Source organism: Halpernia sp. GG3 (genome assembly GCF_052976925.2).
This window is the reverse complement of record NZ_JBRIIR020000017.1, coordinates 288,358-403,700: the sequence shown is the minus strand read 5'-3', so window position 1 is coordinate 403,700 and position 115,343 is coordinate 288,358. Positions and strand designations below refer to the sequence as shown.

Annotated in this window: 111 protein-coding genes, 3 tRNA genes and 1 pseudogene (2 of these 115 only partly in view); 52 read left to right on the top strand and 63 right to left on the bottom strand. The window is 33.3% G+C overall.

Going from position 1 to position 115,343, the window contains the following annotated elements:
* Both ACVBED_RS11320 and ACVBED_RS11315 read right to left on the bottom strand, forming a co-directional pair.
* Window positions 1–1,800: the 5' portion of an ABC transporter ATP-binding protein gene (locus ACVBED_RS11320; RefSeq protein ID WP_447120379.1), read on the bottom strand. Its footprint begins 39 nt before the window's first position; 1,800 of the gene's 1,839 nt are visible here — the first part of the coding sequence; its start codon is at window positions 1,798–1,800; its stop codon lies beyond the left edge, outside the window.
* Between the two features lie 334 nt (window positions 1,801–2,134).
* Window positions 2,135–2,524, bottom strand: a complete 390-nt coding sequence (locus ACVBED_RS11315; RefSeq protein WP_447120378.1) for a DUF4293 family protein — start codon at window positions 2,522–2,524, stop codon at window positions 2,135–2,137.
* 163 nt (window positions 2,525–2,687) lie between these two features.
* Between ACVBED_RS11315 and rho the strand changes: the two genes are divergently transcribed.
* Window positions 2,688–4,604, top strand: a complete 1,917-nt coding sequence (rho, locus tag ACVBED_RS11310; protein WP_447120377.1) for a transcription termination factor Rho — start codon at window positions 2,688–2,690, stop codon at window positions 4,602–4,604.
* A 336-nt stretch (window positions 4,605–4,940) separates the two neighbouring features.
* Window positions 4,941–5,537: a superoxide dismutase gene (locus ACVBED_RS11305; protein WP_473095021.1), complete on the top strand. Its 597-nt coding sequence runs from the start codon at window positions 4,941–4,943 to the stop codon at window positions 5,535–5,537.
* Window positions 5,538–5,607: 70 nt separating this feature from the next.
* Here the strand turns inward: ACVBED_RS11305 and ACVBED_RS11300 are convergent, their stop codons facing one another.
* Together ACVBED_RS11300 and ACVBED_RS11295 are read right to left on the bottom strand one after the other, a co-directional pair.
* Window positions 5,608–6,021, bottom strand: coding sequence for a DUF6146 family protein (locus tag ACVBED_RS11300; RefSeq protein WP_473095020.1), 414 nt, complete (start codon window positions 6,019–6,021; stop codon window positions 5,608–5,610).
* Between the two features lie 6 nt (window positions 6,022–6,027).
* On the bottom strand, window positions 6,028–7,224 hold the full coding sequence (locus ACVBED_RS11295) for an endonuclease/exonuclease/phosphatase family protein (protein ID WP_473095019.1): 1,197 nt from the start codon (window positions 7,222–7,224) through the stop codon (window positions 6,028–6,030).
* A gap of 162 nt (window positions 7,225–7,386) precedes the next feature.
* Here ACVBED_RS11295 and ACVBED_RS11290 point away from each other — a divergent pair, with 162 nt between their 5' ends.
* Both ACVBED_RS11290 and ACVBED_RS11285 read left to right on the top strand, forming a co-directional pair.
* On the top strand, window positions 7,387–10,251 hold the full coding sequence (locus tag ACVBED_RS11290) for a peptidase (protein ID WP_473095018.1): 2,865 nt from the start codon (window positions 7,387–7,389) through the stop codon (window positions 10,249–10,251).
* Window positions 10,252–10,278: 27 nt separating this feature from the next.
* A complete protein-coding gene (locus tag ACVBED_RS11285; RefSeq protein ID WP_447120373.1) occupies window positions 10,279–11,673 on the top strand; it encodes a M949_1556 family lipoprotein in 1,395 nt (464 codons plus the stop codon).
* A gap of 199 nt (window positions 11,674–11,872) precedes the next feature.
* Here ACVBED_RS11285 and ACVBED_RS11280 read toward each other — a convergent pair whose 3' ends face one another.
* The 3 genes from ACVBED_RS11280 to ACVBED_RS11270 are packed head-to-tail and all read right to left on the bottom strand — an operon-like array spanning window position 11,873 to window position 13,814.
* The gene (locus tag ACVBED_RS11280; RefSeq protein ID WP_447120372.1) at window positions 11,873–12,343 is read right to left on the bottom strand and encodes a DUF6702 family protein; all 471 of its coding nucleotides are present in this window, start codon (window positions 12,341–12,343) and stop codon (window positions 11,873–11,875) included.
* 41 nt (window positions 12,344–12,384) lie between these two features.
* Window positions 12,385–13,104: an LOG family protein gene (locus tag ACVBED_RS11275; protein ID WP_447120371.1), complete on the bottom strand. Its 720-nt coding sequence runs from the start codon at window positions 13,102–13,104 to the stop codon at window positions 12,385–12,387.
* Window positions 13,101–13,814, bottom strand: a complete 714-nt coding sequence (locus tag ACVBED_RS11270) for a nucleotidyltransferase family protein (protein WP_447120370.1) — start codon at window positions 13,812–13,814, stop codon at window positions 13,101–13,103. The genes ACVBED_RS11275 and ACVBED_RS11270 overlap by 4 nt, the downstream gene beginning before the upstream one ends.
* 96 nt (window positions 13,815–13,910) lie before the next feature.
* Between ACVBED_RS11270 and ACVBED_RS11265 the strand changes: the two genes are divergently transcribed.
* Window positions 13,911–14,942 (top strand): proline iminopeptidase-family hydrolase, encoded by a 1,032-nt coding sequence (locus ACVBED_RS11265; protein ID WP_447120369.1) that lies wholly within the window; start codon window positions 13,911–13,913, stop codon window positions 14,940–14,942.
* Here ACVBED_RS11265 and ACVBED_RS11260 read toward each other — a convergent pair.
* Both ACVBED_RS11260 and ACVBED_RS11255 read right to left on the bottom strand, forming a co-directional pair.
* Window positions 14,939–15,349: a RapZ C-terminal domain-containing protein gene (locus ACVBED_RS11260; protein ID WP_447120368.1), complete on the bottom strand. Its 411-nt coding sequence runs from the start codon at window positions 15,347–15,349 to the stop codon at window positions 14,939–14,941. The two genes, ACVBED_RS11265 and ACVBED_RS11260, sit on opposite strands and share 4 nt — an antisense overlap.
* A 47-nt stretch (window positions 15,350–15,396) precedes the next feature.
* On the bottom strand, window positions 15,397–16,380 hold the full coding sequence (locus tag ACVBED_RS11255; protein ID WP_473095017.1) for a phosphotransferase: 984 nt from the start codon (window positions 16,378–16,380) through the stop codon (window positions 15,397–15,399).
* Window positions 16,381–16,427: 47 nt separating this feature from the next.
* Here ACVBED_RS11255 and xrtF point away from each other — a divergent pair, with 47 nt between their 5' ends.
* Both xrtF and ACVBED_RS11245 read left to right on the top strand, forming a co-directional pair.
* Complete coding sequence (gene xrtF / locus ACVBED_RS11250; protein ID WP_447120365.1) at window positions 16,428–16,958, top strand: exosortase family protein XrtF; 531 nt, start codon at window positions 16,428–16,430, stop codon at window positions 16,956–16,958.
* A gap of 4 nt (window positions 16,959–16,962) precedes the next feature.
* Window positions 16,963–17,406, top strand: a complete 444-nt coding sequence (locus tag ACVBED_RS11245) for an exosortase F system-associated membrane protein (protein WP_447120364.1) — start codon at window positions 16,963–16,965, stop codon at window positions 17,404–17,406.
* A gap of 6 nt (window positions 17,407–17,412) precedes the next feature.
* Here ACVBED_RS11245 and ACVBED_RS11240 read toward each other — a convergent pair whose 3' ends face one another.
* From ACVBED_RS11240 to ACVBED_RS11165, 16 genes are all read right to left on the bottom strand, one after another.
* Window positions 17,413–18,414 carry a cation diffusion facilitator family transporter gene (locus ACVBED_RS11240; protein ID WP_447120363.1) on the bottom strand — a complete coding sequence of 334 codons (1,002 nt, stop codon included), beginning with the start codon at window positions 18,412–18,414 and terminating at the stop codon, window positions 17,413–17,415.
* A 32-nt stretch (window positions 18,415–18,446) separates the two neighbouring features.
* Window positions 18,447–19,436 (bottom strand): aspartate-semialdehyde dehydrogenase, encoded by a 990-nt coding sequence (locus tag ACVBED_RS11235; RefSeq protein WP_447120362.1) that lies wholly within the window; start codon window positions 19,434–19,436, stop codon window positions 18,447–18,449.
* Window positions 19,437–19,668: 232 nt separating this feature from the next.
* On the bottom strand, window positions 19,669–20,109 hold the full coding sequence (locus tag ACVBED_RS11230) for a hypothetical protein (protein WP_447120361.1): 441 nt from the start codon (window positions 20,107–20,109) through the stop codon (window positions 19,669–19,671).
* A gap of 87 nt (window positions 20,110–20,196) precedes the next feature.
* Window positions 20,197–22,776, bottom strand: coding sequence for a TonB-dependent receptor (locus ACVBED_RS11225; protein ID WP_473095016.1), 2,580 nt, complete (start codon window positions 22,774–22,776; stop codon window positions 20,197–20,199).
* A gap of 354 nt (window positions 22,777–23,130) precedes the next feature.
* Window positions 23,131–26,445, bottom strand: coding sequence for a TonB-dependent receptor (locus tag ACVBED_RS11220; protein ID WP_473095015.1), 3,315 nt, complete (start codon window positions 26,443–26,445; stop codon window positions 23,131–23,133).
* Window positions 26,446–26,507: 62 nt separating this feature from the next.
* Window positions 26,508–27,395, bottom strand: coding sequence for a carboxylating nicotinate-nucleotide diphosphorylase (gene nadC, locus ACVBED_RS11215; RefSeq protein WP_473095014.1), 888 nt, complete (start codon window positions 27,393–27,395; stop codon window positions 26,508–26,510).
* A 55-nt stretch (window positions 27,396–27,450) separates the two neighbouring features.
* Window positions 27,451–28,299, bottom strand: a complete 849-nt coding sequence (locus ACVBED_RS11210) for a sulfurtransferase (protein WP_473095013.1) — start codon at window positions 28,297–28,299, stop codon at window positions 27,451–27,453.
* Between the two features lie 48 nt (window positions 28,300–28,347).
* Window positions 28,348–29,919: an L-aspartate oxidase gene (gene nadB / locus ACVBED_RS11205; RefSeq protein ID WP_447120355.1), complete on the bottom strand. Its 1,572-nt coding sequence runs from the start codon at window positions 29,917–29,919 to the stop codon at window positions 28,348–28,350.
* A 5-nt stretch (window positions 29,920–29,924) separates the two neighbouring features.
* Window positions 29,925–30,398 (bottom strand): hypothetical protein, encoded by a 474-nt coding sequence (locus tag ACVBED_RS11200; RefSeq protein WP_447120354.1) that lies wholly within the window; start codon window positions 30,396–30,398, stop codon window positions 29,925–29,927.
* 138 nt (window positions 30,399–30,536) lie between these two features.
* Window positions 30,537–31,013, bottom strand: a complete 477-nt coding sequence (gene rnhA, locus ACVBED_RS11195; RefSeq protein ID WP_447120353.1) for a ribonuclease HI — start codon at window positions 31,011–31,013, stop codon at window positions 30,537–30,539.
* Window positions 31,014–31,123: 110 nt separating this feature from the next.
* Window positions 31,124–32,704, bottom strand: coding sequence for a replicative DNA helicase (gene dnaB, locus ACVBED_RS11190; RefSeq protein ID WP_447120352.1), 1,581 nt, complete (start codon window positions 32,702–32,704; stop codon window positions 31,124–31,126).
* Between the two features lie 309 nt (window positions 32,705–33,013).
* Window positions 33,014–34,243 carry an MFS transporter gene (locus ACVBED_RS11185; RefSeq protein ID WP_473095012.1) on the bottom strand — a complete coding sequence of 410 codons (1,230 nt, stop codon included), beginning with the start codon at window positions 34,241–34,243 and terminating at the stop codon, window positions 33,014–33,016.
* Between the two features lie 157 nt (window positions 34,244–34,400).
* The gene (locus ACVBED_RS11180) at window positions 34,401–34,580 is read right to left on the bottom strand and encodes a histone H1 (protein WP_447120351.1); all 180 of its coding nucleotides are present in this window, start codon (window positions 34,578–34,580) and stop codon (window positions 34,401–34,403) included.
* Between the two features lie 173 nt (window positions 34,581–34,753).
* Window positions 34,754–34,837: transfer RNA gene (locus ACVBED_RS11175), tRNA-Leu, on the bottom strand.
* Window positions 34,838–34,843: 6 nt separating this feature from the next.
* Window positions 34,844–34,919, bottom strand: a tRNA-Gly gene (locus ACVBED_RS11170).
* Window positions 34,920–34,937: 18 nt separating this feature from the next.
* A tRNA-Leu gene (locus ACVBED_RS11165) sits at window positions 34,938–35,022 on the bottom strand.
* A gap of 160 nt (window positions 35,023–35,182) precedes the next feature.
* Between ACVBED_RS11165 and ACVBED_RS11160 the strand changes: the two genes are divergently transcribed.
* From ACVBED_RS11160 to ACVBED_RS11140, 5 genes are all read left to right on the top strand, one after another.
* On the top strand, window positions 35,183–35,563 hold the full coding sequence (locus tag ACVBED_RS11160) for a DUF3127 domain-containing protein (RefSeq protein ID WP_447120350.1): 381 nt from the start codon (window positions 35,183–35,185) through the stop codon (window positions 35,561–35,563).
* A 66-nt stretch (window positions 35,564–35,629) separates the two neighbouring features.
* The gene (gene aat / locus ACVBED_RS11155; RefSeq protein WP_447120349.1) at window positions 35,630–36,280 is read left to right on the top strand and encodes a leucyl/phenylalanyl-tRNA--protein transferase; all 651 of its coding nucleotides are present in this window, start codon (window positions 35,630–35,632) and stop codon (window positions 36,278–36,280) included.
* Entirely contained in the window at window positions 36,270–37,166 is an 897-nt protein-coding gene (locus ACVBED_RS11150; protein WP_447120348.1) for a DMT family transporter, read from the top strand. The genes aat and ACVBED_RS11150 overlap by 11 nt, the downstream gene beginning before the upstream one ends.
* 89 nt (window positions 37,167–37,255) lie before the next feature.
* A complete protein-coding gene (locus ACVBED_RS11145) occupies window positions 37,256–37,909 on the top strand; it encodes a CBS domain-containing protein (protein WP_447120347.1) in 654 nt (217 codons plus the stop codon).
* 86 nt (window positions 37,910–37,995) lie between these two features.
* Entirely contained in the window at window positions 37,996–38,862 is an 867-nt protein-coding gene (locus tag ACVBED_RS11140) for an NAD kinase (protein ID WP_447120346.1), read from the top strand.
* A 10-nt stretch (window positions 38,863–38,872) separates the two neighbouring features.
* Here ACVBED_RS11140 and ACVBED_RS11135 read toward each other — a convergent pair whose 3' ends face one another.
* Window positions 38,873–39,127, bottom strand: coding sequence for a hypothetical protein (locus ACVBED_RS11135; RefSeq protein WP_447120345.1), 255 nt, complete (start codon window positions 39,125–39,127; stop codon window positions 38,873–38,875).
* Between the two features lie 148 nt (window positions 39,128–39,275).
* On the opposite strand from ACVBED_RS11135, the gene fbaA reads away from it, so the two are divergent.
* The 12 genes from fbaA (at window position 39,276) to ACVBED_RS11075 (ending at window position 52,815) form a co-directional block, all read left to right on the top strand.
* Window positions 39,276–40,343, top strand: coding sequence for a class II fructose-bisphosphate aldolase (fbaA, locus tag ACVBED_RS11130; protein WP_447120344.1), 1,068 nt, complete (start codon window positions 39,276–39,278; stop codon window positions 40,341–40,343).
* Window positions 40,344–40,418: 75 nt separating this feature from the next.
* Entirely contained in the window at window positions 40,419–41,270 is an 852-nt protein-coding gene (gene accD / locus ACVBED_RS11125) for an acetyl-CoA carboxylase, carboxyltransferase subunit beta (RefSeq protein ID WP_447120343.1), read from the top strand.
* 58 nt (window positions 41,271–41,328) lie between these two features.
* Window positions 41,329–41,838 carry a DUF6973 domain-containing protein gene (locus ACVBED_RS11120; RefSeq protein WP_447120342.1) on the top strand — a complete coding sequence of 170 codons (510 nt, stop codon included), beginning with the start codon at window positions 41,329–41,331 and terminating at the stop codon, window positions 41,836–41,838.
* Window positions 41,839–41,945: 107 nt separating this feature from the next.
* Window positions 41,946–43,661, top strand: coding sequence for a M14 family metallopeptidase (locus ACVBED_RS11115; protein WP_447120341.1), 1,716 nt, complete (start codon window positions 41,946–41,948; stop codon window positions 43,659–43,661).
* Between the two features lie 46 nt (window positions 43,662–43,707).
* Window positions 43,708–45,111 carry a nucleoside recognition domain-containing protein gene (locus ACVBED_RS11110; protein WP_447120340.1) on the top strand — a complete coding sequence of 468 codons (1,404 nt, stop codon included), beginning with the start codon at window positions 43,708–43,710 and terminating at the stop codon, window positions 45,109–45,111.
* Between the two features lie 37 nt (window positions 45,112–45,148).
* Entirely contained in the window at window positions 45,149–45,535 is a 387-nt protein-coding gene (locus tag ACVBED_RS11105) for a hypothetical protein (protein WP_447120339.1), read from the top strand.
* Window positions 45,536–45,539: 4 nt separating this feature from the next.
* A complete protein-coding gene (locus ACVBED_RS11100) occupies window positions 45,540–47,330 on the top strand; it encodes a MutS-related protein (protein WP_447120338.1) in 1,791 nt (596 codons plus the stop codon).
* Window positions 47,331–47,486: 156 nt separating this feature from the next.
* On the top strand, window positions 47,487–48,815 hold the full coding sequence (locus tag ACVBED_RS11095; protein WP_447120337.1) for a TolC family protein: 1,329 nt from the start codon (window positions 47,487–47,489) through the stop codon (window positions 48,813–48,815).
* Window positions 48,816–49,424 carry a SprT-like domain-containing protein gene (locus ACVBED_RS11090; RefSeq protein WP_447120336.1) on the top strand — a complete coding sequence of 203 codons (609 nt, stop codon included), beginning with the start codon at window positions 48,816–48,818 and terminating at the stop codon, window positions 49,422–49,424.
* On the top strand, window positions 49,414–50,496 hold the full coding sequence (locus ACVBED_RS11085) for a mannose-1-phosphate guanylyltransferase (RefSeq protein WP_447120335.1): 1,083 nt from the start codon (window positions 49,414–49,416) through the stop codon (window positions 50,494–50,496). Before ACVBED_RS11090 ends, ACVBED_RS11085 begins: the two co-directional genes overlap by 11 nt.
* Before the next feature lie 85 nt (window positions 50,497–50,581).
* Complete coding sequence (locus ACVBED_RS11080) at window positions 50,582–52,114, top strand: YifB family Mg chelatase-like AAA ATPase (RefSeq protein ID WP_447120334.1); 1,533 nt, start codon at window positions 50,582–50,584, stop codon at window positions 52,112–52,114.
* A gap of 92 nt (window positions 52,115–52,206) precedes the next feature.
* Window positions 52,207–52,815: an alpha-ketoglutarate-dependent dioxygenase AlkB family protein gene (locus ACVBED_RS11075; RefSeq protein ID WP_447120333.1), complete on the top strand. Its 609-nt coding sequence runs from the start codon at window positions 52,207–52,209 to the stop codon at window positions 52,813–52,815.
* 270 nt (window positions 52,816–53,085) lie between these two features.
* Here ACVBED_RS11075 and ACVBED_RS11070 read toward each other — a convergent pair whose 3' ends face one another.
* Entirely contained in the window at window positions 53,086–54,192 is a 1,107-nt protein-coding gene (locus tag ACVBED_RS11070) for a DUF3078 domain-containing protein (protein WP_447120332.1), read from the bottom strand.
* A gap of 171 nt (window positions 54,193–54,363) precedes the next feature.
* On the opposite strand from ACVBED_RS11070, the gene ACVBED_RS11065 reads away from it, so the two are divergent.
* From ACVBED_RS11065 to ACVBED_RS11045, 5 genes are all read left to right on the top strand, one after another.
* Window positions 54,364–55,134: a rhomboid family intramembrane serine protease gene (locus tag ACVBED_RS11065; protein ID WP_447120616.1), complete on the top strand. Its 771-nt coding sequence runs from the start codon at window positions 54,364–54,366 to the stop codon at window positions 55,132–55,134.
* A 31-nt stretch (window positions 55,135–55,165) separates the two neighbouring features.
* A complete protein-coding gene (gene dprA, locus ACVBED_RS11060; RefSeq protein ID WP_473095011.1) occupies window positions 55,166–56,275 on the top strand; it encodes a DNA-processing protein DprA in 1,110 nt (369 codons plus the stop codon).
* A 181-nt stretch (window positions 56,276–56,456) separates the two neighbouring features.
* On the top strand, window positions 56,457–57,815 hold the full coding sequence (gdhA, locus tag ACVBED_RS11055) for an NADP-specific glutamate dehydrogenase (protein WP_447120329.1): 1,359 nt from the start codon (window positions 56,457–56,459) through the stop codon (window positions 57,813–57,815).
* A 492-nt stretch (window positions 57,816–58,307) separates the two neighbouring features.
* Window positions 58,308–58,652, top strand: coding sequence for a DoxX family protein (locus tag ACVBED_RS11050; RefSeq protein WP_447120328.1), 345 nt, complete (start codon window positions 58,308–58,310; stop codon window positions 58,650–58,652).
* An 86-nt stretch (window positions 58,653–58,738) separates the two neighbouring features.
* Window positions 58,739–59,008, top strand: coding sequence for a DoxX family protein (locus ACVBED_RS11045; RefSeq protein ID WP_447120327.1), 270 nt, complete (start codon window positions 58,739–58,741; stop codon window positions 59,006–59,008).
* 239 nt (window positions 59,009–59,247) lie between these two features.
* On the opposite strand, the gene ACVBED_RS11040 is transcribed toward ACVBED_RS11045, so the two are convergent.
* Together ACVBED_RS11040 and ACVBED_RS11035 are read right to left on the bottom strand one after the other, a co-directional pair.
* The gene (locus ACVBED_RS11040) at window positions 59,248–59,733 is read right to left on the bottom strand and encodes a YkgJ family cysteine cluster protein (RefSeq protein ID WP_447120326.1); all 486 of its coding nucleotides are present in this window, start codon (window positions 59,731–59,733) and stop codon (window positions 59,248–59,250) included.
* Complete coding sequence (locus ACVBED_RS11035) at window positions 59,733–60,683, bottom strand: ion channel (RefSeq protein WP_447120325.1); 951 nt, start codon at window positions 60,681–60,683, stop codon at window positions 59,733–59,735. Before ACVBED_RS11035 ends, ACVBED_RS11040 begins: the two co-directional genes overlap by 1 nt.
* Window positions 60,684–60,809: 126 nt before the next feature.
* On the opposite strand from ACVBED_RS11035, the gene ACVBED_RS11030 reads away from it, so the two are divergent.
* On the top strand, window positions 60,810–61,187 hold the full coding sequence (locus ACVBED_RS11030) for a group III truncated hemoglobin (RefSeq protein ID WP_447120324.1): 378 nt from the start codon (window positions 60,810–60,812) through the stop codon (window positions 61,185–61,187).
* Between the two features lie 20 nt (window positions 61,188–61,207).
* On the opposite strand, the gene ACVBED_RS11025 is transcribed toward ACVBED_RS11030, so the two are convergent.
* The 3 genes from ACVBED_RS11025 to ACVBED_RS11015 form a co-directional block, all read right to left on the bottom strand.
* On the bottom strand, window positions 61,208–62,134 hold the full coding sequence (locus tag ACVBED_RS11025; protein ID WP_447120615.1) for a glutaminase: 927 nt from the start codon (window positions 62,132–62,134) through the stop codon (window positions 61,208–61,210).
* A gap of 22 nt (window positions 62,135–62,156) precedes the next feature.
* Entirely contained in the window at window positions 62,157–63,371 is a 1,215-nt protein-coding gene (gene hflX, locus ACVBED_RS11020) for a GTPase HflX (RefSeq protein WP_447120323.1), read from the bottom strand.
* A 106-nt stretch (window positions 63,372–63,477) separates the two neighbouring features.
* Window positions 63,478–63,750, bottom strand: a complete 273-nt coding sequence (locus ACVBED_RS11015; RefSeq protein WP_447120322.1) for an META domain-containing protein — start codon at window positions 63,748–63,750, stop codon at window positions 63,478–63,480.
* A 245-nt stretch (window positions 63,751–63,995) separates the two neighbouring features.
* On the opposite strand from ACVBED_RS11015, the gene ACVBED_RS11010 reads away from it, so the two are divergent.
* Window positions 63,996–64,505 (top strand): GNAT family N-acetyltransferase, encoded by a 510-nt coding sequence (locus tag ACVBED_RS11010; protein ID WP_447120321.1) that lies wholly within the window; start codon window positions 63,996–63,998, stop codon window positions 64,503–64,505.
* A 92-nt stretch (window positions 64,506–64,597) separates the two neighbouring features.
* Here ACVBED_RS11010 and ACVBED_RS11005 read toward each other — a convergent pair whose 3' ends face one another.
* Window positions 64,598–65,065, bottom strand: coding sequence for a hypothetical protein (locus tag ACVBED_RS11005; RefSeq protein ID WP_447120320.1), 468 nt, complete (start codon window positions 65,063–65,065; stop codon window positions 64,598–64,600).
* Window positions 65,066–65,594: 529 nt separating this feature from the next.
* Window positions 65,595–66,041, bottom strand: a complete 447-nt coding sequence (bcp, locus tag ACVBED_RS11000) for a thioredoxin-dependent thiol peroxidase (protein WP_447120319.1) — start codon at window positions 66,039–66,041, stop codon at window positions 65,595–65,597.
* 34 nt (window positions 66,042–66,075) lie between these two features.
* Here bcp and ACVBED_RS10995 point away from each other — a divergent pair, with 34 nt between their 5' ends.
* Complete coding sequence (locus ACVBED_RS10995) at window positions 66,076–66,696, top strand: endonuclease III domain-containing protein (protein WP_447120318.1); 621 nt, start codon at window positions 66,076–66,078, stop codon at window positions 66,694–66,696.
* Here ACVBED_RS10995 and hemC read toward each other — a convergent pair whose 3' ends face one another.
* The 3 genes from hemC to ACVBED_RS10980 form a co-directional block, all read right to left on the bottom strand.
* The gene (gene hemC / locus ACVBED_RS10990; RefSeq protein WP_447120317.1) at window positions 66,697–67,617 is read right to left on the bottom strand and encodes a hydroxymethylbilane synthase; all 921 of its coding nucleotides are present in this window, start codon (window positions 67,615–67,617) and stop codon (window positions 66,697–66,699) included.
* Window positions 67,595–68,869 carry a glutamyl-tRNA reductase gene (hemA, locus tag ACVBED_RS10985; RefSeq protein WP_447120316.1) on the bottom strand — a complete coding sequence of 425 codons (1,275 nt, stop codon included), beginning with the start codon at window positions 68,867–68,869 and terminating at the stop codon, window positions 67,595–67,597. Before hemA ends, hemC begins: the two co-directional genes overlap by 23 nt.
* A gap of 77 nt (window positions 68,870–68,946) precedes the next feature.
* Window positions 68,947–69,360 (bottom strand): GNAT family N-acetyltransferase, encoded by a 414-nt coding sequence (locus tag ACVBED_RS10980; RefSeq protein ID WP_447120315.1) that lies wholly within the window; start codon window positions 69,358–69,360, stop codon window positions 68,947–68,949.
* A 145-nt stretch (window positions 69,361–69,505) separates the two neighbouring features.
* Here ACVBED_RS10980 and ACVBED_RS10975 point away from each other — a divergent pair, with 145 nt between their 5' ends.
* From ACVBED_RS10975 to ACVBED_RS10950, 6 genes are all read left to right on the top strand, one after another.
* Entirely contained in the window at window positions 69,506–70,531 is a 1,026-nt protein-coding gene (locus ACVBED_RS10975; protein WP_447120314.1) for a rod shape-determining protein, read from the top strand.
* A 24-nt stretch (window positions 70,532–70,555) separates the two neighbouring features.
* Window positions 70,556–71,410: a rod shape-determining protein MreC gene (gene mreC / locus ACVBED_RS10970; protein ID WP_447120313.1), complete on the top strand. Its 855-nt coding sequence runs from the start codon at window positions 70,556–70,558 to the stop codon at window positions 71,408–71,410.
* Entirely contained in the window at window positions 71,400–71,906 is a 507-nt protein-coding gene (locus tag ACVBED_RS10965) for a rod shape-determining protein MreD (protein WP_447120312.1), read from the top strand. Before mreC ends, ACVBED_RS10965 begins: the two co-directional genes overlap by 11 nt.
* Window positions 71,903–73,891 (top strand): peptidoglycan D,D-transpeptidase FtsI family protein, encoded by a 1,989-nt coding sequence (locus ACVBED_RS10960; protein WP_447120311.1) that lies wholly within the window; start codon window positions 71,903–71,905, stop codon window positions 73,889–73,891. The genes ACVBED_RS10965 and ACVBED_RS10960 overlap by 4 nt, the downstream gene beginning before the upstream one ends.
* Window positions 73,888–75,114 carry a rod shape-determining protein RodA gene (gene rodA / locus ACVBED_RS10955; protein WP_447120310.1) on the top strand — a complete coding sequence of 409 codons (1,227 nt, stop codon included), beginning with the start codon at window positions 73,888–73,890 and terminating at the stop codon, window positions 75,112–75,114. The genes ACVBED_RS10960 and rodA overlap by 4 nt, the downstream gene beginning before the upstream one ends.
* A gap of 246 nt (window positions 75,115–75,360) precedes the next feature.
* Window positions 75,361–77,097 carry an APC family permease gene (locus ACVBED_RS10950; RefSeq protein ID WP_473095010.1) on the top strand — a complete coding sequence of 579 codons (1,737 nt, stop codon included), beginning with the start codon at window positions 75,361–75,363 and terminating at the stop codon, window positions 77,095–77,097.
* Window positions 77,098–77,319: 222 nt separating this feature from the next.
* On the opposite strand, the gene ACVBED_RS10945 is transcribed toward ACVBED_RS10950, so the two are convergent.
* The 6 genes from ACVBED_RS10945 to ACVBED_RS10920 all read right to left on the bottom strand — a co-directional run bounded on the left by ACVBED_RS10945 (window position 77,320) and on the right by ACVBED_RS10920 (window position 80,614).
* Window positions 77,320–78,012 (bottom strand): C40 family peptidase, encoded by a 693-nt coding sequence (locus ACVBED_RS10945; RefSeq protein WP_473095009.1) that lies wholly within the window; start codon window positions 78,010–78,012, stop codon window positions 77,320–77,322.
* 203 nt (window positions 78,013–78,215) lie between these two features.
* Window positions 78,216–78,527, bottom strand: a complete 312-nt coding sequence (locus tag ACVBED_RS10940) for a hypothetical protein (protein WP_473095008.1) — start codon at window positions 78,525–78,527, stop codon at window positions 78,216–78,218.
* Window position 78,528: 1 nt separating this feature from the next.
* On the bottom strand, window positions 78,529–78,741 hold the full coding sequence (locus ACVBED_RS10935) for a phage tail protein (RefSeq protein ID WP_447120304.1): 213 nt from the start codon (window positions 78,739–78,741) through the stop codon (window positions 78,529–78,531).
* A gap of 407 nt (window positions 78,742–79,148) precedes the next feature.
* Complete coding sequence (locus tag ACVBED_RS10930; protein ID WP_447120303.1) at window positions 79,149–79,634, bottom strand: lysozyme family protein; 486 nt, start codon at window positions 79,632–79,634, stop codon at window positions 79,149–79,151.
* A 13-nt stretch (window positions 79,635–79,647) separates the two neighbouring features.
* Window positions 79,648–80,205: a hypothetical protein gene (locus ACVBED_RS10925; protein ID WP_473095007.1), complete on the bottom strand. Its 558-nt coding sequence runs from the start codon at window positions 80,203–80,205 to the stop codon at window positions 79,648–79,650.
* Between the two features lie 4 nt (window positions 80,206–80,209).
* On the bottom strand, window positions 80,210–80,614 hold the full coding sequence (locus ACVBED_RS10920) for an RNA polymerase sigma factor (RefSeq protein ID WP_473095006.1): 405 nt from the start codon (window positions 80,612–80,614) through the stop codon (window positions 80,210–80,212).
* 471 nt (window positions 80,615–81,085) lie between these two features.
* Here ACVBED_RS10920 and ACVBED_RS10915 point away from each other — a divergent pair, with 471 nt between their 5' ends.
* From ACVBED_RS10915 to porW, 4 genes are all read left to right on the top strand, one after another.
* Window positions 81,086–81,661 (top strand): Rossmann-like and DUF2520 domain-containing protein, encoded by a 576-nt coding sequence (locus ACVBED_RS10915; RefSeq protein WP_473095005.1) that lies wholly within the window; start codon window positions 81,086–81,088, stop codon window positions 81,659–81,661.
* 4 nt (window positions 81,662–81,665) lie between these two features.
* The gene (locus tag ACVBED_RS10910) at window positions 81,666–82,184 is read left to right on the top strand and encodes a KdsC family phosphatase (RefSeq protein WP_473095004.1); all 519 of its coding nucleotides are present in this window, start codon (window positions 81,666–81,668) and stop codon (window positions 82,182–82,184) included.
* Window positions 82,185–82,742 carry a Maf family protein gene (locus tag ACVBED_RS10905; RefSeq protein ID WP_473095003.1) on the top strand — a complete coding sequence of 186 codons (558 nt, stop codon included), beginning with the start codon at window positions 82,185–82,187 and terminating at the stop codon, window positions 82,740–82,742. It abuts the gene before it with no gap.
* Between the two features lie 83 nt (window positions 82,743–82,825).
* Entirely contained in the window at window positions 82,826–85,309 is a 2,484-nt protein-coding gene (porW, locus tag ACVBED_RS10900) for a type IX secretion system periplasmic lipoprotein PorW/SprE (protein ID WP_473095002.1), read from the top strand.
* Window positions 85,310–85,311: 2 nt separating this feature from the next.
* Here the strand turns inward: porW and tsaB are convergent, their stop codons facing one another.
* Genes tsaB through rpiB form a run of 8 tightly spaced genes read right to left on the bottom strand, consistent with a single transcriptional unit; the run spans window position 85,312 to window position 91,781 of the window.
* On the bottom strand, window positions 85,312–85,986 hold the full coding sequence (gene tsaB / locus ACVBED_RS10895) for a tRNA (adenosine(37)-N6)-threonylcarbamoyltransferase complex dimerization subunit type 1 TsaB (RefSeq protein ID WP_473095001.1): 675 nt from the start codon (window positions 85,984–85,986) through the stop codon (window positions 85,312–85,314).
* Window positions 85,987–86,007: 21 nt separating this feature from the next.
* The gene (locus ACVBED_RS10890) at window positions 86,008–86,760 is read right to left on the bottom strand and encodes an SDR family NAD(P)-dependent oxidoreductase (protein ID WP_473095000.1); all 753 of its coding nucleotides are present in this window, start codon (window positions 86,758–86,760) and stop codon (window positions 86,008–86,010) included.
* A 25-nt stretch (window positions 86,761–86,785) separates the two neighbouring features.
* Window positions 86,786–87,157: a YraN family protein gene (locus tag ACVBED_RS10885; RefSeq protein WP_473094999.1), complete on the bottom strand. Its 372-nt coding sequence runs from the start codon at window positions 87,155–87,157 to the stop codon at window positions 86,786–86,788.
* Complete coding sequence (locus tag ACVBED_RS10880) at window positions 87,157–87,507, bottom strand: DoxX family protein (RefSeq protein ID WP_473094998.1); 351 nt, start codon at window positions 87,505–87,507, stop codon at window positions 87,157–87,159. The genes ACVBED_RS10885 and ACVBED_RS10880 overlap by 1 nt, the downstream gene beginning before the upstream one ends.
* 1 nt (window position 87,508) lies before the next feature.
* Complete coding sequence (locus tag ACVBED_RS10875) at window positions 87,509–88,444, bottom strand: S66 peptidase family protein (protein WP_473094997.1); 936 nt, start codon at window positions 88,442–88,444, stop codon at window positions 87,509–87,511.
* The gene (locus ACVBED_RS10870) at window positions 88,441–89,124 is read right to left on the bottom strand and encodes a LysE family transporter (RefSeq protein WP_473094996.1); all 684 of its coding nucleotides are present in this window, start codon (window positions 89,122–89,124) and stop codon (window positions 88,441–88,443) included. Before ACVBED_RS10870 ends, ACVBED_RS10875 begins: the two co-directional genes overlap by 4 nt.
* Window positions 89,125–89,162: 38 nt before the next feature.
* Complete coding sequence (rnr, locus tag ACVBED_RS10865; protein WP_473094995.1) at window positions 89,163–91,313, bottom strand: ribonuclease R; 2,151 nt, start codon at window positions 91,311–91,313, stop codon at window positions 89,163–89,165.
* Between the two features lie 42 nt (window positions 91,314–91,355).
* Window positions 91,356–91,781: a ribose 5-phosphate isomerase B gene (gene rpiB / locus ACVBED_RS10860; protein ID WP_447120292.1), complete on the bottom strand. Its 426-nt coding sequence runs from the start codon at window positions 91,779–91,781 to the stop codon at window positions 91,356–91,358.
* A 611-nt stretch (window positions 91,782–92,392) separates the two neighbouring features.
* Between rpiB and ACVBED_RS10855 the strand changes: the two genes are divergently transcribed.
* Complete coding sequence (locus ACVBED_RS10855) at window positions 92,393–93,583, top strand: phosphoglycerate kinase (RefSeq protein ID WP_473094994.1); 1,191 nt, start codon at window positions 92,393–92,395, stop codon at window positions 93,581–93,583.
* 122 nt (window positions 93,584–93,705) lie between these two features.
* On the opposite strand, the gene ACVBED_RS10850 is transcribed toward ACVBED_RS10855, so the two are convergent.
* The 8 genes from ACVBED_RS10850 to ACVBED_RS10815 all read right to left on the bottom strand — a co-directional run bounded on the left by ACVBED_RS10850 (window position 93,706) and on the right by ACVBED_RS10815 (window position 103,678).
* Entirely contained in the window at window positions 93,706–94,530 is an 825-nt protein-coding gene (locus ACVBED_RS10850; RefSeq protein WP_447120291.1) for a class I SAM-dependent methyltransferase, read from the bottom strand.
* 20 nt (window positions 94,531–94,550) lie between these two features.
* Complete coding sequence (locus ACVBED_RS10845; RefSeq protein WP_473094993.1) at window positions 94,551–95,171, bottom strand: YiiX/YebB-like N1pC/P60 family cysteine hydrolase; 621 nt, start codon at window positions 95,169–95,171, stop codon at window positions 94,551–94,553.
* Between the two features lie 29 nt (window positions 95,172–95,200).
* On the bottom strand, window positions 95,201–97,063 hold the full coding sequence (mnmG, locus tag ACVBED_RS10840) for a tRNA uridine-5-carboxymethylaminomethyl(34) synthesis enzyme MnmG (protein ID WP_447120289.1): 1,863 nt from the start codon (window positions 97,061–97,063) through the stop codon (window positions 95,201–95,203).
* Window positions 97,064–97,202: 139 nt separating this feature from the next.
* The gene (gene ybeY / locus ACVBED_RS10835; RefSeq protein WP_447120288.1) at window positions 97,203–97,610 is read right to left on the bottom strand and encodes an rRNA maturation RNase YbeY; all 408 of its coding nucleotides are present in this window, start codon (window positions 97,608–97,610) and stop codon (window positions 97,203–97,205) included.
* 5 nt (window positions 97,611–97,615) lie between these two features.
* Window positions 97,616–99,760 (bottom strand): patatin-like phospholipase family protein, encoded by a 2,145-nt coding sequence (locus ACVBED_RS10830; protein WP_447120287.1) that lies wholly within the window; start codon window positions 99,758–99,760, stop codon window positions 97,616–97,618.
* A gap of 2 nt (window positions 99,761–99,762) precedes the next feature.
* Entirely contained in the window at window positions 99,763–102,210 is a 2,448-nt protein-coding gene (locus ACVBED_RS10825) for a bifunctional UDP-N-acetylmuramoyl-tripeptide:D-alanyl-D-alanine ligase/alanine racemase (RefSeq protein ID WP_447120286.1), read from the bottom strand.
* A 20-nt stretch (window positions 102,211–102,230) separates the two neighbouring features.
* On the bottom strand, window positions 102,231–103,028 hold the full coding sequence (locus tag ACVBED_RS10820; RefSeq protein ID WP_447120285.1) for a hypothetical protein: 798 nt from the start codon (window positions 103,026–103,028) through the stop codon (window positions 102,231–102,233).
* Between the two features lie 68 nt (window positions 103,029–103,096).
* Window positions 103,097–103,678 (bottom strand): thymidine kinase, encoded by a 582-nt coding sequence (locus tag ACVBED_RS10815; protein ID WP_447120284.1) that lies wholly within the window; start codon window positions 103,676–103,678, stop codon window positions 103,097–103,099.
* Between the two features lie 60 nt (window positions 103,679–103,738).
* On the opposite strand from ACVBED_RS10815, the gene ACVBED_RS10810 reads away from it, so the two are divergent.
* The 6 genes from ACVBED_RS10810 to ACVBED_RS10785 all read left to right on the top strand — a co-directional run bounded on the left by ACVBED_RS10810 (window position 103,739) and on the right by ACVBED_RS10785 (window position 109,102).
* A complete protein-coding gene (locus tag ACVBED_RS10810; protein WP_473094992.1) occupies window positions 103,739–104,755 on the top strand; it encodes a hypothetical protein in 1,017 nt (338 codons plus the stop codon).
* Window positions 104,756–105,490 carry a 16S rRNA (cytidine(1402)-2'-O)-methyltransferase gene (rsmI, locus tag ACVBED_RS10805; RefSeq protein ID WP_447120282.1) on the top strand — a complete coding sequence of 245 codons (735 nt, stop codon included), beginning with the start codon at window positions 104,756–104,758 and terminating at the stop codon, window positions 105,488–105,490. It abuts the gene before it with no gap.
* Window positions 105,491–105,495: 5 nt separating this feature from the next.
* Window positions 105,496–106,239 (top strand): 3-oxoacyl-[acyl-carrier-protein] reductase, encoded by a 744-nt coding sequence (gene fabG, locus ACVBED_RS10800; RefSeq protein WP_473094991.1) that lies wholly within the window; start codon window positions 105,496–105,498, stop codon window positions 106,237–106,239.
* 114 nt (window positions 106,240–106,353) lie between these two features.
* Window positions 106,354–107,505: an ergothioneine biosynthesis protein EgtB gene (gene egtB, locus ACVBED_RS10795; RefSeq protein ID WP_447120281.1), complete on the top strand. Its 1,152-nt coding sequence runs from the start codon at window positions 106,354–106,356 to the stop codon at window positions 107,503–107,505.
* Window positions 107,502–108,455: an L-histidine N(alpha)-methyltransferase gene (locus ACVBED_RS10790; RefSeq protein WP_447120280.1), complete on the top strand. Its 954-nt coding sequence runs from the start codon at window positions 107,502–107,504 to the stop codon at window positions 108,453–108,455. The genes egtB and ACVBED_RS10790 overlap by 4 nt, the downstream gene beginning before the upstream one ends.
* A complete protein-coding gene (locus ACVBED_RS10785) occupies window positions 108,452–109,102 on the top strand; it encodes a hypothetical protein (RefSeq protein WP_447120279.1) in 651 nt (216 codons plus the stop codon). Before ACVBED_RS10790 ends, ACVBED_RS10785 begins: the two co-directional genes overlap by 4 nt.
* Here the strand turns inward: ACVBED_RS10785 and ACVBED_RS10780 are convergent.
* The 3 genes and pseudogenes from ACVBED_RS10780 to surE form a co-directional block, all read right to left on the bottom strand.
* A pseudogene (locus ACVBED_RS10780) lies at window positions 109,103–109,372 on the bottom strand (IMP dehydrogenase); the annotation flags it as partial.
* Between the two features lie 77 nt (window positions 109,373–109,449).
* Window positions 109,450–109,779, bottom strand: a complete 330-nt coding sequence (locus ACVBED_RS10775) for a DMT family transporter (protein WP_447120278.1) — start codon at window positions 109,777–109,779, stop codon at window positions 109,450–109,452.
* A gap of 5 nt (window positions 109,780–109,784) precedes the next feature.
* A complete protein-coding gene (surE, locus tag ACVBED_RS10770) occupies window positions 109,785–110,552 on the bottom strand; it encodes a 5'/3'-nucleotidase SurE (protein WP_447120277.1) in 768 nt (255 codons plus the stop codon).
* Between the two features lie 144 nt (window positions 110,553–110,696).
* Here surE and ACVBED_RS10765 point away from each other — a divergent pair, with 144 nt between their 5' ends.
* Both ACVBED_RS10765 and ACVBED_RS10760 read left to right on the top strand, forming a co-directional pair.
* A complete protein-coding gene (locus ACVBED_RS10765; RefSeq protein ID WP_473094990.1) occupies window positions 110,697–112,817 on the top strand; it encodes a carboxy terminal-processing peptidase in 2,121 nt (706 codons plus the stop codon).
* A gap of 1 nt (window position 112,818) precedes the next feature.
* Window positions 112,819–113,691 carry a mechanosensitive ion channel family protein gene (locus ACVBED_RS10760; RefSeq protein WP_447120275.1) on the top strand — a complete coding sequence of 291 codons (873 nt, stop codon included), beginning with the start codon at window positions 112,819–112,821 and terminating at the stop codon, window positions 113,689–113,691.
* Between the two features lie 50 nt (window positions 113,692–113,741).
* Here the strand turns inward: ACVBED_RS10760 and ACVBED_RS10755 are convergent, their stop codons facing one another.
* Entirely contained in the window at window positions 113,742–114,260 is a 519-nt protein-coding gene (locus ACVBED_RS10755; RefSeq protein WP_447120274.1) for a superoxide dismutase family protein, read from the bottom strand.
* A 129-nt stretch (window positions 114,261–114,389) separates the two neighbouring features.
* Here ACVBED_RS10755 and ACVBED_RS10750 point away from each other — a divergent pair, with 129 nt between their 5' ends.
* Window positions 114,390–115,343 carry the beginning of a TonB-dependent receptor gene (locus tag ACVBED_RS10750; protein ID WP_447120273.1) on the top strand. It continues 1,254 nt past the right edge of the window, so 954 of the gene's 2,208 nt are visible here — the first part of the coding sequence; it begins with the start codon at window positions 114,390–114,392; its stop codon lies beyond the right edge, outside the window.

The window sequence follows — 115,343 nt, the reverse complement described above, 5'->3', positions numbered from 1 at the left end:
CGCTTTTCTTTCCATTAATTCCTGATGCGTTCCCTGTTCAACAATTTCGCCGCGTTCCATTACCACAATCCAGTCTGCTTTTTGAATGGTAGAAAGTCTATGCGCAATAATGAGTGAAGTACGGTTTTCCATCATTTTCTCTAACGCATCTTGTACAAATTTTTCAGATTCAGTATCTAAAGCCGAAGTTGCTTCATCTAAAATCATGATGGGTGGATTTTTTAAAACCGCACGTGCGATGGAAATTCTTTGTTTTTGTCCGCCAGATAATTTATTTCCATCATCCCCAATATTTGTGTGGTAAGAATTTGGAAGCTGTGTGATAAATTGATCTGCGTTTGCAATTTTAGCTGCAGAAATTACCTCTTCTTCAGGCGCAGATGGTTTCCCCATTAAAATATTATTGAAAACTGAATCATTAAACAAAACAGATTCCTGCGTTACCATTCCTAAAAGATGGCGGTATTCTTTTAAGTTTAATTCTTTAATATTTACGCCATCAATTAAAATTTCACCTTCAGACACGTCATAAAAACGCGCTAATAAATTGGCAATCGTGGTTTTTCCACTTCCCGATTGTCCGACCAAAGCGACGGTTTTTCCTTTTGGTAATGTTAAGGAAAAGTTTTTTAAAATAACATTGTCAACATCGTAATAAAAACCAATATTTTTAAATTCAATTTTACCGTTTAAGTCTGAAATTGATGTGGGGTTTTCTACTTCTTCGATTTTTAAATCATAATCTAAAACTTCAGAAACACGTTCTAAACTTGCCAAACCACCTTGAATAGATGAAATTGCAGAAGATAATTTTTTTGCTGGATCTAAAATCTGGAAAAATAAACCAATAAAAACCAGGAACGTTTCCGGTTCCATCGTGTGTGCCTGCAGAATTTGAGTTCCGGCAAACCAAGTGATAATTAAAATAGTAACAGAACCTAGAAACTCACTCATTGGCGAGGCCATTTCACGTTTCCGGCTCATTCCAATGGCAAATCTTTGCCATTCATTTGTCGTGTGATTAAATCTATTTGTAAGAATTTTATCAGCATTAAAGATCTTGATGACTTTTGATGATTTTAAAGTTTCATCAACCAAAGAAAAAAGATTTCCCAATTCCTGTTGCGCAGAATGGGCTTGTTTTTTCAAACTTTTTCCGACCCAGGCGATTAAAACTCCCATAACAGGAAAAACGATTAATGAGAATAAGGTTAGGTTTGGTGCTAATAAAAATAATGTAATCAGGGAAGAAATGATCATGAACGGTGAATTAATGACGTCAACCAGAGCGCCCATAATCCCGCCTTCTACCGCGCCGATATCGTTTGAAATACGGCTCATCATATCACCTTTTCTTTGTTCTGTGAAAAATGAAACGGGTAATTTTAAAAATTTATCATACATCGCAGTTCTTAAATCTTTGGTGATTCCGACTCGATAATTAACCAATAAATAAGCGCCAAGATAGCGGAAAATATTCCTTAAAAGAAAAGCAACTGCAGTGATCGTGCATAAAACTGCCAAAACTTTTACCGCGCCGTGTTGGTCAATTTGGGTTTGAATAGTGTAATAGGCCCAATCTTTCGCATTAGTGAAAAAATGTGACAGACCACCTTCCCAGACTGGTTTTGCGGAAGTGTCCACTTTTTTTACAGTGCCAAACATTAAACCTAAAATCGGCAGCATGGTGGCAACTGAAAAAATATTTAAAACTGAATAAAGAATGTTAAAAAAAACACTGAGAAAAAGATATTTTTGATGGGGTTTTGCGAAAAATAATATTCGTTTTAAGGGCTTCATTCACGGATAGATTAGTGGGTAAAATTACTGAAAATTTAGTTTGTAGGATTTAGAATTATTTGATCGCAAAAAACGGGACGAAATAAAAGATCTAATCTTTGAAAAACAGTTATTTTTCATTTCTATGCGTAACACAATAGGGATAGAAATGAAAATCCTTTTTTTTATTTTATTCAATAATTGAAAAAAAAAGATTGTAATGGATAGCCCGGCCGCCATTTTTTTTTACGCTTTATATTTTTAAAATGGGGGATTGCCCTACACAATTTGTTAACATTAAACAAAAAAGCAGTCTCCAAAGAAACTGCTTCACTCAAAAAAAATCATTGTGAGTCTATCGCAAACGGTCTACAGATTTTACGATCCTTTCATCTTTCCGGATGTAACTATTTGCAATTTGCAATGCAATTATTGATATTACGGGAAAAACTGGCTCAATACCCTTCTCAGGAAAATTAATTCCTCCGGATAATTTTAGCAACCAATAAGACAACAGACCTAGCAACAAAGCGTTTAAAATTATACTGAGCCAGTTCAGTATTCTTTGTCTTTTTCTATTTTTGTAGCCAAATAAACTTAAACCTCCTAAAATAACTAAGACGCTACATGATATTAACATTATAGGTGCTTTTAATTCAGCATCCAGATCTGTGGAAGTAATGTATAAGAATACTGCGCCTAGAATCGCAATAAATAACCATATACTTTGAATACGCTGTATCATAAAGGTTTATTTCAGTAAATTTAGTGTCGCAAAAGTAGATTTTTTTTTGCACAATTCAAAAATTAGTGTAGATTTGCAATACAATTTACAATTAAAGACATAAGTCACCTGACTTAAACCTCTTACTTGCACACACTTATAATTTACATATCTAACATATTTTATGTTTAACCTCGAAACCTTACGGTCTAAATCTGTTGAAGAATTAGCCAAAATCTCCAATGATTTAGGGCTAAAAACTCTAAAAAACAGTAGTGAAAACGACAAAATTTTTGGAATTTTAGATTTTCAAGCATCTAATACCAAAGTTGCCAAAGATTATTATAACTCAACTGAAAAGCCTGCAGAAAGCGCTTCGCCAGTAATTTCTGAAGAAGTAAAACCGATCAAAAAACCTGCGCCTAAAAAGAAGCCAGTTAAAAAACCTGTAGCAGAAACTCCGGAATTATCTTTAGAAACTGCTACTGAAGAAAAAGTTGAAAATACTTCTGAGCCAAAATCTCTTGAACCTTCAAAAACTCGTAAAAGAGTAGAAAAGAAACCTATAGAAAATTCTGTGCAAGAAGTAAAAACGGATGAGGCACCTTTAGAAATTAAATCGGAAGAAGAAAATGTGCCGACTCAAAAAGTTCAGCAAAAACCTCAACATCCGAATCAGCAGAATAAAAATAAAAATCAGCAGAACGGGAATAATTCGAATAGCAATAGTGCTAATCCAAATCAGAACAACCCGAATCAGAACAACCCGAATCAAAATAATCCAAATCAGAATAATTCGGCTCAAGGGAATTCTAATCAACCGAATACCAGCCAGACTAACCCAAATCAAGGGAATTCTAATCCGAATCAAAACAATCCGAATCAAAATCGGAAACCAAATCCCAATCAAAATAAAAACAATCAAAATCCTAATTCGAAAAATGCGGACAATAAAGAAGAGCAGGAAAAGAAAAAGGAATATAATTTCGACGGAATTGTAACAATAGAAGGTGTTTTAGAGATTTTACCAGATAATTATGGCTTTTTAAGATCATCTGATTTCAGTTATATTTCTTCCGCAGATGACGTTTATGTTTCTACCAATCAAATTAGAAATTATGGTTTAAAGACCGGCGACACGGTTCGTGGAATTGTAAGATTACCAAAAGAAGGTGAAAAATATTTTTCACTTTTAAAACCAACAGAAGTTAACGGCAGAGATCTGGATTTCATTAAAGACCGCGTTGCTTTTGAATATTTAACGCCACTTTTTCCACAGGAAAAATTTAATTTAGCGGGAAAAGGTTCAACACTTTCTACAAGAATTGTCGATTTATTTGCGCCAATCGGGAAAGGACAACGTGCAATGATCGTTGCGCAACCGAAAACCGGTAAAACGATGTTGCTGAAAGATATTGCAAACGCAATTTCTTCTAATCATCCGGAAGCTTATATGATGGTTCTTTTAATTGATGAAAGACCGGAAGAAGTAACGGATATGGAACGCAGTGTAAATGCGGAGGTCATCGCATCCACATTTGATGAATCGGCTGATAAGCACGTAAAAGTAGCAAATCTAGTGCTTGCAAAAGCGCAAAGAATGGTAGAATGCGGTCATGATGTCGTAATACTATTAGATTCTATCACACGTTTAGCGAGAGCATATAATACAGTGACGCCTGCTTCTGGGAAAATACTTTCTGGTGGTGTAGATGCAAATGCGCTTCACAAACCTAAAAGATTTTTTGGCGCAGCTAGAAAAATTGAAAACGGCGGATCTTTAACAATTATTGCAACGGCTTTAATCGACACAGGTTCTAAAATGGATGAAGTGATTTTCGAGGAATTTAAAGGAACTGGAAATATGGAACTTCAGTTGGATAGAAAAATTTCCAATAAAAGAATATATCCTGCGGTTGATCTAGTGTCTTCCAGTACGCGACGGGATGATCTGCTTTTAGATGAAGCAACGATGCAACGCATGTGGATCTTGAGAAAATATTTGTCTGATATGAATCCTTTGGAAGCCATGGATTTTGTGAATAAACAAATGAAAAATACTTTAAATAACGAAGAATTTTTAATGTCTATGAATAGATAGAATTTTAAAAATGTTGTTTGGGCAGCAATTTGACTACGTCGAATATCTATTTATTATTTTTTTATGGCAGACATTTCCGCCTTCCGTTCCCAATCTTTTTGCCACGAAATTATTTTAACAATAGAAAATTTTCGCTTGCAAAAAGGATTTCCACTCAAGTCGGGCTGCATAAGATTCTCCGTTTCAAATAAAAATTTAAAGCCATTCAATTTAGTTTGAATGGCTTTTTTATTTAACTTTATCAATGTTAAAGATTTTATAAAGTCCCGCAATCATTTAGGCTTTTGCATAATTATTGCTTAAATTTGATAAGAACATTTAAAAAAATATAATATTATGTCATTTACATTACCAGACTTAGGATTTGCGTACGACGCATTGGAACCACACATAGACGCCAAAACAATGGAAATCCATTATACAAAACACCACCAGGGTTATGTGGATAATTTGAATAAAGCCATTGAAGGTACAGATTTAGAAGGAAAAACAATTGAAGAAGTTTGTAAAACTGGTTCAGACAAAGCAGCAGTAAGAAATAATGGCGGTGGCCATTTCAACCACAGTTTATTTTGGAAAATTTTAAAACCAGGCGGAAGTAAGGAACCAGTTGGTCATGTTAAAGCAGCCATTGAAAAAATGGGTGGTTATGATAAATTTAAAGAAGATTTTGCCACTGCAGCGAAAACAAGATTTGGTTCTGGTTGGGCTTGGCTAATTAAAAAAGAAGATGGTTCTGTAGCAATTACTTCTACACCAAACCAAGACAATACTTTGATGCCGGTTGCTGAAGTTCATGGAACTCCACTTTTAGGTTTGGATGTTTGGGAACATGCTTATTATTTAAATTACCAAAACAAAAGACCAGATTATGTGACCAATTTCTTTGATCTAATCAATTGGGATAAAGTAGAAGAAAATTTCAACAAATAATTTTTGCTTCTCATAAATATAAAAGGTTCAACTAAAAATTGAACCTTTTTTTGTTTTAAATTTAAAGAAATTACCGAACTTCTGTTTGACTTAATCCATTAAGTTTTAAATGGTATTTCCATTGAACGTAGGCAAAAACCTGGTATAATTTATATTCAAATTTTAGCCCGTAATTTTCATTTGGATCGTAATCAATCGACGATTCGATCACATTCCGATATCTTCCAGAAAGGTATAAAGAATTCCATTCTACAACCAAAAAGGCATTTTTAGTTTTTAAATAAGATTCGCTGTAGAAATTCATTGGTTTTGCGATGGCGTTCAGAAAATAATCATACTGCGTATCAATCACTTGCAGATCCCATTCGCCGTCATCATTTTTTTCGGGTTTAAGTTCTGTTTTATTTTCGGACACCACTTTATTCTTTGGCACACAACCTATAAAAAAGGCGAAAACTGAAAGAACTAAGGCTATTTTTTTCATAATAATTTAGTTTGGTACATATTCTTTTTGAAGCACAACAAAAGCCGGAAAGTGATCAGAATAGCCACCCGTAAATTGATCACCACTCCAAGATCGAAAAGGATAACCTTTAAAATTGCCAGTTTTATTAATTAAGAAAGAAGGCGCAAAAATTTCAGCTTTGTAAACGGAATAATCTTTACCTACTTTATCACTAATTAAATTTTTTGAAACGATAATCTGATCAAATAAATTTGGTGTATCCTTATAGGCTAACGAAGCAACTCCTTTTTTATAAAGCGGATACATTAAATTTAGATAAGGTTTTTCCTTACTCATATCTTTGAAACTTCCCACCGCTCCTAAATGATTTTTTATACTTGGGCTCACGGGATCGTCATTAAAATCACCCATCGCAAATAATTTGATTGAAGGATCTAAAGCCCGAACACTGTCCATCTGTTTTTTTAAAATATCTCCCGCTGTATTTCTTTTCGGTAAAGATGCTGCTTCCCCACCTAACCTTGAAGGCCAGTGGTTCATGAAAAAAGCAACTTTTTCATTGTCTAATAACCCTGTTAAAATTAAAATATCTCGTGTATATTGCTGCTCACCATTTCCATTATAAATTTTTATTTCTTTTTTCAAAGCATTTGTCGGTGTGAATCTTCTTTTTTGATACAGTAACGCTACATCAATTCCCCGATAATCATAAGAATTAAAATGAATAATGCCGTAATCATATTTTGCTAAAATTGGGTAATGCGCAATATCACTTACAACCTGGCGATTTTCTACTTCTATTAAGCCGACCACCACTGGCGCTGTCTTAGTGTATTGTGCGCCAATTTGTGAAATTACTTCTGCTATATTGTGAAGTTTAGCAGCGTAATCTTTTTTACCATAATTTTTGGGACTGGACGGGGTAAATTCATCGGAAGAACCTTGGTAGCGAATGACTTTTTTTCCTTTCAAAGCATAATCATTCCACGGTCCATTGTAATCTTCATGTGCTAAAAATTTAATAGAATCCAGAGGAATACTTCGGTGGAAAGCAGGATTGCTAATGGCTTTCGTGCCATCAATATAATCTGCAGACTGGATCGTATCCCACATGTTTTCGACATTAAGAAACCCCACAGTTGCCACTTTTCTCACTTCGCCTTTTTGGGCAAAAGAAAAAATGAAAAATAAGTTTAAAATTAATAAATAAAAATTTTTCATTTTAAAGTAATTTAAACAAATCTACAAAAATTAACTTTTCAAGATTACCGTGATTTTAACGAAGAGAATGGTTGATTCAATAAACTTTAAAATATTTTGTTTAATTTACTAATTAAAGGTTAAAATAAATGTTACTATCTTTATAACACAATTTTTAATAATATGTTTAGAAAACTATCATTAATAGCGCTTTTCACCCTGCTTTCCCCTTCTTATAGCTTTGCGCAAACCACTATTTTTGCCTATCTACAAGATAACGATGGAAAACCCGTGGAACATGCTGAGGTTGATTTAAAAAATCTTGCAATGGAAGTTACAGCAGATAAAATCGGCTATTTTCAATTCGTAGATTTAAAAGAAGGTCATTACCAAATTATGATTTCGGCACCAGATTTTGAAATCAAAATGATAGAATTCGATATTGTACCCAATCAGAAGAGAAAAGATCTGGGAGTTATTAGATTAAGCTCAAGTTTTTCATCGGCAGATCAGGGCTTAACAATTTTAGACAATAGCGGAGATGAAGAAAATAGCAGTCAAAATTCCACTGTTGGTTTGCTGACTTCTTCACAAGATGTTTTCAGTAGGATTGCTGCTTATGATTTAGGTGCTTATTGGTTTCGTCCCAGAGGAATCGACGGAAGATCTGGTCAATTCCTACTTAACGGACTAACGATGACAAGACCCGACAACGGTAATGTAGATTTTAGCAACTGGGGAGGTCTCAATGAAATTACAAGATATCCAGAAGTTGCGAATAATCATGCACCGTCTGAATATGCATTCGGAGGTGCAAATTCGGTAATTTATAAAAATACCAGGCCGAGTGACAATAGAAAAGGTTTTCAAGCCACTTATTCACTTACGAACAGAAATTATCGAAATCGTGCGTCGCTACGATATTCCTCCGGGATGAACAAAAAAGGATGGGCTTACACCATTATGGGTGCCAGAAGATGGGCAAAAGAAGGAATACAACAAGGCACTTTCTATGATGCCTACGGAACATATTTAGGTGTGGAAAAGAAAATTAATGACAAGCATACTATAATTTTTAATTTCCTGGGTTCTCCTTATAGGAGATCTTCTGCAAGCCCAAGTACACAGGAAGTCTATAATTACGGTGGAGTTCATTACAATTCTTATTGGGGATTTCAGGATGGTGAAAAAAGAAGCGAACGGGTCAAAACCAGTTTTGAGCCATTATTCCAGCTATCGCACTACTGGCAAATCGACAAAAAAAACAGTTTGTGGACGAATGTTTCCTATCAGTTTGGTAAAGAAAAATCTTCCAGATTAGATTGGCAAAACGCACCAAATCCTTCTCCTCAATATTACCGATATTTACCAAGCTATTATGATAATCAGATAAAACAAGCCTTACTTAAAGATCCAAATGCAAACGTAGATAATTTGAACGACGCCTACAACACTGCTTTGTCCGGATGGCAAAATGGGGATCCAAACGTAATACAATTGAACTGGGGCAAATTATACCAGCAAAATCTTTCACAACCTGTTACCAATCTTTATGGACCTTCAGGTAGAAAATCTTTGTACTTTTTAGTTAATGATGTAAATGATGATAAAATATTTAATGCAGGAACACACTTCGTTCATCATTTTAATGATAAAACTAAATTTTTACTTAACGTATCCTACCAAAATTACCGATCCGAGATTTATAGAGAAGTTTCAGATTTATTGGGTGGAGATTTTGCTTTAAATAAAGATCCCTTCGCAGCGACAAATAGTCCGGGAACAAGTGGTTTATATAACCAAGGCGAAGGTGATTATACTAAAAGAAAAGGTGATAAAATAAATTACGATTACAATTTCCGCAGAGATGAAGTAAAAGTTAATCCGGGACTTAGCTTCTCAACTGGTAAATTTGACATATTTATTTCAGGTTTGGTCGGCTACTCAAGGTCAAGCCGCGAAGGTCTGTTTAATCACTATCTTTATCCTGATGGTTCTGGAAAAAGTAATAATTATGATTTTTGGAATTATGGCATAAAAGGGCAGGCCATCTATAAATTAAATGGTAGAAACTTCGTCGTTTATAATGGAGCATATTTTTCGCAAGCACCTTATCTAGAAGATATTTTTATCAATCCACGCGTAAATTCATCAGTTGCACCCTATTTAAGAAATACAGTAACTAATGCAAATGATTTAAGCTATATTCTTTCTTCCCCTCTTATGAAAATTCGGTTAACAGGTTATCTTATAGACACAAAAAATGAGACGAACGTTCAAAGATTTTTTGCTGACGGAATTCAATTGGATGCTCAGAATGCCGAGGGAAATTCGACACAAGTGCAGAGTGCTTTTGTAACACAGGTAATGTCTAATGTTCAAAAAAGAAATTTGGGTGCGGAACTTGGTGTTGAAGTAAATCTGACACCAACTATTTCAGTGCAAGGAGCCGCGAGTTATGGAGTATTTACTTACCGCAATGACCCGGAAACATATTTTGCTTCAGATGCCGCCGGAACTTTTGCAAATGGGCAATCGTACTTGGATTTAGGAAAAGCATATTTGAAAAATTATAAACAAGGCGGAACACCTCAGCAGGGCTACTCTTTAGGGATTCGGTATAATTCTCCAAAATACTATTGGATTGGCGCAAACTGGAGCTATTTGGGCGACAATTATTTAGATCCTTCAGCAATTGTGAGAACGGAAAGATTTATCCAAAATCCAGTGTCTGGCACTCCATACGCCGGAATTACCGAATCTGATCTTAGATACCGACTTCAACCCACTAAATTACCAAGCGCTTATTTCTTTAATGCCAATGCGGGAAAATCTTGGCGACTAGGTAAATATTATGTTTTATTAACTGCATCGGTGAATAATATTTTTAATAATACAAAATATATAACCGGAGGTTTTGAACAAACAAGAAACGTGAGCTTCCCGAAATTTGTGCAGGATAATGACCGTGATTATCCACTTTTCGGTCCCAAATTATTTTATACTCAAGGTCGGTCTTATTTCATAAACATGCAATTTAGATTTTAAATAATACTAATTATAAAAGTTGAAATAATGAATGTAAAAAAATATTTAAAAACAATTCTTACTCTCGCTTTTGCACTCTTTACACTTACAGCTTGTGTAAGAAGTAATGAATGGCAAACGCCACCTATTAATTGTACTAATAGATTTGACGCATCGACTACTACAATGCTTGCATTTGTTGCTATGGCACCTTCCAATGGCACTATTACGATCCCAGCTACAGGTATAGCTATAATATTTGATGCGTATGTTATTTCTTCAGATGAAAGTGGAAACTTTTACAAAACCATTTCATTTCAAGACAAACCGGAAAATCCAACCGTGGGACTTCAGATGGAAGTAGATAGAGCCAGTAACTATGCAGATTTCCCGGTTGGGAGTCACATAAGAATTAAGGCAAATGGGTTGGTTTTAGGAACTGATCGTGGCACCATAAAACTTGGCTCTGCAGATCCGGCGTTTGCGATTGGTAGAATTCCAGCTTCTCTTTTCTCCCGCTACATCGCTGGTGTCTGTAATGGCGCAGCTATGGAAATCGTGCAGATTAAACCAACTGAATTGCCAAGTTTAGCTGCAGCAAAAGACCCAAAATATATTAACACTTTAGTCACAGTGAAAAATGTACAATTTACAGCCACAGATTTAGGAAAAACCTACTTAGATTACGTTGCCGGAGCAGGCGTAGATAGCGATAGAAATGTTGAAGATAATACTGGAAGCAGTTCAATTATAAGAAACTCAGCATTTTTCACGGGAGGCAAAACTTTATTACCTACTGGAAATGGTATTATAACCTTTGTTGTAAGTCGATATAGTCTTGTGTGGCAAAATCTTGTTAGAAGTTTAGCAGATGTTAATATTCCTGCAAGTGGAACGCGTTATAATCCAAAGCCTCCTAAAGGTGGTACAGCAATAACTTATTCCGGGTCATTTACAGAAAATTTTGATTCCTATAGCTTAACAACTAATTTAGAAACTTTTCCAAAATACGTTAATGATGCTTTTATAGGAAACAGATATTGGCAGCTTAAAACTTTTAGCGGTAATCAATACATACAACTTGGAGCAAATTCAGGTTCTGGTGCCTACAAAACTTACTTTATCATTCCAGTTGATTTTACAGCTGCTAATTCGGTAAAGTTTGATGTGAATAGTGGCTATTATAACGGCGATGTACTAAAAGTATACACAACCACAAATTATAAAGCTCTGGGTGACATTTCCGCAGCGACTTTGAACGATATTACTTCTAATTTCATCATTCCAAAATCGCCAGCAAATGCCTATGGTAATTTTGTATCTGCTGGAACATATAATTTTCCTACTGCATTAACCGGAAATGGTTTCGTAGTTTTTGAATATTCCGGCGCGAGTACCGGCGCAACTACTACAATTCAATTAGATAATATTACAATAAAGTAAATACGCCCTAAAAAAAAACTACTTTTAAAGCCACTTCAAATCAGCGGTGGGTTTTTAAATGTACCGCAAATTAAGAAAAGGGTTTTAAAAAAAGTTCTTCTAATAGGAAAATTTAGATATTAAATTAATTACAAATAGCACTAAAAAAACCATCCCAAAAATACTCGGAATGGTTTCTAATTTAATGTTTAACACTTCGCTAAAAGCTGACTTCGTTAGATTCTCGCCCTCGCTGAAAAGTCATTGTTTTTTGACTTCCTTTATAGGCAATATTTACGATATTCACCTGTTTTGGGTAGGTCTCTAATAAAAGGGAATTATTTATTTTTAATGCGCTGATATTTGAAACTCCGCCCGCCTCGAAGTAAACCCAAACGGATTCCCCGTTAACCTGACTACCTGTGAAGGTTAATCTTAAAGGTGATCCATTTACGGAAACGGCAAATTTATTGTTGACATATTTTTTCACCTCTGCCTCAAATCCTGCAGTGTTTGGATTGATATTTAATGCATTGGAAATATGTTCCACATTCATTTTTGTTGTGAATTTTAAAGTTTTGCTTCCATCAACATAATCAACTTTCGTCATTGACGAAAAGAAATCTGAAGTGATGAAACTCATCAGAACGAGAGACATTAAAATGCACGATATATATATAAATTTTTTCATTTTGTTTGTTTAGACTAAGTAATGCTCAAATCATATGCCAATTAAAAATTTACATTTACAGAGTATTTATCGTAAAACGCTTTTATATGGGCAACGGCCTCATCTGCTGTATCAACAACTCTGAAGAGATTGAAATTTTCTTCGCCGATAGTTCCATTTTTTAAAAGCGTATTTCTAAACCAGTCGAGAAGGCCACCCCAAAACTCTGAACCCACCAAAACGATTGGGAAACGTCCAATTTTTTTTGTCTGAATTAAAGTCAAAGCTTCCATCAATTCATCCAACGTTCCAAAACCACCCGGTAATACAATAAATCCTTGAGAGTATTTTACGAACATCACCTTTCTCACGAAAAAATAATCATAGTCCATAGAATATCCCTTGTCAATATAAGGATTAAAATGTTGTTCAAAAGGCAACTCTATATTTAAACCAATAGATTTGCCACCGCCTTCATGCGCACCACGATTCCCGGCTTCCATTAAACCTGGCCCACCGCCAGTAATTACACCAAAACCTAATTCGGTGACTTTTTTAGCAATTTCTATCGCCATCTGGTAATAATAGTTGTCCTCCTTCAATCTTGCAGATCCGAAAATAGAAACACAAGGTCCAATTTTGGACATCTTTTCATAACCATCTACAAATTCTGCCATTACTTTAAAAACCATCCAGCTGTCTTTAGTAACGGTTTCATCCCAAGTTTTTTGGCGAAAACTGTCCTTTAATCTTTTGTCTTCTAAATTATTATCGTCTGTCATATAAATAGTTTTTCTGCCGTCGCTACTGCCTCCGGTTTTCCCACATCGATTAAATTAGCATTGTGAAAAAAACCTTTGATAATATCGGTTTTCATCATATCCAAATATTCTTCCATTATAGAAAACTTTCCGCGGCGTTTTATTTTATTAAAAATTGTTTTACTTACGCAATGAATTCCGCTAAAAGCCATTGGTTTAAAGTCATTATTAAATTCAGCAAGTTTTTGCTCCCCAGATTCTACATTTAGCCATCCGCGTAAAATTTGTTCTTTATTAAATAACAGCTTCCTGGAGCTCTTACGGTCTGAAACCGCTAAAGTAACAAAATTTCTTCTGCTCTGATGCTCTTCGATTAATATATTAAGTTCCAGATCCGTTAAAATATCAGCGTTCATTATTAAAAAATCATCTTCATCTTGCAAATATTTTTGCGCAAAAAATAAGCCTCCTCCAGTTTCTAGAAGACCATCCTTCTCATCTGAAATAGTGATTTGCGCACCAAAACTATCATTTTCTCGAAGAAATTCTACAATTTGATCTCCAAAATGATGCACATTGATTACAAAATCATTAATGCCAAAAGCTTGTAAATATTTTATATTTCTTTCCAAAAGTGGCACTCCGTTTACTTTAATTAAGGCTTTTGGATGATTATCAGTAAATGGTTTTAAGCGTGTACCTTTTCCAGCGGCAAAAATTAATGCTTTCATTTTTTATCTTTGATAAATTATACTTAAATTTTTTATAGTTGTACAAAAATAAATGTTTAATTTTAAGCAGTTCAATAAATTCTAAAAAAATCTAATATGAAGTTCAAAAATATACTGTTTTACGTTTTTTTCACTGTTTTATTTTTAAATTCTTGTAAAGAAAAATCTGACAATCAATCGATAACTTTATCTAATTATTTTAATTATGGGAAAGATTCTGTCGAAACTGGTGGTGTGAAAATGATCCCTATAAAGACACCTGTTGGTAATTTTAGAGTTTGGACGAAACGGTTTGGCAGTAATCCGAAAATAAAAATTCTATTGCTTCACGGTGGACCGGCAATGACGCATGAATATATGGAGTGTTTTGAGACTTTTTTCCAGAGAGAAGGTTTTGAGTTTTATGAATATGATCAATTGGGTTCTTATTACAGCGATCAACCAAAAAATGACAGCCTTTGGACAATCAATCGTTTTGTGGATGAAGTGGAACAGGTAAGAAAAGCAATTGGCGCAGACAAAAACAATTTTTATGTTTTAGGAAATTCTTGGGGTGGAATTCTTGCAATGGAATACGCTTTAAAATATCAGAAAAATCTGAAAGGTCTTTTAGTGGGAAATATGGTGGCAAGTGCACCCGAATATGGAAGATATTCTGACATTTTAGGGAAACAAATGAAGCCCGAAGTGTTGGCTGAAATAAGAGAATTAGAAAGAAAAAAAGATTTTTCCAATCCCAGATATATGGAACTTTTGACACCCAATTTTTATCACGAGCATCTTTGCAGATTAAAAGTTTGGCCAGATGCTGTTGAACGCTCATTTAAGCACGTTAATAATGAAATTTACACATTAATGCAAGGTCCAAGTGAATTTGGAATTAGCGGACGATTAGCCAATTGGGATATTAAAGATCAATTAAAAAATATCACGGTTCCTACTTTGATGATTGGTGCAAAATACGACACAATGGATCCTAAGGCGATGGAAGCGCAAAGTAAAATGGTGAAAAACGGCCACTATCTTTACTGTCCAAATGGCAGCCATCTTGCAATGTGGGATGATCAAAAAGTGTTCATGACCGGTGTTATTTCTTTTATAAATAATGTAAATTCTGGTAAATTCTAATTCACAATCAACTGCGGTTGTTCATCATGAAATAATTTAACCTTAATTTCAGGATAATTATTTTTAATAAATTCTGCGATTTTTTCCGCCGAATAAACCGAGCGGTGCTGCCCGCCAGTACATCCAAAATTAATTTGTAGATGCTCAAAATTTCTAGCTAAATAATCTTCAATCGTAATTGATATCATATTTTTTACCGCTAAAAGAAAATCGGGCATTTTAGTTTTTTGTTCTAAAAAATCCTGTACGCCTTTTTCCTGACCGGTTTGTATTTTAAATTCTTCAATTCTTCCTGGATTTAAAATTCCTCTGCAGTCAAAACAAAAGCCACCGCCATTTCCGGAATTATCTTTTGGAATACCACCTTTTTTGTAGGAAAAACTGTGCAATTCTATTGTTAAAATCATATATTTAATTTTTATCCTTCAAGGATTTATAATTATAAAAATCTGTCTTATCGCCCTATGTTTAAATTACTGATCAATTTCTTAAGCTCGGGATAATTTTTCATACCATCCCAAGAATGAGCAAAATTTTGAATATTTTCAACACCTTTGTCAATACTGGTGATGAAATGTGATTTTTTTTGAACTAATCCCCGAAAACCATAAGCGCCCAACACTTGTAGAAAGCGAATAAGTTGCAAAGGTTCTAATGAAATTTCTAGCTGTTTTTTTTTTTCTTTATTTTCCCAAAGTTTTAAATAAAAATCAATCATTTCATTTTTAAAATTTTCTGAAAAATTAGCCTTTGCCTGAAAAAGGAATGATACGACATCATACATTAACGGCCCTTCCATCGCTGATTGATAATCTATAAAATAAACCTCATCTTTATCGATCATTATATTTCTAGATTGAAAATCACGTAACATTAAACCTCGCGGCTGAATATTTTCTAATAATTCAACTAATTCTAAAAACTCAGAAATTAATTTTGCTTTTTGGTAAGGCAATTCTAAAACATCTACAAAAAAATTTTTAAAATAAAATAAATCATTTAAAATTGGAAGTTTATTATAGCTTTTATATTCAAATGTTTTGCTATAATCAATCTTATTTCCCGTTAGGTTTTGCAGTGTAAATAATCTCTGCAGTGATTTCTGAACCAGTATTTTAACCCTTTCCGACTCTCCTTCTATCGCGATAATTTCTGACAAAGTTTCCTTACCCAAATAACTTTGAATATATAAATTATCTTCAGCATTAATTTTAAAAAGCTGAGGAGTGTTCAAATTTAAAGCTGAAAAAAGCCGAGTGAAATAGAAAAAAGCTTGATTCTCAGCAATATTAGAATTATAAGTTAATACATATTTTTCTTTTGCATTTTCTACGATATAATTTTTCCGCGAAGAGCCGCTTTGCGGTAAAGCGAAGGATTTCTGTGCTTTTTCATCAAAAGTACCGTTGAAAAAATCGATAATTTCCTTTTCGTCCATTAGAAAACAAATATAGTGAAAATTGCAGATTTTAGTATATTTGCTGGATGTTCAAGGATTTTTTACCTATTTTAAAAGTCATTTTAAGGTTTATCCTTATTTACCTTGTTTTACTTTTTGCTTACCAATTTTATCTGAATTATTTTCAAAGTTCCGCCATCGATCCATTCTCAAAATGGGTTGCAGACCAAAGCGGCTTTTGCCAGAATTTTTTTGGCTATAAAACACTGTTGATTGACGATGGTAAGTACCATACGACTTGGTTTTATGTTAATAGTAATTACATTTCCCGCATGGTAGAAGGTTGTAATGGCATTTCTATCATGATTTTATTTGTAGCCTTTATTTTTGTTTTTTACAAAGGTGCCAAAACCTTTCTTTTCGCAGCAGTGGGGGTAGTTGTGATACATATTATGAATGTAATTAGAATTGCATTGCTAAATATTATCCTAGTGAATTTTCCACAATATGATCACCTGGCTCATGAATATCTTTTCCCCGCAATTATATACGGAACAATTGTCATTCTATGGCTCGTTTGGATTAAGTTTTTTGTTTTAGAAAATTTAAAAAAATAAATTAATGAAAAATTTAAAATGGATTTTTTTTATTTTAGGTATTTCAGGATTAATTGCAGTTCGCTCATTGGAGAACATTTTATTTTATGATCCTTTTTTGGCTTTTTTTAAAAGTGCAGACATAAATGCATCATTTCCTGATTTTCAATGGACGCCTTTAATATTAAACTATATCTTGAGGTTTGCCTTAAATGTAATCTTATCTTTAATTATTATTCAATCATTATTTCAAAATAAAAAATGGACAATTCAGGCTTTAATTTTAATACTTATAATTTTTGCTATCACTTTTGCGCTCTATTTATTTTGTATCTACAACAAATTTGAAATTGGCTATTTATTTTCGTTTTACATGCGAAGATTTGTAATACAGCCACTCATTTTATTGGTGATTATACCACTGTTTTATTATCGGAAAACACAGTTAGAAAAAGGTTTGGGAATTTAAAATTGTTTAATTTTCGATTGAATGCTTCTGAATCTGCGAGATATTCTTCTCATCCCAGATAATTTTTTTCTTAAATAAATGCTGCCGGACCGGGCAATCTGGCACTTCACAAATTTCACAGGAAAATTCTTTACAGTCATCCATGTGAATATTAAATTCCATTTTACGGTCAGAGTTTTTGACGATCAACAAAAGTAACTCTTCCATCTCTTTATGAGCATCCCGAAGTTCAAAATACCAAGGTAAAGTCAGATGTGCGTCTACGTGCAAACGGCTTCCGTGCTGCTGGATTTTGGTATTATGCAAATCTATCCAAGTAGATTTTCTGTTATTATTTAAAAAAGTTGCCATTTTTCGTAGCATTTCAGGGTCAGCTTCGTCCATGATCCCACTCAAAGATTTTCGCACAATTTTATAACCGACCGTTATTATATATACCCCAAAAAGTAAAGCAACAAGCGCATCAATCCAAAATATTTTAGTAAAATAAACTATTATTAAACTGATAATTACGCCAAAAGTAGTAATGGTATCTGCCATCAAATGTCTACCGGAACTTTCTAACACAAAGGAATTTTCTGCTTTACCTTTTTTCAAACTGATATAACCAATCAGATAATTGACAATTCCCGTGGCCGCAACGATATAAATACCAAAATCAATCTGATCTAAAGTGTTTTTACTAATTAAAGAGGCAACCGCCTGCCCAATAATCATTAAACCTGCAAAAATAATTAGCGCACCTTCAATACCCGAAGTTATAAATTCTACTTTTCCGTGTCCATATGGATGATCTTCATCGCGAGGTTTTGAGGCAAGATATAGTGAATATAATCCCATGAATGCAGCAATAATGTTCACAATACTTTCCATAGCATCGGAAAATATGGCATCGGAATTTGTTAATCGCCACGCCAATAATTTCCCAAAGAAAATCAGGACACCAATTATGGCGACGTTTCTTTGAAATGCAAAGTTTTTTTTAGATATTTCTACTTCTTTATCCATAAAAAAACGCCCCTTTTGGGCGCTCATCTTTTTTAAACCAAATTATTTTTTAGCAAATATTCTGCGATTTGCACCGCGTTTGTAGCGGCACCTTTGCGAAGATTATCCGAAACGATCCACATATTTAAAGTTTTTGGCTGTGATTTATCACGGCGAATTCTGCCGACAAAAACTTCATCTTTGCCTTCAGAATAGAGTGGCATCGGATAAATATTATTTTTTACATCATCCTGTAAAATAATTCCAGATGTTTTTGCTAATAATTCTTTAACGTCATTTACAACGAAATTATTTTCAAATTCGATATTTACACTTTCTGAATGACCACCTTGTACAGGTACTCTTACGGCAGTTGCGGTTAATTTAAAAGTATCATCACCCAAAATTTTCAAGGGTTCCGTCATTAATTTTATTTCTTCTTTGGTGTAGTCATCGTCAGAAAAAACATCACAATGCGGCAATGCATTTTTAAAGATTTCATAAGGATAAACCTTTTTAGATTTATCACCTAGAACTTCGGCGTTTAACTGATCTACGGCGTTTTTGCCTGTTCCTGTTACAGATTGGTAAGTGGAAATCACCACACGTTTTATATTATACTTTTGATTTAAAGGATGTAAAACCATTACTAACTGGATTGTGGAGCAGTTGGGATTGGCAATAATTTTATCTTCTTTTGTGAGTGTTTCTGCGTTGATCTCTGGTACTATTAATTTGTTTGCAATATTCATCCGGAAAGCGGAAGAATTATCAATAACTGTTGTACCGGCAGCAGCAAACTTAGGTGCAAATTCTAAAGAAATACTACCTCCCGCAGAGAATAAGGCGATGTCTGGTTTTGCAGAAATTGCGTCCAGCATTGAAATAATTTTATACTCTTTGTCCTTAAATTTTATAATTTTACCAACAGATTTTTCTGAAGCAACAGGAAATAATTCTGTTACAGGAAAATTTCTTTCTTCAAGAACTTTTAACATTACCTGACCAACCATTCCGGTGGCGCCAACTATGGCTATTTTCATCTTATTATAAATATTATTTTACTATTTCTAACTTAAGGAATCGGTTTTTAAGAGATTATCTTACTGTTAGCGGGGACTTTACAGCCCGACTTGAACGGAAATCCTTTTTGCTGTCTAAAATTATTCTGACAATTATCTAAGTTCGATGCAAAAAGATTGAGAGTGGAAGGCGGAAAATGCTGCCCAAAAAAAGGACATAAAAGATTGTTTGACCATTTTCCCCGCAATGAAGTTATGCGCCGAAAACACGCATCCAAGGAAATGCATAAGCAAACAAAGCAACTGCCACTACACCCATTATTACGATTTTCATGGCAATTGTGTCATGCGTTTTCATGTATCTGTAAATGACCGTTAACAAAATTGCACCAACCAACATTGAGAATGGATGCTCTACGTAAGTATGTCTTGCATAGGCGTCTTTCATTAAAGTACCGGATGCTAAAGCCGCTTTAAAACCAGGTGAAAATATTAAAAGTAAAGGAACACCAACCAAAACCTGTGTATGAAAAGAAATCATCGTGAAAAGTGTAGATTTCTTTAAAAGTTTTGATATTTTACCTGAATAACCAAACATGCAAACTAAGAGTGAAATTATAAAAAGCGCAACTAAAAGTAATACAAGATAGCCGATACCTTTGTGAGCATTAAGAAAAACGTTGTAAAAATCCATATTTTGTTTTTTTGTTTAATAAGAAATACAAATATAAAAAAATCCCGGCGATAAGACCGGGATTTACTAGTTATAAAAAACTTGTTTTTAGAAATTATAAGCAACGTTTACTGAAAATGTTCTTCCGAAACCGAAGAATACTTGGTTATCTGTTGCAACACCATGATATACGAGACCAGATTGATCATAAGTTGGCGCATTTGCTGCGCTACTAACTTTATCTGAAGATTGAATATTCGTGTAAGAGTTTTGAATAAAGTAAGTATTTAATAAATTATATACATTAGCCCTAACTACAAAAGATTGTTTTTCATTTGGCAAACGAAATTTATAAGACGCTCCCACTTCAAACAAACCATAACTTGGCAATTCCAAAGCTGATTTTCCTTGCGTAGAAAAATCTGAAATATTTAAATTAGCGTATAACTGATTTACATATCTATAAGCTGCATCAAATTTAAAATCTTTTACAGGCATTAATGTAAAGCCTAATGATGCAGTAGTTTGTGCTGCATCACCAACTTTAACTTTATCCAAATAAAGTGTTCTTTGTGCTGCCTGACCGTTTGTTACGACTTCTCCTGCGTCATTGATTGGTTGGTTAGTTTCATCAAAAACTGACCCTACTGCATTTCCTTTGTAATGCCAGTTCGCAACAGAAAACATTGCATTAATAGTCACAAAATTATTAATTCTTGAATTTGCTTCAAATTCTAAACCTTGGTGAATTTCTTCGACACCTTGGATATTAGCATAACCATTGATCACAACCTTATCTGACGTTCTTACAACTCTCTGTGGAGTTCTTAAAAATCTATCTTTCCAGTCTGTTCTGTATCCGTTAATATTTGCATTTAACCAAGATGCTCTAAAACCATAACCTGCTTCCATACCGAAGATTTTTTCATTGGTTAAGTTTGGATTTACGAAATTTTTGTTGTTTGGATAAACGGCATTTAAGAAAGGCTGCTTAGAATAATAACCTGCATTCACGAAAACATTATTTCGCTCGTCAATATTATAATTAACGCCTGCTTTCGCATTGTAACCTGTTAAATTTTTATAACCCGTTTTTGCATATAATAAAGGATTTGTAGCAGAAGGCTGATTTGTAGCAGATACCAATTTACCATTTAAAGTTGTTTGTCCGTCTACGATAAAATTATCAACTCTTTGAAAACCTTGCTGTGAAACGGCACCTTGAACGAAGGCAGAAATAGTTTCATTGGAATATTCTAACTGACCAAATCCACCATACCATCTAACCAATCCATCATTACTGTAACCAATCTGATCTTTTCTATCGTTGATCTTGCCCCCAAATGGGTTGAAGTTTAAATTTGATGCAAAAGTATTAGAAACGTAATTGGGATTGTTATTTAAATCCGTTGTGTTTTTATAGGCAGAAGCACCCAAAAGGTTACTTACTAACTGATAGTGATAGCCATGGTAATATCTACCGTCAAAACCAACTGAGAAGTTTAAATTATCATTGATTTTTTGGTTAAAACTTGTAATTAAACCAAACCAGTTATGGGAATTGACAGAAGATCGTCTAATCAAAACTCCTTTATCTGGGGTAGAAGCCGCGTTCGCAGCGATGATCTTATCAAAGTTAATCAAGCCATCTGCAGTTTGAAAACTAGGATCACTCGCTCTTTTTCCACCTACACTTCCTAAATCACCAGTACCAGCACCTCTACCAAAAGAAGCATAAGCTACAGTACTTAATTTAGAATTGTCTGAAATTTTCCAATCCCAGTTTAAAGACATTACGGGTTTGTGATAATAGTTTCTTCTAAAAGTATATTCTCCTCCATTTAAAACACCTTCCTGCTCATTATATCTTCTGTCTGGACTGTCATAAGAACCTCTATCTATTAATTTTTGCAATTTAATCTCGAAAGCACGCTGATTGTGCGTTTGTGGTGCACCAGTTAGCGTAAACTGAAAATCATTTTTTGCATTTGGCTGCCATCCTAAAGCGAAGTAATAATTATAGCCTTCAAATTGAGTTCCGCTTGCGTAAGTAGAACCCCCAGTTCTGCTTAATAAAAATGATGCGGACCAACCTTTAGCATTTTTACCAGTGTTATAAGCTGCGGTAGTTTTCACGTAACCATCATTACCAAAACCAAAAGAAACTTTTCCACCCTCTTTTCGGTCAGCTGCTCTAGTAAGAATATTTACTGTTCCACCAACAGAAGCAATAGCCAACTTAGAAGAACCTAATCCTCTTTGCACCTGCATTGCTGAAGTTACGTCAGATAAGCCCGCCCAGTTACTCCAATAAACTGATCCGTTTTCCATGTCGTTAACAGGAACGCCATTTATCATTACGGCAATATTTTCCTGAGTAAAACCTCTAATGTTTAATTTGGCATCTCCGAAACCACCGCCACCTTTGGTAGCGTATACAGAAGGAGTGCTATTTAAAATTTCAGGAAACTCTTGATTTCCCAATTTTTCAATGATCTGAGCTTCTTTGATAGTAGAAACCGCAACGGGTGTTTTTCTATCTTTTGCGATATCAGCAACACCGCTAATAACTATCTCATCAATAGATTTTTCTTTACTAAGTGTATCTTTCACACTTTGAGCATAGTAGACACTCGCCGTGGAAAGTGTTATTAATGCCGTAAACATTGATTTTTTAACTAAATTCATAACTAAATTGTTTATTAAGTATCTTAAGTTGAGTGCAAAAATCGCTTTTTTTTTTGGAACTACCATTAACGAAATGTTAAATTTTAATATTTCGTTAACTATTTTATCATAAAATTAGCTAAAAGTCCACTACAACACAGTTTATGATAAGTATTACATTTCTTAAATGTGAATTAATTATATTTTCGCTGCTTTTAAACTTAAATCAATATTTTTGGCAGAATGTGTTAATGCGCCGGCAGAGACGAAAGTAACGCCAGTAACGCCAGTAACGACAATTTTTTTACATTAAAATTTTGAAATAAAAAAGACCCAGCAGGTTGCTGGGTCTTTTATAAATTTAAAATTGATGATTTACTTATTAAACGTATATCTCAATCCAATTTGTACTTGAAAAACATCATTAATAGAAGCGTTTCTTTGGAAAGAATCTCTAAGTAAAATAGTTTTTCCTGTTGCTTGATCAACTTGAGTAGCAATAGTGTAAGTTGGTGCACCAGAAACGTCTTTACCTTTGTAAACTAATGGTGCAGAATTTACAACTGATTGTGAAACACCCCATTTGTTATTGATTAGATTTCCAACGTTTAAAATATCGAATCTGATTTGAAACTGATTTGCTTTGGCATTGATCGCAGTTCTTGCAATTAAGTCCTGAGCGATACTTAAATCATATCTGGTAAGCCATGGAACTGCCGCACCATTTCTCTGTGCATATTGTCCTTTTCTATCACTAAGATATTTATTACCATTAACGAAAGAGTCGAAAGCGGCCGCTTGATCTGCTGCTGAATAAGTTACGGCCGTTAGTCCCGAACCCACTGTAAGAGGTACGAATTTTAATTGAGAAGCGGAAACTGGGACGTAAATTAAATCATTTCCATTTTGTCCATCCGTGTTAATATCACCACTTGTAACATAACTAAATTTATAGCCGCTTCTCGCAAACATACCCAAGGAAATAGTTGTAGCACCTCCAAATAGACCGCTGCCGTAATTAAATTTGTAACTTAGTGTACCAACAATGTTATGCCTCAAATCATTATCACCATATCCATCAGTAAGATTATTTATTCCTATAGTTGAAGGTATATTTACGTTAACAGTACTTCCAACTGAAGCCAAATCATAGGCTTTAGAATAAGTGTATCCAACTAGTCCACCCCAGTTATTAGAAATTGGTTTTTCTAATTTTGCTGTCAATGAATAATAATAGCCTTTATTAGTATTAGCAAGAACATAAGCAGCGCCAATAGTTGGGTTATACCTTGTTGCTAATGTGTAGATCGCACGTGGATCTTGACCGGTGAAATTGCTTGTGGAGGGTTTAAAATTAGCATCATAATAATATAAAGCATTGATGTTTTTAGTATAAATACCTTCAACCGTTGCAACTAGTCCACCTAAAGCGTTTAATTTTTGGTCAACTCCTAAACTGGTTTTCCAAACTTGTGGCATTTTAAGATTAGGGTCTGTATAATTAATATTAAATCCTGTAGCTGTCGCAGTACTTTTTGGCGTGTAAACAGAAGGGTCTAAAGTGAATGGATAAGCAGTCGTATTGTTCGCAGATACTCTACCAATATTAACACCGTTATTTCCCAATTGATTGCTGATCAATACATAAGGAAGTCTAGACAAGAAAACACCCGTTCCACCTCGAACCTGAGTTGTTTTATTGTTTTTAACATCCCAATTGAAACCGAATCTAGGCGAAATATAAAGATGAGCTTTAGGCAAACTTCCTGTATTGATATTAAAAGGAGTGCCGTCTTCCTTATAAAATGTCATTCCCAAAACATTAGTGTTTGTATATTGTGCAGCAGTATTTGGAATATCCACATAATCTAATCTTGCACCATAATATAATCTAAAATTATCTGTTGCCTTAAATGCATCTTGTATATAAGCACTAGATGTATTTATTTTAAATGTTTGGTATGGCAACTGACCATCTGGTAATAGCGTATAAGCATAGTTAAATCTTCTCGCTTGTGGAGCAGAAGTTGCACCACCTTCTAACGGTTTTCCTAAAGATGATAAGACGGCATTTCTAAAATCTTGAATATCATTATAGGTCCAAACGCCATTCGATGCGTAGAAAAACAAGTTATTTGAGATAAATTTCTCGTAAGAAACACCAGCTGTGATCGTATGTGTTCCTAATGAAACTTTTACGTTATCCGTTAAATTTAATGTGGAGTAATTTAACTTATTATTTGGCGTAAATGGATCCATACCAACAGATGTGTATGTCGCAGTTCCATTGGTTTGATTGATACCCGAACCGTTTAATATGTCAATCGTTGGAAAAATACCTGGCGTAAGATAAGTTCTATCTTCAATCTGCTTATTATATGTTGCTAAAAATTGATTAGATAATTTAGAAGAAATACTTGAGTTTAATTCTACTGCAATAGACCTTGTGTTATCTTGAATATTGTAACCCGTATTTTGACCGGAAATTGCCGTTAACAAATTATTTCTATTTCCGTATCCAGCAGTTGCAGATGAGTTGCTATTACTAATTACCTGATAACTGCTACTATCATGGTGGTCATAACGAACTGATAATTTATTATGATCATTAATATTCCAATCTATTCTTCCTAAATAAATCTTACTTTTGGAAGGTTTGTTGTAATTATCAATTTGACCTAGATCATAGTTCAAATACTGCTTCATAAAAGCACTAAGACTATTAAGATCTGCAGCGGTTGTTGCTGCCTGAATGCCCGGATTTCCTGTAGCGGAATAATTCAATGCTGGTTGCGTCCCATCTGCAAACTCAACATTTCCAAAAAAGAACAATTTATTCTTGATAATTGGTCCTCCTACTCTAAAGCCATTTGTTCTATTTTGAAAAGAATTGCTTGAAAGGTGAACTCCGTAAGCTTTTTTGCCAATTAAATCATTATTATTGAAAAAACTGTAGTAAGAACCCGCCAATTCATTTGTTCCACTTCTTGTAACCGCATTTATTGCGCCTCCCGCAAAACCAGATTGTTTTACATCAAATGGTGCAACATTAACCTGTATCTCTTGTATTGCATCTAATGAAACCGAGCCATAGCCAGTTCTTCCACCTGCTTGAGCCTGGCTACCTAGACCAAAACCATTATTAAAAACGGCACCATCAATTGTGAAATTATTAAATCTCGAATCCTGTCCGCCAAAAGAATTGCCATTACTATATGGATTATACTTTGTAACGTCATTTATTGATCTGGAGATAGAAGGGGTTCTGCTTATTGAATTGGCGTCAAAGGTTGAGGACGGCCCTGTTGCATTGGAATTAATTATTCCTCTTCTTGCACCATTTATTACAACGGCTTCTATTGTTTTTGATTTTTCACCAAGTACAATATTAACATTTGAAGTGTTTCCTAGGCTCGTATAAATATTTTCTTGCTCGCCCTCTTTAGCATTCTCACCCGTTACGAGAATTTTGTAAGGCCCTCCAACCCTAACGTCTGGTAGCACGAAAATACCATCCTTATTAGATTTTGTAACATAGCGTGTTCCAGAAGGAACGTGAATCACTGTTACAGACGACGCAATAGGGTTGTTTGATTCATCTCGTACAGTACCAGTAATTTCTGAAGATGTTACTTGTGCAAAGTACATTGTGCTTGCAAGTAAACCAACAAATATTAAACTTTTTTTCATGGGTTTTAAGTTTTTAGTAGTAAAATTTTCTGCAAATTTATAGTTAATCAACAATTCCTATATTAATCAAATATTAAATTTTTTTCCATTTTCACCGCCTTTAAACTCAAATCAATATTTTTTGCAGAATGTGTGAGCGCACCTGCAGAGATAAATGTAACACCAGTTTTTGCAATATCTTTCAAATCTTCCCTTAAAATTCCACCCGATGCTTCGGTTTCACATTTATTGCCCACAATTTTTACGGCTTTTTTCATCATTTCTACATCCATATTGTCAAGCATAATTCTGTCTGCTCCAGATTTTAAGGCTTCTGCAACTTCCTCCAGATTTCTGGTCTCAACCTCTATTTTTAATTTCAATTTTTTCTCCTGAACATAATCTTTAGCCATTTTTACGGCTTTCGTGATACTTCCGTTATAATCAATGTGATTGTCTTTCAGCATGATCATATCATAAAGCCCATATCTATGGTTAGTTCCACCGCCAATCGCAACGGCCCATTTTTCACAAATCCTGAAATTAGGCGTTGTTTTTCTGGTATCTAAAAGTTTCGTTTTTGTACCGATTAATCTGGAATTCCAATCGTGGGTCAAAGTTGCAATGCCGCTCATTCTTTGCATACAATTTAAAACCAAACGCTCCGTGGAAAGAATTGACCGTGCATTTCCTTTTATGATAAAGGCAATATCACCAACTTTTGCTTCTTCGCCGTCGTTAATAAAAACATTTATTTCTAAATTTTTATCAAAGGTTTTAAAAATAATCTGTGCCATTTCAACACCTGCCAAAATGCAATCTTCTTTCACCAAAAGTTGAGCGGTCTGCACCAAATTTTTTGGGATAGTTGATAAAGTGGAATGGTCACCATCCAAAATATCCTCTTCTAAGGCAGCTTTTATAAATGTTTTTAAATTTTTATCGCTTACGTATTTTGGTTTTTTGCTCATCTTTTTATATTATTTTTTTGAATTCGCGAATCTTACAGATTTCATTTATTTAATACTAAATATTTGTCGCTATTTCCTTATCATTTCTCGACCATTCACTCCAGGAACCAACGTAAAGATTTGGGATTTCTAAACCTGCATAATCTAAAGCTAGTAAAGTATTGCACGCAGTTACGCCAGAACCGCAATGAATTGCAATGTTTTCCAATGAAGTATTTTGAAATATTTTCTGGTATTTTTCCTTTAAAATTTCTTTGTCTTTTAAAGTGCCGTCTGCATTCATGTTTTCAGAAAACGGAATATTTATCGCTTCTGGAATATGTCCTGCAATTAAATCAATTGGTTCTTCTTTGCCATCATATCTTTCTTTTGAACGGACATCAATTACTTTAAACTCAGGGTTTTCAGAATTTTTCTCAATAAAATTAATATCAACTAAAGGTAATTTCCAATTTTTAATTTTTAGTTTCTCTGTCGTTAATTTGGATTCAGTAATGATAGTCGTAATTTTTAATCCTTCTTTCTCCGCCATTTGCAAACCGCCATCTAAAACTTGTATATTTTCAATTCCTGCCGCTTTCAACATCCACCAAAATCGCGGCGCGGCATTCGTAGAATTTTTATTGTCATATATAATAAGATGTGAATTTTCATCAATTCCCAAATTTTGTAAAACCTCAGCAAATTTTTCCAAACTTGGAAGTGGATGTCTTCCGCCGTTTTTAGGATCTTCTGAAACTTCTGCCAAGTCTCTATTTAAATCTACATAAAGTGCAGTTTCCAGATGTTTTTCTAAATAATCATCATAAGAAGTTCCGCCACTTCCAGCATCAACAATGATTAAATATTTCTGATTTAAAATTTTTGCTAATTCGTTTGCGGAAATTATTGGGGAAAATTTCATAGATTATTTTTTATAAATTTTATTTTTAGCATCATTTATCAATACTATTTAAACCAAATCCTTATTATAAAAAGCGCCTTTGTTTTCCTTCATCGCAATCGACTGAACGATAATTAGTTCCGCAATATTTACTAAATTCCGCAACTCGGAAAGTTTTGGGGAAAGCAAGGCGTAATTATAAAGTTCCTGCACGGCATCAGATATTTCTTTTTGTTTCTTTAAAGCGATTTCTAAACGCTCATTACTACGAACAATGCTTACCAGATCACTCATCATTTCTTGCAATTGTTTCCGCAGATAACTTACCAAAACCATTTCATCTAACAATTTCATACCTTCTTCGTTCCATTCCGGAATCGCTTTTAAATCGTCAAAATTAAATTGATTTTTATCTAAAAGTTTAACGGTTTTCATGGCCGCATTATGTCCAAAAACCAGACCTTCTAACAAAGAATTGGAAGCCAAACGATTCGCGCCGTGCAAACCAGAATTCGTGCATTCGCCCACGGCAAACAAATTTTGAATGGAAGATTGTCCGTCTTTATCAGTCTCAATTCCGCCGCAAAGATAATGACACGCCGGAACTACCGGAATCAGATCTTTAAAAGGATCAACGCCTTCATCCAGGCATTTTTTATAAATATTAGGAAAATGTTCTAGAAATTTTTCTTTGCTCATCTTCCGGCAGTCAAGTCCTACAAACTCATCACCCGTAATTTTCATTTCATTATCAATCGCCCTTGCCACGATATCTCGCGAGGCTAATTCTTCCCGCTTGTCATATTTTGCCATGAAAGGTTCTCCATTTTTCAAGCGCAATTTTGCACCATCGCCACGGACGGCTTCCGAAATTAAAAATAACATCCCATCGATTTTACTGTAAAGCGCCGTTGGATGAAACTGATAATACTGCATATTTGAAACCTTACCTTTTGCACGCGCCACAAAAGCAATTCCGTCACCCGTCGCTATAATTGGATTGGTCGTGTTTTTATAAACGTGACCTGCGCCGCCGGTTGCAACTAAAGTTATTTTCGCCGTGATTTTTTTGATTTTCTTAGATTTTTCATCTAAAATATAAGCGCCGTAACAATTGATATTTCCTTCATCTAGTTCTTTTCCAGGAACGTGGTGCTGCGTAATTAAATCAATCACGTAATGATACGGCAACATTTCGATGTTTTTTGAGTTGTTGACGGTTTCTAAAAGCGCGCGTTCTATTTCTGCGCCGGTAATATCTTTGTGGTGCACAATTCTGTTTTCCGTGTGACCGCCTTCTCTTCCGAGCATCAGTTCGCCATCTTTTTCGTCAAAATTTGTTCCCCAATCTACCAGTTCTTTAAAACGTTTCGGACCTTCTTCTACGACCATTTTTACAACAGAAAGATCATTTTCACCGTCGCCGGCGCGCATGGTGTCATCAATATGTTTTTGGAAAGTATCGTGATCCAGATCTGTAACAACCGCCAAACCGCCTTGCGCATATTTTGTATTGCTCTCATCTTCATCGGCTTTTGTGACGATAATGATTTTCGCTTCGGACATTTTTTCGGAAATTTTTATAGCGTAAGAAAGCCCGGAAATTCCGGAACCGATTACGAGAACGTCTGCTTTGATCATTTAGTTTAATTTTCTGTTGAAGTTGAATTGACTATTTTATTAACCGTTTTAAATGTCAATTTGTATTCTAATAAAGTTGTTAAAAATTGAATTAAAATTAGAATAAGAATGAATGAAACATCCCCGTTAAAATTATTTTTAAAAATTGTAAATCCTAAAAAAAGGAATAAAATTAAATATAAAAAGAAAATATATATTCCAGAAATTAGACTGTAGCGAACTTTTATCTTTTGAAAATTACTTTTGTCGATTTTTAAAATTAATCTTGGTAAAATATTTTCGAAAGGATATTTAATCCTTGTTGCCTCAAAATATTTATCATTTTCATTAGCAAAAAAGTATTTGTCCGTAATTTTTTGATAGCCTGAATTACTCGCAAATTCGATCATCTTACCTTTCCTAATCGAATACTCTCTTAAAAAGTTCTCAATTGATTGACTACTTGATGATTTTAAATCTATTTTTTTAATTACAAGCATACGTTAAACAGGGATTTTACTCGAAATTTCTTTCAAAATGATAAATTAATTTAAATTACATTTTAAAAAGCCTTGTCAAGTTTCAAAACCCTTAACAAGGCTAAACTAAATACCAACCAAATTTAAACAAATTTTCAGTTAAAATAATCCGCCATCTTTCTGTTTTTCAAAATAATCATCAATTTTCAGAATTTCACTTTTTGATGCTTTTACCGCGATCTGATCGCAAATTTCATTTTGTGGATGTCCTGCGTGACCTTTTATCCAATGAAATGCAACGGTGTGTTTTTTAATTAAAGGCAATAATCTTTGCCACAGATCTGGATTTTTTTTATTTTTAAAACCAATTTTCACCCAGTTTTGCAACCATTTTTTGTTGATGGCTTCAGAAACATATTTGCTGTCAGTGAAAATGTGAACGTCTTCTTCTGGATTTTTCAATTGTTCTAAAGCCACAATTACCGCTAACAGTTCCATTCTGTTATTGGTCGTTAAACGGAAACCTTGGGCGAAATTTTTAGAAAAATTTTTCTCAGCGACTTCCATTACAATACCGAAACCACCTTTACCAGGATTTCCACTGCAAGCGCCGTCTGTATAAATATCAATTCTCAAGTTTTTTTATTTAAGTAGTTTTCTCTAGCAAATTAAGCAGATTTTTTATCAATCTGCGTCATCTGCTAAATCTGCGAGAAGTAAAAATCCTAATTATTTTTTGAGAAAATTTAGAATGGCATTCCGTCATCGTTATCATTCATTGCTGAACCTGAAACATTTGGTTTTTTTGGAAGATCAAACGCGGCGCCTGGATCAATGGTTGTTCTGAGTTTTTCAAAACCTGACATTTCTTTATTTTTATCGGATGTTTGATAATCATTTGCGCCGCCATATAAATTGAGGTCTGCAAACTTGGCTATATTTTTATAAAAAGACATGCGAACTTCAGATGTTGCACCATTTCTATGTTTGGCGATAATTAATTCTGCCTGATTGTCTGTGCTTGTTTGTTCGCCTTCTGGATCATTATCCCAAACGCCAATCTTATAATATTCTGGACGGAAAATAAAGGAAACAATATCTGCGTCTTGCTCAATGGCACCAGATTCACGCAAATCTGAAAGTTGTGGTCTCTTTCCAGGTCGAGTTTCTACACTTCTAGAAAGTTGCGAAAGCGCAACTACCGGAACATTTAATTCTTTTGCGATGGCTTTTAAAGAGCGGGAGATCATTGCAATTTCCTGTTCACGATTTCCACCACCACCGCCTTTTCCAGAATTTGCGGTCATTAATTGTAAATAATCTACCATTATTATTTTTACACCGTGTTGCATTACCAATCTGCGGCATTTTGCACGGAAATCAAAAACAGAAAGTGAAGGTGTTTCATCAATAAACAAGGGTGCGTTTTCCAATTCAGAAACATTTCTAAATAAAATTTCCCATTCTTCATCGCTCATTTGTCCTTTTCGTAATTTCTCGGAAGAAATACCAGTTTCAGAAGCAATCATTCTAGTAATCAATTGAACTGAAGCCATTTCTAAAGAAAATAATGCCAATGGGATTTTATGTTCTACGGCAATATTTCTTGCCATTGACAATAAAAAAGCAGTTTTTCCCATGGCAGGACGCGCTGCAATAATAATTAGATCTGAATTTTGCCAACCGCCAGTTTCTTTGTCAATTCCAGAAAAACCAGATGGAATCCCAGAAATTCCTTCTTTGTCACGAAGTAATTTTATTTTCTCTATTGCTTCTTTCACCAATGAATTAGCGGTATCAAAGCCTTTTTTAATGGTTCCGTTGGTAATATCAAAGAAAGACTGTTCTGCTTTATCTAATAATTCAAAAACATCGGTCGTTTCTTTATAAGAAGAGTCAATCACATTTGCGGAAACATTAATTAGCGAACGTAAAATGAATTTTTCTAAAACGATTCTAATGTGGTATTCAATGTGCGCGGAAGAACTTACGGCTAAAGTTAAATCTATTATGTAATTATCTCCGCCAGCAGAACTTAGACGTTCGGTTTTTTTTAATTCCTGAATAACAGTCATTAAATCTACGGGTGCATTATCTTCAAATAAAGAAGTAATTACGGTAAATATTTCCTGATGACGCGGATCGTAAAAAACATCTGCTTTTAAAAGATCAATTCCATAATCCAGACCTTTCCTATCAATCAAGAAAGAACCAAGAACTAATTTTTCAAATTCAATCGCATTTGGCGGCATTTTTCCGTCTGAAATCGATAATTCTTTTGCGAAATTCCCATGAATTAATGAGGAAAGTGTTTCTTTCTGAGCCATTCAACAAAGATAAAATAATAAAACTTTTAAGGAAAATTACTAACTAACATTCTTTTAAAATAGTTATTAAATTATTGATTATCATTGCTTTAAAAAATATTTAATGTTAGTAAGTTGAAAAAAAGCAAACCAGAAATTCTAGCCCCGATTGACTCATCTATTTTATTTTTTTAATTGAATCGTCGAAACTCGCTTCTCGTTTTGGAACGGCATCCTTTTTTGGTGCGATCGAAGCGAGCCCCAAAAAAGATATAGTGGAAAGCGGGCGTAAGATTGGAAAAGCACATAACTTTCTTGCTCCCAAAATCTCTAATATTCCATTTTACGCAATTTCGGAAAAGCGCCGGCGACGAAAAGGGAAATTGCCACCGTCATAACACCACCGAGAACCACGGAACGCACCACGCCGAGTAATTTTGCAGCAACGCCACTTTCAAATTGACCCATTTCATTGCTGGACATTATGAAAATAGAATTTACACTCAAAACGCGTCCCCGAATATGATCTGGTGTTTTTAACTGCACGATGGTGCCGCGAATTACGACAGAAATTCCATCTACCATACCGCTTAACATTAAAAAAGCAAAAGACAAAAAATACCAAGTTGACAAACCAAAACCGATAATGCACAAACCAAAAGCAGCAACGGCGACAAGCAGAATTTTACCTTGATTTTTACGCAAAGGAACGAGCGCCAAAAAGACAATAATACACATTGAACCAATATCTGAGGCGGCATTTAGAAAACCAAAACCTTCTGCACCGACTTTTAAAATATCGCTCGCATAAACTGGGATCATAGCAACGGCGCCACCAAATAAAACGGCGAACATATCCAAAGATATGGCGCCTAAAATCACTTTTGTTTTGTAAATAAAATGGATGCCTTCACGCATACTTTCCCAAACTCGCACTTCTTTTTTATTATGTTCTGACTCTTGCGGATTGACTTTCCAAAAGAAAAAACTGGCAAACGTAACGAGTGCGACAATGACCACGATGGTCCATTTTATAGTGATGAAACTAATTAAAAGTCCGCCAACTGCATGTCCACAAACTGCTGCGGTGAGAAATGTGGCTTGGTTTAAAGTAATTGCGCTCGGTAAATTTTCTTTTTTTACGATTTTAGGAATCATGGAAGGGACGATCGGACCAATAAAAGCACGCGCAATTCCGGTAAAAAATATAACGCTGTAAATATAATAAGTGGTTTGATGTCCTGTAAAACCTAAATCTATAAAGGCGGGAATTAAAAGTAAAGCAATTAAAATGACATAACTGTAATTACAAATAAGCAGCAGCCTTTTTTTTTCGTTCATATCAATTACGTGTCCCGCATAAAGTGCCGTGGAAACCGCGGGAACAACTTCTGAAAGACCAATTAAACCGATAGAAAGTGGATCTTTTGTTAACTGATAAACCCACCAACCTAAAAGCGTTGCCAACATTCTGAAAGCAAAAATTAGTACAAATCTGCCAGAGAGAAGGTTTCGGAATTCAGTATTCCTGAGGATACGAAGTGGTTCCAGTGAAATCATTTGGCAAAAATAAACTTAATAGAGTATAAAAATTGAACTTATTAAATTTATTTAAAATCAAAAAAACGTTGAATCCATTTAACGGTGTTCTAAACAAATTAATTTTAATAAAAAAACCACACTAAAAAGTGTGGTTAATTCGTTCCAAAAGAAAATATTATTTGGTTTTAGAAGCTTCAACAGAAACTTTTCTAAATTCTTTAAACATTTTGCTTAATTCTAAAGCAGATTTTCTAGCTCTAGTTCCGGCTGCTTTATTGCCTTTTTCTGATTGTTGAGTTGATTCGTTTGTAAATGCTTCAAATTCTGCATTGATTTTTCCGATTAGTTCTTTCATAATAAATATTAAATTGTTATATATTGAAGCAAATATAGCATTTTAGAGCGATTTACAAAGGTTTTTAAAAAAAATATTGAATTTTATAAAAAAAATTTATAAATGCTTTGCATAATCAGGGATTTTTAAAATAAAAAAAACGCTTATAATCAATCGATTATAAGCGTTTAAAGTACCTCGGACGGGACTTGAACCCGTACATCCTTACGGACACAGGATTTTAAGTCCTGCGTGTCTACCAATTCCACCACCAAGGCAAAAAGTGGAGCGAAAAACGGGACTCGAACCCGCGACCCCGACCTTGGCAAGGTCGTGCTCTACCAGCTGAGCTATTTTCGCGTTTTATTTTCAAAAAAATGGTGCGGATGAAGGGACTCGAACCCACACACCTCACGGCACCAGATCCTAAGTCTGGCGTGTCTACCAATTCCACCACATCCGCCTTAAAATGAACTTCTTTTCTTTTTTTGTGAGTGCAAATATAAAGCGTTTTATTTTTTGCACCAACTTTTTCTAAAGAAAAAATAAAAAAATAATTTTAGCTGACTATTTTTTTTAATTAAAATCATTTTTATTACTTTTACATCATACAAAACAAGAACATGGATTTACAAGGTACAATTAAAAAAATAACTGATTTACAGACTTTTAACAGCGGTTTTCAGAAAAGAGAAATGATTCTGATGACGGAAGAGCAATATCCGCAACCAATTAGTATAGAATTTCTTCAGGACAAAGCAGATTTAGCAAGTCAGTTCAGTGAAGGTGAAAGAGTGAAGGTTGGGATCAATATTAGAGGGAGAGAATGGACTTCCCCAGACAATGTGGTGAAATATTTTAACTCAATCGTTGGATGGAGAGTAGAAAAACTAGATGCCAATTCTGCCGAACCAACTTCTGCAACACCAAGTTCAACACCAACTCCTTCTACCGCAAATGCAACAGATGTTTTCGCTGAAGATGAAGATGATCTACCTTTCTAAAATTAATAAATAATTGATATTTTTAAATCCTGCTCTTTTGGTGCAGGATTTGATTTTTAAAAGAGAATGTTCTTATTAAATTCAAAAGAAATTTCTTTTCCAAATCCAGAATTTTATGATTCTGAAGATGGTTTATTGGCAATTGGTGGTGACCTTTCGCCGGAAAGATTAAAGCACGCCTACGAAATCGGACTTTTTCCCTGGTTTAATGAACGTGAGGCAATTCTTTGGTGGTGCCCAGATCCACGATTTGTATTATTCCCTCATAAATTGAAAATTTCTAAATCGATGCGGAAAATTTTAAATAAACAAGAATTTCAGTTTACGGAAAATAAATGCTTCAGAGAAGTTTTAGTAAAATGCCAAAAAATTGAGAGAAAAGATCAAGACGGAACCTGGCTTTCAGATTCTTTAATAGATTCTTTAGCAGAACTTAACTCGCAAAACATTGCACAAAGTATAGAAGTTTGGCAGAACGAAAAGTTAGTTGGGGGGTTTTATGGCTTGAAGATCGGCAAGGTTTTTTGTGGTGAAAGCATGTTTTCTGAAGTTTCAAATGCCTCTAAAGCTGGCTTTATAAATTTTGTTTCAAATAATAAAAAAAAATTCGAATTGATTGATTGCCAAATTCACTCTGACCATTTAGAAAGTTTAGGTGCAGAAATGATTTCTAAACAAGCGTATTTAAAAATTTTAAATAAACAAAATGAAGCCTGAAAAAGAAAAGTGGATTTTATTAATTGTGCTTTCCTTGATCTGGGGCTCGTCTTTCATTTTGATTAAAAAATCTTTGGAACATTTCAATCCTTTTGAAGTCGGTGCTTTACGGGTTTTAATTGCAGGTATTATTCTTTTGCCTTATGCCATTTTAAAAATTAAATTATTTCCAAAAAAATTACTGAAATGGCTCATTTTAGCCGCTGTCACGGGAAACTTCATTCCCATGTTTCTTTTTCCGATCGCCGAAACGAAAGTTTCCAGTAGCATTGCTGGAATTATCAATTCTATGATGCCAATTTTTATCATCATTATCGGACTTTTAATCTGGAAATTTGAAACTACAAAACGACAGCTAATTGGCGTTGCGATAAGTTTTACAGGAACTTGTATTCTGACTTTTGCAACGGGCGAAACGGGTGGTTTCAAACTCTGGCCTATTTTACTTTTATTAGTGGCGACCTTATGTTACGCGATTAGTATGACGACGGTAAAAGCGAAACTTCAAATTATTCCTGCTAAAGTTTTATCAGCCTTTGTCTTTTCAATTATTTTGATATTACCTTCTTTGATCGCTTTGGTTTTCGCGGGATTTTTTCAAGAATTTTCTTTTGATAGAAGTCATTACGAAGGTTTAGGATTTGTTTCACTTTTATCAATTTTCGGGACCGGATTAGCGATGATGCTTAATTATCGTTTAATGAATATTTCTACACCTCTGTTTGCATCAACAGTTACATTATTGATGCCTATTGTTGCAGTAATGTGGGGGATTTTAGACGGTGAAAAATTAACTGCGTTTCAGTTTATCGGAGGGTTAATAATTATTAGCGGACTAATATTTTTAAGAGCAAAAAAAATGAAAACTGAATTGAACGAAAATTAGTAAATTATTAAATAGTGATTTCATTTAAAAAGCGATTTATTACTCAAAACGTTATTTTCTACTGCATAATTATTTCATAAATTAGCACCATGTTTATACAAGACTATATTTCAAAGGATTTTCCAGCGTTTGATATTAACGATTCTATCGAAAATGCCGCGGAAATGGCAAAAGAATTCTCTTATTCACACGTTTTTGTGACCAGAAATAATACTTTTTTAGGAGCAATTAGCCACGCATTTTTGGAAGAAAGTCCCGAAGGAAGTTTGCAAACTTTAGAGATTCATTTTGAACGATTTGGTGTTTTAGAGGACGGACATTTATTAGATACAATTAAACTTTTTCATATTTTTAATTCTAATCTCGTTCCTGTCATAGATAAAGAGGAGCGGTATTTAGGTTATATTTCCTGTGATGATATTTTTAATGAATTTTCGAAATATCCTTTGTTTTCAGAAAACGGTGCGGTTATAATCGTTCAAAAAAACGCCCGCGATTATTCTTTTAGTGAAATTTCAAAAATTGTAGAAGAAAACAATGCAAAAATATTTGGTAGTTTCATTAGTGCCGTTGAGGGTGATGATGTACAAATTACTTTGAAAATCAGCAGTGAAAATCTCAGTTCAATTGATGAAACCTTCGAAAGATACGGGTACGAGGTTGTTGTAAAACATTATGACGATGAAAAAGAAGAACTTCTAAAAGCACGTTTTGGCTTTTTTCAAAAATATTTAGAATTTTAAATTATGAAATATCATTATTCAATGTCCAAAATAAATGAAATGCTTTCAGTGTTCCATCTGACAAATAAAAACATTAAAATTATCAGATGAAAGCTGCCATTTATTCACAAAAAAAAGATCTCGATACTTTTCTTTATTTAAGTAAATTTATATCAGAACTTAAAAAGAAAAATGTAGAAGTGACGCTGCATGACATGATGGTGGAAAGTCTTAATTTTTCCAAAGATTTCCAAACCTATTCTAATAAAAAAAATCTAAGAGACCAAAACGTAGACTTATTTTTTAGTTTTGGCGGCGACGGAACCATTCTTAATGCCTTGATTTTTATTGAAGATTTAGAAATTCCTATTGTTGGTGTAAACACTGGCAGACTCGGTTTTCTTTCAAGTTTTACAAAAGAGGAAGTTTTTAATGAATTAGATTCAATATTAGCACAAAATTATGTTTTGAGTTACCGCTCGGTAATAGAAATTGTGGCTCCAAATTCGGGTATATTTTTTCCTTATGCTATAAATGACATTAGTATTTCCCGCAAGGAAACGACTGCAATGATCACCGTACAATCTTTTTTAAATGATGAATTTCTAAATGTTTTTTGGGGCGATGGCCTAATCATTTCCACGCCAACTGGTTCCACTGCGTATAATTTAAGTTGCGGCGGTCCAATAATTTCACCTGAAAATAATGTTTTCGTAATTACGCCCATAGCGCCGCATAATTTAAATGTGAGACCTTTGGTGGTAAATGATAATGTAGAAATAAAATTGAAAATTGAAAGTCGTGTGCCGCAATATACGCTTTCGATGGATTCCAGACTATGCCACATGAATACCAATATTGAAATTATATTAAGGAAAGCGTCTTTTCAAATTGCTTTGGTACAGCCAAATAATTTAAGTTTCTATGAAACTATCCGTCAAAAATTACTTTGGGGAAATGATAAACGAAATTGATTTATTAAAATTATTTTAATTGACAAAACCACTCTTCTTTCAAAAAATCGTAGACTTCTATACCTTCTATTGAGTTAAAAGTATGCAGCCCCAAATAATTCTTTGGAGGAAAAATACTTTCCGAAATTTCTTCAGTATAAAGTTGGGTTGTTATTTCTATTATTTCATTGATCACTATATTAGCTACGTAAGTTTCCCTACAATTTTGAGAAGGCCTGTACATTTTATTGTTCTTAATAAAAATATTCCCTGCATTTTCTTCCAAAAAAACATTTTAACTAAAATTTAGATCAGATTAATATTTAAAATTTAAATACATTTTTTCAGGACTAAAAAATTTATGCATTATATTAAGTTTAAATAAATCATTAACTTTACCGTACTTTTCAAACAAAATTTTTTAAAAACATATTATGAGCAGAAAGTTTCCGGCCGGAGTTGCCACAGGTGAATTAGTATCAGACATTTTTCAATATGCAAAAGAAAATAAATTTGCTTTACCCGCGTGTAACGTCATCGGCTCTAGCAACGTGAATGCTGCTATGGAAGCTGCTGTGAAAGCGAATGCGCCATTGATCATTCAGTTTTCAAATGGTGGTTCTGTCTTTAATGCCGGAAAAGGTTTAAGCAATGAAAACCAGCAAGCTGCAATTTTAGGGGCAATTGCGGGCGCAAAACACATTCATACATTAGCAGAAGCATATGGGGCAACCATCATATTACATACGGATCATTGTGCAAAAAAATTATTGACTTGGATTGACGGTTTAATGGATGCAAACGAAATTTATTTCAAACAATATGGCAAATCGCTTTACTCGTCTCATATGCTGGATTTATCCGAAGAGCCATTAGAAGAAAACATGGATATTTCCTGTAAATATTTTGAAAGAATGGCGAAGATTGGGATGACTTTAGAAATTGAATTAGGAATTACAGGAGGTGAAGAAGATGGCGTGGACAATTCCGACGTAGATTCTTCAAAACTTTATACGCAGCCCGATGAAGTTTCTTACTGCTATGAAAGATTAAAACAAGTTTCACCAAACTTTACAATTGCAGCGGCTTTTGGTAATGTTCACGGTGTTTATAAACCAGGAAATGTAAAATTGACACCGAAAATTTTAGATAATTCTCAGAAATACGTTCAGGAAAAATTTGGAACAAAATCAAATCCTATTAATTTTGTTTTCCACGGAGGTTCCGGTTCAACTCAGGCAGAAATTAAAGAAGCAATTGGATATGGCGTAATAAAAATGAATATCGATACCGATTTGCAATTTGCTTACACAGAAGGTATTAGAGATTACATGATTTCAAAACAGGAATATTTACAATCTCAAGTAGGAAATCCTGACGGAGCGGAAATTCCTAATAAGAAATATTATGATCCAAGAGTTTGGGTGAGAAAAGGTGAAGAAACCTTTATTATAAGATTAACTGAGGCGTTTGAAGATTTAAACAATATAGACACACTATAAAACTTGTAAAAAGTACGATGTATAAAGTAGATTTAACTTTGTACATTTTACTTTATACATTAAAAACAATAAAGAATGGCATTCGACTGGTTTAAAAGAAAAGCTAAAAATATCACGACTTCTACGGAAGATAAAAAAGATGTACCGCAAGGTCTTTGGCACAAAACACCGACGGGTAAAACTATTGAATATGAGGAACTTAAAAGAAATAATTACGTTTCCCCAGAAGATAATTTTCACGTAAGAATTGGAAGCAGAGAATATTTTGATATGCTTTTTGACGGCGCAAAATTTAAAGAATTAAACGCCGATGTTGAAAGTATCGATATGTTGAAATTTGTTGATACAAAATCCTATACAGACCGTCTTAAAGAAGTAAAAGCCAAAACAAAATTGACCGATTCGATTAGAAATGCAGTTGGTGAAGTGAACGGAGTAAAAATGGTAATTTCCTGTATGGATTTTGCCTTTATTGGTGGTTCACTAGGCTCTGTAATGGGAGAAAAAATCCGAAGAGCGGTAGATTACTGTATTGAAAAAAGATTGCCTTACATGATTATTTCTCAGTCAGGCGGCGCGAGAATGCAGGAAGCAACATATTCTTTGATGCAATTGGCGAAAGTTCAATCGAAATTAGCGCAATTATCAGAAGAAGGTTTGCTTTATATCGCGTATTTATGTGATCCCACTTTTGGCGGAATTACTGCTTCTTTCGCAATGACTGCAGACATCATTATGGCAGAACCTGGCGCATTAATCGGTTTTGCTGGCCCGCGTGTGATTCGTGAAACAATTGGTAAAGATTTACCGGAAGGTTTTCAAACCTCAGAATTTTTACAGGAAAGAGGCTTTGTAGATTTTATCGTTAAAAGAACAAACATTAGAGAAAAAGTATCACAAACCGTTCGACTTTTAACGAATGCATAAAATATAAAATTCACATTAATTTATTGATAATCTCTCTTTTACCGGAGAGATTTCTTTTATGAGAACTTTTAAAATATTAATTAACTCATTACGGTCTCTAACTTTTGAGAAAATCTGGAAACTGATTCGTTTGTTTCTAAGAAATCCCTTATTTACACTAATCTCTTTTTACGCGACCCTTAAAACTTTTAATATTGCTAAAAAGGAATATCCAAAAACAAACTCTAATAACGGCGCGGGAAATGCCTTTCGCCATGCACTTTGGTGCTGCTTGATAATGATGTATTGCTGCAAAATTTCTTCACCGAAAAAGTCTTTAATTTTCTGTAAAAAAATGACGGATTTACATGAAGAACTTTTTCCAAATAAACCATTAGAGACGAAAATGGATCTTAATAACAATAAATTCGGGATGGATTTTTTCATGGGAATGCTTACGGAAGTTCACCGACAGTTTTTTGAAACTTCTTTTTTTATTGAAAAATTAAAAGAAAAAACTGCTGAGGCTAAAGTTTTAAAAGATCTAAATCATAACTTTGAAGGAAACTTAGTTTATTTGGAAGATTAAAAGATTTTTTTTAATACTTAACTAAATATACCCGTTGTAATCCCAGCTGATTTTAATCTATTCATCGCTTAATCCAGTTGTTTAGAAAACTCTATTTAAATTAAATTATGAAACTAAAATTTATATTCCTTCTCTTCTCAGCTACTTTATTTGCTCAAAGTCAATATCTTACACCATTTGAAAAAGGAAACGGAAATCAATCTGCAACCTATCCTGAAGTCGTAAAATATTATGAAAATCTTGAGAAAATTTTTGATAAAATAAAAGTCATTGATTTGGGTTCTACAGACGCAAATGAACCTTTACGATTAGTCCTGTTTAATCCAGACAAAGTTTTTAATCCTAAATTTTTTACAAATAAAGCGGTAATTTTTATTAATAATGGTATTCATCCAGGCGAACCAGACGGTATCGATGCCACAATGATGATGATGCGCGATTATGCAACAGGTAAATTAAAAGCGCCAGAAAATACAATAATTGCTGCCATCGAAGTTTACAATATTGGTGGAATGCTTAATCGTGGCAGTTTTTCACGAGCCAATCAAAATGGTCCCGAAGAATATGGTTTTCGTGGAAATGCTAGAAATTTAGATTTAAACAGGGATTTTATAAAAACAGATTCTAAAAATTCTGATAGTTTTCAAAAGATATTTCAAACCTTAAATCCGGATGTTTTCATCGATAATCATGTGAGTGATGGCGCGGATTACCAATACACTTTGACCTATATTCTAACTAATAAAGAGCGTCTGGGAAATGTGCTTGGAAATTTTTATCACGGCGAAATGAATGATTGGATCGTGACAGATTTAAAAAAGAAAAATATCGACCCAATTCCTTATGTAGAAGTCGAAGGGGAAAGCCCTGAAAAAGGTTTTACACAATTTATGGATTCGCCCAGATATTCCACAGGCTACACTTCTTTATTTAATACCATCGGAACTATTCCTGAAACGCACATGCTAAAACCCTGCAAAGACCGCGTGAAAGTGACCTATGAAAACATGCTCAGTTACATCACTTATCTTGACCAAAACTATTTGAAAATAAAACAACTAAGACAAAAAAACCTCGAGCAATATTTGCCGAAAAAATTTTACGCTATTCAATTTGCAATTGATTCTACGAAATTTAAAACAATAGATTTCAAAGGCTTTCAAGACGGTATGAAACCGAGCGCAATTTCAGGATTTCCGCGATTATTTTACGACCGCACAAAACCTTACACTAAAAAAATTCCTTATTACAACGCTTATAAATCAACAAAAAATATTGTAATTCCAAGTTATTATGTGATTCCTCAGTCTGAATGGCAAATAGTAAAAAATTTAAAAAGAAATCAGATTCAATTTATTGAGTTAAAAAATGACAGTTTAATTACAGTGCAATCTTATAAAATTAAAGATTACAAAACCGTTCCTAAAGCATACGAAGGTCACTATTTACACTTCAACACCGAGGTTTCCACGACAACAGAAAAAGTTCAGTTTAGAAAAGGCGATTATTTAATTCCTTTAAAACAAAAAGGTGTAAAATATTTGCTTGAAACTTTAGAACCCGAGGCCGTTGATTCTTTCTTTAATTGGAATTATTTTGATTCATTTTTAGGACAAAAAGAATATTTTTCTGCTTATGTTTTTGAAGATACCGCTGGAAAATTGTTAAAAGAAAACTCTACTTTAAAAGAAAATTTCGAGAAGAAAAAAGCCGAAGATGCTGCATTTGCAAAAGATGGAAAAACCCAACTGGATTGGATTTACCGCAACTCAAAATATTTTGAAAAGTCTTTAAATCAATATCCAATTTATAGAATTCCTTAAAATATTTTACTTAAAAAAATACCTTATTTTTACCTAAATTTTTTGAATGGTTTTAAGCAAAATTTGGAGCGCCTTTATCATCGTGGCTATTTTTGTAGCGGGTATAAAATATGTTTCATCTAATAATTATGGCAGTATTTTCAATGATATGGTCGTTGGAAAAGGCAGCGATACTATTCAAATCGCCACTAAAAAATCTGCAGAACTTTCGCCATTTATTTTAAATAATTTAAACAAAACCCCCAATTTTGCCGTCGGCAGAATTCATTACAAAAACAACCCTGAAAAAGCCGAAGTTCAAGTTTATAGAATTCAGGAAACCGACGGTGTGATTGGAACGAGCCAAGTTGCAGTGAATATTTGCCTTGGTTTAATCGGTATTATGACACTCTTTATGGGTTTTATGGCGATTGCCGAAAGAGCTGGCGGGATTAATCTTTTAAGTAGAATGATTCAGCCATTTTTTTCAAAATTATTCCCAGAAATTCCGAAAAATCATCCTGCTTTCGGACATATGTTATTGAATTTCAGCGCTAATCTTTTAGGTTTAGATAATGCAGCGACGCCTTTTGGTTTAAAAGCAATGGAAAGTTTACAAACTTTAAATCCCGACAAAGAGCGCGCGAGTAATTCGCAAATCATGTTCCTCTGTTTGCACGCAGGCGGAATGACTTTAATTCCAGTTTCAATCATCGCAATTCGTGCTTCAATGCATTCTGTGACGCCAACTGATATTTTTCTGCCTTGTATGATGGCAACTTTTGCGGCAACTTTAGCGGCGATGATCGTTGTGTCAATCCATCAAAAAATAAATTTATTTCAACCAGTTGTGATTGCTTATGTTGGTGGAATTTCTGCATTGATAGGATTATTGGTCGTTTATTTGGTAAGATTAAATAAAGAAGATCTTGATAATTTCAGTAAAGTTTTAAGCAGCGGAATTATATTGTTGATTTTTATAGCCATCGTTTTGGGCGCACTTTATAAAAAAATAAATGTTTTCGATGCCTTTATTGACGGCGCAAAAGAAGGTTTTTGGGTTTCTGTAAAAATTATTCCTTATTTAGTTGGAATGTTGATCGCGATTTCATTGTTAAGAACTTCCGGCGTTTTTGATGTCATAATTGACGGCATGAAATATCTCGCAAACCTCGCAAACCTCGACACACGATTCGTTGACGGACTTCCAACGGCTTTGATAAAACCACTTTCAGGTTCTGGCGCGCGTGGAATGATGGTTGATACCATGACAACTTTCGGTCCTGACAGTTTTCAGGGAAAATTATCAGCCATTTTACAGGGAAGTTCCGATACTACTTTTTATGTGATCGCCGTTTATTTTGGTGCGGTCGGAATTAAAAACACAAGATATGCAGTTACTGCGATGCTTTTGGCAGATCTGGTTGGCGTTATTGTGTCGGTAATTTTGGCTTATTTGTTTTTTGCATAATTAAATTAAAAAATTTTAAATTAAAAATATAATATAAATGATTCAAGATAAAGACTTTACGCTGCGCTTGGTGCGTCAACTTTCAACTTCTTTGGAAAAATTACTTTTGGGGAAACCTGAAGAAAGTTTAATGGAAAAAGAGCTGGATTTTGATGTTGCCTTACGCGATATTTTTAAAATGGATTTCAAAACATATGCAGAAATTTCTACAGATGAAATGAAACAAATGGTTTTTGATCTAGAAGACCGCAATCATGTGGATTATTTTCTATTGATCGGGAATTTATTTTATTACCAATGGAAGGAAAATAAAAATGAAAATTACCAGCAAAAAGCAATTATGGGTTATGAAAATTATCTGCAGAAAAGTGGCGTTTTCGCTTTGCCAATCATTACCAGAATTGGCGAACTAAAGAAGGTTTAATTTAATGGAAGATTTACATGTGCTACTTTCTGAGAAGAAAATTGAACTGCAAAAAATAAAGAAAAAGCAAAGTCTCTTAGGTTGGTTTCGAGTGGTAACTTTTCTTGCGCTTACCTACTTTTTATTGCAATATTATATTTTTGAAAGTGGCTTAAAAATTCATTTATACCTTGGGATTTTCTTCGTTTTTTTATTTTTTGCTTTAGGTTTTTTATTGGTCAATGTAAAGCAGCAGTTATTATTTATCAAAAATTATCTGCATATTGGGAATCAAATCATTACGAAAACAGAATTTGAAACAGGTTTAAATCTTGATGAAAATATTGATGATCACGCCTTTGCAAAAGACTTAGATATTTTAGGGAAAAATTCCTTGTTTTCAAATTTAAGTTACTGTGAAAGTAATTTAGGAAAAAATAAATTAAAAGATTTTCTTCTAAATTTAAATTTAGAAAAAGACAAAATTGTTTTGCAACAAAAATCAATTCAAGAGTTGTCTAAAAAAATAAAATGGAATATTCATTTTTTGACCTTGGCGAAAAACCTTGACATAAAAGGCAATATAAACCATCCTGAATTCAAAGAAGCTGTTTTTGAAAATCAACCTTTGGCAAAAGTTGCCGTAATTCTGGTTCCGATTATTACCTTCGGCGTTATAATTTCTTTATTTTTCATTACAACTTCGGGCCTTTATTTAACTTTAATTTTTGCTGGAATTCTAGTAGTATCTCAATTTACTTTAACCCATTATAAGAAAAATTTTGAGCAAATTTCCGGAAATCTGGAATTTAATTCTACACAATATGAACAGTTTTTATCTCTATTTTCGCTCATTGAGAATGAAAATTTCGAACAGAAATTAAATGTCCATCTACAAAGTAAATTTATTTCTGGAAAAAGTAATTCTTCAAGGAAAGAGATTGAAAAGCTTTCACGTTTACTGAGAAATTATGAAAGTGGATTCAGTAATATTGGTGTTATCCTAAATAATTTTTTTCTGTGGAAACTCTATTTTGCGATAAAAATTGAGAAACAAATTAAAAATATTGAGCATGATCTGCCACAATGGTTTGAAGCCTTCGCAGAATTGGAGGCATTAATTTCCTTGGGGATTTTTAGTTTTAAAAACCCACATTATATTTTTCCGGAAATTTCAATTTCAGGAGAAAAGTTAGATGTAAAAAAATTAATTCATCCATTATTATTTCAAAAAGAGGTAGTATCTAATAATTTTGAAATTTCACAAAACACAGAAATATCAATTATTACTGGTGCAAATATGACTGGAAAAAGTACTTTCCTGCGTGCAATTGGAACGAATTTAATTCTTGCAATGATTGGTTGTCCGGTTGCGGCAGAAAAATTCAGTTTTATTCCTATGAATTTATTTACTTCCATGCGAACAAGCGATTCTTTGAGCGATGGCACTTCTTACTTTAACGCGGAAATTTTAAGATTGAGAGGTTTGATAGAAAATTTAGAAAAAAGTACTCCACAGTTTATCATTTTAGATGAGATTCTAAAAGGCACCAACTCACAGGACAAACTTACTGGTTCAGAATTATTTTTAGAAAAATTAATGAAATCTTCTACTCTTTTTTCATGTCTCATTGCAACACACGATTTAGAATTAACCAAAATTGAAGACAAATTTCCGCAAAAAATTAGAAATTATTGTTTTGAACTTCAAAATGAAAATGGTGAATTACTTACAGATTATAAACTTCAAAACGGTGTAACGAAAAGCATGAATGCTATTTATTTAATGAGGAAATTTGGGATAATTGACGGATAATTTCAGTTCATAAATTTTAATTAGTGTAACATTTTATAAATAAAGTCAACTTATTCTCTAAGACTATTCATGAAATAACTATGATTAAAATTGCTAAATAGTTGTAATTTTTCCTTAGGTTGTTGCATTTGATCTAAAAAATATAAAAAAATTCAAATGAAAAAATTCATTCTATTTTCTCTTTTTATTTCTTCAAGTTTTGCTTTTGCGCAAAAACAATGGACTTTACAAGAGTGTGTGAATTATGCGTTGCAAAATAACTTACAAATTTTACAAAGTGGTTTAACAAAAAATAATCAGGACTTAAATTTAAAGGCTGCAAAACGCCAGTATTTACCTGGTGTCTCTGCAGCAGTTGCAAATAATGGTAATTTTGGACAAGGACAGGATGTTTTTGGTACTATTCGCAGGAATGATAATTTTAATAATAATGTGAATATTGGCGCAAATATTTTGCTTTTTAATTATGGCCGGTTAGAAAAGCAGATCAGAAAAACTGAGTTTGATGTGCAAGCCACTCAGTTTGATACGGAAACTATTAAAAATGATATTTCTTTACAAATTGCACAGCAATACTTATCAATTTTGTTAAACAAAGAAATTGTAAAAATTTCACAAAGCAGTTTGCAAAATGCACAAAAAGTATATGACCGTGCGAAAATAACTACTGATGTTGGAACAACGGCTAAAACAGTACTTGCTGAAGCAGACGCGTCACTTGCAAGAGAAAAACAAAATGTAAATACAGCAGAAATCAATACGAAAAGAAGTTTATTTGCACTTGCTCAACTTTTACAATTGCCAGATTATAAAACTTTTGAGATTGTAAATGTCCCTGTCGATAATCAACTGGACGCGCCACTTTTTTCTGCCGAAAATATTTTAGATAAAGCAACAAAAGATCGACCGGAAATAAAGGCCGCTGAAAGTAGAATTTCTTCGGCTGTAGCTGAAACAGAAGTTACAAAAACTGCGTTTTGGCCTGCAATTTCTGCAACAGCTGGATTTGGGACCTTCTATTACAATTCTTTGTCTAACACGAATGGAGGACTAGTTCAGCAAAGTGCTTTTAATCAATATTCAAATAATTTTGGACAGCAAATAGGGCTTACGGCAAATATTCCTGTTTTTAACAAGGGAATAACTAGAATTCAGGTTGAGCAGTCTAAAATAAATGAAGATGTTGCGAGAAATAATTTGGAACAGCAAAAACAAACTGTGAAACAGAATGTACAAAAGGCTCAGTTTGACGCGGAAAGCAATTACGAAAGTTTTCTTTCAGCGACACAAGCAGAAAAGAGCAGTGCTTTAGCTTTAGACTTTGCACAGAAAAGTTTTGATGCGGGATTAACTACAATCTATGATTTAAGCAACGCTCGAAACAATTCTGCAAATGCGCAAGGATCTGTCGCACAAGCAAAATACAATTATCTTTTCAGCTTAAAGCTTTTAAATTTCTACGCTGGGATTCCTTTAAGTTTATAAATGTCCAACCAAATTTTACAAAATTATTTACCCGATTCCGCATTTCCTTATTTAAAAATTTGGTTTGCGTCGCATCAGGTCCACTTGCATATTTCGCGCTCCCGCAACAGTAAATTAGGAGATTATCAAAGGTTAAATGATGGTTCGCATAAAATCACTATCAATCACAATCTTCAGCCTGAATTATTTTTCTTTGTCTTAACCCATGAACTGGCGCATTTAATTGCATTTTATAATTTTAAAACCAAACGAATTGCACCACACGGATCAGAATGGAAATCCACTTTTCGTGAAATGCTACTGGAAAGTTTAAACGCTTATTCAGAAGAATTAAAGCCACATATCATACAATTTTCAAAGTCGCCAAAAGCCAACTTCATGGCAAGTGGACCGATAGTAAAATTTTTTCATAAAAACGATTTATCTGGTGATGAGACTTTTATAGAGTCTTTAGAAGTAGGAGATTCTTTTTTTTATAAGAAGCATATTTATGCAATTCGACAGAAACTTAAAAAGAATTATCTTTGTGAAAATCTTACTAACGGTAAAAAATACATCTTTAAACCGCTAGCGAAAGTAGAAAAAATCAAAAATTGTAATGGAAGTTAAAAATCAATATTGTGTCATAATGGCTGGTGGAATTGGTAGTCGTTTTTGGCCAATGAGTACCCAAAAAAACCCAAAACAGTTTCAGGATATTTTGGGAACCGGTAGAACGATGATTCAACAGACATTTGACCGCATTAGTAAATTAATTCCGGTCGAAAATATTTTTATAATTACTAATAAAGAATATGTCGAAATAAGCAGCCAACAACTTCCAGAAGTATCAAAAGAAAACATCGTAGGTGAACCTATGATGAAAAATACGGCAGCCTGCAATCTTTTAATGGTTAATAAAATAGAGGATAAAAATCCTGAAGCAAATATCATAATTTTACCTGCAGATCATTTAATTTTAAAAGAGGATGTTTTTTTAGAAAAAGTGAAAAAGGCATTTGCGCTTACAGAAAAAAACGATTATCTAGTTACCCTCGGCATCAAGCCAACCCGTCCCGACACCGGTTACGGTTATATTCAGTTTATGGATAAAAAGGATGAAACCTATTTTAAAGTTAAAACATTTACTGAAAAGCCAGATTTAGAGATTGCAAAAACTTTTATAGAGTCGGGTGATTTTCTTTGGAATGCCGGAATTTTTATCTGGAATGTGAAAAGTATTAAAAAAGCTTTTAACGATTTAATGCCGGAAATGACTCAGCAATTTTCGGAATGTGAATATAACAATGACGGAGAAAATGCCTGTATTGAGAGGATTTATCCAAAGGTAAATAAAATTTCAATCGACAATGGTATTCTGGAAAAGGCAAAAAACGTCTATGTAATACCTGCAGATTTAGGCTGGAGTGATTTAGGAACCTGGTCTTCAGTTTACGAAAATTCAGAAAAAGATGAGAATCAAAATGCCTTTAAATCAAAACATATTTTAACCTACAATTCTAAGGGAAGTATTATCAAATTAAAGAATAATAATAAAGCTGCTATCGTGGATGGTTTAGAAAATTACATTATTATAGATACTGAAAAAGCACTTTTAATTTGCCCAAAAGAGAACGATCAACTTATAAAAGATTACGTTTTGGAACTAAAAAACTTTAAAAAGGGAGAAAAATTTATGTAAGTTATCTTTGTTTGAAACTTTACAATTTGTCTTTTTATCAATAATTCCACAATTTTTCCTTAATTTTAATAATTAATTATTGTAAATGTTGGTAAAAATTTTCGGTAGCGCTATTCACGGCGTTTCCGCTCAGACTATCACAATTGAAGTAAATGTTGACCAAGGTGTCGGCTATAATTTGGTTGGTTTGGCGGATATTGCAATTAAAGAAAGTAGTTTTAGAATTTCTGCAGCATTAAAAAATGTTGGTTATAAACTTCCCGGGAAAAAAATTACTATTAACATGGCACCTGCAGACCTGCGTAAGGAAGGTTCTGCCTACGATCTTAGTATTGCGATAGGGATTCTTGCCGCTTCCGACCAAATAAAAGCGGAAAATCTTGGTGATTATATTATTATGGGAGAACTTTCACTGGACGGAGGTTTACAGCCATTAAAAGGTATTCTGCCGATCGCAATTAAAGCCCGGGAAGAAGGTTTTAAAGGCATTATTTTACCAAAACAAAATACCAAAGAAGCCGCAATTGTAAACAGTTTAGAAGTTTACGGGGTGGACAACATTAAAGAAGTTATCGATTTTTTTAATGACGGAATTCCGTTAGAACGGACCATAATTGACACCCGCAAAGAATTTCAGGATAAAATAAATTTTTTTCCGTTTGATTTTTCTGAAGTAAAAGGACAAGAAAATGCAAAACGCGCGATGGAAGTTGCAGCTGCAGGTGGTCACAATATTATCATTATCGGTCCGCCTGGAAGTGGAAAAACAATGTTAGCTAAAAGAGTTCCCAGTATTTTGCCACCATTAACTTTAAAAGAAGCACTGGAAACCACAAAAATTCATTCCGTGGCAGGAAAAATGGGAACAAATACAAGTTTGTTAACAGTTCGGCCTTTTCGAGCGCCGCATCACACTATTTCTGATGTTGCTTTAGTTGGAGGTGGTAGTTATCCACAACCGGGAGAAATTTCATTAGCACACAACGGCGTTTTATTTTTAGATGAAATGCCAGAATTTAAAAGAACTGTTTTGGAAGTGATGAGACAACCTTTGGAAGACCGTGAAGTTACCATTTCACGAGCCAGATTTTCTGTCAATTATCCTGCAAGTTTTATGCTTGTTGCTTCTATGAACCCGAGCCCAAGCGGTTATTTTCCAGACGATCCAAAAAATACCTCATCTATTTTAGAGATGCAGCGCTATATGAATAAACTTTCGGGGCCCCTTTTAGACAGAATTGACATTCACATTGAAGTACAAAAAGTTGAATTTGATTTACTCACAGACAAACGGAAAGGAGAAAGCAGTTTGACAATTAGGGAGCGGGTTTTAATCGCACGTGAATCTCAAACCGAGCGTTATAAAGATTTGGAAATCAGCTACAATGCTCAAATGGGACCGAAAGAAATTGAAAAATATTGTGAACTTGATGAAGTTTCTCAAAATTTAATTAAAGTTGCGATGGAAAAACTAGGACTTTCGGCAAGGGCTTATGACAGAATTTTAAAAGTGTCCCGAACCATTGCTGATTTAGATCAAAGTGAAAAATTAAATTCATCACATATTGGGGAAGCAATTCAATACCGAAGTTTAGATCGTGAATTTTGGAATGCGTAAAGGTCTGTTTAAATTTTTTTCAAATGGTGCAGATTCAAAATTTTTTATCTAATAAAATTATGTATTTTTAGGTCATTGTTAATTTTTATTTAATGGAATTATTTCAAGAAGAATTTTCTGCAGAGAAAAACTACTTACCTTATGACGGAACGGTCAAATATTTAGGAAAAATATTTTCGGAAATGGAAGCGCAGAAATTTTATTTAAATCTATTAAATGAAATTGAGTGGAAAAATGACGAAGCCGTAATATTTGGAAAATTAATTTATACCAAAAGAAAAGTAGCTTGGTATGCAGAAGAAGATTTTGAATACACTTATTCTAATCGCACTAAAAAAGCTTTAAAATTTACGGACGATTTACTTTTTTTAAAAAATGTAGTAGAACAAAAAACAGGCGAAATATATAATTCTTGTTTGCTAAATCTATATCATTCTGGTGAAGAAGGAATGGCTTATCACAGCGATGGCGAAAAAGATTTAAAAATGAACGGAGCAATTGCCTCTTTAAGTTTCGGCGCTAAACGAAAGTTTTCATTTAAGCATAAAACAACTAAAGAAAGGATAGATTTTAACCTGGAAGCTGGAAGTTTGTTGGTAATGATAGGCGAAACGCAAAAAAACTGGCTTCACAGACTGCCCCCAACTAAACTTATAAAAACCCCCCGTATAAATTTAACCTTCAGAACGATTTCTACTTGAAATTATTAAATTACTTTTCTGAATACCATCTGGTAGATAGAATTTGTCAACACAGGAATTTCATATGTGAAAACACGTCAAAAAAAATAGACTTTATTTGATTTTTCTAAGAAGTTATATTTTAACATAATTCTGCAAAAGGGATAGTAGCGGCATCCGTTTTCTTACGATGGGGAAGGAAAATAATAATGAAAATAAGCCTTAGCCAAGAAAAGATATAGCGAATAGCCCGGCTGCTTTTCTAAATAGAAAAAGCAGAATGCCCAAAAATTACTGGCTGATAAAAGGTTTTATGCTTCTCTTTTTAAAAGTATTGTCATCATCTACAAATCCAAAATTATAAGAAACTCCAACGCCTAAAGTTTGTTTAATCTGCAACTTCTGAACCTGATCATGGTCATACAATAAATCTAAAGTTACTAAAGTGCTGATAAATTTATTAAATTTTAGATTTAAAATTCCACTATAAGCAATGTCTACACGCTCAGGATGAAAAAGATAATTTGTAAAAAAATTAATGCTATTGGTAAAATTAATATCCTTTAATATTTGTAAGCGGTACTGCAAATTAAGCATCGCACCTAATTCACTCCTCAAACTTTGACCATCCCGTTCTAAACCAAAATTTCCAACTTTTTGAAGTTGCGGATCTGCGACAATTGTAAATTTACCGTTAATAGGCCTAAAAATAATTTGAAAATTTTCTTGAGGATTATACGAAACACCTAATCCTATGTTAATATAGCCCGGTGCTAGAAAGTTAGAAATCTTATCACTTTTTGAAGGCTCGGGTGTTGTGCTGTAATTGTAACCCGGCATAAATTGTGATAAAAACTGAAATCCTGTGGATAGGTAATAATTCTTGCCAATATCATAACCATAATTGGCGCTTAAATCTATATAATCATCAGTTTTTCTGGTAGATTGACCTGCAGAAGCCACAAAACCATAACCCATTTTAAAATTATAATCCACAAAATGACGGTCTTTTTTATAGTTGATTTGATAGCTGAGTTTACCGATTACACCAATATTGTTATTGCCACCGGAGTTCCAGTTTGAAAAGGACGACTGGTTAAAAATTAAATTATTTTGACCGAAATAAAACCATCTTTTTGGATCTTTTGTTCTTAAAAGATTATAGGGCGTAAATGGAATGTCTTTTGGCGTTTGAGGCATTAAAAAATCTGAATTAATAGCCAACGTATCCACGGGATTTATATAAACACGAGACAGTTTAATATTTGTAAGACTATCTAAACTAACAGTGTTTTTTTTCCAATTTAATTCGTTGATAGAATCAATAGATTTAACGAAAGTAGAATCCTGTGCTTTAGAAAGTCCAGAAAGTAGTAGTAGAAAAAGTGCAAATCTCATTGGAAATTATTTTAAAAATAAGTACAAAAGTATTGAATAATAAAATAAAACGGGGAAAAAAATGGCATTATAAAAAAATAACAAAGTGGCTGAAATTAGTAATTTACGACTTTTTTTTGCCAAATTTACTTACTTATATTGTTGGCTTTAGATTTGAACGCAAGATTGGTGATGTTTAAAAATTCAAATACATTTCGGGCAGTTTTATATCCTTTTCTCATGCTGAGCGCAATGTGGCTTGTTTTTATGCTGCAAATACACGGGCTTTTTGAGAACTGCAGTGGTGCGATAATTCCTTTAGCTCCCGAAGGTTTAAAGGGGATTTTCTTTGCGCCTTTATTACATGGCGGCTTTGAGCACATCATTGGAAACAGTTTTCCGATTGCGATTTTGATGTTTCTGCTGTACCAATTTTATCCAAAAGTGGCTAACTTGGTCTTCTTTTTAGGCTGGGTATTAACGGGACTTTTAGTATGGCTTTTGCCTCCTATTGACATTTTCACCGGGCAATATTCCTACACATGTGTAATTGGGGCAAGCGGATTGGTTTATCTGATGGCATTTTTTCTGTTTTTTAGTGGTCTTTTTCGCTGGGATATGAAGCTCCTCGCTATTTCACTCGTAGTCGCTTTATACTATGGTGGTCTAATTTGGGGCATGTTGCCGGAAGAATTATTTTCCCATCTTTCTGAACCCAGTAAAATTTCTTGGCAAACACATCTTGCCGGCGCTTTAATTGGAAGCGTAATGGCTTATATGTTTAAAAAGATGGGTGACAAAAAAAGACGGTTTATCTGGCAATTTACAAATTATTATAGCGAGAAAGATGACAAACTTTGGCAAGCATATAAAGAACAGAATCCCGAACATTTTAATGAATTACCCTATAAAAAGAAAGATGACATTTGGGATCGCTTGGACGATATTAGAAAAAATCACTAAAATTGTGTAGTTTTGGTTTAACTAAGCCAATATGTTTTCAGAAGAACATCTTTACTCCATCGCATTACGAAGAACCAATTTGATTGGTGATATTAATTTTCAAAAATTAGTAGAAGCTGTGGGTTCCGCAAAGGAAGTGTGGGACATTTCAAAGTCTGGTTTAAGAGAGATTACGGGTATTGGTTCAAAAATTTCTAAAGAAATTGGTAATTCTGAAAACTTGAAATTTGCAGAAAATGAATTGAAATTTTGTGAAAAAAATAATATAAAAGTTTGTCTTAGGCATCAAAGTCACTTTCCTATATTACTAAATGAATGTGAAGACGCACCAGCCATTCTCTACAAAAAAGGAAATTTTGATGAAGAGAAGAAAAAAGTTAGCATTGTCGGTACGCGCAATATTACGTCTTACGGTAAATTATTCATTAAAGATCTAACGGAAGCTTTAAAGACACAAAACTGCATTACAATCAGTGGTCTCGCTTTGGGAGCAGATGCCGAAGTTCACCATCATTCCATCAAAAATAGTATTGGTACAGTTGGTGTTTTAGCCCACGGTTTTCACACGTTCTATCCTTCAAAAAATAAAAAACTTTCGGACGAAATTTTAGAACTTGGTGGCTGTTTATTTACCGAATTTAATTCTTCCCAAAAGCCCGATCGTGAAAATTTCATCCAAAGAAACCGATTAATAGCAGGCCTTTCTCCAGCCACAATTGTGGTAGAATCTGCTTTTGGGGGCGGATCAATGAGCACGGCCACTTTTGCCAATTCTTATAACCGAGACGTCTTCGCATTGCCGGGAAAAATCTCTGATAAATACAGCCAAGGTTGCAACCAACTTATTTTTCAGAATAAAGCCCAAATTATTTCTACCATAGATTTACTTTTAGAAAATCTTCGGTTTACCGAGCCGAAAGAAAAAATGGAAGGTCTTTTCCCTACATCAGAAATAAAAAAAATGCTTACAGCATCACAGGAAATGGTTTATAATATTATCGCTCAAAACCATAAAATCAGTTTAGATGATTTAGCCCAAAAATTAGAGCAACCTGCCTATAAAATTTCGGGTGTAATTTTAGAATTAGAGCTTTTAGGACTTTTGAAAAGCTTTTCAGGGAAACAATTTTCTGTAATTTAATTATTGTCTTTTGTTGATAAGTTAGCTAAATTTCTATTATCTTTAAAAATTATTATAACAGACTTTAATTTTGTGAGATTAATAAAATTATACGGGCAAAAATCCCTATTTTCATAAATATTATAAAATCGTTTGCGGGATTACAAAAAAAATTTAAATTTGTTTACTTAACATATATATAATGGAACATTACACGATAGAACAAAAAATTGAAGAATTTATTTCTAAAATCGAAGCCAAAAATCCTAACGAACCAGAATTTTTACAAGCAGTAAAAGAAGTCGCGATTACAGTCCTTCCTTTCATTGCTACACGAAAGGAGTATAGCGGAATGAAACTTCTAGAAAGAATGTCAGAGCCAGAAAGAACAATTATCTTTCGTGTTCCGTGGATTGACGACAGTGGTGAGATACAAGTGAACCGTGGTTTTAGAATACAGATGAACTCTGCAATTGGACCTTATAAGGGAGGGATCCGCTTTCATCCGACTGTAAATTTGTCGGTTCTAAAATTCTTAGCTTTTGAGCAAGTTTTCAAAAATTCATTAACTACTTTGCCAATGGGCGGAGGAAAAGGAGGTGCAGATTTTGATCCACAAGGAAAATCTGACATGGAGGTGATGCGTTTTTGTCAGGCATTCATGACAGAACTTTGCAAGCACATCGGTCCGCAAACTGACGTTCCAGCTGGTGATATCGGCGTTGGAGCACGCGAAATTGGCTATTTATTCGGTCAGTATAAAAAAATCCGAAATGAATTTACAGGGGTTCTTACTGGAAAAGGTATTGCTTATGGAGGTTCATTGATCCGTCCGGAAGCGACAGGTTATGGAGTTGTTTATTTCTGTGAGCAAATGCTGAAAACCATTAACGAAACTATTAAAGATAAAATCTTCGCAGTTTCCGGTTTTGGAAATGTAGCATGGGGAGTTATTAAAAAAGTGGATGAATTAGGTGGGAAAGTGGTTACACTTTCTGGTCCAGACGGTTATATTTACGACAAAGACGGTATTTCTGGAGATAAAATTGATTATTTATTAGAGCTTAGAGCAAGTGGTAACAACCGTGCTGAAGATTACTTGAAAAAATATCCTGAAGCAGAGTTTCACGCAGGTAAACATCCTTGGGAGGTGAAATGTGACGTTGCAATTCCTGCTGCTACACAAAATGAATTAGATCTAACAGATGCTAAAAAATTGGTGGAAAATGGCGTAATGTGCGTTACTGAAGCTGCAAATATGCCGTGTGATCTGGAAGCTATCAATTATTTTGTAGATAATAAAGTTTTATTTTCTCCTGGTAAAGCATCCAATGCGGGTGGTGTTGCCACTTCCGGTTTAGAGATGACGCAAAACTCGATTCGTTTAAATTGGAGTTCTGAAGAAGTAGATGCACGTTTAAAAGAAATTATGATTGGCATTCATACCGCTTGTAGAAATTACGGTAAAGAAGAAGACGGTTACGTAAACTATGTGAAAGGTGCTAATATAGCAGGTTTCGTAAAGGTTGCTGAAGCAATGCTAGCGCAGGGAGTAGTTTAAACTTAAAAAACATTTATAAACCCGGAAGAAATTTCGGGTTTTTTTTGATTTATACTGAAAAGTGGAGTGATGATTTTTATATGAAAAAAAACTTTTGATTTGATTATTAAACTGCAATTAAAGAATACGTTTAGAGAAGTTGTCAATTTATTTAGAGCCGTCGAATTAAATTAGAAAAAAAAGAATTATTTAAATATGAAATAGTCGTCAAGAACATGAACCGCTTTTTATTAGCGTCAGTTTAAATATCCCGCAAAACAAAGCTATTTAGTAGGAAATTTTATATATTTACAGTAAATTAGTATGACGTCGATGTAGACATCTTTGGGTTGTATCTGTTATAATCTAATCGTGGCATATATCGAACTTCGTGTCTGAAAAATAATCAGAAACTTAATTAAGGCTTTATAAATAAAATTAAATATTTACAAGTCAAAATGCTATATCTGCCAACGAAAAAAAATTTATTTAAGATAATTAACAAATAAAAAAATGACAAACTTACTACTCTTATTTCAAGTTATTGTAGCAGCTTCAGTTGGTTTCGTGTGGATTTTTCGATACGATGTGATCATTAAAGAGTTTAAACAATTCGGACTAAGTGATTTAACCCGAACTTTTGTAGGTGCAGCTAAAGTTGCCTTGGCTACATTATTGATCGCAGGGATCTGGTATCCATCATTGGTAGCCATTCCAGCTATTCTAATGGGATTTTTCATGTTAGCCGCCCAATATTTCCATTTCAAAATTAAAAATCCCTTTTTCAAACATTTGCCGTCATTATTTCTATTGATTTTATGTGCATTCATCGCATTAGCTTCATTGAATATTATCTAGACATGAACTTCATTTTTATTTTGTGCGTTTTAATATCAAGTCTTTCTTTTCTGGCATATTCTGTTTCGTATTTTGTTACAACAGATATGAAAAATGAGTTTAAGCGATTAAATGTTGAAAAATTAGGTCTGCTTGTAATTATTTTGGAGATTTTAGGTGCCTTTGGATTATTAGTAGGATTAATGTTTAAACCTATTTTATTAATATCTTCTAGTGGTCTCTCACTTTTAATGTTGCTTGGTTTATTGATAAGAATCAAAACAAAGGATGGTATTTTGATCTCTCTGCCAGCGACCTTTTATATGATTTTAAATGCGTATATATTTTACTTAGGAATTTGTATGACAAGATCATAGACAGGTGCATTTTTAACATTTCCCGAATATTTTCAAAAGGCTATTTTACTACTTTATCTCTTGGAATGAGAAAAAAAATTTAATATCGTTCAAAAAGTGAGTATGCCATTTAGTAAAAATTAAACAGACATCTGATAAGAAGCTATTTTGACATTGGAAAACTAGCTCAGAAATTCAAAAAGATTAAATTTTTTTAATAGAATTTTATTTTCGAATCAGCATATTTACTTTTTCACAAATTACTCAATTCGTTTTTGCATTTTCTCAACCCACACGAAAGCAGCTGGACAAATCAAAGTGTTTTTTAACATTAAGTTATTGATCTGATACACTTTTTTCCGGTCTGTATGCGGATATTCCCGACAGGCTTTTGGACGAACTTCATAAATAGAACATTTGTTGTCATCGTCTAAAAACCAACACGGCAATTTTTTCAAGACCTTGTCTTCATCTTCATCAATTTGCAAAAATTTTGTCTCAAAATCTTTTGGCTTAGTTCTTAAATGTTTGGAAATTCTTTCAATATCTTTTTCAGTAAAAAGTGGACCTGTAGTTTTACAGCAATTTGCACAAGACAAACAGTCAATTTCTTGAAAGACTTCTTCATGCGTTTCATCTGCCAAGTAATCTATATTTTTCGGCGGCTTTCTTTTAAGATTTTCCAAAAACTTTTTATGTTCTTTGGCTTTTTTTTGCGCTTGTATTTTATAACCTTCTAAATCCATTATGATAAATTTGCTTTTTCATAATCTCCGATCTTATCCAAATTTAAAACGGTTGTTTCGTGATTTACGGAGGGCTGAAACATTGGTAAAAATCTTGCTCCGAAAATAATTTCACTCGAAATGTAAGAAGTTCTTTGGACAACAGTACTTGCAAAACCTTCATCGAAAGCGCGAACTTGGGCAAAAACTTCAACATCTGTCGATTTCAAAAACTCAGCAGTATTCTCAAAAAAGGGTGAATTTTCATCAATTTTATGAACAACCGTCCAGTTGAGAACCAGCGCATTAATTTTAGAAAGTTCTGTTTTCAAATTAAAAAATTCCGTTTGAGAATCACTTTGGTCGCGGTTAGTTATCGCTACATTTAAAATTATTTCTGCGTCTGTCAACAAATTGTTTTTAAATGGTGCAATTCTAAACATGAGAGCAGAACCACTTTTATAGGGTGCTATTAAAGCATTTTTACTGAATTTTAAAAAAGCACGCGGTCTGGAAAATCTACCATAAAATAAACCTGTCGCAATTGCAAAAAAGAGTAAGCCGATAAAGGCTTCAAAAGTTGCAACTAAACTCGCCAAAAATCCCACAGGTGCAATTCTACCATACCCAACTGTTGTAAAGGTTTGAGAACTAAAAAAAAAGACATCCATTAACTCATTATGTAGAACGCTGTGATCGATGCCCGTGAGATGCTCAATACCGATGCAAAAATAAATAAAGGCAAAAATAATATTAATAGAAATATACGCAACAATAAGAAATAATATGAATTTAAAACCGCTAAGATTTATCATCACGTGATACCAACTGTATTTTTCAAGTGGATTAAGGCCCGCTCTTCTAACGTTCGGAATTCCGTCATTATTAATAAATCTTCCAGAAGCAGTAGAACTAAATCCCGTATCAATCTCTGGTTTTAATCGGGAAAATCTCTGTGTGAATTTTGACATGCTGCAAAATTAAATTAAAATTTCCTACGCTTTTATTTTATTTAATATTTACAAATTTTTTGTGGAATTGGTTTTAAATGCGTTGAATCATAAAACCGAAGTCTTTAAAATTCGTAAATTTGATCTATGAAAAAGTTAGAAACACCGAAAGACATCGAACTTTTGGTGAATAAATTTTATGACAAAGTAGGTAAAGATGAAACTATCGGTTTTTTCTTTAATGACATTGCAAAAGTAAACTGGAATTTACACTTGCCAAAAATGTATAAATTCTGGGAAACGCTTCTTTTCGGAAAGGCTTCCTATAAAGGAAATCCAATGGCAAAGCATTTTCCTATTAATGACATGCAAGCGATGGAAAAACACCATTTTAAACATTGGCTTTCTCTTTGGATAAAAACTTTAGAAGAAAACTTTGAAGGTGAAATGGCAGAAACTGCAAAAATAAAAGCTGGGAACATCGCAAATTTAATGGCTTACAAAATGGAAATGGCGCGTCGCTAATTTTCATCAAACATATTCTTCTAAAAAATAGATTCTCCAGTTTGCGTGGTAAATTCTTCTAAAAATTTCATGCCGCGGTAGGAATTTCCTTTCACATTTAATTTTGGACTCCAAACTGCGATACAAAAATGATTTGGCATAATAGCAATAATTCCACCCCCAACTCCACTTTTTCCAGGCAGACCGACGAGGAAAGAAAACTCTCCAGATTCATCATAAAATCCGCAAGTCAACATAATTGCATTAACCCGTTTTGCTTTGCTCGCAGACAAAATTTGGAAATTATCAATTGGGTTTTTTCCAGCATTTGCTAAGTATAAAAGCGATCTTGATAATTCTTTGCAAGTCATTTCAATAGAACAAAAATAACAATAAAGCTCTAAAACTTCCTCAGGGTGATTATTAATATTGCCAAAAGATTTCATATAATTACACATCGCCGCATTTCGAAAACTGTTTTTTAATTCACTTGCCGCAACTTTCTCATTAAAAAATATCCTTTTTTCGCCTGATACATTTCGAATAAAATCTAAAATTTCTTCTTTTGGATTTTTAGAAATGTCGAGTAAAATGTCACAGATAACAATCGCACCCGCGTTGATAAAGGGATTTCGGGGGATTCCGTTATCAGCCTCCAATTGCAGCAAAGAATTAAAAGCATTTCCAGAGGGCTCGACGTCCACTCTCTCCCAAAGTTTTTCACCTAAATGCTCATAAGCCAAGGTTAAAGCAAAAACTTTTGAAATACTCTGAATTGAAAATTTCTCCAAAAAATCACCATCACCGAAACTCTCTCTATTTAAATCTGAAAAACAGACGCCGAATTTATCCTCAGAAATATTTGCGATTTCAGGAATATAATCGGGTACTTTACCTAAATTTTCTTTAGATAAAATATCCGCATAAATGGTGGAAATTATTTGAGCGTAGTTGTTTTTCAATTTAATTATTTGGAACTAAATTAATCTACTATATTTCCTCTTCATCATCAAAATACTGAAATAGAAAGTCATTATAAGGAAATCTCGCAATGTGAATACGTTGCACTTCGTCATAGATCATTTTTTTCATTTCTAGAAAGTTTTCCTTTGTCAATGCAGAGATAAAAACCGTCGGGTATTTAGAATTTGCCATCCAGGTTTTTTCCCATTCTTCTAAAGAAATGTTTTTATAGGTTTCTGGCGAAAGATCGTCTTCCGCTTTTTTCTCGTAAGAAAAATCGTCTATTTTATTGAACACCATTATCATCGGTTTTTCATTGGCTCCAATTTCTTCCAGCGTTTGGTTCACAGAATTCAGCTGATCTTCAAAACCTTCATGTGAAATATCAACAACATGAATCAGCAGGTCTGCTTCCCGAACCTCATCTAAAGTGGATTTAAAACTCTCAACTAATTGCGTTGGTAATTTTCGAATAAAACCAACGGTGTCTGTTAGCAAAAAAGGTAAATTCCCAATCACTACTTTCCGAACCGTTGTGTCTAAAGTCGCAAATAATTTGTTTTCTGCAAAAACATCCGATTTTGAAATGGCATTCATCAAAGTAGATTTTCCCACATTTGTATATCCAACCAACGCTACACGTACCATTTTGCCTCGATTATTACGCTGCGTTGCCATTTGCTTATCGATGATTTTCAATTTGTCTTTTAACAACGTAATCCGGTCGCGAATAATTCGACGGTCGGTTTCAATCTCAGTTTCACCAGGACCACGCATTCCAATTCCACCTTTTTGCTTGTCAAGGTGAGACCACATTTTGCTTAATCTTGGCAAAAGATATTGATATTGTGCTAGTTCTACCTGTGTTCTTGCGTATGAAGTTTGAGCGCGTTGTGCGAAAATATCCAGAATTAAATTGGTTCTGTCCAAGATTTTAACCTCAATTTCCCGTTCAAGATTTTTCAATTGAGACGGTGAGAGTTCATCATCGAAAATGATTGTGTTGATGTCATTTTCCGTCACAAAGTTTTTTATTTCTTCTGCTTTCCCCTTTCCTACAAATAGTTTTGAATCCGGCTGGGTCAGTTTTTGAGTAAATCTTTTTTCCACAGTTGCACCTGCCGTGAAAGCCAGAAATTCTAACTCATCCATATATTCCTTTAATTTTTTTTCATCTTGATTCTGTGTTACCACGCCGACAAGAACGGCTTTTTCATATTGGTGCTCCTTTTTATCTAACATATAATTTTATCTCGCTTTATACAAATATAGTGATTATGGAATTTATTTAAAAACAAAAACTCCGCAATATTAAAATTGAAGATTTTAATATTTTAGCTAAAAATAATTAGTCCCAATCTGCCGCTAAAAACTTCATTTCGTGTCCCTTTTCGTCAGAAATTGTAAAGTAATGCCCTTCAATTTTGTATGAATTCATCGTTGGCAAGGCTTTTCCAAAAGCGCTTTCAAGATCCATCATTCCTTCACAGTACATCATTGTACTTTCCACTTGCGAAAATGTAATTTTGTTTCCAACCATTTTTGCCATAAAAAATAAATTATTGCAACCCATTTTTGCCGAGTACTGATCAGGGTTTTCAGGGTTTGAAACCAGATTCATTTTCGCCTTCGATTTAATTAAATTTTCTTTGCTAAAGTTTTGAAATGAAATCAAGATCCATTCTCACTGCAAATTTTTATCGTCCGTTGATTTTATCTTTTGAGACATACAATTCAACAATATAAATCCTGTAAATAAAGTACTTAGAAATATTTTAACATTTTTCATATTTTAACATTTTGGACAAAACTTACGAAATCTATACCAAGAAATAAAAATTAATTACATTTATAGAAACAAAAATTGTGGAATTAAAAACTTTTGAAACAGAAAGATTGGTCTTAAAAATCGCCAATAGGCAGGATGCAGAATTTTTCTTAAAACTTTATAATGAGCCAAAATTCATAAAATATATTGGTGATAGAAAATTAAAAACAAAAGAAGATGCGGCAAATTACATTACGCAAAAGTTTCAACCACAGTTTGAAAAAATGGGCTTTGGCAATTATGTGATTGTAACAAAAAGCGACAATTTAAAAATAGGTGCGGTCGGCATTTTTATTCGCGATGGCTTTGCAGTTCCAGATATTGGTTTTTCAGTTCTAAAAGATTATCACAACTTCGGATATGCTTTTGAAGCTGCAGATGCTTTAAAAACCATCATCTTTAAAGATTTCAAATTAAAAAAACTTTCCGCAATAACGACTGAAGATAATATTTCTTCTCAAAAATTAATTGAAAAATTAGGTCTAAAGTTTATAAAAATGGTAGAATTTCCCGGCGACGGGGATTTACTTAGGTATTATGAAAGTTAATTAAACTAAAAAGCCGCTTCAATCTTGTTGAAGCGGCTAAAAAATGTTAAAGATTTTATTAAGATTATTCTTTTATAAAGCGCTTTGAATTTTTACCAACTTGAATTAAATAAGCTCCTTTTGGTACGGTAGGTTCTTAATAAATTATCATCAGCATTTTTATTAGATAAAGCATTTCCTAATTTTTTTTGCGCAGTATCAAGTACCTGACATTCAAATTTATTCAACGATTCTTTTTTATCAGCTCTGCTGTAAACAACATAGGTTGATAAATCTTTTGCGTACGGTTCAATTATATTTACAGATCTATCGTTATTAAGTTCCATTGTAGATAAACCTAAAGGAGAAATGCTGAAATAAATTTTAGAAGTATTATCATGGTTTTCACCTGCATAAGATTTAATTTCAGGATATTCTGCTACTAATGCAGGTTCAAAATTTGAAGATTCCTGAACTTTAAAATTTTCCAAAATGCCATTAGCATTAGGAAAACTAATAATTGTTTCAGATTTCTCATAACGCCCTATTTTTTTTGGCGCCTCTTTTAATTTGTTTTTCAATCCTTCAATATTGAAAGAATATAGTTTTGGACTGAAAATTTGCGATTTGTTTTCTAAAATTTGCGATTTACCCGCAATAGATGTAGAATTCCAGTAATTACTAAATTACGCAAATGAAAAACAAGAAATTGCTGTAAAAGCAAAAGAAAAGAAAGTTTTCTTCATAGTATAAATTGCTTTTTTTAATTAAAATAATTATCAATTTATATAAATTTGATAACATATTAAAAATAATTAATGCTATTTGTTGCGATATTAATAGAAATTACGAATTAATAGTCAAAATGTCTATTTAATCAATGTTTAAAATTGAAAGTTTTATAATCAAACTTTTTGGCTTGAGTAAAGTAAGGTAAATATCTAGTAATCTCGAACAAAATTTTAATGCCGGTAAGGCAGATGCAAACAGCGGCTTTGAAGAAGAAAAAACTGCTAACTTGAGATAAAGGATTTAAGCTAAGTCACCGCAACGCTCGCACTTAATCTTTGAAACAGGGGTATAAATTATGGATAACCTAGGTGAATATAATTATTTTAAAATTTGCACCGTATGGTTTTTAGTTTCTACCTTAGAAATAACTTCTGTGCAAATTCCCTTTTCATCAAATAGAAATGTCGTTCTCACAATTCCCATAAATTCTTTGCCCATAAATTTTTTCAATTGCCAAACGCCAAATTTTTCACATATTTCTTTCGACTCATCTGCTAAGAGATCATACTCAAAACCAAATTTTTGCTGAAACTTCTTTTGGTTTTTTACTGGGTCTGCACTAATTCCCAAAACTTCAAAACCTTGTTTTTGTAATAAACTATAGTTTTCGTTTAAGTTGCAGGCTTCAGCTGTACAACCTGGAGTGTTTGCTTTTGGATAAAAGAAAACCACTAATTTTTTTCCAGTAAAGTTGCTTGATTTAATGATTTTTTCGTCTTGATTTTGACTTTTAAATTCTGGTAAGGCATCTCCAACTTGTAACATATCTTTAGTATTTTTGTGTAAAGTTAATTTTAAAATGACAAAAAAGCAACGGGCAAAAATTATAATTGATGAATTAGAAAAACTATATATGGAAGTTCCTATTCCGCTAAATCATATTTCATCGTTTGAACTATTGGTTGCAGTTGCTCTTTCGGCCCAAACAACTGATAAAAAAGTGAATGAAATTTCACCAAAATTGTTTGAAGTTGCCGGCGATGCCTTTAAAATGAATCTTTTGGAAGAATCTGAAATTAAACTTTTAATAAAACAAATAGGTCTGGCAAATACAAAAGCTAAAAATTTAAAAAAAATGGCAGAATTATTAGTTGAAAGACACAATGGCGAAGTGCCGCAAACTTTCGATGAACTTGAAGCTCTTCCTGGCGTTGGTCACAAGACTGCGTCAGTTGTTATGAGTCAAAGTTTTGGTGTTGCAGCCTTCCCGGTGGATACGCACATTCACAGACTATTAAAACTATGGGAAATTTCTGAAGGGAAAAATGTAGTTCAAGTGGAAGAAGACGCCAAGAAAATATTTCCAAAAGAATTGTGGAATAAACTGCATCTTCAAATTATATTTTATGGAAGAGAATATTCCCCAGCAAGAGGAAAAGGTGAAAAAGATTTTTTAACTAAAATGCTGTTTGACAAATAATTATAAAGACCTTTTGATGATAGACATCAATTCTTTACCTCCATTATTTAAAACTTTTTGAGCTAACTTTTCGCCAAAGTTCTCTTGTGAGTTATATTGAAAAATTTCATCTGTTTCGATTGTATTTTCACCATCTAAAGAAGTAATTCTTCCTAAAAAGCGAATTTCATTATTTTCATTTATTTCAGCAAAAGCTCCAATTGGCGCGGTGCAACCACCTTCCAAAGTATTTAAAAAAGACCGCTCTATTTGGGTGCAAATCTCGGTCTTAGAATGAGAAATGCTTTTTAAAAGGTCGTTTACTACCGTTTTATTTTCATGTCCTGCAATTCCTACAACTCCTTGTGACGGTGCAGAAAGCATAAAAGGTAAAAATTCATATTCAAAATCCAGATTCATTCTTTTCAATCCAGCCAAAGAAAATAAAGTAGCATCTGCAATTCCTTCTTCTAATTTACGTAATCTTGTTTGTACATTTCCACGAATATCTGAGAATTCTGTTTCTGGAAATTCTTTTAACCAAAAAGCACGACGGCGTAAACTGCTGGTAGCTATTTTAAGATCTTTTAAAGCAATGTTTTTAGACTGAGAATTTCGTACTAAAACGTCTTGTGGAAAATCTCTTTCAAGAACGCAAATTAGTTTTACACCATTTGGCAAATTAGTTGGAACATCTTTTAGCGAATGAACGGCGATATCAATTTCATCATTGAGCAAAGCAACATCTAAATCTTTTGTAAAAATCCCTGTAATTCCTAAAGTATAAAGCGGTTGAGTTAAGTTTTTGTCACCCGATGAAATAATGGGAATAATCTCTGTTTTTATATTTTTATCTTGGAGTTTTGTGGCGACTTCATGGGCTTGCCAAAGTGCTAATGGTGAGTTTCTAGTGCCAATTCTAATGCTTTTCATTAAACTCATTTTTTGGCATTTCTACTAAAATCTCATTCATTAATTTACTCACTTCTTCCGCTTTCCATGGATTATCGATGATATATTTTGCAAAGCGATTGGTAATTTTCTGAATCAATTTTTCCGTTAGAACCATATCTTCCACTTTTACATAATTATGTTTCCGATGAAACTGGTGCATTTCATAATTTTCAATATTTTTAAGCGAAGCTTTAAACTGATGAATATTTGGTGCTAATTTTCGTTTTTTTTCCCACTCTAGAAATTCTTTTGTCATAGATTTAATAATTTCCTCGGCTTTCGGAATTTCTTTTTTACGCAACACCATCGTTTCCTGGATATGAGATGATAAATTATCAACATTTACCAAACTCACATTTTCATTCTCTGTAATATTCTGTTCTACGTTATTAGGAATGGAAAGATCAATTACCAGAGTTTTTTTACCATTTGGGAAATGTGTTTTATTAATTATTGGTTTTGAAGCACCTGTTGCAACAATTAAAATATCTGTTTGGTATAATTCCTCTTCAAAATCTTCAAAAGCGATATGCGGAATTTTATATTTTTCGGCAATTTTTTCAGCAACCTCTGACGTTCTGTTGGCAATTTTAATTTGTGGTTTATAAACATGTTTTACCAAATTCTCCACGGTGTTTTGTCCAATTTCTCCTACACCTAAAAGTAATATGTTTTTCTCTGAAAGTTGCGTCTGATTATTTAAAATGTAATGAACTGCTGCATAAGAAACGGATGCGGCACCTGTAGAAATAGTCGTTTCATTTTTAATTCTTTTAGAAATTTGGATTGCAGAATTAATAGCACGTTCTAAATAGGGGTTCGCATTGCTTTTTTCTTTTTTAAATCGGTGATAAGCATTTTTTATCTGTCCAATAATTTCAAAATCACCCAAAATCTGACTTTCTAAGCCAGAAGCCACACGAAATAAATGGATTAAAGCCTCTTCCCTTTTTAAAATACTTACAAACTCCATAAATTCGGATAAACTTACGCCGATTGCCTTGCAGTAAAGTTCTGCAACTAACAGATAATTAGGCGTTGTGGTATAAATCTCAGTCCTATTGCAGGTGGATACGACGAAAGCGTCGCCGAGATTTGCCTCGTGGAGTGATGCCACAAAATCTTTTATATGATCATCAAAAAAAGCAAACTTGCTGCGAATCTCCGCGTTTGCCTTTTCATAGCTTACACTTAAAACGGCGAAGTTACTGGTTTGATGAATTTGTGATTTTGAGTCCATACGAATCGCAAATTTAAGATATTTATTCTTATTTAAATCAGTATTTGCCAATAGTCCTTATGATTAAAATCAATAACTTATCTGTTTAATTTCCTCATTTTCAGGTGCAAACCAATACCTTCAATATTAAAAAAATCACCTTCACCTTCAAAATCATTTTTTTCATAAAAGGGAATAACCCGTTTTCGGGCATTTAACCAAATTGACTGCGCATTTGGTTTTGAAAGTTCTGTCGCAAAATCTAATAATTTTCTGCCAACACTCTTCCCTTGTTGGTTTTGAAGAACTGCCATTCCACGGAATTGAAAAGTGGTTTCATCAGTCTTCATAACAGTTAAAATTCCAGCTAATTTTTCTTCATCAAAATAACCCAAATGGAAAGTGGTTTTTTCATCATCTCCTTTATAAATGAATTGATAATCTGGAATGTTTTCCCCTAAAACATTTTTCCTAAGGTCGTGAGTTTCAACCGATGAAATCTTTTTTATCATTTTAAAATAATAATTTAATTAATAATAAGTTCGAACATCAAAGGTAACTTAGAATTTAATAAAATTTTAACCAAATTTATTGAAATCTAACTTTTTAGAACGGTTCTAAATCTATATCTTTGTATACTTAAATATACAGGAAAAAATGGGATTATTTGATATGTTTACGCAGGAGATTGCGATAGATTTAGGAACTGCTAATACACTAATTATTCACAACAATAAGATTGTGATAGACCAACCGTCTATAGTTGCAATTGAGCGCTCTACCGGCAAACCGATTGCTGTAGGCGAACAAGCGAAACATATGCAGGGAAAAACCCATGAAGACATAAAAACGATCAGACCTTTGAAAGATGGAGTAATTGCAGATTTCCATGCTTCTGAACATATGATAAAGGAATTTATCAAAAAAATCCCAGGAATTAAAGGTCGGTTTTTTCAACCGGCATTAAGAATTGTAATCTGTATCCCTTCTGGAATTACTGAAGTTGAAAAACGCGCAGTACGAGATTCTGCCCAAAAAGTTAACGCAAAAGAGGTGCGTCTTATTTATGAGCCAATGGCTGCTGCAATAGGCGTGGGAATTGACGTCCAAAAACCTGAAGGAAACATGATCATTGACATCGGCGGTGGAACTACTGAAATTGCGGTAGTTGCTTTAGGCGGAATTGTTTGTGATAAATCTGTGAAAATTGCAGGTGATGTGTTTACAAATGATATCGCTTATTATCTTAGAACACACCATAACTTGTACATCGGCGAAAGAACGGCTGAAAGGGTAAAGATTGAAGTGGGTTCTGCAGTTGAAGAATTAGACATGCCAATTGATGATATCCCGGTTCAAGGACGGGATTTAATTACTGGAAAACCAAAAGAAATAATGGTTAATTATAAAGAAATTGCCAAAGCTTTAGATAAATCAATTATCAGAATTGAAGATGCTGTAATGGAAACTTTGTCACTAACGCCGCCAGAATTGGCTGCAGATATTTACAAAACAGGAATTTATCTTGCTGGTGGGGGCGCTCTACTAAGAGGTTTGGGCGACAGACTTCACAAAAAAACCGGACTTCCTGTTTTTGTTGCGGAAGATCCCTTAAGAGCAGTTGTTAGAGGAACTGGTATTGCGCTTAAAAATATCGATAAATTTAATTTTCTTCTAAAATAAATATTAATTTCTTAGGCTAAAACGATGGCATTTTTGCTGAGACTATTTTCAAAAAACGCATTATTCGTTTTTTTTCTATTATTACAGATCATTGCACTGGTTCTAATGTTTACCAGAAATTCTATGCAGCAATCTTATATTGCCGCGCAGTCTGCCGCATTCAATTCCTGGGTTTCCGGCTATATTGATGAAGGAACTTCTTATCTTAAACTTAAACAGGTCAATCAGAATTTAGTTAACCAGAATAAGGTCCTAATGGTGCAACTCTACGGAAAACAGAACGGGCAAAATCCAAAATTTGTTAAAGTTATTGATACGGCAAAAGGCGGTCAGATTTATACTTTCGTAGATGGTGATGTCGTCTATAATAGTATAAACCGACGTGATAATTATTTCACAATAAACAGAGGTCAAAACCAAGGTGTTTACCCAAAAATGGGCGTTATTGCACCGAACGGACTTGCTGGAATCGTCATCAACACTACGGATAATTATGCTTTAGTGCAATCCGTTTTAAGTGTGCATAAAATTAGAATCAGTGCATCTCTAAAAAATACTGGTTATTTTGGAACTTTGACCTGGTTAGGTGAAGATTCCCGAACAATGCATCTTTCTGATGTGCCAAAATATGTTCCTTTACAAGTTGGCGACACAATTATGACAGATGGCAAATCTTCCATTTTCCCGCAAGGTATTATGATAGGAAAAATTGCGGGCTACGAAGTAGATAATAAAACCGGTTTTTGGGATATTTCAGTTGAACTTTCTGAAAAGATGGGAAAACTCGGAAAAGTTTTCGTTGTAAAAAATCTGAAAAAAATGGAAGTTCAAAAAATAACCGACACATTAAACGCTGTAATGCAGAAAAATGAACAGTAGAAGCATTTTCACAGATTTTATTTTAATGATTTTCCTTGCGGCGATTCAAATATTTCTGCTGAATAGATTTGCTATATTTGATAAATACGTGCCGGTACTTTATCCAGTTTTCGTCTTGTTTTATCCTTTTTTTCGCAATAAATTTGTTTTCTTAATCTTGAGTTTTATATTGGGGTTAGGTATTGATATTGCTTTGGGAACTTGGGGAATTAACGCATTTGCGACTGTCACCATCGCCTATTTTCGGACACTAATATTTCGCACCTCAACAGAAACCTCAACAGATTTTTTTTCATTCCTAACTCTAAATTGGTCGCAGTTCTTATTTTTTATTTTTGTGAGTATTTTTATTCATCAATTTTTGGTACAGTACTTAGAATTCTTTAAATTGAGCAGACTATTTGACGTTTTCATAAATATACTACTGACGAGCGTCATATCATTCGTATTTATTTTCGTCTATGCATTAGTTTTTAGAATTAAACAAAAAGTGTGAAGTCTCAGTATTTTAAAATCATCCTTGTGCTCTCTTTCATTGCAATAATTTTTATTGCAAGACTTGCTTATTTGCAATTACTAACGGATAGATATGCTCTGAATGCCGCTAATACTTCAATTAAAAAAGAATATGTTATCCCACAAAGAGGTGTTATTTTTGACCGAAATGGCAAAATTTTAGTGGGAAACCAACCATCCTTTGAAATATCTTTTACCTCCGTTTTAATGAAGCCCGATTTTGACACGCTGGGCTTTTGCAAATTAGTGAATATTACAAAGCCGTCCTTTATTCGTGCTATTACAGGTTTAAAGAAAGAAAAATACTATTCTAAATTAACGCCTGTTACTTTTATAAAAAATATAAGCCGGGAAGAAATTGCAAGAATTCAAGAAATTATTTTTAAATATCCTGCATTTAGTATTGTTTCCAGACCGCAACGTCAATATGAAGTCTCAACTTCTGGTAATCTCTTGGGTTTTACAAATCAGGTTAATGACCGGTATATAAAAAAAGATTCAGTTTACTATTTACCTGGCGATATTGCGGGAATGAGTGGTATTGAGAAATCTTATGAAAAGGAATTACGCGGTAAAAAAGGAATTAACTATATCCAAAAAGATATTCGTCTGAGAAATGTTGGACCATACAAAGAAGGAACATTGGATATTCCTGTTGTTACTGGGAAAGATCTAACCTTGACAATTGACTACGATTTACAAAAATTAGCCGAAGAAATGATGGTTAATAAATATGGAGCCGTTGTAGCTATAGATCCAAAGAGTGGCGAAATTCTAACATTAGCTACGGGTCCAGATATTGATCCAAACTTATTTGTAGGACCAGAAAAAACAAGAAATTTATACCGGCTTCAAACCGATACTATTTATAACAGACTTCCAACCTTCGATCGTTCTACACAAGCAGCTTATCCACCCGGTTCTACTTTTAAATTAATGACGGCTTTAGCCGGAATGCAGATGGGAGTAATGACACCAGACACTGTATTTCCTTGTGGTAGTGGTTTCAATTATAAAGGTGTTCGGATAAAAGGTCATGGCGGTGCAATTCCTTTAATTCCTGCAATACAGATTTCCAGCAACTGTTATTTTTCTTATGCTTATTTGGCTATTTTAAATAAATATCCAGGAAACCCAGGGAAAAGTATAGATGAATGGGCTAAAATTATGCATAGTTTCGGTCTGGGACAATATTTAGATAATGACTTGGCAACCGGTTCCAAAGGTTTAATCCCAGATAGTAAATTTTACGAAAAAAGATATGGTAAGAACTGGAAGCCTATTCAAGCCGTTTTTAATGGAATGGGACAGGGTGATATTTTAGTAACTCCTCTTCAGCTGGCTAATTATACTGCTGCAATTGCCAATAAAGGTTATTATTACACGCCTCACATCGTAAAATATATTGACGGAAAACCAAATCCTGATAAAAGATTTAAAGTAAAACACCAGACCTTAGTTGATAAAAAATACTTTGACGCCGTCCTAAACGGAATGGAGCAAGTAATGCTTCATGGGACTGGTGTCAGTTTAAAATCTGCAGACTTTACACAATTGGCAAAAACCGGAACCGCGCAAGTTCCTCAGGGCAAGGATAATTCAATTTTTACATTGATTGCACCCATGGAAAATCCTAAAATTGTAGTTTCTTCTGTGATGGATCATGCTGGTTTTGGAGCGACCTGGGCAGGGCCTGCTTCTACTTTGGTAGCTGAAAAGTATATTACGGGAACAGTAAAAAGAGAAAATCTTTATAAAAAAATGATCACGTCCAGTTTTATGCCTGAGTATAAAAGACAATATATTGAACATCTGAAAAAAATTGGAAAATATGTGCCACCAAAACCAGATTCTATACAAGTTAAAAGAAAGCAGGACAGCCTGAAAGCAATAGTTGAGAAAAATTTTAAGTCAGAAATTTTAAAAAAATCTGATTCTACAAAATCTAAAACCAAGAAAAAGTGAAAATAGCCGGTATAGATAAATTAGGATTGGGACTTTATGTGCTGCTATGTCTTTTTGCAATTGCAAATATTTATAGTGTAGAACCAAAAAGTGGCGAAAAGCAACTGATATGGTTTGGCGTATCAGTTTTTGTAGGGCTCATAATTTTCATTATGCGTGCAAAGTTTTTTGAAAATTTATCCGCTGTATTTTACGTTTTGGGCGTTCTTTTACTTCTCGGACTTTTTCCTTTTGGCAGTGAGGTTCTTGGACAAAAAAACTGGTATAAATTTGGACCGATCAGTTTACAACCGGTAGAATTTGTAAAATTAGCGATTACTTTGATGTTAGCCAATTTTGTCTCAGGACCAGATTTCAACATTAAAAAATCAAAATCTTTGTGGACAGCCTTAATAATTATAGGCATTCCCGGCGTTTTAGTCTTGGCAATTCCGGATGTGGGATCGCTTTTAGTTTTCCTCGCTTTTGTAATTGCGCTTTATCGTGAAGGTTTGAGTGGATGGTTTTTCGGAGTAATTTTTATTATTGCGTTAATATTTTTGCTCGCTTTAGGAATTGATCCAATTTATGTTGCTGTCCCGATTTTAATTTTAAGCGCCATTGTTTTATTTTTAAACAACCGAAGAATTCATTGGAATGTAATTAGTATCTCTTCCATTGCAATTGGTATCACTGCAATGTGCGGTCTTGCTTTTGGTGCACCGAAAATTTTAGAGAAAATGCCGAAGCACCAAAGAGAGCGCATCGAGGTTTTATATAAAGGAGAAAAGGCTTTTCGGGACACTTCGGGGTATAATTTACTATATTCTAAAACCGCAATTGGTTCCGGTGGATTCTTCGGGAAAGGTTACCGAGAAGGTTCCGTAACACAAGGAAAATTCGTTCCAGAGCAAAGTACCGATTATATTTTTTGCACCGTTGGCGAAGAATGGGGATTTTTTGGAAGTACGCTTTTAGTTTTGGTCTATTGTCTCTTCATCGGCAGAATCTACTATTTGGCAGAAAAACAAAAGTCTGTTTTCAACCGCGTATTCGGGTATTGTTTTGCTTCGATCTTGCTAATGCACTTTGCTATAAATTTAGGTATGGTTTTGGGTTTATTCCCTACCGTTGGGATTCCTTTGCCCTTTTTTAGTTATGGCGGAAGTTCTCTATTGGCATTTTCTATAATGACTTTTATTTTCTTTAAACTTAACTACGCTGACCGAAATAGTTTGGTTTAAGTTTATATAATTGCGTTCAACTGCAATAGGTATAGAAGCGGCATCCTTTTTTTGCCTAAAAAAATTTACTCTTCAATTTATACTTCTGTAAAAAAAATATAGCGGATAGCCCGGCCGACATTTTTTTTGAAGAATGATTTTAAAAAAGGTGGATTGCCATAAAGGAAATTTTGATTTCAATTTAAAGTCTTATTTCACTGTATTTTTATTCTAGTTTTTTTATTTTTGTTATCTAACAAAAGTAAAATGTCTCAAAAAAAATTAGGAGAATGGTCTGCGACAGCGATTTGTGGAAATGACATTACCTCATCTTGCCTCTACGTTTCTGCGCTTACAATTGTGGCTGCGGGACAATATGCGTGGTTGGCTTTGTTATTTGTGGCCGCAATTTTATTTCTTTTTCGAAAAATTTATGGCGAAGTTGTCGGTGCTCTACCGCTGAATGGCGGCGCTTATAATGTGCTTCTAAATAGTTCCACAAAAAGTAATGCAGCTCTAGCGGCCTGCCTTACAATCCTTTCCTATATGGCAACTGCGGTAATTTCTGCAAGCACAGCGATGCATTACTTGCACGAAATAGTACCATTTATTAACGTTAATTATGCTACTTTTTCTATTTTACTTTTCTTTCTTGGTTTAACGACTTTAGGAATTACCGAAAGTTCTTTTGTGGCATTAATAATCTTCGTTTTAAATCTAAGCGTGATGCTTTTATTAATAATATTCTGCGGAATTTTCATCGCTAACAATGGCTTTTCTATTTTGTATAATAATTTTGCACTTCCGGTTCGTGGCGGAAGTATCGCAACGGCATTATTTTTTGGTTTCGCCGCTGCGATGCTTGGTATTTCTGGATTTGAGAGCTCTGCCAATTTTGTGGAAGAACAGAAACACGGCGTTTTTCCGAAAACGTTGCGTAATATGTGGATCGCAGTTTCTGTTTTGAATCCATTAATAGCATTTCTGGCAATTTGCATTATGCCAATGAGCGCCGTAGATTCTAAAGTTGATTTTTTCTTAAGTTTTATGGGCACATTGACAGGTGGAAAATGGCTCGCTTTAATAATTTCCATTAATGCAGTGACGGTTTTAAGTGGTGCAGTTTTGACTTCGTTTGTGGGCGTAAATGGTTTAATTAAAAGAATGACGCTGGATAGAATTTTACCTCAATTTTTCTTAAAAGAAAACAAAAGGGGAAGTACTTATCGTATTTTAATGATGTTCTTTGTGCTTTGTGTTTCGATTTTGGTCGTAACTAGAGGTGCAATTTTACCTTTGGCGGCAGTTTACACGATTTCATTTTTAACGGTCATGGCGTTTTTTGCGATTGGAAATATTTTACTGAAAATCCGTCGCTCACGTTTGCCGCGTCCAGAGACTGCGCCTATTGCGTTTGTTGTTTTGGCTTTATTCGGGGTAATTATCGCGCTTTATGGGAATATTAAAGCAAATCCTGCTTACCTCGTTACTTTTTTACAGTATTTTATTCCCGCCATGTTGCTAATTTCTGCAATGCTGGTGCGGAACGACATTATGACGGTGATGGTAAAGACCATGGAATCTATCACAAAAAACTTCCGAAAACTGGCTATTATAACTCAAAAGAGTTTGCACAGATCTATGCACAGTTTACGAGATCAAGAGTTTGTATTCTTCTCAAAAGGTGATGATATTGCGACGCTAAACAAGGTGATGATCTACATCAGCCAAAATGAAGTTACAAACAAAGTTAAAATTGTCACTATTTTAAAAAATCATCAACAACCACCTGAGCAATTTCTTTCAGATTTTGCAACTCTAGATCGAGCTTATCCTGATATGGATATGGAGTACATCATTCTCGAGGGTTGTTTTAATCCAGAAATGGTTGAGAAACTCAGCAACAAGTGGAATATTCCTAAAAACTTCATGTTCATTTCTTCACCTGGCGAGAAGTTCAGTTACCGCGTAGAAGAATTGGGCGGTGTACGGTTAATTTTATAAAAGTTTTGCTTTCTCTTTATCAATAATATGTTTTAATCTGCAATAATATTGGCGAATAAGATTAAAATTTCTTATTAAACGGTATTAATCTCAATGGGATTTAACGGGCGTGAAAATGTTTATTTTTTTTCAAGTTAACCGACTTCTATGAACAGAAATCTTCAAAATAGAAAAAGCCACCCGAAAGGCAGCTTTTTTTATATCAATTATATTTACTTTACTCTAATTCTGTGCAACATTACTCGCGTCATCGAAATTACTGCTTATTATTCTCTTTGCAAACATAAATTTTGACGTCCAATAACTATCATTAAAAAGTGAAGAGATCATTACTCCTTTTGAGGTAGCTGCATGTATGAATTTTACTTCACCTTCCGCCGTTACTTCTTCTACTATACCTACGTGAGAAATTCTACCGCCGCCATGAGAAAAGAATACTAAATCACCTTTCTGTAAATCTTCTTTAGAAACTGTCTCGCCTTCTGATGCTTGGGAAGCTGCCACTCTTGGTAAATTCATACCTACAGCAGCACCAAAAACTGAAAGAACAAATGCTGAGCAATCAATGCCGTTTCTGGTCATACCTCCAAATCTATACGGCGTTCCGATATAAGATTCAGCAACGCTTAAGATTCCATCAATTGTTTTAGAGTGTCTTATTACTTTAGCAATCTCCGCATTTTTAATTGCAGAATTTACACTTGCAATCATTGCTGCTGGATTGACCTTAAAACTGCTTAAAAGTTCTTTTTTATCGTTTTCTAATTGTTGAGAATCTATAGCAGCAAGTTTGGCACTTGATTTGTACTGAACCGGGTATAAATTTGGAGCAGATACTACGTAATTAGATACACAAGACTGTAATGAAATAGCAGTACAGGTTGCAACCAAATAAAACAAAAATCTTTTCTTCATGTAATTTATTAATTATCTTATGGTAATTATATTTTAATGCGACACAAAAGTACCGAATGCTCAAAAAGTTTTAAGTACAAAAGATTTACGCTAACCCTATTTTAACATACTTTAACGCTTTTTAATTTCTTGTTAAAAGAAAACCGCCTGCAACTTAATGTCCAAGTGGATTAACTAATACTCAATTTTGTGATTTGTTAACATTAATTTATTTCTCTATCACTATTATATAAAAAGACATCATCCAAAAATATATGAATGATGTCTTTTGTATATTGTGGAACCGTAAAATTATTGTCTCTGTGGAACCCCCCCTGTACTGCAGTTATATTTTTTAAAACCAGATAAGGTGACTTGTTTTCGTGAGCTTGGCTTCCACCTGTTGTACCTATTATTTTAGATTTCATAAGGGTATTTGCCGTTAAAGTAGAATATTCTTTGTCTAATTTCTTCGTATTTGCCGGTAAATTTCCTGTCGCCGCAGCGTTATTTCCATCAGCGGTTACCGCATTCACTTTATGGGTATGGCTTTGGTAACTCGTTAGTAGTTAATGTTACTTTTTCTAAACCACCTTGGCTTCCCTGAGGATAATCTGACAATCCCGGACCCCGCCCACTATTTACTAAAACTCTACCCTGCATATTTGGTAATGCAAAGGTTGTTCTTCCATCGTCACCATATTGTGTTCCCATTAAGTAAAACAGCGGTTGATATTGTGTGATTAGCAATAACTGTCCATTACATTCTGCCCATCCTCTTGGTGCAAAATCAAAAGCAACTTATTGAATCTGACCCCTGCGCTTTTATATCTGATAAACTCAAAGCGATTATTAAAAATAATATTAATTTTTTCATGATATTCTAAAGTTTGATAGTTTGTTTTAAATCTATTTTTTAATAAATTTTATTCTTTTTATAACTGTATTTTCTGTCTCGAGCTCAAGTAAATAAAAGTCCGCAACTAATTTTGAAACATTAATTGTTGACTTATTTTTATAATTTAACCGAAAATTTTAAAAGTAAAAAGTAAAATTTTTTCATAAAAAAAAGAATGAGTTCTATAAATTTCTTCGTAGAACTCATCCCAACATTAAAAAAAATAAACTATTAGAACTTAATAATCTGTAAAAACAGACTATTTCTGTGGCGGTATTTGATGTTTCATCATTTTATTTCGCATCATGCCTTCCGTCTGAAAAAGTTGAAGCACTTTTTGTGGCTTAATAACTTGATTAAACTTTTCCGCATATTCTTTTCTTAAATCCAAAAGCTGCTGACCAACCTCGAAACTATTTCCTAACTCTAAATTAGCCTCATCTTCAGTCATTTCATTATAATTTCTCTGGGCTTTAAATTTATTCTTGATCTGTCTTTGCTTTGCCTGATAGTCGTTATATATTTCAATAAAATTATTTTTTTGACTTTCAGGAATCTGCAATTCAGACAAAACTAAATCTTCTTTAAATTGTTTCAAAGCCTCCGATTTCTCTTTTTGGCTCATGTTTTTTATTTCCGCTTTTCTTTCCTGAAGTCCCATTTGCAATAGAGAAGTACGCTGTGCCGCAATATCTTTAAAAACGAATAGAAGAAAAAAACCCGCGATTATTATTTTTAATTTCATGCCCTGTTAATCTTTAATTATACAAATCTAAATAAACATCTTGTTCAGAATTATTACTTAATGAAGCAATTTCTGAGGAAGAAAAACCATCCAAAACATTATCGATCTGTGCTTCAGTTGGTGAATTGGTTCGCATTTTATTTACAGTTGCCAAATCTGTATTACCCTTGCTTTGTTTGATACCATTTAGATGCGAAACTTTTTGTGAAGTTAAATTAGCCTCATCTGAATCATTAGTATCGCTCATATCCGGTGTGTTTTGTGCGACAGCATCACCTGAACTTGTAAAAGCCTGAGCTGCTGAATTTTGCTGTGGTACCACCTCATTTTGTGCCGTTAATTGAGTTTTTGCAGCAGTTTCTTTATTACTATTTGTATTTATTAAAAAATTAGCAGTAAAAATCAATAGTAGTAACGCCGCTGCGGCATAAATCCATTTTAAATTAAAAACTGGCGTTTGTGTCTTACCCAATGTTTTTTGCAAAACATTGTTTTGTACTAATTCAAAAGTATTTTCAGGTAATTTATAAGGTGTCTCCCGACTTAACTTTTCTATATCTAAATTTTCCATTTGTTTAAATTTCTTCAGAATTCAATTTTATAAAATCCTCTATTTTTTGTTTTGCGTAATGATAATTTGTTTTGCACGTCCCAACTGACATATCTAAAACTTGTGAAATTTCTTCATAAGGCATTTCATCATAGTAGCGCATTGTGAAAACCAACTTTTGCTTTTCGGGTAGCGTGTGAATTGCTTTCTGTAATAAGATCGTAATCTCTTCGCCTGTCGCAACCGCGCTATCAGCTGTTAAGTTTTGCAAATAATATTCAGCATCTTCATCACTCTTCTGCATTTTCTTCATCTTGTTTAATTGTTGAAGTGCTTCATTTGTTGCAATTCTATAAAGCCAAGTATACAATTTACTTTCCTTTTTAAACTGGTGAAAGTTTGTGAAAGCCTTTATAAATGTATCCTGCAAAACATCCTGCGCTAAAGCATGGTCTACGATTAAACGTCTAATGTGCCAATAAAGCCTGCTGGTAAGTGTCGATCAAATGCACGAAGTCCTTTCCTGGCTTCGGGTTTTGACGTCCATCCATAATTTCTTGTGGTAACATTCATTTGGACATGTACATTCTTTGATAAGAAATGTTAAAAGTTAAATCTTAAATCACAAGAAAACTAACCTCAAAAGTAACAAAGTTTAATCCAGTAAAATTAATGAAAAATTAAATTTATCTTAAAGATTGCGTGAATTTTTTATATTTTGTCTAATGAAAATTGTAAAACTGGGCTTTGGAAATGTTGATATTACTTAGCGAAAGCGTTTACATTAAATAAAATTGAAATATTACAAGTTTTCGGTAGAAATGGAAACGATTTAAAAGAAATAAGCGATAAATTTAATATTCCTTTTTCCACCTCTAAACTGGCAGATGCAGACTTATATATGATTGCCGTAAAAGATGAATCCATTAGAGATGTTTCTAAGTTAATTACAATTAAAAATTGTCTAGTTGCGCATACTTCAGGATCTTTGGAAAAAGAAAAACTTAATGGAGATTATAGAAAAGCAAGTTTTTACCCCTTACAAACATTTTCTAAAACTAAAAGTTTAAATTATACTAAAATTCCTTTTTTCATAGAAGCAGAAAATGAGCGCGATTTGGATTTACTTAAAACTTTAGCGTTGAAGATTTCCTCTAAAGTGATCAAGTCAAATTTTGAGCGAAGAAGGTACATCCATTTAACGGCCGTTTTTGCGTGTAATTTCACCAATCATCTTTTTGCAAAAGCCAAAGAAATTTCAGATGGTCAAAATATTCCATTTGAATGTTTTTTCCCTTTAATAGATGAAACTGTTCAAAAGATTTATGAAATTTCCCCGAAAGATGCGCAAACTGGGCCAGCAATAAGAGAAGATGATGAAGTTTTAAAATCGCACGAAAAACTAATAATTGATCAAGATGCTAAAGCCATTTTTGAGGTGATGAATAATTCCATAAAAAACATGTACAAAAAATAAAAAAGTGAGTTATAAAAATAAATTAAAATACATTAAAGCCTTCGTATTTGATGTTGATGGAGTTTTCACAGATGGAAGTATTTATCTTTTACCTGATGGAAGTATGGCTCGCGTAATGAATGTTTTAGATGGTTTAGCTGTTGTGAAAGCCACTAAATCTGATTATTTTATCGGAGTAATTACGGGCGGGAATGATCCGATGGTTAAAAACCGTATAGAATATTTAGGAATAAAAGATTATTACCCAAAATCGCATAACAAATTAAATGATTATCAAAATTTCAAATCAAAATATAATTTAAATGATGAAGAAGTTCTTTGCATGGGCGATGATATTCCGGATATAGAAATGATGGAACTCGCAGCAATTTCCGCCTGTCCGAAGAATGCCGTGCCAGATGTTAAATTAATTTCAGATTACGTTTCACCAATGGAAGGTGGAAAAGGCGCCGTTCGAGATGTGATAGAGCAAGTGATGAAAGTGCAGGGAACCTGGCTTGAAGATAATACGCAATCAGTTTAAATGAAATTATTATTAGCCTCAGAATCGCCGCGGCGAAAAGAACTTTTAGCAAGTTTGGGTTATGATTTTAAGACCGTAAAATTAAATTGCGAAGAAATCTATCCTAAAGATTTAGCTTTTGAAAAAGTTGCGGCGTATTTGTCAGAACTAAAATCCTCGACTTTTAGAGTATTAAAAGAAGACGAAGTTTTATTAACAGCCGATACCATTGTCGTGATTAACAAAGAAATTTTAGGAAAACCAAAATCAGCAAATGAGGCAAAGGCGATGCTACAAGTGCTATCTGGTAACATGCACGAGGTTTTCACGGCCGTCACTTTAAGAACAAAAGAAAATTTAATCACAAAAACTGATGTGGCAAAAGTCTACTTTGATGATTTAACGTCTGCGGAAATTGAATATTACATCACACATTTTCAGGTTTTAGATAAAGCCGGGAGTTATGGTATACAAGATTGGCTGGGAATGGCTAAGATTAAAAAAATAGATGGTAACTTTTACACAATTATGGGTTTTCCAACACATTTAGTTTATCAAATGTTACAAAATAGGCTCTAATTTCAATTAAAAAATTTACTATTTTTACAAAAAACTCTGTTATGCGATACTAAAATCGGGTTTCCTTAGTTATATATCTATTTATGAAAAAACTATTATTTTTTCTTTTCAGTTCTTTCTTAATTATTTCTTGCTCCACCCGTAAAAAAACGAGTGATTCTACTTTTATGAATGGTTTTTTCACTTATTACAACACTTTATTTAATAGCAAAGAAGCGCTGGAAACCGAATTAAAAAACAGAGACAAATCCCATAAAGATAATTTCTATGCGCCATATATTCAGTTACTTACTTACGAAGATGACTCATCGTTATTAAACAATTTAAATAGTGGAAATGCCCCAGAAAATATTCCCTCGTTTTCTAACGACAGACTTGGAGCCCCTTCTCCGAACGGCAATAATAGCAATGGCAATTCAGCCTCAAAAAGTGCAACTATCTTACAAATTTCTGAAGCGAAAGCACTAAAAGCAATTGATAAATATGCTGTCCTTAAAAATGGAGTAGAAAAAAACAAGAAAATGTTTGATGCGCACCTGATATTGGCTCAATCAAGAATTTACCAAAATAAACCTTTGGAAAGTTTAGATGCTTTGAACTATATTTTTGCGCACATGAAAAAGGATAAAAGGTTGCCATTGGCGAAAATTTATGAGGCTTTTGCTTATTCCAAAATGGAAAACTATTATAAGTCCAATGAGCTTTTTCTAGACTTAAAGAAAAACAAAATAAAGAAGGATTACCGCAAACTTGCAAGCCTTTATTACTCAGAAATGCTTTTAAAATATAATAAAAAGGACGCGGCAATTGATGAGTTAGAAAATGCTTATGTTCTAAATAAAAACAAAAAAATCCGTAGCAGAGTTTCATTTTTAAGAGGTCAAATTTTGGCAAATTTAGGCAAGAATGAAGACGCTCGCGAAAGCTTTGTGACCGCGTATAAAAATGCAAATGACTTTGAATTTGAGGTAAAATCTCAAGTAGAAATTGCAAAAACATTTAATGGCAAAGACGATGATTACGAAGGTGCTAAAAATTATTTAGAAAAAATCAGCAAAAAAGGAATTTACGGCAGCCGAAAAAATGAATTTTATTATGCCCTTGGATTAATGGCAAATAAAGCGGAAAAACCCGATGAGGCCAAGGAATTTTTTGCAAAATCTTTAAAGGAAAAAATATCTGATCCACAGATCAGAGGTTTAGACTATTTTGAAATTGGTAAAGCTTATTTTGATAAAGATGATTATCTGTCTGCAGGTGCTTATTATGATTCTGCTTTAGTTGTGATGAATTATGAACCCACCAAAATTTTATTAAAAGAGCAGTCTGGAAACATTAAAAAATTGACTGCCAATTACTACCTTATTAAAAAAAATGACAGCATTTTAAGTCTTGCAAAAATGACAGAAGCTGAAAAGGTATCTTATTTTACAAAATATATTGACGGTATAAAAGCTAAAGAAGATGCAGCATTAGCACAACAAAAACGAGATGAACATAGCAAAGGTTTTGATACAGGAGATTATAATGCTAATTCTATTTTTAATACATCCGGCGCAAGTAATTTTCAGGATAATACAGGAATTTCATCTAAAGGCTTTTATTTTGCAAATCAAAATGCAGTTTCAAAAGGCGAATCTGACTTTAAAAGAACTTGGGGCGATCGTTCTTTAATTGATAATTGGCGTACATCTGTACGCGTAAATACACTTCAGGATTTAAAAGATGAAGCTTTAGGAAAAACTTCCACCAAAGATCCAAGAAGATTAGAAACGAGTTTCTACATTGAAAAAATACCAACTGATGGAGCTGCAATTTTTGCTTTGAAAAAAGCACGGGATACCGCAAGTTTAGGATTAGGCAGAATGTTTGATGCTTATTTCGGCAATACAAAATTAGCGACAAAAACCCTTTATGATCTGGTTGATGTAAAACCGGAAGACGATGTAAAATTGCAGGCATTATACCAAATTTTCTCAATGAATCATGAGAAAAATCCACCAGCGGCAGAACGCGCAAAGGCGCTAATTTTAAGTGATTTTCCATACAGTTCTTATGCAGAATATGTGAAAAATCCTAAAAACAATAACTTTTCACAATCTTCTCCAGATGTTGAAAAAACTTATGCAGAAGCTTTTGATTTATACCAAAAGGAAAAATTTGAGGAATCTAAAAAAGTAATTGAAAAGGCTCTAGAAAAATATCCTAAAGATGGTTTAGTTCCAAAATTTACCTTGCTAAATGCCTTTAATAATGGCAAAACTTCCGGAAAAGAAATTATGATTTTGCAATTAGAACAGATCGCACTAAACTATAGCAAAACTGCAGAAGGGGAAAAAGCAAAGGATATGTTGAAATATCTCAAAAGCGAAATTTCAGTAGAAAAAACGGATGTAACTGGTCAGAAAGTTATAGAAAACAATTTGATTAAACCTACTTCTGAGACTAAAACATCGCAGCTGCAAGATCCTGCAATTGAGGGAGAAGCATTAAAGGGTATCCGGAGTGGAAATCAACAAATTGGACCACCAATTTTAAAAAATCGATCGAAAAGTCCAGTAAATTAAAGTCAAATTCTTTTTTTAGCTTTTATACCCTGAAAATCTTTTAAATAAAAAGGCTCGAAATAGGCAATGTCTTCAAAGTCTTTGCTGATAAATTTATCTACCGCTTTTTTAATTAAAAACTGCGCTGAAGGATAAACCTTTTCTCCAAATTCTGCAGACGAAAAATTTAAAATATCCTGTGCTTTTATTGCGCCGTCGCCGATAAATAGCGTTTTTTTGTTGGTGTATGCGGCGAAAGAATTTTCATCTAAAATTAATGCCTCTGTTTTTGAAATTACGTCACCTAATTTATTATAAATAGAAGTGTAAACTTCCATTCTTCTTGCATCAATTAGAGGAATAATAAAATCAAATTCCTGATTTAAAAATGGTTCAACCATAGAATCCATCGAAGCAACAGAAATTAGGGGGATATTTAAGCCAAAACAAAACCCTTTCGCTGAAGCTGCACCAATTCTCAATCCTGTGTAAGAACCTGGCCCTTTTCCGAGACAAACCGCGTCTAAATCCTGCAATTTTATTTCTGCGCCTTCCAAAGCCCATTCTACAAACTGATGTAGCGATTCTGACTGCTTATAATTTTCAGAAACTTCTTCACATAAACAAAGTAGTTCTTCGCCTTCAGAAATGGCGACAGAGCAGTTTTTTGAGGAGCTTTCGAGATACAAAATTTTCATGGTGCAAACTTAAAATAATTTTTAAATTCTTCGGTAAATTGTTCTTGGTTCGGCTTGCGCCGTGGGATAAATTGCAACTTCTGCAATTGAAACATGTTTCGGAGCATTTATAATATACGCGATTAAATCTGCGATATCTTCTGGCTTCAAAGCTTCATAACCATCATAAACTTTCGCCGCGCGTTCATTATCTCCTTTAAATCTTACTTTAGAAAAATCTGTTTCAACCGCGCCAGGCTGTACATTAGATACTTTGATTCCAAACTCCGTTAGTTCCAAACGCATTCCTTCAGAAATTACATCAACGGCCCTTTTTGAAGCACAATAAACAACACCATTTACATAGGTTTGTCTTGCGGCAACTGAAGAAATATTTACGATATGACCAGAGTTTTTTATTTTCATACCCGGAATTATTTCTTTTGAAACATATAAAAGCCCTTTAATAGTACTGTCAATCATCGCATCCCAATCTTCCACATTTCCTTCTGATAATGGTTCCAAACCATGTGCATTTCCAGCATTATTAATTAAAATATCAATATTTTGCCAGTCATTTGGTAAACTTTGAAAAGCTTTTTTAACCTCCTCATTTGAACGGACATCAAAATTTAAACTAATTACTTCTGTGTAATCTAAAAGTTCCTTGGTTAAATTTCCTAAAATTTCTTCCTTTCTTCCACATAAAATTAATCGATAATTTTGCGTGGCTAAAAGTTTGGCTGTCGCTTCACCTATTCCCGAAGTGGCACCTGTTATTAATACTGTTTTCATTTATTCAAAATTTTTTTTAATTTTATTAATTGCTGTCAATACTTTCAAAAGCATTAATAATATGTGTGATTTGAAGTTTCTTTTTGTCATCCGGAAGAATCGTGATCACATCAAATCTGGTATTCAGATCCTTTTTATAATTTTCAGAAAATTCGTTAGCAGCAGAAATTAAAAGTCTCATTTTCTTTCTATTAATGGCTTCTTGCGGCTCCATAAAAGCATCCGTACTACGCGCTTTGACTTCAATTATAATTATCTCATTTTCAAATTCTGCGATAATGTCAATTTCAGCCTTCATGAATCTAAAGTTCCGCACTAAAATTTTATACTTTAAATCTTCTAAAAATTTAACAGCCAAATCTTCTGCAAGTTTTCCAAATTCGTTGTGATCTGCCATTATTTTCGAAATTGATAAGCCCACAAAATCAATAAAATTTGGAGTGGTAAACGTAACACCGTAATCCAAAAATATTTGTCGTGGGCGATATAGTAATCTTTCGCCATTTCTATATTTGCCGGAAATACCGCGACAAACAAAAGAATTGCAAGATAGGCTCCGAAAGTTTGAGTTTGTGGAAAAAGTAGAAGTAAACCACAAATAATTTCAACTAATCCACTTAGATAAACCAATTTTAAATGAAATGGAATATAACTCGGCATTATTTTTATGAAAAAAAGAGGCCTTGCAAAATGCATTGATCCCGCGAACAATAGTGTTGCGACAAGCAAATATTTTGAATATACCATTTTATACTAAGTGTTTTACCTGATTGATTTTCCCGACTTTTAAACTAATATTTGAGCCCATTATTAGTGGCTTATTTTCAAAAATATGTCCGTTTGGAAAGCCAAAAAGAGTGGGGAATTTATATTTTGAGATTCGTTCTGAAATAATTTGATAAGCCATTTCGTCAAAACTATCTTCATAATCTTTATTTTCATCTTCGTCGCCCATATTGAACATTCCGCCAATAATTAGACCGTTTATTTTTTTGAAAACTCCAGCTAATTCCAGACTCATGATCATTCTGTCTAAAGCGTAAAAATTCTCACCTATTTCTTCTATAAATAATATTTTGTCTATAAAATCAAAAGAATATTTAGTGCCTAAAAGCGCATAAACTAAAGTTAAATTCCCGCCTATTAAAGTTCCGTCTGCGTTTCCGTCCTTATTATAATGGTTTTTATCGATTTTATAATTAGGAAGTTTTCCCTTTAATATTTGAAATGTTTGATCATAACTTTCTTCAGAAACGCCAAAAGACGAAGTTTTTAAAGTTTGTCCATTAATTGATGCGAAACCTTTTTTAAGCAAATAACTTTGAATTGCTGTATTGTCAGAATAACCAATAAACCATTTCGGTTTTTCCCTAAAATCTTTTAAACTTAATTTCTCTAATAAATGCATGCATCCATAACCTCCGCGTGTTGTCCAAATTGCAGAAATTTCCGTATCATTTAAAGCCCAATTTAAATCTGAAAGCCTTTCATCTTCTGTTCCCCCATATTTATATCCATGATCGTAACTGCCAAATGTGTGTTGACCAAAAATAGCTTTATAACCATTTGATTCAATTAATTTTAACATCCTTTCAACCGTCGATTTTTCAACAAAACCGGCTGGAGAAATTACAGCAATTTTGTCACCTTTTATTAAAGATCGTGGATATATAATTTTCTTCATCTGTGTTTTAAAGAATGTTCCTTTTGTTCTGCTTTTTCTAATCTTTTATCAAACTGGTTGAATTTTTTAAAACTTTGAAGGAAGATTAATAAACTAAATAATATTAAGATTATTCCCACACTTTTACGTATTGTGTTGGCTAATTTTTGGGTTAATTTGTAATGAAATTGTTTCGCTAAAAATATTTTTATTAAATCCACTGAAAGGTATGTTCCAATTACGAGCGTGATATAAAGTATAAATTCACTTGTTTTTGGGTAAGAACTTCTCACGGAAATTACGGTTACCAACCAAAACAAAACAACCCCAATATTTAAAAAATTAAGGAAAAAGCCATTGAAAAAGGTTCTAAAATAATTTTGATCAATCATTTTCTGCTCGCCTTTTAGGTGCATATTTGTTTTAGAAACAATCATGTAAATAGCATAAACGAAAATAATAAATGCAGAAATTCTGTAAAATCCTGGGTGTTGATCAATAATATTAACCAGATCATCGCTTGCAAAATAGGCGGCACATATACAAAGTAAGTCTGCAGAGATTACACCGAAGTCAAGTGCTAATGCATGTTTTGGGCCTCGGTTAAAACTGGTTTCAATTAAAAGAAAAAATATGGGACCTATAAAAACCAAGCTGAGCATTAATCCTAAAATGATGGCCAAAAAAATTAATTCAAGCATTTTCTAAAATTTATTAATTACTTTTATTTTTTAGAAAATTAATTTGAAACTATTTTAAAATCCAGTTGCTTGGCAATTAAATTTGCTTTAACCACTTTTATTCTCAACTCATCACCCAATTGGTATTTATTGCCGGATTGTTTGCCGTAAACAGCGTGTGTGGCTTTATTGTAAGAGTAGGAATCATCCATTAGATCTCTTAATTTAATTAACCCTTCAGCACCATTTTCTGGTATTTGCACCCAAAACCCAAATTCTGCAACACCCGAAACAACGCCGGTAAATTCTTCATTCAGATGCGCCTGCATGAATTTCACTTGCATAAATTTAATAGAATCCCGCTCTGCTTCCGCTGCCAAGCGTTCCATAGAACTGCAGTGTTTGCATTTTTCTTCATATTCCGGTTTATAAGGCGATCTTCCACCATCTAAATAATGCTGTAATAATCGGTGTGCAATTAAATCTGGATAACGTCGGATTGGTGATGTAAAATGCGAATAATAATCGAATCCTAAACCGTAATGGCCGATTGGATCGGTAGAATAAATGGCTTTACTCATACTGCGCATCGCCAAAGTTTCAATCATATTCTCTTCGCCTTTTCCCTGAACGTCCTGCAATAATTTATTTAAAGATTGCGCCACTTTTTTTGTATTTGCCAGATCCATTTTGTAACCAAAACTTCCCACAAAATCCCGTAATGCTTCTAATTTTGCAGGATCCGGATCTTCGTGAATTCTGTAAATAAAAGTATTTTGAGTAGGCTTTCCTTTTTTTAAGGACACGAATTCAGACACTTTTTTATTTGCCAGAAGCATAAATTCTTCAATCAAGTGATTGGAATCTTTGCTTGTTTTAAAATAAACTCCGATTGGGTTGCTATTTTCATCGAGATTAAAGCGGACTTCACTTCTGTCAAAAGTAATGGCACCATTTTCAATTCTCTCTTTCCTCAAAATTTTTGCAAGTCGGTCCAAAGTCAAAATTTCTTCAACCAAATCCCCTTCTTTATTCTCAATTCTTTCCTGCGCATCTTCATAAGCAAAACGACGGTCAGAGTAAGTAATCGTTCGGCCAAACCATTCACTCACAACTTCTGCCTTATCATTCATTTCAAAAACGGCGGAAAACGTATATTTTTCTTCATTTGGACGAAGTGAGCAAACTTCATTACTCAAAACTTCCGGAAGCATCGGTACAACACGATCTACAAGGTAAACCGATGTCGCACGTTTGTAGGCTTCATCATCTAAAAGAGTTCCCGGCTGCACATAATGCGAAACATCTGCAATGTGAACACCAATTTCCCAATTTCCATTTTCTAATTTTTGGATTGAAAGTGCATCATCAAAATCTTTTGCATCTTTCGGGTCAATTGTGAAAGTGCAGATTTTACGCATATCGCGGCGTTTTTCTAATTCTTTTCCACCAATCCTTTTGTCAATATTTTCCGCCTCTCTTTCTACTTCTGGTGGAAATTCATATGGCAAACCATATTCTGCTAAAATTGAGTGAATTTCTGTTTCATGATTTCCCGGCGTTCCTAAAACCTGAATAATTTCACCTGTCGGATTTTTATTTCCCGGTTCCCAATTAAGCATTTTTACAACTACTTTCTCACCGTCTTTTGCCTCATTGAAATGATTTCTTGAAATAAAAATATCTGTATTTAATACTTTTTTGTCGCAAACTACAAATCCAAAATCTTTATGCTCAATCAATTGAAACACACCAACAAATTCTGTCCGGTTTCTTTCGATTACTTCTACTACAGAACCTTCTAACTTCTTTCCTTTAAAATTATAGGTGACGATTAAAACTTTATCGCCCTGCAAAGAATCTTTTACATTTTTTTGGTGAATGAATACATCATCTTCCAGTTCATCAACTTTCACATAAGCGTTTCCACTTTGGTTAAAATCAATTTTACCAGTTAAAGTGCCTTTAATTTTAAGGTTGATTATGTATTTTCCTTTTTCAACTTCTTTTATCTTTTCACTTGCCAAAAGTTTATGCAACGCCTGAATAACTTGCTCTCTTTGACGTGGATTTTTATGATCAATTCCATCTGAAATCTGTTTATAATTATAGATCTTAGTAGAATTTTCATTCATAAATCTCACAATCAATCTTCCAATTTCCTGAAGTTTATTATTATTTTTATCGCTTTGATATTTCTTTTTACTCATATATTTATTTTAAATCTAAAAGGAAATTTAGAATTATTTTTTTTAACAGGAAATTTTGTTTACTCTGTCCTGATGCCTTCCGCCTTCAAAAGCAGTATTTAAAAATGCTTCAACCATTGCAATTGCCAATTCTTCAGAAACAAATCTCGCAGGAATAGAAATCATATTTGCATTATTATGTTGGCGCGACAGTTGTGCAATTTCCACTTCCCAGCAAAGTGCACATCTTATTCCTTGATGTTTATTTGCTGTTATTGAAACACCTTCACCACTTCCACAAATTAAAATTCCAAAAACATTATCATTATTTTCAACAGAACTTGCAGCAGGGTGAACAAAATCTGGATAATCTACTGAATCTTCAGAATAAGTTCCAAAATCCTGCACTTCAAAATCAAATTTTAAATGATTTTTAATCAGCTCTTTGTACTTAAAACCTGCATGATCTGCTGCAATTGCTATTTTCATATTTTTCCTTTAATACAAATTTAAGGTTTAATTGGTAGAAGTAATATGGTTTGGCTTAAAATTATATTACAAAATATTAGAAAATAAACATTAAATAATTGTCAGTAAAAGAATTAGACAATTTAAATTACACTTTGTTAAAGAAATCCAAAATTTTGTTAAGAAATAACAAATAGACTGTGGATAAGTTTTTATTTTTTTGTCTTTTTTACCTCAATTTTTATTTCTAATGGAAATTTAATTTTTATTTTATTCAAATTACTTTTTCAAAGTTTTCAAAGTTTTCTTAGAATTTTTCCATAGAACTATTATACACAAAATAAATTTTTCAACTTTACTAACAATTGCTTGTAAAATGATTAACTATTTGATTTCAATACTTTTAGAGTGTTGGTAAACTACCAGTTATTTAACTTTTAAATGAATAGAAATAAATAAAATTACTTTTCCACAATTCTAATAAGACCAACAACAATACTCATACTCTTTTTTAATAATAAAGAAATATAATGATGAATGAATAGGTTTTGTGAGTAGGGTAACTTTTCGATTTATATTTTTTTAAAATGGTTTAGAAATCCTAAATTTGCTAAAGTCAAAACAAAAAAATTATGCAAAATATTTCCGATTTCGATTTCAAAGATAAAAAAGTGTTGGTCCGTGTGGATTTTAATGTACCGCAAAATGAAAAATTAGAAGTGACGGATGATACCCGTATTTCTTCTGTGAAACCAACTTTAGATCTAATTTTAGATAGAGGCGGTTCAGTGATTTTGATGACACATTTGGGACGACCAAAAGGTGAAAAGAATGATAAGTATTCTTTAAAAAATATTATTCCCACCATTGAAAAAGTCTTGGAAAGAAAAATAAAATTTGCTCAAGATTCGTTGGGAGAAGGAACTGCAAAGATGGTTGATGAATTGAAACCAGGTGAAATTTTACTTTTAGAGAATCTTCGTTTTTATAAAGAAGAAGAAAATGGTGATAAAGATTTTGCAGAAAAATTATCAAAATATGGAGATGTTTATGTGAATGATGCTTTCGGAACAGCGCATAGAGCACATGCTTCGACTGCCGTTATTGCACAATTCTTTCCTTCAACTAAGTTTTTCGGTTTACTGATGGAAAATGAATTAAAAGCAATTGATAAAGTTTTAAATTCTGGTGAAAAACCAATCACTGCAATTCTTGGTGGTTCAAAGGTTTCTTCAAAAATAACAATCATAGAAAATATTCTGCCAGCAATTGATAATTTAATTATTGGTGGTGGAATGGCTTTCACTTTTATTAAAGCGAAAGGTGGTGATATTGGTGATTCTCTTTTAGAAGCGGATAAAATGCAATTGGCTTTAGAAATTTTAGAAAATGCTAAAAAGCATAATGTAGAAGTTTATTTGCCAGTTGATACAATTATTGCGAAAGAATTTAATAATGACGCTGAAAAACAAGAAGTTGATATTTATAAAATCCCAGAACATTGGATGGGTTTAGATGCAGGATCTAAAACATGTCTTTTATTTAATGATGTGATTGTAAATTCTAAAACGATTCTTTGGAACGGACCAATTGGCGTTTTTGAAATGAATAATTTTTCTAAAGGAACTGTGGCTTTAGGTGAGAGTATCGCTGAAGCGACTAAACTTGGTGCATTTTCTTTAATCGGTGGTGGCGATAGTGTTGCGTTCGTGAAACAATTTGGATTTGAAGATAAAGTAAGTTACGTATCAACTGGAGGTGGTGCGATGTTGGAAAGTTTGGAAGGCTTAGAACTTCCTGGAGTTGCTGCAATTACCAAATAGAAATTTTTAAATATTCTTAAAAAAAATAAAACTGATTAAATTGTAGTCAGTTTTTATTTTTGATATATTTAGGTAAAAAATACTGAAATTTTGATTGTAGAAATGTACCAAAATTTTATTTTCTATTTTTTTTCGATAATATATATCAAACTTGAAAATTCGTAGGTTTTTGAGGCCTTAAAATTAGAAATCGCACCAAAGATGAATCCTTTTAACCAAAATAAGGAAGATTTTTTATATTTTTCGCTTAACATCGAAATATAAAATGAATCGAGTAGAAGTGGTCTAATTTTTTTTAGCTTCCAATTTTCGCTTTTACTTTTAATTAAATTTTCCATTCCAGTTTTGGTAAAATGAAAAATATGTCTTGGCACATCATAAGCGGCCCAAAATTTTCCATAATGTTTTGCATCAAAAGAATTGGGATTTGGAATTGCAATAATTAAAATTCCACCTTTTTTTAATTTTAAATGAAATTGATTTAAAACTTCATCTTGATTCTCTACATGTTCGAAAACATGCCATAAAGTAATAGCATCTAAACTTCCATTTGCAATAGAATTTAAGTCAGATATTATTTTTGCTTTGGTTAATTTGTTAAGTGCGGAATTTTTTGCAGATTCGTTCGGTTCAATTCCTAAAGGCTGAAAATCTTTTTCAATATATTTTAAAAATTCACCGGCGCCGCATCCATAATCTAAAATTTTTGGACCAGTTTGTATAAATTTTGAAAGTATATTTTTCTTATAATTTAGATTAAATTTCTGAAAGTATTTATAAAATTTTTCTTTCAAACTGCCAGAATCCTGATGGTGAGAAATATAATTGTTACTATCATAATAAGGACTTAGATCTTCCGGAATAGGGAAGGTTTTAAAGACACCAGAAATTTCTGTTTCTCTTAATTCAAAAGTTTCCTGAGTTAGGAAGTGATCTTTAATTTTCATTTATAAAATAGTAATCAAGATTAATTTAAAACTTTTATTTTTTCAATTTTCGGTGATTGAGAAAGTCCATTTGGATTACATCCTAATTTTCCTTCAGGAACTTCTAAATTTAATTTTTTGTAAAAATCTTTCCAAAATAAATCGGTCTTTCCAGTTTTTGAATTGATGAACGTCATCGGTTTTAGTTCAAATATATTAGCTTTTTGAAAACTTCTTTCAATAAAATCTGAGCAGTAGTAAGAATTTTCATTTAAAATATAACTTGTATTATATGGCTTGCCGAGCATCGAATTTGCCGTAATTATAGCATCGGAAATTGCGGATCGATATTGAGACTTTAGACGGTAAAGAATAACTTTAGTGTGATGGTGATTTTTTAAAAACTCTTTAAAGGAAATTTTACTGGAACCATTTTTTGTAGAAGACTCCAAAACTGCTATTTTGCTTTCTGTTTTTTCTACAATTGCAATATGATCAAATGAAATTGATTGATTATTTTGTGTTACGCGGCTGATTGCGCCAGATAAATTTTCTGTTTGTGCTTGTACAAATAGTAAATCACCATTGTGAATCTGCGCCAATTTTGAAATACTACAGCTTTGAGTTAGAAAGAGGAATATTATTAAATTGAAAAACTTCATATGTATAATGTTTCACGTGAAACATTCCGTTATTTAGCCATGTAAATCATCAGAACATTAATGTCAGATGGGGAAACGCCGCTTATTCTTCCAGCTTGAGCCAGTGATTTTGGTTTAACTTTTGTCAATTTTTGTCTTGCTTCGGAAGATAACGAAGGGATATTAAGATATTCAAATGTTTCAGAAATTTTAATGTTTTCTAATCGCTTGAGTTTTTCTACGTTTACTTTTTCTTTCTCAATATATCCTTTGTATTTGATATTAATTTCTGCTTGTTCACGAACTTCGTCGGAATATTGGGCAAAGTTTTCTTTTAAATCTGATATAGCTTCTAATGTTTTTAAAGTAATATTTGGACGTGTTAGAATCTGGGTAGCACGATAGGCTTGATCGACTGGGGATGAATCCACACTTTCTAAAACGGGATTTATAACCGTTGGCTTCAAAGAAGTTTTGCTAAGATAATCTTCTAATTCATCACTTTTATTAATTTTCTCTACAACTTTTTTCAGTTGCTCGCTTGATGCTAAACCTATTTGATACGATTTTTCGGTTAATCTAATATCTGCATTATCTTGACGTAAAAGCAACCGGTATTCTGCTCTTGAAGTAAACATTCTGTAAGGTTCATCAGTTCCTTTTGTTATTAAATCGTCTATTAAAACTCCAATGTATGCTTCATCACGATTTAAAATAAATTCGGGTTTGTCGTTAATTTTTAAGTGTGCATTAATTCCTGCCATTAAACCTTGACCAGCTGCCTCCTCGTAACCCGTTGTTCCATTGATCTGTCCAGCAAAGTAAAGATTATGAATAAGTTTTGTTTCTAAAGTATGATTCAGCTGCGTTGGTGGAAAATAATCGTACTCAATTGCATAGCCTGGGCGAAATACTTTAGCGTTTTCAAAGCCTGGAATTGCCTGCATCGCTTTGATTTGAACATCTTCGGGCAAAGATGAACTAAATCCATTTAAATAAACTTCAACAGTTCTCCATCCTTCTGGTTCAGCGAAAAGTTGATGTCTGTTTCTATCTGCAAACCTATTAATTTTATCTTCTATACTTGGGCAATATCTCGGTCCAACACTTTGTATGGTACCATTAAACATAGGAGATTTCTCGAAACCCGTGCGTAAAATATCGTGAACTTTTTCGTTTGTATAAGCGATATGACAACTTAATTGTCTGGTAATTTTTGGCGTATCAGAATAACTAAATTTTTGTGGATTTTCGTCACCTTTTTGTTCTTCCATCTTGCTGTAATCAAGCGTTCTTCCGTCAATTCTTGCTGGCGTTCCCGTTTTCATTCTGCCTGCTTCAAAACCTAAACTCTGCAATTGTTCTGTTATACCAAATGATTTTGGTTCACCCATTCTTCCGCCTCCTAATTGTTTTTCTCCAACATGAATTAAACCATTTAAAAAAGTTCCGTTTGTTAAAACTACAGATTTTGATTTTATGGATATTCCCAAAGAGGTTTTTACACCGCAAACTTTATTATCTTCAATGATTAGTTCCTTAACCATGTCCTGAAAAAAATCAAGATTTCGAGTTTGTTCTAACGCGATTCTCCACTCTTCTGCAAATAACATTCTGTCATTCTGGGTTCTAGGTGACCACATTGCAGGCCCTTTTGAAAGATTCAACATTTTGAATTGAATCGCAGATTTATCCGCAACAATTCCGGAATAGCCGCCTATTGCATCGATTTCACGCACGATTTGGCCCTTCGCAATTCCACCCATAGCTGGGTTGCAACTCATTTGTCCTATTGTTTGCATATTCATTGTTACTAAAAGTGTTTTAGAACCTAAATTTGCAGCCGCCGCAGCCGCTTCACAACCTGCGTGACCACCGCCAACAACAATAACATCGTATATTTCGTTTATCATAATCAAAATTGTTTCACGTGAAACATTATTAAAAATTTGCAAAAAAGATCAGAATATTACTAGCCCCGATTGAAACGGCATCCTTTTTATTCCAATGCAATCGGAAGAAAAAGATATAGTGAAAAGCGGGAAATAGCTCCTAAAAAAGAGTTATATAATGGTCTTCTTTGTCGCGCATCAGAGAAATTTCTTCATCCGATTTGTCTTTATAACCACAAAGGTGAAGAATGCCGTGTGCTAAAACTCGTAAAAATTCTTTTCTGAAGTCTTTATTTAGCATTTTGGCATTGTCTGAAATGCGCGGTAAAGATACGAAAATATCGCCGCTTATAATTTTGCCTTTAACGTAATCAAAAGTGATGACGTCTGTGTAGAAATCGTGCTTTAAATAGTCCTGATTTACTTTCAAAATATAATCATCATCAGAAAAAACATAAGTAATTTCTCCAATTTTTTTATTTTCAGCAGTGATTAAATTAGTTAACCAAGCTGAAATATCACTAGAAATTTCTATAGCTTCTATATTTTCAAAAAAGTAATTAATCATATTTTTTAAAACCAGTGCCCGAGAACGACGTTGAAATTACCGTGACTATTATTTAAAGGATGGCTATAATTTGCTTTTATCTGGCCAAAGGGAGATTTATAACCTACGGTTATTCCTGCAGATTTATAGCGGACGTTTAAAAATTCTTTTATTTGAATCTCATCGAATAAATTTGCAATACTAAAAGTTCCTATCAAAAAGAAATTTTTAGAGACATTCATTTGGAGACTATTTGAGGCTAAAAGGATGTTGTTATTTTTAATTTGTCCCAGTTGGAAACCTTCAAAAGAAACATAGTTAACTAAATTTTGATCAAATATACCACCGATGCTATATTTATAATTTTCGTAATCGGCTGTACCCACTGTAAAACCAGTGAATAAACGCACAGAATAGGTTAAGCGGTTGTTTACAGGAAAATGAATTTTGACATCAGCTTTTGCCTGATAGGATTTGCTTAATATATTCTTCTTAAATAAATCAATACTTTTACCCACAGCATTTAAATAAAACCCTCTGGTAGGAAATTCTTTATCATCCTGAGTATCACTTCTTAAGAAAATATATGCATTATAAAATGTCTCTGTCGGACTTCCTTTTATATTATAAATATCATTACTAATTCCACCTCCTAAAGCATATTTTTCTCGCCAGATCGATTGAATATATGCTTCTGTACGGAACCAATTGATTGTTTGAAGAACATCTCCAGATCCATTTTTAGTATTAAAACTCATACCAGAAGCGTAAACACCAAAGCCCGGAATGTAACCGTTATCAATGAAATAATTAAAATAGTAACGTGGTTTATCTCCAATTATTCCATCCAACGAAATGGTGGAATTACGAAAAAATAATCGTTTTACGGTAGCATTTAGGAGTAGACCGGTTTTAAATATCTCATCGTAATGAAGCCCAAATTTTAGAAAAAATCTTGTATCATCTTCTTGAACATCAATTCTTAAAATATTCAAATTATTTTTTTGTAAAATGTCATAATTAATTAATTTATAATTGTTTGTTGCATAAAGTTTATCAACCATCTTGTTAATATTCCCGTACGTAAGTAACGCAGGAGTCTTAAGATTCATTTTGCCAAGTATGTAAGCTCTGTTAAAAATATTATTATTGAGGAGTTGTAAACTGTCAATTTTGTAAACATTTGAATAAATACCCGTCATAGGTGCTCGAAGAATGGTATCAGTCTTTTTTGGAAGCTCATTTAAAATGGTAACATATTTTTTTGCTTCCACATATCCAGAATCTAAAATCTGTTTTTTGGCATCGTAACTCGTAGCCGACAAACTACCTAAATTTGGATGAATATTGATATCTGTATATTTGTACTGAACCTTAGTTTCTTTTTGAATGCCAAAATCGATTACTTGATTCAGGATTGAAATAGCACTGTTTAAATCACTTCTTTTTGCTAAACCTTGACTTAAATCTACACCAATTACCACATCAATTCCCTTGTCTTTGAGCGGTTTTGATGGGTAATTTATAGTCATTGCACCGTCAATATAGAGGCTATCACCGATCTTAACGGGATCCATCAGCCCCGGAAAAGCAGAACTAGCCATAATAGCTTGGGATAAATCCCCTTTTTCGAAAATATTTAAGAAACCAGTCTCCAAATTCGTCGCAACACACATAAAAGGAATCGGAAGTTTAGAAAAATCTGTAATTGTAGAAACATTTCTAAATAACTCCTTTAGCAGGTAAATATTCTTTTGGCCCGTTGAAATTGCCTTCGGTAAAACGTTTATTTTTCCATTATTTACAGGAATTGTAAATAAATATTTGTCAATAGATTTATTTAAAAAAGAAGTTTCTTGGCGCGTTTTTTCATTTGCGATTATATTATAAAAATCTGTGTCAAGTACAATTTTTTCAATTTCTTTTCCAGAATATCCTGAAGCATAAAGTCCACCAACAATTGCGCCCATGCTGGTTCCAGAGATATAATCAATTTTTACACCTAAAGAATCTAAAACTTTTAAAACACCGATATGCGTAAAACCTTTTGCTCCACCACCACTAAGGGAAAGACCAACTCTTGGATGTGGCGGAATTATAAAACCTTTTTTTATCTGAGATTTAGGTAAAAAGTAGGTTATGAAAAAAAGAAATATTAGAAAATTTTTCATTTTTAATCTTTAATGTAAATTCTTTTTACACGACGTGAAATTGACGTCAAAACTTCATAGGGTATTGTTTGACAGTATTCTGCGAAATCCTGCAGACTTGGATTATCATTAAAAATAATAACTTCATCGCCTTCTTTTGCAGACAAATCTCCCAGCTCAATCATCATCATGTCCATACAAATATTTCCGATGATTGGTTTTAATGTTTTATTGATCCCCACTTTTCCCACGCTATTTCCGATCAATCTCGGAATTCCGTCCGCGTAACCTACTGGAATAGTGGCGATTTTAGTTTTAATGTTTGGAATAAATTTTCGATTATAGCCAACGCTTTCGCCTGGAAGAATCTCGTTGATTTGAGAAATTACTGATTTTAAACTAACGGCAGACTTTAACTGTTTTTGAATTTTTAAATTAGAAGAAATCCCGACCATTCCAATTCCAATTCTCACCATATTAAACTGATAATCAGGATAATTAACTATACCTGAAGAATTTAAAATATGCCTCAGAACGGGATAATTTAAAGCTGTAATAATTTTATCAGAATTTGTAGTGAAAGCTCTAAGCTGATCCATTGTGTAATCTTTCTGTTCAAGATCATCAGCGGAAGATAAATGGCTGAAAATACTTTTAACTTCCAGATTATTTTCTTTTATTTCAACGATCAGTTCATTTAATTCTTCAGTTTTAAAACCAAGACGATGCATTCCTGTTTCTAACTTTATATGTACAGGATATTTTCCTTCAATTCCCTTTTGATGCAGTTTTTCTATAAATTGTTTTAAAACTCTAAAACTGTAAATTTCTGGTTCCAAATTAAAATCAATAATTCCATTATAGCTTTGTTGTTCAGGATTCATCACCATTATAGGAACGGTAATTCCCTTTTTTCTAAGCTCAATTCCCTCATCCACAAAAGCCACGCCCAGATAATCAATCAAATGATGTTGTAAAAATTCCGCAATTTCATATCCTCCCAAACCATAGGAATAGGCTTTTACCATGGCCATCATTTTAGTTTTAGACTTTAGTAAAGATTTATGAATATTAATATTGTGCAGCATATTATTTAAATTGACTTCCAAAACAGTATCATGTTTCTGAAGTTCTAAAGTCAGTTTTAAACGATCAATTTCAAATTTTCTGGCGCCTTTCAAAAGAATTATTGAATTCTCGATTTTGTTAATAACCTGATTATCAATTAATTCCTCGGCAGTTTCAAAGGTGTGAACTTCGTTTAAAAATAAATTGCTGTATTTTGTTATTTCTGTACCAACTAAAAAAATCTGGTTAAAATGTTGCTCGTTTGTCAGTTTTGAAATATATGGATAAAGAATTTCTGGCTTTTCTTTTACGTCAATAATATCTGTGAGAATTAATACTTTGTTTGGTTTTTGATACTCTTTAATAAATTGATAGGCGATTTGCAAAGAATCGATATCTAAATTAAATGAATCATTTATTATTAAATTATGTCTCGTGCCTTCCACGCTTTCTAAGCGCATTTCTACAGATTTTATAGCATTTAATTTCTGTATAATTTTTGGAATTTTAAAACCCAAATGCCGTAAAGTTGCCGTAATACAAATTGCGTTTAAAACGGTTGCTTCAGTCCGAACTTTTACCGGAAAAGAAAATTTTTCGTTTCTGTTTTCGACTTCTATTTCCTTATTTACGTTTTTCCAGTCCGTTATTAAATGATAATCATTTCTATTTTTTGAACCGTAAGAAATCAATTCTTTAGCAGAATAAATTTCATTTATCAATTTAAAAACCAAATCATTATCACCATTAAATATAATAGTTTTAGAATCTTTAAACAATTTTAATTTTTCTGTGATAATTTCTTCTTCAGACTCAAAATTTATAGAATGTGCTGTTCCAATATGCGTTAAAATCCCAATTTCTGGTGAAAATATATTTTCCAGAATTTCCATTTCGCCAGGTTTTGAGATACCAACCTCAAAAATCCCAAGTTCTTGTTTCTGCTCTATTTGCAAAAGCGAAAGTGGCAAGCCAATTTGAGAATTAAAGCTTTTTGGACTTTTCACCGTTGGAAATTCGTCCCAAAGACATTGATAAAGCCATTCTTTCACGATAGTCTTGCCATTGCTTCCCGTAACTCCAATACTTTTTAAATGGCTGTCTTCAAAATGATATTTTGCTAATTTTTGTAAAAAATGAGTGGTGTTTTCGGTAATGATCCAAGTAATATTCGGATGTTCAAAAATTTGACTTGCCGAAATAATGATGGAAACACCTTTTTCAATCGCTTCGTTGATGTATTTTTCACCTGAATTTTTAAAACTATTGATGGCTATAAAAGCTGTGTCAATGGTAGAGAAAATTATTCTACTGTCATATGCAATCGATTTTACACATAGATTACCGTTTCCTATCAACTGCGAATTTGTGATTTTTGCTAATTGTGCAGTAGTGTAATTCATGAACCTTAATTCTCAATTCTTTAAAAACTATAAGAGACCCCAACGGTTAAAACAAATATTTCTTTGGGATAATTTGTTGCATAATAACCACCCAATCCTTTATAATTTTGTGGAAACGAAATCAGTGGATCTACAATTATTTTAAATTTATCATTGATAATATATTCAGATAGCAAATTAAATTCAATACTTGCCAATTGAAATTTATTCGCGGAATTATTGGTGGATATCGTTTTCTTTCTTTTTTTAATTAAATGATTAATGATTGTATTTTCGTCACCTGCCCAAAGATAAAGTTTGGGAGTAAAATGAATATCTCCATTATCGGTAACTTCATCAATATTAATTTCTTTTGAAATTCCTCCAGCTAAAACAAGGGATCCTTTTGTGCCAATGTTGTAAGTGGGCTCAAAATTAAAAGTGAGCCAATCGGCATCATAATGAAAACTACCATCAATCGAGAATTTTACATCTGACCGAATTACATTAGCATCAGATCTAAAGAAAAATTTGCTTACAGCCAAAGAAGCGCCCCAGTTTTCCTTATCTAGTTCATACCCCAGAGCAATGTATCCGCCGTCTAATTTCAAAGTTTTGGCATTAAAATAGGCTTCTCCATTTGCGAAAACTCCGTTTTTAAAACTATAATTAAAATTCGGAACAATTAATGGCGTGTTGATAGAATCTTTCCTGCCCATGTACTGCGTATCTGTTTGATAATTAGTACCAACTGTTAAGCTGCTTTTTTTATTCTCAGACTGTGCGGAAAATTTAATCGCTATTAAAATTATTAATAGGGATAGTTTCTTTATTTTCATATTTTTTTTTTAGAGTTTATTTTTTTTTAATGTAAAGCAAGCCGATATTTATTAAGGAAAAAAACAACTTATTGCTTTTTCATTTTTTCAAAGAAAACTTTCCTGCTTACGGCTTCATAATTTTCTGTTTCTCCTAATTCCACTAAATTTTTTCCTTCCGAAGTTCGCATTGAATAATTGGCCAAATTTCCTGTATCTCTGCAAATGGCGTGTACTTTTGTCACATATTCTGCGGTCGCCATTAAATTTGGAATTGAGCCAAAAGGTCTTCCTAAAAAATCCATATCTAGACCAGCAATAACAACTCTAATGCCATTATTAGCTAAATTATTTGCGACATCTACAATACTTTCATCGAAAAACTGGGCCTCATCAATCCCGACTACATCGCACCCAGAACCTAAAAGTAAAATTTCAGAAGTACTTTGAACCGACGTACTTCTAATTTTATTTTGATTGTGAGAAACCACAGCTTCTTCAGAATATCTGACGTCTAAAGCGGGTTTAAAAATTTCTACGTTTTGTCCGGCCATTTCTGCACGTCTTAAACGGCGAATTAGTTCTTCCGTTTTCCCCGAAAACATTGAGCCGCAGATCACTTCCATCCAACCACTTTGTTTCGCGTGATTTATTGTGTTTTCTAAAAACATTTGTTAAATTAGCAATTATAAATTACCTCAAAAGTAAGCAAAAATTAACAAGATAAAAGCATGCAAAGTATTCAAAATTTAAAGGAAAATATTTTTTCTGAATGTCAAAATTATTTGGTTCAAATAGGAAAAATAGAGTCTCCTGGGGATTTGATTCATCATTATAGCAACATTGCTAATTTACAAAAGAAGGTGCAGTTTTTAAAAAATATTTCGGAAGTCGAGCTTAATTTTTCTTCGGAGAACAGTCAGTTTTCAGCAGAAAAAGATTTAGCAGTGGAAATGATTCAGGAAGTCAACGAAAAATTAAAAACTGAGTATTGGGAAATTTTACAGCAAAAAGAATTAGAAATCTCTGAGTTATCTGCTAAAATTAAGATTCTAGAAAACCATGAAGTTCAGAAAACAGCAACTGAATTTACGGCTGAAACTATTTTTGTAAAAATACCCTTGGAAAACGCTTTTGCTACTGTATCCGAAACTGAGGAAAAAGAAGAAAACAAAGAAAGTGAAAATTTGAAAGTCGAAATTGTTGAAGGAGCTGCGGAAGTTGAAACAGTGGAAGAACAAATTAAATTAATTCAGGAAAAAGAGTACGAAGAAAGAAGACGCAAAATTGTTGAATTTAATAAAGCGGAACGTGTTACTAAAGAGCCGTCACCAATTTATGATGAGTTTAAAAATGAAACAATCACTGAGAAGAAGTTTAGATTAGGAAAAATTAAAGGTTTAGGAATTGTAAAATCACTCTTTGATGATGACTTCTTAGAAGAAAAGCCATTTGAATCAATACCAGAAAAACCTTTACACAATAGCAATATGGCGACTGATTTTATGGAAGCCGAGAAGTTTAAACAAGATTTTAGAATTGATCTGAATGACAAAGTAGCCTTCACAAAATTATTATTTCATGGTGACGAGCAGGAACTTAGAAATACTGTGAACCAGTTAAATAGTTATAAAACTTTAGACGGAGCAAAAGAATATTTAAGTGAACTTTATTACACCAAAGATTGGAAAAGGGTGGATGATTATGCACAAAGACTGTGGGTTTTAGTGGAAAATAAATTTATTTAAATGAGTGGTATTCTATATTTTATTCCGACACCGGTGGGAAACCTTGAGGATATGACTTTTCGTTCTGTTCGTTTATTAAAAGAAGTGGATTATATTTTGTGTGAAGATACGCGGACTTCCGGTTTTCTTTTAAAACATTATGAGATATCTAAACCATTAAAATCGTATCACTTACACAACGAACACCAACATACACAGAAAGTTATTGATGATTTAAAAAGCGGTCAAAATATCGCTTTGATTACTGATGCGGGAACACCGGGTATTTCAGATCCAGGTTATCTTTTAGCAAAAGCAATTTCGGATGAAAATTTGGAAATGCAGTGTTTGCCTGGCGCTACAGCATTAATACCAGCTCTGGTAATTTCAGGATTACCAAATAATGAATTTTTATTTGCCGGTTTTTTACCTCCAAAAAAAGGCCGACAGACTAAATTAGCTCAATTAGCAGCGGAAAACAGAACCATTGTACTGTACGAAAGTCCACATAAAATAAATACAACCTTAGAACAGATCAAAGAATTTTTTGGAGATGAAACTAAAGTAAGTTTAAGTAGAGAAATTTCGAAAAAATTTGAAGAAACGAAGCGTGGAAAGATAGATGAATTAATTGCATTTTCTAAAAGTAAAACGTTGAAGGGCGAAATTGTTTTAGTGGTAAATAATGTGGTGAATAAAGAAAACGAAAATGAAATACTTTCGTCTAAAAACAAATATAAAAATTTAGAAAAATAACTAAAATGAAATTATTAGAAGGAAAAGTAGTTTTAATTACTGGCGCAACGCGTGGAATTGGAAAAGGAATCGCAGAAGTTTTTGCAGAACAAGGTGCCCAAGTTGCATTTACTTATGCTGGTTCTGTGGATAAAGCAGCGCAATTGGAAAAGGAATTAAACGAAAAAACCAAAGCAAAAGCGTATCAATCTGATGCATCTGATTATGATGCCGCCCAAAAATTAGTAGCAGATGTGATGGAAGAATTTGGCAGAGTTGATGTTTTAATCAATAACGCTGGAATCACCAAAGATAATTTGATGCTTAGAATGTCTAAGGAAGATTGGGATCTTATCATAAAAGTTAATTTAGATTCCGTTTTTAATTTAACAAAAGCTGTTGTAAAACCAATGATGAAGGCTAAATCTGGTTCTATTATTAATATGACTTCTGTTGTTGGAATAAAAGGAAACGCCGGACAAGCTAATTACGCAGCGTCAAAAGCCGGAGTAATTGGTTTTACAAAATCAATTGCTTTAGAATTAGGTTCTAGAAATATTCGTTGTAACGCCATTGCGCCAGGATTTATTGAAACCGAAATGACTTTAGCTCTAGATGAAAAAACTGTTCAGGGATGGAGAGAAGGAATTCCATTAAAACGGGGCGGACAACCAGTAGACGTTGCTAATGCATGTGTATTCTTTGCTAGCGATATGTCCTCTTACATCACGGGACAAGTTCTAAATGTGGATGGCGGAATGTTGACCTAATTCTTAGATTTAAAATCAAAATAAATTTACTAAAAATAAATAATTAGTCGATAAAACTAAATTGCGGAATATTTTTTGCTTTGCAATCGTACAAAAAAAAATTTGCTGATTTTTATGAATGCACTTTTACAAAATTTTCAAAAAACCCGCGCGCATTCAGTTGAGCTATGTGAACCTTTGGAAATAGAGGATTATATTCCGCAACCCGTTGACTTTGCAAGCCCACCAAAATGGCATTTAAGTCATTCTACATGGTTTTTTGAGGAAATGGTTTTAAAAAAATATTACAGCGATTATAAAATTTTTAATCCTCACTTTTCATTCTTGTTTAACAGTTATTATCATGCGGTGGGCGAAAGAGCAATCCGCACGGAACGGGGAACGATAACAAGACCAACTGTTGAAGAAGTTTATCAATATAGAATATATGTTGATTCTCACATTGAAAAATTACTAAGAGATGAGATTTCGCAAGAATTGAAGGAATTAATTATTCTGGGAATTAATCACGAGCAACAACACCAGGAACTGTTAATTACGGATTTAAAACACACTTTTTCTTACAACCCAATTCACCTCGTTTACAAAGAGAAATTTAACCTTACTGCTCAGAAAAATGAAGAGGAAGGCTGGTTAAAAATGCCCGAAAATATTTATGAAATTGGCTTTGAAGGCGAAGGTTTTCACTTTGATAATGAAGAAGGTCGACATAAAGTTTTCTTGCATGAATTTGAAATTTCAAAAAGTTTAGTGACCAACGCAGATTTTTTAGAATTTATAGAAGACGGCGGTTATGAAAACTTTAAATTTTGGCTGGATGAGGGCTGGAATTGGGTAAATGAAAATCAAATTATCTCGCCACTTTATTGGCAAAAAATAGATGGAAAGTGGTTTTCTTATACACTTGAAGGTTTAAAAGCAATTGAGGCTGAACATATTTTAACGCATATATCATTTTACGAAGCGCAGGCATTTGCCAACTGGAAAGGTTGCAGATTACCAACGGAATTTGAATGGGAAGCTGCTTCAAATCAATTAAATTGGGGGAAAAGATGGGAATGGACGTACTCCGCGTATCTTCCTTATCCAAAATTTAAAATTGCAGAAGGTGCAGTTGGTGAGTATAACGGCAAATTTATGATAAATACAATGGTCTTACGTGGCGCTTCTACGGCTACACCAAAAGGACACGAAAGAAATACCTACAGAAACTTTTTCCATCCAAAACACAGGTGGCAAATTACAGGCTTAAGATTAGTAAAATGACAAAAGAAAACACTTTTTTAGAAGACATCAATGTTGGATTATCTAGTGAGAATAAATATATTTCTTCCCATTTTTTTTACGATAAGATCGGCGATGAACTTTTTCAGCAAATAATGGAATTGCCGGAATACTATCTCACAAATTGTGAAATGGAAATTTTTCGCGATCAAAGTGAGAGTGTCATTTCGTCGTTTAATATTAAAAAAGATCAGGAATTTGAATTGATTGAATTAGGCGCTGGTGATGGAAAAAAAACACAATATTTAATTGATAGTTTATTAAAAAGTGGTTATTCATTTAAATATATTCCCGTTGATATTTCTCAAAACAGCTTAGATGTTATTTCAAATCGTCTTACAAGTTTGTTTCCAGATTTGAATATTGAAGCGAAACAGGGTGAATACTTTCAGGCTTTAGATGAATTATTCAGTTCAGAAAAACCAAAAGTGATTTTATTTATTGGTTCAAATTTGGGTAATCTCAATGATAAAGTGGCGCATAATTTTCTAAATAAACTCGCTTTACATTTAAAACCAAATGAAAAATTGCTTTTAGGACTTGATTTAATTAAATCTAAAGAAATAGTTTTGCCCGCTTATAATGATACAGAAGGTGTTACGAGAGATTTTAATATGAATTTATTAAAAAGAATAAATGAAGATCTGGGTGCTGATTTTATTTTAGAAAATTTTGAACATAAGCCGGAATATACAGAAGAAGAGGGTGTTGCCAAAAGTTTTTTAATAAGTAAAAAGAAGCAAAGCGTTTTCATTAAAGATTTAGATAAAACCTTTGAGTTTGATAAAAATGAAAAAATTCACACTGAGATTTCCAGAAAATATAACGACGAAATTCTCTCAGATTTATTGAAAAATTCAGCACTTGAAATTTCTGGTAAATTCTTAGATTCTAAAAAATATTTTGCGGATTATATTTTGACCAAAAAATGAGTTTAAAAGGAATTTTAGGATTGGGTGTTTTTTCTACAGAATATTACTTAGGTGAAATCCAAAGACAATTTAAAGTAGGAAACGAAGAATATTCAACATGCCCTTACCTTCTCTATCAGATTGATTTTCAAGAATTAAACCCTTTTCTACCCAATCAATTTTCTACTTTAAAACCTAAAATTGAAGCAATTTTAAATACAGTTTCTGGGTTGGGAATTACAAATCTGTTAGTTCCAAATATTACGCTTCATGAAACTTTAGATAAAATCGGAAGTACTGTAAAACTTTATCACCCAATAAATTTGATGATTGATTATTTGATTAAAAATAAGATTTCGAAAATCACTTTGTTTGGGACTTTATACACGATGAACTCAGATTATTTAAAACAAAAATTCTCTGATAATAATATTGTACTTATTCTTCCCACTAAAAAGGATCAAGAATGGCTGGATGATTTTAGAAAAGATGTTTTTAATCAAACTTACATTCAAAAACAGATCGAAATTTATCATAATTTAATTAAGGAATATTCTGAGCTAATGCCAGTTGGTATTGCTTGTACTGAACTTTCTGTATTCGCTTTAAAGGATAATTCGTTCTGTATTGATATGGCAAATTTACAGATTGAAGAATTTTTAAAATAATTAGCTAAAAATTTGATTTTCTTGTTCTTGAACTCTAATGAAAGTTTTTCTCTTAGAAAGTTCTCTCATCGCAGACGCACCAACATATGTACAAGTTGGACGGATGCCGCCCAACAAATCTGAAATAGTTTCAGATACCAAACCTTTGTATGGTACTTTTACCGTTTTTCCTTCGGACGCTCTGTAATTTCCAACACCACCCGAATGTTTATCCATGGCTGTTTTAGAACTCATTCCATAAAAGGTGCGGTATTTTTTATCATTTTCTTCCCAAGTGTCAGAATTATTTGGTGGAAAATAGGCGGTTTCGGACGCCGCTTGCTTAACGCACTTTGATTAGTTAAGAATTAAGTTGTGGAAACAGATTTTAAACCAACAATAGAGCCTATAAGTGTGATTAAAAAAAACATCCGCCAAAAATTAATTGGTTCTTTGAAAACAAAAATTCCCATTAATACAGTTCCTACTGCACCAATGCCCGTCCATACTGCATACGCCGTGCCTATTGGTAAAGTTTGTACTGCCTTCAATAATAATAACATACTCACTGTTAAAGAAATAACGAACCCTATGTACCAAATGTACATCACTACTCCAGAAGATTCCTTAGCTTTTCCTAAGCAAGATGCAAAAGCAACTTCGAACAGACCCGCAATAATTAGAATTATCCAATTCATGAAATTTATTTATTGAAAATTTGAGTTAATTCTGAAATATATTCGTGTGCTGTCAAATCAAATTTTACCGGAACTACTGAGACATAACCTTCAGAAAGTGCATTTTCATCGGCATCTTCATGCGTATCCATATTATTGAAATAACCGGATAGCCAATAATATTTTTTTCCGTGAGGATTTATTCTTTCATCGAAATTTTCTTCCCATTTTGCGTTTGCTTGTCGGCAAACTTTTATGCCTTTTATTTCATCTTCCGGAAGATTTGGAATGTTTACGTTAAGAACAATGCCTTTCGGTAAAGGATTTTCTAAAATATTTCTGACGATTTTTTGAATAAAACTTTTACCTTGTGTGAAATCTGCCTCCCAGGCAAAATCTAAAAGTGAAAAACCAATTGCCTGTAAACCCTCTACTCCAGCTTCTACAGCGGCACTCATAGTTCCAGAATAGATTACATTGATAGAAGAATTGGCACCGTGGTTAATTCCAGAAACAACTAAGTCCGGTTTCCTTGGTAAAATTTTATTTAAAGCAAATTTCACACAGTCAACAGGTGTTCCTGAAAGCGCAAAATCTTTTTGAGAACCCTCCAACTGTATTTCTTCGTATGTAAGGGTAGAATTTATTGTTATGGCGTGGCCTTTTCCGGATTGTGGGGAATTTGGTGCAACAACAATTACCTCACCGATCTCATTCATGAAAGAAACTAAATTTCTAATTCCCGGCGCGGTGATACCGTCGTCGTTTGTTACTAAAATAAGTGGTTTTTGCATATAACTTTTTCGTTTTTACAAAATTAATTAAAAAGTTATGGTTTCTTCCTTAATTAGGTATTAAATTTGCCAGTTAAACTTTTTTTAAAGTAACAAAAAATCATTCTTAAAGACTTATTAAACCTAATTAATATATTATTTCAAATGTTCAAAAAATTTAAATTCAATAAACTGTTATTATTTATTCCGCTTACAGCACTCGCTTTCTGTTTTAATTCTCCGAAAGATGATGATCAAAAAATGTCTACGATAATGGTCAGTGTTAAAAACACGCTTTCATATCTGCATTATAGTCCGAAACCATTTAATGACGCCTATTCGCAGGATGTTTACAAACAATATTTTGAAATGGTGGATCCTTCAAAAAGGTATTTTTTAGAATCTGATATGAAAGATTTTTCGCAGTATAAAACCAAATTGGATGATTTTCTGACTAATGGAGATCTTACTTTTTATAAAACTACGGTGGATCGTCTTTATCAGCGAGTAGACGAAATTGATGCTATGACGCAAGATATTTTTACGAAACCAATAAATTTAGATGAAAATGACAGTTTAATAATTGAACCGAAAGACAAAGTTAATCCAGCCAATAAAGACGAGCAGTACAAGGAATGGAAAAGATACATTAAATACAATATTCTGCAGGAGATGGCAACTTTAACTAATAAAGAAGTTAGCCAGAAAGAAAAGAAGGATTCTGTTCAAAAGTTTAAACTTAAAGACACCATTAAGTTGCAAATCTTAACACCCGAGGCTAAAAAAATTAAAGCAACACAAGAGGTAAAAGAATTGGTAACCGACACTTTTAGAAGATTTAAGAAAAGAAAAAAAATGAACTGGTTTACAGTTTATATGAATGCCTACACCCAGGTTTTTGATCCGCACAGCAATTATTTTTCACCACGTGACAAAGAAGATTTTGACAGCAGTTTTAGTGGACAATTTATAGGAATCGGGGCAATAATTCAAGAAAAGAAAGGCTTTTTATATTTAGGTGAACTAGTAACCGGTGCACCAGCGTGGAAGTCTAAACAGTTAAGTGAAGGCGATAAAATTTTAAAGGTAAAATCCAAGGCCAATGGTGATGCTGTAAATGTTGTGGGAATGCTCGCAGAAGAAGCTGTTCAACTAATCCGTGGTGAGAAAGGAACTCCTGTCACGCTAACGGTCGAGAAAAAAGATAAATCCATAAAAGATGTAACTCTTATCCGAGATGAAATTACCATTGAAGATACTTTTGCAAGAAGTGTTTCCATTCAATATAAAAACGGTAAAAAATATGGCTACATTAATTTACCTGGATTCAACGCTAACTTTAATGATCCAAAAGGAAGAAACGCTTCAGACGATATCAAAGCGGAGTTAATCAAATTAAAAGCCCAAAAAGTTGAGGGAATTATTTTAGATCTGAGAAATAATGGCGGAGGTTCTCTTACGGAGGTTGGCGATATTATGGGTCTTTTTATGAATGGCGGTGCGTATGTTCAGGTTAAAAATGGCGATGGAAAAATTCAAACATTACGAGATAAATCTACAAGTCCACTTTGGACAGGTCCACTTGTGATTATGCAAAATGAATTGTCCGCTTCAGCTTCTGAGATTTTAGCAGGTGCCATGCAGGATTATGGAAGAGCCGTTATTGTTGGATCACCACAATCTTATGGAAAAGGAACCGTACAAACATTTGTAGATTTGAATCGTTTTTTAAATACGAATGATGATTTTGGTTCCCTTAAATTGACTATTCAAAAATTCTACCGAATTACGGGAGAATCGACCCAAATTAAAGGTGTGAATTCTGATATTTCTCTAAAAGATTTTTTCACAAATTCTGAGATTGGCGAGCGCTTTGGGGACTACGCTTTGCCTTGGGACAAAATTGCAGCAACAGATTTTAAGAAAATGAATATTTTTAATGTTGCCGCTTTAGAAAAAGCGAGTCAGGAGCGCGTTAAAAATAATGCTAATTATCAGTTGCTTCAGAAATCTACAGAATGGAAAGATAAATTGGATAAAGAAAAAAGCATTACGCTGAACGAGAAAAAATTTATGGCTTTGATGGATAAAAGAAAAGCCGATCTTAAAGAATTCAAACCTTTGGAAAAATATGATAATAAATTAAGTTTCATTCTCAACCCAGATGAGGTTTTAAAAGAAAAATCAGATACCACTTTTGCTAAAAAAACCAAATCGTGGACAAAAAATCTAAGTAGAGATTTCTATCTTGATGAAGCTGTAAATATTGTTTCCGAAATGAAGTAATATGAAGGATCAGGTGCAGAATATTTCAGAAAATGTTGGTTTAAGTTTTGGTGAAATACTTGAATATCAGGTGTTTTCAATCGGAAAATATTCTTTAAGCATTTATGAGATATTAGCGGCTATCTTAGTTATTTTATTAGCGGTGTTATTTAATAAATTAGCTAAAAAACTGATTTATAAATCAGAAAAAGTAGCGATTGGGAAGAAGTTTGCGATTTCACAAATTCTCTACTACATTATTTTTATTGTTGCTGCGATAATGGTTATGAAATCACTGGGAGTTGATATTTCGCCGCTTCTTTTAGGTTCAGGTGCGATTCTGGTAGGGGTTGGTTTAGGCTTACAAAATTTATTTTTAGATTTCATTTCCGGCGTTATTATTTTATTTGATCGGTCTGTACAAATGGGAGATATCATCGAGATTGACGGTACAATTGGTGAAGTGAAAGAGATAAGTATGAGAACCTCAACGGTCGAGACCCGCGAGAGGAAAAGCATCATCTATCCAAATTCACTTTTAACTAAAGACAAATTAATTAATTTTAGTCATAATTCGCCCGCCGTTATTTTTATAATCGATGTTGGTGTTCATTATGATACAGATATGGAGCTGGCCATCAAACTTCTCAAAGAAGCCGCTTCAGAAAACGAATCAGTACTAAAAGATAAACCGATAATTGTTCGTTTGGAAAATTTTGGCGATAGTTCTTTAGATTTAAAACTATATTATTACAGCATAAAATTATTCAGCGCACCGCAGGTCAGAAGTGACATCAGAATGGCAATTTTGAAGAAATTCAGAGAAAATAACATCAATATTCCATATCCTATCAGGACGATGGATTTTCCTCAAACAATTGATAAGGATCAATAATAAAAAGGCTGGAAAATATTTTCCAGCCTTTTTATTAAAATAATTTTAGATTATTTTATTTCTATACATCCAACTCTGCCGCCCGCATTTCCAGTAGGTTGTGTCATAAAATCATCTTTATCCGCATGAATTATGATTGCTTTGCCGACTATATTTTTAGACTCATCAGAGCAACCCAAACACCATTTATCGGTTTTAAAAATTAATCTGGCTGTTCCATTTTTATCCGCTACCAAATTTCCGATGTCACCCATGTGGAAATGAGCACCGCCGAATTTACCGTGGTCATCTTTTGATGGATTCCAATGTCCGCCGGCAGATTTTGCATCTGCTGAGGAACAATCGCCAAATTCATGCACGTGAACCGCATGAATTCCTGGAGTTAATTTGTAAACATTCATATCCATTGTTACCATCTTTCCTTCTTGGCTAAATTTCGCTGTACCCTGCGTGCTTGTGCCATTTTTAGAATTAATGTTTTCTGTCAGGGTTTTCATATTCTTCATTGAACCACAAGATGTGACTAAAACGCTGCTTGCTGCAAATAGTAGAAATTTTAAATTTTTCATAATTATTTTTTTAAAGTTATTCCGCCGAAAAATTATAAAGCCACCTTTGAGTCTCAAAAATTGACAGTTCAGCGAAAAAAGTTAGGAGATAAAGGTACAGTGAAATTATCTTTACTCAAAATTATTACTATGATAACTTGTTCAAAAACAATAGCTGTTTTCTTTGTCTTACTTTTTTTGCCAATTTCAGCGCAGATTATAATTAACGGAAAGATCAGCTATAAAAATAAGGGTATTTCTAACGTTTCGGTTACTTTAAAAGACACTTACGACGGCGCAACGTCTGATAAAGAAGGAAAATATAGTTTTGAAACTTCCGAAAAAGGAAATAAGACATTAGTTTTTACAAATACAAAATTTCAAGAAGTTGAGAAACCTATTGTTTTAGCCACTGAAAACATTAGTATAAATGTTGATTTAAGAGAACAGGTGAATGAAATTGATGCCGTCGTTATTTCGGCAGGAAGTATTGAAGCAAGTGATAAAAAAAGAGCCACAGCTTTATTGACACCGATTGATATTTATACAACAGCAGGTGCGAACGGACAAATTTCGTCAGCTTTAAATTATCTTCCCGGAGTGCAAAAAGTTGGGGAATCTGAAGGACTTTTTGTGCGTGGTGGAACTGGTGCGGAAACAAAGATTTTCATGGATGGCAGTTTAATCAACAATTATTTTTCTAATTCTGTCCCAGGAATTCCTGGTAGAGACCGATTTAACACGTCGCTTTTTAAAGGAAATATTTTTTCCAGCGGCGGTTATTCTGCCCTTTACGGACAAGCTTTATCTGGCGTATTAATTTTAGAAAGCGTGGATTTGCCAGCAACTACCTCTTATGATGTTGCTCTTTCACCAATATTTTTAAGCGGAAGTTATCAGAAATTAACCCAGTCAAAAACAGCATCTTACGGCGTGAGTTTGGGTTATTCTAATTTACAATTGGTAAATAAACTTCTAAATTTTAATACTGATTTTAAAAAAGCACCGGAAAGCGTAAACGGCGATGCCAATTTTAGAATCAAAACTAAAAGTGGTGGATTTTTTAAATATTTCACCAATTTTGATACAAATAAATTAAGTGTT

Excerpts from the sequence above, each read along its gene's own strand:
- egtB (WP_447120281.1), top strand. The coding sequence starts at position 106,354 with ATGAATGCACTTTTACAAAATTTTCAAAAAACCCGCGCGCATTCAGTT.
- rho (WP_447120377.1), top strand. The coding sequence starts at position 2,688 with ATGTTTAACCTCGAAACCTTACGGTCTAAATCTGTTGAAGAATTAGCC.
- bcp (WP_447120319.1), bottom strand. The coding sequence starts at position 66,041 with ATGTTACAAGTTGGAGATGCCTTACCAGAATTTAAAAGTCAAAATCAA.
- mreC (WP_447120313.1), top strand. The coding sequence starts at position 70,556 with ATGGCATTTTTGCTGAGACTATTTTCAAAAAACGCATTATTCGTTTTT.
- ACVBED_RS10880 (WP_473094998.1), bottom strand. The coding sequence starts at position 87,507 with ATGGTATATTCAAAATATTTGCTTGTCGCAACACTATTGTTCGCGGGA.
- ACVBED_RS10755 (WP_447120274.1), bottom strand. The coding sequence starts at position 114,260 with ATGAAAAATTTAAAATTTCTACTATTTGCAGCAAGCAGCGTTTTAGTC.
- hemC (WP_447120317.1), bottom strand. The coding sequence starts at position 67,617 with ATGAGTTTAATGAAAAGCATTAGAATTGGCACTAGAAACTCACCATTA.
- ACVBED_RS10830 (WP_447120287.1), bottom strand. The coding sequence starts at position 99,760 with ATGAAAAATTTTCTAATATTTCTTTTTTTCATAACCTACTTTTTACCT.
- ACVBED_RS10925 (WP_473095007.1), bottom strand. The coding sequence starts at position 80,205 with ATGGAAAATTTAGATATAGAAAAGTTAAGTCGGGAGACACCTTATAAA.
- ACVBED_RS11220 (WP_473095015.1), bottom strand. The coding sequence starts at position 26,445 with ATGAAAAAAAGTTTAATATTTGTTGGTTTACTTGCAAGCACAATGTAC.
- ACVBED_RS10775 (WP_447120278.1), bottom strand. The coding sequence starts at position 109,779 with ATGAATTGGATAATTCTAATTATTGCGGGTCTGTTCGAAGTTGCTTTT.
- ACVBED_RS11305 (WP_473095021.1), top strand. The coding sequence starts at position 4,941 with ATGTCATTTACATTACCAGACTTAGGATTTGCGTACGACGCATTGGAA.
- mnmG (WP_447120289.1), bottom strand. The coding sequence starts at position 97,063 with ATGATAAACGAAATATACGATGTTATTGTTGTTGGCGGTGGTCACGCA.
- porW (WP_473095002.1), top strand. The coding sequence starts at position 82,826 with ATGAAAAAACTATTATTTTTTCTTTTCAGTTCTTTCTTAATTATTTCT.
- ACVBED_RS10980 (WP_447120315.1), bottom strand. The coding sequence starts at position 69,360 with ATGATAAAAAAGATTTCATCGGTTGAAACTCACGACCTTAGGAAAAAT.
- rpiB (WP_447120292.1), bottom strand. The coding sequence starts at position 91,781 with ATGAAAATAGCAATTGCAGCAGATCATGCAGGTTTTAAGTACAAAGAG.
- ACVBED_RS10845 (WP_473094993.1), bottom strand. The coding sequence starts at position 95,171 with ATGAAGTTTTTCAATTTAATAATATTCCTCTTTCTAACTCAAAGCTGT.
- dprA (WP_473095011.1), top strand. The coding sequence starts at position 55,166 with ATGTTTTCAGAAGAACATCTTTACTCCATCGCATTACGAAGAACCAAT.
- ACVBED_RS11230 (WP_447120361.1), bottom strand. The coding sequence starts at position 20,109 with ATGGATTTTTACAACGTTTTTCTTAATGCTCACAAAGGTATCGGCTAT.
- dnaB (WP_447120352.1), bottom strand. The coding sequence starts at position 32,704 with ATGGCTCAGAAAGAAACACTTTCCTCATTAATTCATGGGAATTTCGCA.
- ACVBED_RS11210 (WP_473095013.1), bottom strand. The coding sequence starts at position 28,299 with ATGAAATTTTCCCCAATAATTTCCGCAAACGAATTAGCAAAAATTTTA.
- ACVBED_RS10915 (WP_473095005.1), top strand. The coding sequence starts at position 81,086 with ATGATTGCCGTAAAAGATGAATCCATTAGAGATGTTTCTAAGTTAATT.
- fbaA (WP_447120344.1), top strand. The coding sequence starts at position 39,276 with ATGAGCAGAAAGTTTCCGGCCGGAGTTGCCACAGGTGAATTAGTATCA.
- ACVBED_RS11275 (WP_447120371.1), bottom strand. The coding sequence starts at position 13,104 with ATGACAGACGATAATAATTTAGAAGACAAAAGATTAAAGGACAGTTTT.
- ACVBED_RS11105 (WP_447120339.1), top strand. The coding sequence starts at position 45,149 with ATGATTCAAGATAAAGACTTTACGCTGCGCTTGGTGCGTCAACTTTCA.
- ACVBED_RS11080 (WP_447120334.1), top strand. The coding sequence starts at position 50,582 with ATGTTGGTAAAAATTTTCGGTAGCGCTATTCACGGCGTTTCCGCTCAG.
- ACVBED_RS11070 (WP_447120332.1), bottom strand. The coding sequence starts at position 54,192 with ATGAGATTTGCACTTTTTCTACTACTACTTTCTGGACTTTCTAAAGCA.
- ACVBED_RS10905 (WP_473095003.1), top strand. The coding sequence starts at position 82,185 with ATGAAATTATTATTAGCCTCAGAATCGCCGCGGCGAAAAGAACTTTTA.
- ACVBED_RS11300 (WP_473095020.1), bottom strand. The coding sequence starts at position 6,021 with ATGAAAAAAATAGCCTTAGTTCTTTCAGTTTTCGCCTTTTTTATAGGT.
- xrtF (WP_447120365.1), top strand. The coding sequence starts at position 16,428 with ATGTTCAAGGATTTTTTACCTATTTTAAAAGTCATTTTAAGGTTTATC.
- ACVBED_RS11265 (WP_447120369.1), top strand. The coding sequence starts at position 13,911 with ATGAAGTTCAAAAATATACTGTTTTACGTTTTTTTCACTGTTTTATTT.
- ACVBED_RS11290 (WP_473095018.1), top strand. The coding sequence starts at position 7,387 with ATGTTTAGAAAACTATCATTAATAGCGCTTTTCACCCTGCTTTCCCCT.
- aat (WP_447120349.1), top strand. The coding sequence starts at position 35,630 with ATGTTCTTATTAAATTCAAAAGAAATTTCTTTTCCAAATCCAGAATTT.
- ybeY (WP_447120288.1), bottom strand. The coding sequence starts at position 97,610 with ATGATTAATTACTTTTTTGAAAATATAGAAGCTATAGAAATTTCTAGT.
- ACVBED_RS11095 (WP_447120337.1), top strand. The coding sequence starts at position 47,487 with ATGAAAAAATTCATTCTATTTTCTCTTTTTATTTCTTCAAGTTTTGCT.
- hflX (WP_447120323.1), bottom strand. The coding sequence starts at position 63,371 with ATGTTAGATAAAAAGGAGCACCAATATGAAAAAGCCGTTCTTGTCGGC.
- ACVBED_RS11140 (WP_447120346.1), top strand. The coding sequence starts at position 37,996 with ATGAAAGCTGCCATTTATTCACAAAAAAAAGATCTCGATACTTTTCTT.
- ACVBED_RS11045 (WP_447120327.1), top strand. The coding sequence starts at position 58,739 with ATGAAAAATGAGTTTAAGCGATTAAATGTTGAAAAATTAGGTCTGCTT.
- rsmI (WP_447120282.1), top strand. The coding sequence starts at position 104,756 with ATGAGTGGTATTCTATATTTTATTCCGACACCGGTGGGAAACCTTGAG.
- ACVBED_RS10820 (WP_447120285.1), bottom strand. The coding sequence starts at position 103,028 with ATGAAAATAAAGAAACTATCCCTATTAATAATTTTAATAGCGATTAAA.
- accD (WP_447120343.1), top strand. The coding sequence starts at position 40,419 with ATGGCATTCGACTGGTTTAAAAGAAAAGCTAAAAATATCACGACTTCT.
- ACVBED_RS10790 (WP_447120280.1), top strand. The coding sequence starts at position 107,502 with ATGACAAAAGAAAACACTTTTTTAGAAGACATCAATGTTGGATTATCT.
- rnr (WP_473094995.1), bottom strand. The coding sequence starts at position 91,313 with ATGAGTAAAAAGAAATATCAAAGCGATAAAAATAATAATAAACTTCAG.
- ACVBED_RS11200 (WP_447120354.1), bottom strand. The coding sequence starts at position 30,398 with ATGCTTGTAATTAAAAAAATAGATTTAAAATCATCAAGTAGTCAATCA.
- ACVBED_RS11090 (WP_447120336.1), top strand. The coding sequence starts at position 48,816 with ATGTCCAACCAAATTTTACAAAATTATTTACCCGATTCCGCATTTCCT.
- ACVBED_RS10875 (WP_473094997.1), bottom strand. The coding sequence starts at position 88,444 with ATGAAGAAAATTATATATCCACGATCTTTAATAAAAGGTGACAAAATT.
- ACVBED_RS10975 (WP_447120314.1), top strand. The coding sequence starts at position 69,506 with ATGGGATTATTTGATATGTTTACGCAGGAGATTGCGATAGATTTAGGA.
- ACVBED_RS11115 (WP_447120341.1), top strand. The coding sequence starts at position 41,946 with ATGAAACTAAAATTTATATTCCTTCTCTTCTCAGCTACTTTATTTGCT.
- ACVBED_RS11050 (WP_447120328.1), top strand. The coding sequence starts at position 58,308 with ATGACAAACTTACTACTCTTATTTCAAGTTATTGTAGCAGCTTCAGTT.
- ACVBED_RS10810 (WP_473094992.1), top strand. The coding sequence starts at position 103,739 with ATGCAAAGTATTCAAAATTTAAAGGAAAATATTTTTTCTGAATGTCAA.
- ACVBED_RS10855 (WP_473094994.1), top strand. The coding sequence starts at position 92,393 with ATGCAAAATATTTCCGATTTCGATTTCAAAGATAAAAAAGTGTTGGTC.
- ACVBED_RS11075 (WP_447120333.1), top strand. The coding sequence starts at position 52,207 with ATGGAATTATTTCAAGAAGAATTTTCTGCAGAGAAAAACTACTTACCT.
- ACVBED_RS11315 (WP_447120378.1), bottom strand. The coding sequence starts at position 2,524 with ATGATACAGCGTATTCAAAGTATATGGTTATTTATTGCGATTCTAGGC.
- ACVBED_RS11030 (WP_447120324.1), top strand. The coding sequence starts at position 60,810 with ATGAAAAAGTTAGAAACACCGAAAGACATCGAACTTTTGGTGAATAAA.
- ACVBED_RS11110 (WP_447120340.1), top strand. The coding sequence starts at position 43,708 with ATGGTTTTAAGCAAAATTTGGAGCGCCTTTATCATCGTGGCTATTTTT.
- nadC (WP_473095014.1), bottom strand. The coding sequence starts at position 27,395 with ATGAGCAAAAAACCAAAATACGTAAGCGATAAAAATTTAAAAACATTT.
- ACVBED_RS10765 (WP_473094990.1), top strand. The coding sequence starts at position 110,697 with ATGTTCAAAAAATTTAAATTCAATAAACTGTTATTATTTATTCCGCTT.
- ACVBED_RS11065 (WP_447120616.1), top strand. The coding sequence starts at position 54,364 with ATGTTTAAAAATTCAAATACATTTCGGGCAGTTTTATATCCTTTTCTC.
- ACVBED_RS10815 (WP_447120284.1), bottom strand. The coding sequence starts at position 103,678 with ATGTTTTTAGAAAACACAATAAATCACGCGAAACAAAGTGGTTGGATG.
- nadB (WP_447120355.1), bottom strand. The coding sequence starts at position 29,919 with ATGATCAAAGCAGACGTTCTCGTAATCGGTTCCGGAATTTCCGGGCTT.
- ACVBED_RS11085 (WP_447120335.1), top strand. The coding sequence starts at position 49,414 with ATGGAAGTTAAAAATCAATATTGTGTCATAATGGCTGGTGGAATTGGT.
- tsaB (WP_473095001.1), bottom strand. The coding sequence starts at position 85,986 with ATGAAAATTTTGTATCTCGAAAGCTCCTCAAAAAACTGCTCTGTCGCC.
- ACVBED_RS11285 (WP_447120373.1), top strand. The coding sequence starts at position 10,279 with ATGAATGTAAAAAAATATTTAAAAACAATTCTTACTCTCGCTTTTGCA.
- ACVBED_RS11035 (WP_447120325.1), bottom strand. The coding sequence starts at position 60,683 with ATGTCAAAATTCACACAGAGATTTTCCCGATTAAAACCAGAGATTGAT.
- ACVBED_RS11040 (WP_447120326.1), bottom strand. The coding sequence starts at position 59,733 with ATGGATTTAGAAGGTTATAAAATACAAGCGCAAAAAAAAGCCAAAGAA.
- ACVBED_RS10890 (WP_473095000.1), bottom strand. The coding sequence starts at position 86,760 with ATGAAAACAGTATTAATAACAGGTGCCACTTCGGGAATAGGTGAAGCG.
- ACVBED_RS11225 (WP_473095016.1), bottom strand. The coding sequence starts at position 22,776 with ATGAATTTAGTTAAAAAATCAATGTTTACGGCATTAATAACACTTTCC.
- ACVBED_RS10950 (WP_473095010.1), top strand. The coding sequence starts at position 75,361 with ATGTCTCAAAAAAAATTAGGAGAATGGTCTGCGACAGCGATTTGTGGA.
- ACVBED_RS10850 (WP_447120291.1), bottom strand. The coding sequence starts at position 94,530 with ATGAAAATTAAAGATCACTTCCTAACTCAGGAAACTTTTGAATTAAGA.
- ACVBED_RS10760 (WP_447120275.1), top strand. The coding sequence starts at position 112,819 with ATGAAGGATCAGGTGCAGAATATTTCAGAAAATGTTGGTTTAAGTTTT.
- ACVBED_RS10930 (WP_447120303.1), bottom strand. The coding sequence starts at position 79,634 with ATGAAATTAAAAATAATAATCGCGGGTTTTTTTCTTCTATTCGTTTTT.
- ACVBED_RS11120 (WP_447120342.1), top strand. The coding sequence starts at position 41,329 with ATGAGAACTTTTAAAATATTAATTAACTCATTACGGTCTCTAACTTTT.
- ACVBED_RS11280 (WP_447120372.1), bottom strand. The coding sequence starts at position 12,343 with ATGAAAAAATTTATATATATATCGTGCATTTTAATGTCTCTCGTTCTG.
- ACVBED_RS11235 (WP_447120362.1), bottom strand. The coding sequence starts at position 19,436 with ATGAAAATAGCCATAGTTGGCGCCACCGGAATGGTTGGTCAGGTAATG.
- ACVBED_RS11100 (WP_447120338.1), top strand. The coding sequence starts at position 45,540 with ATGGAAGATTTACATGTGCTACTTTCTGAGAAGAAAATTGAACTGCAA.
- gdhA (WP_447120329.1), top strand. The coding sequence starts at position 56,457 with ATGGAACATTACACGATAGAACAAAAAATTGAAGAATTTATTTCTAAA.
- ACVBED_RS11145 (WP_447120347.1), top strand. The coding sequence starts at position 37,256 with ATGTTTATACAAGACTATATTTCAAAGGATTTTCCAGCGTTTGATATT.
- ACVBED_RS11255 (WP_473095017.1), bottom strand. The coding sequence starts at position 16,380 with ATGGACGAAAAGGAAATTATCGATTTTTTCAACGGTACTTTTGATGAA.
- ACVBED_RS11295 (WP_473095019.1), bottom strand. The coding sequence starts at position 7,224 with ATGAAAAATTTTTATTTATTAATTTTAAACTTATTTTTCATTTTTTCT.
- ACVBED_RS11245 (WP_447120364.1), top strand. The coding sequence starts at position 16,963 with ATGAAAAATTTAAAATGGATTTTTTTTATTTTAGGTATTTCAGGATTA.
- fabG (WP_473094991.1), top strand. The coding sequence starts at position 105,496 with ATGAAATTATTAGAAGGAAAAGTAGTTTTAATTACTGGCGCAACGCGT.
- ACVBED_RS10885 (WP_473094999.1), bottom strand. The coding sequence starts at position 87,157 with ATGGCAGATCACAACGAATTTGGAAAACTTGCAGAAGATTTGGCTGTT.
- surE (WP_447120277.1), bottom strand. The coding sequence starts at position 110,552 with ATGCAAAAACCACTTATTTTAGTAACAAACGACGACGGTATCACCGCG.
- ACVBED_RS10995 (WP_447120318.1), top strand. The coding sequence starts at position 66,076 with ATGACAAAAAAGCAACGGGCAAAAATTATAATTGATGAATTAGAAAAA.
- ACVBED_RS11150 (WP_447120348.1), top strand. The coding sequence starts at position 36,270 with ATGAAGCCTGAAAAAGAAAAGTGGATTTTATTAATTGTGCTTTCCTTG.
- ACVBED_RS11015 (WP_447120322.1), bottom strand. The coding sequence starts at position 63,750 with ATGAATCTGGTTTCAAACCCTGAAAACCCTGATCAGTACTCGGCAAAA.
- ACVBED_RS11185 (WP_473095012.1), bottom strand. The coding sequence starts at position 34,243 with ATGATTTCACTGGAACCACTTCGTATCCTCAGGAATACTGAATTCCGA.
- ACVBED_RS10825 (WP_447120286.1), bottom strand. The coding sequence starts at position 102,210 with ATGAATTACACTACTGCACAATTAGCAAAAATCACAAATTCGCAGTTG.
- hemA (WP_447120316.1), bottom strand. The coding sequence starts at position 68,869 with ATGGACTCAAAATCACAAATTCATCAAACCAGTAACTTCGCCGTTTTA.
- ACVBED_RS10870 (WP_473094996.1), bottom strand. The coding sequence starts at position 89,124 with ATGCTTGAATTAATTTTTTTGGCCATCATTTTAGGATTAATGCTCAGC.
- ACVBED_RS11270 (WP_447120370.1), bottom strand. The coding sequence starts at position 13,814 with ATGAAAGCATTAATTTTTGCCGCTGGAAAAGGTACACGCTTAAAACCA.
- ACVBED_RS11260 (WP_447120368.1), bottom strand. The coding sequence starts at position 15,349 with ATGATTTTAACAATAGAATTGCACAGTTTTTCCTACAAAAAAGGTGGT.
- ACVBED_RS11180 (WP_447120351.1), bottom strand. The coding sequence starts at position 34,580 with ATGAAAGAACTAATCGGAAAAATCAATGCAGAATTTGAAGCATTTACA.
- ACVBED_RS10965 (WP_447120312.1), top strand. The coding sequence starts at position 71,400 with ATGAACAGTAGAAGCATTTTCACAGATTTTATTTTAATGATTTTCCTT.
- ACVBED_RS11240 (WP_447120363.1), bottom strand. The coding sequence starts at position 18,414 with ATGGATAAAGAAGTAGAAATATCTAAAAAAAACTTTGCATTTCAAAGA.
- ACVBED_RS11160 (WP_447120350.1), top strand. The coding sequence starts at position 35,183 with ATGGATTTACAAGGTACAATTAAAAAAATAACTGATTTACAGACTTTT.
- ACVBED_RS10945 (WP_473095009.1), bottom strand. The coding sequence starts at position 78,012 with ATGAAGAAAAGATTTTTGTTTTATTTGGTTGCAACCTGTACTGCTATT.
- ACVBED_RS10785 (WP_447120279.1), top strand. The coding sequence starts at position 108,452 with ATGAGTTTAAAAGGAATTTTAGGATTGGGTGTTTTTTCTACAGAATAT.